Genomic DNA, 109,663 nt, shown 5'->3' with positions numbered 1-109,663 from the left:
CGCCCTATGAGGCACAGACATGACAGCAGGCACCCGGGAGCTCGCGCTCCCGCTCGATACCGTATTGTCCGGAGACTGCGTGGCGGCGATGGACGCCCTTCCGGAAGCGAGCGTGGACCTGGTCTTCGCGGACCCCCCTTACAACCTGCAACTGCGGGGCGACCTCCACCGGCCCGAAGGCTCCCGCGTGGACGCCTGCGACAATGACTGGGACCAGTTCGACACCTTCGCGGCCTACGACCGCTTCACCCGCGACTGGCTGCGCGCGGCCCGCCGCGTGCTGAAGCCCGACGGGGCGATCTGGGCCATCGGCTCCTACCACAACGTGTTCCGCATGGGCGCCGCGCTCCAGGACGCCGGCTTCTGGATCCTCAACGACGTGGTGTGGCGCAAGACCAACCCCATGCCGAACTTCCGCGGCAAGCGCCTGACCAACGCCCACGAGACCCTGATCTGGGCGTCGAAGTCCGAGAAGTCGCGCTACACCTTCAACTACGAGGCCATGAAGGCGGCCAACGAGGGCGTGCAGATGCGCTCCGACTGGACCTTCCCGATCTGCACCGGCCACGAGCGGCTCAAGAACGCGCGCGGCGAGAAGGCCCACCCGACCCAGAAGCCCGAGGCGCTGCTCCACCGCGTGCTGACGGCGACAACCGAGCCGGGTGACGTCGTGCTCGACCCGTTCTTCGGCACGGGCACCACCGGCGCGGTCGCCAAGATGCTGGGCCGGCGCTTCATCGGCATCGAGCGCGAGGCCGAGTACCGCGAGATCGCCGAGGCCCGCATCGCCCGCGTGCGCCCCGTCGAGGCCGCCTCGCTCGAGATCACCCGCGGCAAGCGCGCTGAGCCGCGCGTGCCCTTCGGCACCCTGGTCGAGCGCGGCATGATCCGCCCCGGCGAGGAGCTGCGCTCCCTGAACGGCCGCCACCGCGCCAAGGTGCGCGTGGACGGCACGCTGTGCACCGGCGTCGAGAAGGGCTCGATCCACCAGGTCGGCGCCCGGCTCGAGGGCGCGCCCTCGTGCAACGGCTGGACCTACTGGCACTTCAAGCGCGAGGGCCGCGACGTGCCCATCGACGCGCTGCGCCAGCAGGTCCGCGCGGAGATGGCCGCCACGGCCTGACGTTTCCCCAGTTACCGCCTGCGCGCGCCGTCTCGATGTCCGGCGCGCGCAACTTGACCCCTGCCCGGCGTCTGCCGGTGCGGGGGTCCTTTTGCTTCGGCCAATCGGTTGCGCCACGCGCCGCCGCGGGGCGCGCTCAGTCGCCCGAGGCGAGCACCGCGGCCAGGATCACCAGCGCCAGCGCGGGCAGGATGATGCCGCCCGCGACCGGCGCGGTGTCCTCGACGATGATCTCGGGCCGGGGCACCGCGGTGGCGCCCTTGCCGCCCACGGGGGGGCCGGCCGCGTGGGCGGGCGCGGCGAGCGCGAGGATGGCCGCGAAGGCGAGCGATCTGGGCGTCATGGGCGCCTCCGGGTTGCGGGGCCGCGGCGCGGCCCCGGGGGGGTCAGATGATGCGGACCTGGGTGCCCACGGGCGCCATCGCGAACACCTCGGCGATGTCGCGGTTGTAGAGCCCGATGCAGCCCGACGAGGAGCGGCGGCCGATCTTGCGGCGATCGTGGGTGCCGTGGATGCGGTAGTACTTCCAGCCGAGGTACATGGCGTGGGTGCCGAGCGGGTTCTGCGGCCCCGGCGGCACGAAGGCGGGCCATTCGGGGTTCCGGCGGCGCATGTTCGGCGTCGGCGACCACGACGGCCCCACCACCTTGCGCGTCACCGTGGTGCGGCCCCGGCGCGTCAGTTCCTCCGAGGAGGGCACCGACGAGGGGTAGATACGGTAGTCGCCCGCGCGGTCCCAGAAGTGCAGGACGCGGCTGTCGATGTCCACGAGGATGGCGCCCGAGCCGACCGAGCGGAAGTGCTCGCGCCAGTCCATGGACAGGAAGCTGTGGGTGTTGCGCCGGGTCGATTCCGAGATGTCGTCGCGCAGCTGCACGGTGGAGGGCAGGGTCTGCGCCCCGGCGGGTGCGGCGGCAACTGCGGCGGTGGCGCCGACGAGGAAGCCGCGACGGTCGAGGATGGGCATGGTCTCTCCTGTGATCGCGGGTGCGCGCGCGAGTATGCCGAGCGGGGCGCCGGACACAACCACGCGACGTGTCGGACGCGAAACATCGCCGCCGCGCGGGTTTGCAGCATCGGCCGATCGGGGTTAGGGCGGATCGGGAACGAGGACCGAACCGCCACGAACCGCCCCGGAGTGCCCCCCATGGACCGCCGCCACATGATCGGCCTTCTGGCCGCGAGCGCCCTCACCGCCTGCGCCGCCCCCCCGCCGCCGCGCCTCGGCCCCGACGGCCGGCCGCTGCCGCAGCTCTACCGCATCTCCGCGGCCGAGACGCGCGAGATCCCGTTCCGCGCCCTGGATGCCGTGAACGCCCTGCGGGCCGAGGCCGGCGTGGCGCCCGTGGCGCTCGACCCGCGCCTGACGGCCGCCGCCGCCACCCACTCGCGCGACATGAGCCTGCAGAACCGCCCGTGGCACTTCGGATCCGACGGCTCCACGCCGATCGAGCGGGCGCAGCGCGCCGGCTTCGGCGGGCGCCTCCTGGGCGAGGCCATCTCGGAGACCTACGAGAGCGAGCTCGAGACCATCGTCGCCTGGGGCCAGGAGCGCGGCCCCCGCCGCGTGCTGCTCGACCCGGCCGCGCGCCGCATGGGCATCGCCTTCTTCCAGGAGGACAACGGCCGCATCTGGTGGACGCTCAACATGGGCACCGACGACGGCATCGCCTGAGCCCCCGGGCCGGGGCGCTCCGGGCGCCCTGCCCCACCGCCCTGCGCCATCGACGCCGCGGTCCGCCGCGCCCCACGCGGGGCATTCGCCCGCCGCACCCCGTCCGCCGCGCCCCCGACGCGGACGCTCCGGACACCGAAAGGGGGCGCCGAAGCACCCCCCCTCACGCCGTCGCAGCCTCCGCCCCCCGGGGCGGGCCGCCCTCAGGCGAAGATGTCGATGATCGTGCCGTCGCGCACCATGGCGTAGACGTCGCGCATCTCCTGGTCGGTGCAGGCGACGCAGCCCGCGGTCCAGTCGTGGCCGTGACGCGCCCGCGGCTCGGGGCCCCAGCCGTGCACGAAGATGTCGCCGCCGGGGTTCAGGCCGCGCTCGGCGGCCCAGGCGACGTCGGCCGCGTTGGGGTAGTTGATGCCGACCGACAGGAAGTACGACGAGTTCGGGTTGCGCCGGTCCACCATGTAGCGCCCCTCGGGGGTGCGCCCGTCGCCGTAGACCCGCTTGTGCCCCTGGGGCGCGAAGCCGAGCTGGATGCCGACCGTCTTCAGCACCGTCTTGCCGTTCAGGAGGTACATCCGCCGCGAGGATTTGTGCACTTCCAGCTTGGTCACCGCCGGGCCGCGATAGGTCGCGAACTTCGGCGTGCCGCATCCTGCAAGCATCGCCGCCGCACCCGCGCCGATGCCCAACGCGCCGCGGCGCGTGTACTGTCCGTTCATGTCCCGTCTCCGCCTGATTCCAGGTCGTTTGCTCGTGGGGATTCCATAGCCGAGACGGGCCCGTGGGCCTAGCGGGGAGTGCGCGTCATTCGCCTCGAATGCGCTCCGCCTGCAACAAGGCCGCCAGCCCCGCGCGGTAGTCCGGATAGCGCAGCCGCACCCCCAGATCGTCCTTCATGCGTGCGTTCCGCACCCGTTTCGACTCGGCGTAGAAGCTGCGCGCCATGGGCGTCATGTCGGCCTCCGCAAAGGCGATTTCCGGCGGGCGCGGAACCCCGAGCAGGTCGGCCGCATGGGCGATCACGTCCTCGGGCGGGGCCGGGTCGTCGTCGCACACGTTGTACACGCCGCCCGCCCCGCCCCGCGCGATCGAGGCCTCCAGCACGCCGGCGATGTCCTCCACGTGGATGCGGCTGAACACCTGCCCCGGCTTCACGATCCGCCGCGCCGTGCCCGCCCGCACCTTCGCGAACGGCCCCCGCCCCGGCCCGTAGATGCCCGCCAGGCGGAACACGTGCAGCGGCACGCCCGCCTCCGTGCACAAGGCCCGCCACGCCGCCTCGGCCTCGACCCGCCACCGCCCCCGGCGCGTCGAGGGCGCGAGCGGCGTCTCCTCGTCGACCCAGGCCCCGCCGTGGTCGCCGTAGACGCCCGTGGTGCTCAGGTAGCCCGTCCACGCGACGTGCCCCAGCCCGGCGCGCAGGGCATCGCCGTATCGCCCGATCACCGGGTCGCCGTCCGCGTCCGGCCCGGCGCTGACCAGCACGTGGGTCGCCCGCGCCAGCGCCGCCTCCACGGGCGCGCCCCAGAGCAGCGGCTCCACGCCCTCGGCGCGCAACGCTTCGGCCTTCTCCTCGGACCGCGTGGTGCCGATCACGGTCCAGCCCCGGGCCAGCAGCCGCGGCGCGAGGGCGCGGGCGGAATACCCGTGCCCGAAGCTCAGCAGCACGCTCACAGCCGCGCCGCCGCCCAGCGCGCAGCGTCGCGGACGGCCTCGTCCGCGTCGTCGCACAAGGATTGCACCGCGGGCTTCAGCCCCGGGTCGCCCGAGTTGCCGATGGCATAGGCCGCGTTGCGCGCCATGCGGTCCCGCCCGATGCGCTTGATGGGGCTGCCCGCGAACCGCGCCCGGAAGCCGGCATCGTCCAGCGCCGCCAGCTCGGCCAGCGCGGGCGCCCGGTGCGGGCCGTGGAGGCGCATGTCGCCCGCCGCCACCGCGAACTTGTTCCACGGGCACACGGCGAGGCAGTCGTCGCAGCCGTAGACCCGGTTGCCGAGACCCTCGCGCAGCGCCTCGTCCACGGGGCCGCGGTGCTCGATGGTGAGATACGAGATGCAGCGCCGCGCATCGAGCTGGAACGGGGCGGGAAAGGCGTCGGTGGGGCAGACGTCGAGGCAGCGGGTGCAGGAGCCGCAGTGCTCGCGCTCGGCCTCGTCCGTGGGCAGATCCAGCGTGGTGAAGATCGCGCCCAGGAACACCCAGTTGCCGAAATCCCGACCCAGCAGGTTGGTGTGCTTGCCCTGCCAGCCGATCCCGGCGGCCTGCGCGAGTGGCTTCTCCATCACGGGCGCCGTGTCCACGAAGACCTTGATTTCCGGCTCGCCCTCGGCGGCCTCGATCAGCCAGCGCCCCACCCGCTTCAGCGCCTTCTTGACCACGTCGTGATAGTCGCGCCCCGCCGCATAGACGCTCACCGCGCCCCGGTCGCGCAAGGCCACGTCCTCCAGCGGATCGTGCTCCGGCGCGTAGCTCATCGCCAGCATCACCACGCTGCGGCACTCGGGCCAGAGCGCGCGCGGATCGCCCCGCCACGCCTGCCGGTCGCCCATCCACCCCATCTGCCCGTGGCGCCCCTCGCCGAGGAAGCGCGAGAGGCGGGGGGCCGCATCGGGGATCGCATCGGGCGCGCAGACGCCCACGGCGCAGAAGCCCTCGGCGCGCGCGCGCGCCTCCAGCGCGGGCCGAAGCTCAGAAGTCGAGGTCGGCATAGTGCGGCGCCGGGCGGAAGCCGGGCACCTGGTCGGCCAGGATCGAGCGGAACGCGGGCCGCGACTTGATCTTGGAGTACCAGTCCCGCACCGCCGGCTGCCGCTCCCAGTCCACGTCCGACGAGTAGTCGAGGCAGCTCAGGTGCGCGGCGGCGGCGAAGTCGGCGATGGTCATCGCGTCGCCCGCCAGCCAGCGGCGCTGGTCGAGCAGCCAGCCCATGTAGTCGAGGTGGAACTTCACCGCCTTCACGCCCGCCTTGATCGCGGTGCCGTCCGGGTAGCCAGAGCGCGTCAGCTTCTTGTTGACCCGCTCGTAGACCAGCTTCGAGGTCACCTCGCGGTGGAACTTGTCGTCGAACCACGCCGCCAGCCGCCGCGCCTCGGCGCGCTCGGCGGGCGCCTTGGGCAGCAGCGGCGCGGCGGGGACCGTCTCCTCGAGGTACTCGCAGATCGCGGCGCTGTCCGAGAGCGTCAGCCCGTCGACGCGCAGCACGGGCACCTGCCCGGCGGCGTTGCGGCGCAGGAACTCGGGGTCGCGCTCCCAGTAGCGCTCGTCGATCAGCTCCACCTCCAGCCGCTTCTCGGCCAGCACGAGCCGGACCTTCCGGCAGAAGGGCGACAGGGCGAAGTGATGGAGCTGGATCATGTTCGCCCTCTACCGGCGCCGGAGGGGCGCCTCAATCCTCGAAGCAGGCCGCGCGGCCGTCGGCGCGGATGGTCGCCGCCCCGTCCTCGATCATCACCGCGCGGCGCCGCGAGGCGGGCGTGGGCGCGGCCGGGTCACGGGTGCGGGGGCTGGGCAGGATCGCCGCCAGCCGCGCCGCCTCGCGCGCGGAGAGGTCGCGGGCCGCCTTGCCGAAATGGTGCCGCGCCGCGGCCTCCACGCCAAACACGCCCACGCCCATCTCGGCGATGTTGAGGTAGACCTCCAGGATGCGCCGCTTGGGCCACATGGCCTCCATCACCGGGGTCAGCGCCGTCTCCAGCGCCTTGCGCGGCCAGGAGCGGCCCTGCCAGAGGAAGGCGTTCTTCACCACCTGCTGAGAGATCGTCGAGGCGCCGCGCCCGCCGCCGTCCTCGATGGCATCCCGGATCGCGTCCACATCGAAGCCCCAGTGGCGGCAGAAGTTGGCGTCCTCGGCCGCCACCGCGGCGCGCGCCATGACGGGGGCGATCTGCTCCATGTCCACCCAGGTCCGCTCCAGCCGGCCCAGCCGCAGCCCCTCGGACACGGCGTGGGGCGTGGTGGGCGGGTCGATCCAGCGGTAGGCCAGCACCCACAGCAGCACGAGCGCCGCCGCGCCCAGCACCAGCCGCACCGCCCAGCGCCGCAGCCGGGCCACCCCGGCGCGCACGCCGCCCCGCGCCCGCGGGGCACGCTTCTTCGCCTTCGTCGCCATGGGGCGCACCTTCCCCCGAATCCGCCCGGGCGCAAGGGCGGCGCCGCGGCGCCGCTCTCCACGTTACTCCGCCGGGATCGCCCCCGCCTCCTCGCTCAGCGGCGCCTCAAGGTGGGGCAGCATCTCCACGGGGCAGACCTGCAGGAAGTGCCCGCGCTCCGCCTCCCAGTCGGCCAGGATCGCGCGCGCGCGGCGCGAGTCGGTCTCGGCGGCATGGCGCTCGACCAGGGCGCGGAGCTGCCGCTCCCAGTGCGCCACGGCCACGGGGCCGACCACCAGCGTCTCGGGGTTCACGAGCTGCGCGGCGCGCCCCTCGGGGTCGTAGAGGTAGGCCATGCCCCCGGTCATGCCGGCGCCGAAGTTGGCGCCGATCTCGCCCAGGATCACGGCCACGCCGCCGGTCATGTACTCGCAGCCGTTCGAGCCTACGCCCTCGACCACCACGCTCGCGCCCGAGTTGCGCACCGCGAAGCGCTCGCCCGCGCGGCCCGAGGCGAACAGGAAGCCCGCCGTGGCCCCGTAGAGCACCGTGTTGCCGATGATCACGTTGTCGGCCGCCTTCAGCGGGCTCACCTGCGGCGGGCGCACCACGATCGTGCCGCCCGACAGGCCCTTGCCCACGTAGTCGTTGGCATCCCCGGAGACCTCCAGCTTCAACCCCGGCGCCGCGAAGGCGCCGAGCGACTGGCCCGCCGAGCCCGACAGCTTCACCGTCAGGTGGTCGGGCTGCAGCGCGTTGCGCATCCCGAACTTCTTCACGATCAGCGACGAGATGCGCGTGCCCACGGTCCGCTGGGTGTTCTGGACGGCGTAGCTCAGCTGCATCTTCTCGCCGTCGGCGAGGAAGCGGCTGGCGTCCTTCTCGATCTGGGCATCGAGCGTGTCCATCACCGGGTTGCGCGGCTTCTCGCGGTCGTAGCGGATGCCGGCCGCGCCATCGACGGTGATGAGCAGCGGGTTGAGGTCCAGGTCGTCGAGATGCGCCGAGCCGCGACTCACCTGCGTCAGCAGGTCCGCCCGCCCGATCACCTCGTCGAGGGACCGCGCGCCGATCTCGGCCAGGATCTCGCGCACCTCCGTCGCGTAGAAGGTGATGAGGTTCACCACCTTGTCCGCGGTCCCGGTGAACTTGGCGCGCAGGGCCTCGTCCTGGGTGCAGACGCCCACGGGGCAGGTGTTCGACTGGCACTGGCGCACCATGATGCAGCCCATGGCGATCAGGGCCGCGGTGCCGATGCCGTACTCCTCGGCGCCCATCATCGCCGCCATCACGATGTCGCGGCCCGTGCGAAGCCCGCCGTCGGTGCGCAAGGTCACGCGATCCCGCAGCTTGTTCATCGCCAGCACCTGATGCGCCTCGGTCAGGCCCATCTCCCACGGCAGCCCCGCGTACTTGATCGAGGTCGCCGGCGACGCCCCGGTGCCGCCGTTATGGCCCGAGATCAGGATCACGTCGGCCTTGGCCTTGGCGACCCCGGCGGCGATGGTGCCGACCCCCGAGGAGGCCACCAGCTTCACCGTGACCTTGGCGCGCGGGTTGATCTGCTTGAGGTCGTAGATCAGCTGCGCGAGGTCCTCGATCGAGTAGATGTCGTGGTGCGGCGGCGGCGAGATCAGCGTCACGCCGGGCGTGGAGTGCCGCAGCCGCGCGATCAGCTGCGTGACCTTCATGCCCGGAAGCTGGCCGCCCTCGCCGGGCTTGGCGCCCTGGGCCACCTTGATCTCCAGCTCCTCGCAGTGGTTCAGGTACTCCGCCGTCACGCCGAAGCGGCCCGAGGCCACCTGCTTGATCTTGGCGGACGGGTTGTCGCCGTTGGGCTCCGGCACGAAGTGCGCCGGGTCCTCGCCGCCTTCCCCGCTATCGGACTTCGCGCCGATGCGGTTCATGGCGACGTTCAGCAGCTTGTGCGCCTCGGGGCTCAGCGCCCCCAGCGACATGCCCGGCGTCACGAAGCGCTTGCGGATCGAGGTGATGCTTTCCACCTCCTCGATCGGCACCGACTTGCCCAGCGGCTTGATCGCGAGCAGGTCGCGCAGGTGGATCGGCGGGTTCGCCTGCAGCGCCCGCGCGTACTGCTTCCACAGCTCGTAGGAGGACCGGTCGCAGGCCGCCTGCAGCATGTGCATGGTCTGCGCCTCCCAGGCGTGCTTCTCGCCCTGGCGCCGGGCCTTGTAGAAGCCGCCGATGGGCAGCACGTTGCGGCTGCGCGAGTGCCAGCCGGTGGCGTGCACCTGCTCGGCCTTGGCCTGCACGCCCGTCACCCCGATGCCCGAGATGCGGCTGAGCATGCCGGGGAAGAACTCGGCCACCATGGCGCGTGACAGCCCCACGGCCTCGAAGTTCAGCCCGCCCCGGTAGGACGAGATAACCGAGATGCCCATCTTCGACATGATCTTCAGGAGGCCCGCGTCGATGGCCTTGCGGTAGCGCGCCACGGCCTCGGTGAGCGTGCCCTCGATCAGGCCCTTCCCGATGCGGTCCGCGAGCGTGTCCTGCGCGAGGTAGGCGTTCACGGTGGTGGCGCCGCAGCCGATCAGCACCGCGAAGTAGTGCGGATCGATGCACTCCGCGGAGCGCACGTTGAGCGAGCAGAAGGTCCGCAGGCCCTTGCGCGTCAGCCACGAGTGCACGGCCGAGGTCGCTAGGATCATCGGCATGGCGACCTTGTCCGCGTCCTGGAAGCGGTCGGTCAGCACGAGGTGGCCCGCGCCCGAGCGCACCGCCTCCTCGGCCTCGGCCCGCACCCGGTCGAGGGCGGCGCGCAGGGCGCCCGGCTCGCCGCGCGGGAAGGTGCAGTCCACCGTCGCCACCGCGTCGCCCATCTGGCCCATGATGGCCTCGAACTGGGCGTTGCCCACGAACGGCGAGTCGAGCACCAGGATCTCGGCCTGGCTGCCGTCCTCGTCGAGCACGTTCTTGAGGTTCCCGAACCGGGTCTTGAGGCTCATCACCCGGAACTCCCGGAGGGAGTCGATGGGCGGGTTCGTGACCTGGCTGAAGTTCTGGCGGAAGAAGTGGCTGAGGGGCCGGTACTTCTCGCTGAGCACGGCTGCGGGCGTGTCGTCGCCCATGGAGGCGATGGCCTCCTTGCCGTCCTCGGCCATGGGCGCGAGGATGCCCTCGATCTCCTCCACGGTGTAGCCCGCGGCCCCCTGGCGGGCGCGCAGGACCTCGCCCTCGTGGAGCGCGGTCTCGTTCACGCCCTTGGTGACCTCCTCGAGGTCGGTGATTTTCTGCACCCAGTCGCCGAAGGGCTGCGCCGCGGCCAGCGCGTCCTTCAGCTCGGCGTCGTGGAGCAGCCGGCCCTCGGCCATGTCCACGGCGATCATCTGGCCCGGCCCCAGCGCGCCCTTCTCGATCACGCGCGCCTCGTCGGTCGGCACCATGCCCACCTCGGAGCCCGCGATCAGCAGTCCCTCGCCCGACACCACGTAGCGCATCGGCCGCAGGCCGTTGCGGTCGAGCCCGCCGCACACCCAGCGCCCGTCGGTCATGGCGAGGGCGGCGGGGCCGTCCCACGGCTCCATCACCGCGTTGCAGTAGGCGTACATGTCGCGCCAGGCCTCGGGCAGCTCCACCGCCTGCTGCGACCAGGCCTCGGGCACCAGCATCGTCTTGGCCATCGGCGCCGTGCGCCCGGCGCGCACCAGGACCTCGAACACCGAGTCCAGCGCGGCGGAATCGGACGCCCCTTGCGGGATGATCGGCTTGATGTCGCCCGCCAGGTCCCCGAACGCGCCCGACGCCATGCGGATCTCGTGGGAGCGCATCCAGTTGCGGTTGCCCTTCAGCGTGTTGATCTCGCCGTTGTGGGCCAGCATGCGGAAGGGCTGCGCCAGCCACCACTGCGGGAAGGTGTTGGTGGAGTACCGCTGGTGGTAGATCGCGAAGGCGCTCTCGAAGCGCTCGTCCTTCAGGTCGGGGAAGAACTCGGCCACCTGCTCGGCCAGCATCATGCCCTTGTAGATCACCGAGCGGCACGACAGCGACGCGATGTAGAGCCCCGCCACCTGCGCCGCCACGGCGGCCTTCTCGATGCGCCGGCGGATCACGTAGAGCTCGCGCTCGAACGCCTCCTCGTCCAGGCCCTTCGCATTCGAGATCAGGATCTGCTCGATCTCGGGCCGGGTGGCGTTCGCCTTCTCGCCCAGCACCTCGATGTTCACCGGCACGTGGCGCCAGCCGTAGATCACGTGGCCCATGCGCAGGACTTCCGTCTCGACGATGGTGCGGCACACCTCCTGCGCGGCGAAGTCGTTGCGCGGCAGGAACACCTGGCCCACGGCCAGCAGCTCGTCGCGCAGGGTATGCCCCGTGCGCTCCACCTGCTCGCCGAAGAACCGGAAGGGGATCTGCACGTGGATGCCCGCGCCGTCGCCGGTCTTGCCGTCGGCGTCCACCGCGCCGCGGTGCCAGATCGCCTTCAGCGCGTCGATGCCGGCCTCGACCACCCGGCGCGAGCGCCGGCCCTTGATGTCGACCACGAGGCCGACGCCGCAGGAGGCGTGCTCGGATTCCTCGTGATAGAGGCTCCGGCCTTCCATCGCGGCCCGGCGCTGCGCCTCGTCGCGCTCCCATTCGGTGAACCAGTGGGTCATCGGTCGTCTCCTCGTGCGGCGCGCTTCGCCTCGTAGTCCGCCTCGCTGGCGCGGGCGTGCTCGCCCCGCAGCGCGGCGTAGGCCGGGGCCTTGTCGCAGTAGATCTCGGAAATCAGCGGGAACGCCGCCGCCGCCGGGAACAGCCCCGGCATCAACTCGTAGGCCGGCGCCTCGCGCACCGTGGAGCGGTACCACAGGTGGCTGCCGCAGCGCGGGCAGAAGCTGCGCTCGGCCCAGTCGGTGGACGCGTAGGTGGCGACCTCGCCCTCCACCGTCACCGCGTCCGCCTCCGCGTCGAACGAGGCATAGAGCGCCCCCGACCAGCGCTGGCAGATGCCGCAGTGGCAGGCGCCCACGGCGGCCACATGGGCGCCGTCGATCCGCACCCGCACCGCGCCGCAGTCGCAGCGCCCCTCCATCCGCCCGGACCGGCGAAAGGGTTCGATGTCCACGCTCATGCCTCGTCCTCCAGATGGGGGTTCGATCGCTCGTATTCCGCCGCGCCGATCCGCGGCACGTCGCCCGCCAGCGCGACCCCGGCGGCACGGTCCGCGTAGACCACCCGCTCCAGCCGCGCGCCGCCCAGCGCCTCGAACAGGCCGGGCACCAGCTCCACCGTGCCCACGCCGGGGCCTTCGGTCGACCGCAGCCACAGCGAGGAGCCGCAGCTGTCGCACCAGGCCCGCTCGGCGATGGCGGTGTCGTGGGTCCGGATCGGTCCCTCGGCCAGCACCGCCGCCTCGGGCACCTCGATGCCCATCTGCAGCCCGCCGCCCCAGCGTGCGCAGTTGCGGCAGTGGCAGGCCGAGATGCCGCCCAACGCGGCCCGCACCTCCAGCCGCACCGCGCCGCACAGGCAGCGCCCGTGATGCACCGCGCCGCTCATGCCGCCGCGCCCATGCCCGCGAGGATGCGCTCGGCGCGCGCCTTGCGGCCCCGCACGAGCGCCCCCACCACGTCGCCCAGCACCCCCGCCTCGCGCAGCACGCGCGCCGGGTTGTGGCCCGCGCACGGGACGGCCAGCCGGTGGACCCGGCGGAGCTGCGGCATCAGCGCGGCGTGGGCCTGGTCCTCGGGGCAGTCCGCGCAGACCGCCACGTAGTACTGGGCGCGGGTCTCGCCGACCGTCTCGCCCACGTCGCGCGCGGGCGCCGCCCCATACAGCGCCTCCACGTCCGGCCAGCGCGCGTCGATCAGCACGTCCCGGTCCATGGTCACCTGCGGCGCGAAGGCGACCGCGCGCGCCACCCGCAGGTCGCGCGGCAGCAGGAGGGCCGCGAAGCCGCCCATGGAGTTGCCCAAGGACACGACCTCCTCCACCCCCTCGGAGCGGCGGACGGTGCGGATCATCGCGACGGCCCGCTTCCAGAGGCCCGGGGCCGCGAACCACGTCGCCTTGCGGTCGGTCACGAACAGCACCGCGTTCTCGCCCCCGCAGGAGGCCGAGGCCGCGAACTCGTCGGGCTCCGCGCCGCCGAAGCCGCGCTTCATGCCGGTGAACACCACCACCATGCGCGGCGTGCTGCCCGGCAGCCAGCGCAGGGTCAGGTCGGCATCCTCGTACACGGTCTCGATCTCGGGGCCGGACATCGGCTCAGCCCGGAACGGTCAGGGTCGCTGACCCGTTGCGCGCGGCGCATGCCGATAGGGATGTCCCCGCGCATGCACGGGGGGTGCACGGGGGGTGCACGCGGGGCGCCCCCCCTCGCCCGGCCCACTTGCGCCCTATGCCATGCAGCCGGCGCATCACTCCGCGGCCACTGTCGCGGTCGCCATCGTCCGGGCCTCGACCGTCGCCAGGTCGAAGCGCTCGAGGATGGCCTCGGCGCACTCGCGCCCGTCGCGGATGGCCCAGACCACCAGCGAGGCGCCGCGCACGATGTCGCCCACCGCGTAGACCCCATCGAGGGCAGTCGCGTGGGTGCGGAAGTCGGCCTTCACGGTGCCCCAGCGCGTCACCTCCAGCTCGGGCTGCTCCCAGAGCGTGGGCAGGTCCTCGGGCTCGAAGCCCAGTGCCTTGATGACGAGGTCCGCCTCCTCCAGGTAGTCGGCACCCTCCATCACCTCGGGGCGCTGGCGGCCCGTCGCATCCGGCTCGCCCAGCTTCATGCGCTGCACGCTCACGCCGCGCACGGGGCCGGTCGCGGGGCCGGGGCGCACGCCGCTGCCCTGCCCCTCGGGGCCGATCTGGCGCACCTCCGCGTCGGGCGTCATGCCGTGGGTCTCGAAGCCGCCGGGCGCGGTCAGCCACACGAACTCGACGCCCTCCTCCTCGGCGTTGCCAACCTCGCGTTGGCTCCCCGGCATGTTGGCCCGGTCGCGCCGATAGAGGCACTTCACCGAGGTCGCGCCCTGTCGGATCGCGGTCCGCACGCAGTCCATCGCGGTGTCGCCGCCGCCGATCACCACCACGCGCTTGCCTTCGGCGTTCATCTCGCCGGAGTCGAACTCGTCCACCTGGTCGCCGAAGTATTTCTTCGACGAGACGGTCAGATAGTCGATCGCCTTCACCACGCCTTGCGCATCCGCGTGGGGATGCTCCAGCTCGCGCGACTTGTAGACGCCGGTGGCGATGACCAGCGCGTCGTGCCGCTCGCGCAGCTCCGCGAAGGTGACGTCCCGGCCCACCTCGCAGCCCAGCTCGAAGGCGACGCCGCCCTCCTCGAGCTGGCGGTTGCGGCGCTCGACCACCTCCTTCTCCAGCTTGAAGCCGGGGATGCCGTAGCTCAGGAGGCCCCCCGCGCGGTCGTAGCGGTCGTAGACGGTGACCTGCACGCCCGCCCGGCGCAGCATGTCGGCGGCGGCCAGCCCGCCGGGGCCCGCGCCGACGATGCCCACGCTCTCGGGGCGCTCCTCGGCGGGCGCGGGCGGCTCGACCCAGCCCTCCTCCCAGGCGGTGTCGGTGATGTACTTCTCGACGGCGCCGATGGTCACGGTGCCGTGGCCCGACTGCTCGATCACGCAGTTGCCCTCGCACAGGCGGTCCTGGGGGCAGATGCGGCCGCAGATCTCGGGGAACGTGTTGGTGAGCTGGCTGATGTCGTAGGCCTCGCGCAGGCGCCCTTCGGCGGTGAGGCGCAGCCAGTCGGGGATGTTGTTGTGCAGCGGGCAGTGGGTCTGGCAGTAGGGCACGCCGCACTGCGAGCAGCGCGAGGCTTGCGCGGCGGCGCGTTCCGCGGCGAACTCGCGGTAGATCTCGCCGAAGTCGGCCTTGCGGTTCTGGGCGTCCCGCTTCTCGGGCATCTCCCGATGGAGCGTGACGAACTTGAGCATCGGATTGCCGGCCATGAGATCCCTCCTGCTGCGGCCCCCATACAGCGGGCTTCGGACGAGGAAAAGTCAGGAGTACTGACCTACCTGGGCGCTTTTCGCCGCAGCGCGGAGAGGATCGTGCAGAATCGGCGCGAAACTAGGTCCGATCCGGTCCCACCTCGCCGCTTGGCCCCTCCCCGCCCCTCTGCCACAAGGCCCGCGACACCCCCGGAAGGCGCGCTCCCATGGCCCTGTGGCACCTCCTCCTCCTCGCCGTCCTGCAGGGCGCGACGGAGTTCCTGCCCGTCTCCTCCTCGGGCCACCTCGTGCTCCTGCCGCTCGTCACGGGCCTGCAGGATCAGGGCCTGTTCCTGGATGTGGCCGTCCACGTCGGCTCGCTCGGCGCCGTGGTCCTCTACTTCCGAGCGGAGGTCGCCGCGGCCCTGCGCGGCATCGGCGAACTCCTGCGCGGACGCACCGACGGCCGCGAGGCGCGCCTCGCCCTGGGGCTCGCGATCGCCACCGTGCCGGTGATCCTCGCGGGCCTGATCCTCAAGGTCACCGTGGGCACCGAGTGGATGCGCTCCGTCGCCGTGATCGGCTGGACCACGCTCCTCTTCGGCCTCCTGCTCGGGCTGGCCGACCTGCGCGCGCCCGAGCACCGGACGGACCGCGACTGGACCCCCGCGGCCGCCCTGCGCTTCGGCCTGTGGCAGGCACTGGCCCTCGTCCCGGGCACCTCGCGCTCGGGCATCGTGATCACCGGCGCCCGCTTCGAGGGCTACGACCGGGAATCGGCGGCCCGCCTGTCGATGCTAATGTCGATCCCCACGATCCTCGCCTCGGGCACGCTCCTCGCCCTCGACGTGGCCGAGGAGGGCGGGGCGCTCGCGTGGGAGGGCGCGGTCGCCGCCCTGTTCTCGTTCGGCGCCGCCCTCGTGGCGCTGGCGCTGATGATGCGGCTCCTGCGCTCGGTCAGCTTCCTTCCTTACGTCCTCTACCGCGTCGCGCTCGGCTCGGCCCTGCTCGTCTGGGCCTACGCCTAGGCCACCTCCAGGCGGCTGCGCGGCAGGCGCGCCGCGAGCGCGCGCACGGGGCCCACGTCCAGCACCCGCAGCCCCGCCGCGCGGGCGGCCACGAGGACCGCGAGCGCGGCGAAGAGGTTGCCCGCCACCGCCGCTGCCAGGATGCCCCCATAGCCCACGGTCACGGCGCCCAGCCAGGCCAGCGGCAGGTAGACGCCGAGCACCCGCGCCACCGACAGCGCCATGGCGTAGCCGGCCCGGCTCATGGCGTTGAGCGCGGCGTTGCCGATCACGAGGAAGCCGAAGCCGAACATCGACCAGCCCACGACCCGAAGGTAGAGCGCCGCCGCCCGCGTCGTCTCCGCCTCGTCCGAGAACAGCCCCGCGATCCACGGCGCCCCGAGGAAGAGCGCCAGCGCCAGCGCCAGCCCGTAGGCGAGCGCGAAGCCGCAGGAGAGCCGCAGCGCGGTGGCGGCCCGCGCCGCGTTCCCCGCGCCCCACGCCTGCCCCACCACCGGACCGATCCCGGCGGAGAGGGCCAGCAGCGGCACGGCGGCCAAGCCCTGCACCCGCCCCGCCGCGCCGAAGCCGGCGACGTAGCTGGCCCCCAGCGTGGCGACGGCGGCCGTGACGGCGGCCATGCCCGCGGGACGGATCGCGTTCGAGAGCGCGGCCGGGCCGCCGACCGCCAGCAGCGCGCGGGCCGAGGCGCCAAGCCCGTGCAGCATCGCGCCGCAGGGCCGCAGCAGTCCGGCCCGCAGCGCCAGCGCGCCGGCCAGCGCGAAGGCGGCGACGTAGGCGATCAGCGTGGACCAGGCGGCGCCGGCCACGCCCAGCTCGGGCGCGGGGCCCCAGCCGAGGATCAGCGTCGGCGTCAGCGCGATGTTCACGACCGCCGAGAACACCATCACGGCGGCCGAGCGCACCCCGCTGCCGTGGGCGCGGAACACCGCGTTGCAGAGCATCATGCCCACGAGGAACGGGAAGGCCGCCGCCCAGACGGGGGTGTACTGGAGCGCCGCCTCCAGCACGGCACCTTCCGCCCCCATCAGCCCGAGCAGGGTGCCGTCCACCATCCAGAACAGCGCGCCCGCCCCGCCTGCCAGAGCGGTGCCGATGCCCAGCGCGTGGAGGCCGCGGCGGATCACGTCGTCCCGCCCGTCGCCCCGCCCGATGGCCTGCGAGATCGCCGCATTGGCGCCCGCCGAGAGGCCGATCGAGAGCGACGTGATCGCCATGGTGACGGGATAGACGAAGCCCACGGCGGCCAGCGCGTCGGGGCCGACGCGGCCGAGGAAGAAGGCGTCCACGAGGCCCACGGAGATCACCGCGAAGATGCCGAAGGCCATGGGGCCGGAGACGCTCAGCAACGCGCGCCAGACGGGGCCGTGGTTCAGGTCGCGCGTGGCGTCGGGCATGGGGCGCTCCGGGGTGGGGACGGCCCCTCGGGGCATGCGTCCCAACGCGCCGAAGCTTCCTCGGGTCCGTGCGCCCGCGCGGCCCGGGGTCGCACCCCGCGCACCGGGCGGCGCTGTGCCTCAGGTGCGCAGGTTGCGGGCGCTGTCCTTGATCTCGGCGTACTGGCCGCCGGGGCGGAAGCGCCAGAGATAGGTGGGCAGGATCGCCTCCATCGCGGTGGGCTCGATGCCCATCGCCTCGAAGCCGGGGTGCCGGCCCGTCACCACGTTGTCGCGCGCGAGGTTCGCGACCTGGTCGCGCGTGAGAATGCCGTTGTGGAACAGCCCGAAGCTGGCGCGCTGGGCAAGATCGAGGCTGGAGCCCATGAGGCGCCCGGCGAAGAAGGGCACGCCCACGATCAGCGCGCGGCGATGGATCGTGCGCAGCATCACCTGCAGCAGCTCGCGGAACGTGTCCACGTCGGGGCCGCCCAGCTCCATGACGCCGGCGGGCGCGCGTCCCCCGGCGGCGAGCGCGGCGGCCTGCGCCACGTCGTCCACGTAGACCGGCTGGAAGCGCGTGTCCGGCCCCACCACGGGCAGGATCGGCGCGCGCGCGGCCATGGCGGCGAAGCGGTTGAAGAACCGGTCCTCGGCGCCGAACACGATCGAGGGGCGCAGGATCGTGGCATTCGGCATGTGCCGCAGCACGGCGTCCTCGCCGGCGGCCTTGGTGCGGGCGTACGCGCTGTCCGAATCCGCGTCCGCGCCGATGGCGCTGATCTGCACCATGCGCTCGACGCCGGCCGCGGCGGCAAGGCGCGCGACGCGCTCCGCGCCTTCGGCCTGCACCGCGGAGAAGGTGTTGCGTCCGGCCTCGCCGAGGATGCCCACGCAGTTCACCACCGCATCGGCGTTCGTCAGCGCGGCGGCGGTGGCATCGTCGTCGCGGATGTTGGTGAACACCGGCTCGACCTGGCCCACGGTGCCGTACATGCGCACGAAGTGGGCCTCGTAGGGGCGGCGGCAGGCCACGCGCACGCGCCAGCCGTCGCGGGCCAGCCGCTGCGCCACGTAGCGGCCCACGAAGCCCGAGCCGCCGAAGATCGTCGCCAGTCGCTGCATCGCGGCCTCCTTGCGCGGCGCCCCCGGCGCCCCCGTGCGGGGCCCCGCGACCCCTTCCATGACGGGGCCCTGTCTAGGCGCACCGCGGCGGCGAGACCAGCCCCCGGGTGGCGGGATGCGGCGGGCGGGCCGCGCCCTCAGGCCGCCTCGGCCGGGCGCCGCGCGTCCGCGGCCCGCATGCGCCGCTCCGCCACCACCATCACCGCGCCGAGGGCGCCCAGCGCGTCGCTCCAGGCGCGGCGCGCGGGCCCCCGCAGCGCGCGGGCGTCGAGCGCGTCCGTCAGCGCGTCGTGCAACGCGGCATGGTGCGGCGCGCCGAGGTCCGAGTGCGCGAGGTCGTGCGCCAGCCCGCAGGCGATGGGCAGGCCCGCATGGGGATGGGCGGCCACGAGCGCGGCGAGGCTGATCCACTCCTCGATCCAGCGCCGCCGTGCCGCGGCATCCCCGCCCATGAGGCGCACCAGCTCCGGCGCCTCGCGGGCAAGCCGCGCCGCGATCTCGCCCTCGGCCTCGTCGAGCGCCGTGCAGACCTCGGAGAAGCTGCCCTGGATCGCGGCCACCACGTCGGGCGGCACGGGGGGCGCCGCGGCGTGCGTCCCGTCAGACATTCTGTCCATAGGATCCTCGTTCGTTCCGATTCCGGGGGGTGTAGCGTCCGGGGTTTTGACGCATCGTTAATGGCGCGCGGCGGGCGCGAGAAATTCCCGCATCCGCCCGATTGACACCCGATGCGCCCCGCCGTATCCGCCCCCCACCGCGGGCCTGCCCAGGTGGCGGAATTGGTAGACGCGCTGGCTTCAGGTGCCAGTGCCGGCAACGGCGTGGAGGTTCGAGTCCTCTCCTGGGCACCACGGTTTCCGATGCGCCCGGCCCCCTCGGCCGGGCGTTCGCACTTCCGAGGGGGCGCCCGTGACCGCCGACATCCGCCACATCACCCTGCACCGCGGCGACCTGCCCGACGGGCTCGACTTCGGGGCCTCGGTGGCCATCGACTGCGAGACCATGGGCCTCGACCCGCACCGCGACCGCCTGTGCCTTGTGCAGCTGTCCTCGGGCGACGGCACCGCGCACCTCGTGCAGGTGGGCATCGGCCAAACGTCGGCCCCCAACCTCGAGCGGCTCCTGCGCGACGAGGGCGTCACGAAGCTGTTCCACTACGGCCGCTTCGACATCGCCGCGATGCTCCACGCCTTCGGGGCGCTGGCCACGCCCGTGTGGTGCTCCAAGATCGCCTCGCGCCTCGTGCGCACCTACACCGACCGCCACGGCCTCAAGGCCCTCCTGTCGGAGATGATCGAGGTGGACATCTCGAAGATGCAGCAGTCCTCGGACTGGGGCGCGCCCGAGCTGACGCCCGCGCAGATGGCCTACGCTGCCTCGGACGTGCTCTACCTCCACCGCCTGCGCGAGCGGCTCGACGCCATGCTGGAGCGCGAGGGCCGGATGGAGCTGGCCCAGAGCTGTTTCGACTTCCTGCCGACCCGGGCACGGCTCGACCTGATCGGCTACCCCGACACGGACATCTTCGCGCACTCATGATCGGGGACGCAGGCCGCGCACGGCTGGTGGCGGGCGCGAAGGTGGCGCTGCCCGTCGCCGCGCTCGCCCTCCTGTCCACGCTGTTCCTGGTCGCGCGCACCCCCGACCCCGAGGACGCCCTGCCCTTCGCCGCCGTGGACATCGGCGAGCGGGCCACCGACCAGCAGCTCACCACGCCGCGCGTGATGGGCCGCTCGCAGGGCGGCACCGCCTTCGACCTGCGCGCCGCCCGCGCCCGCCCCGACCCCGCCGACCCGCGCCGCATGACGATCGACGCCCTGCACCTCGAGCTCTCGGGCCGGGGCGAGGCCACGGTGGAGGCCCGCGCGGGCACCGTGGACACCGCGGCGCGCACCGTGGTGCTGGAGGGCGACGTGGCCGTGGACACCGCCACCGGCTACGCCCTGCGCTCCGACCGGCTGGAGGGCTCGCTGGCCGAGTTGAGCCTCGTCTCGCCCGGCCCCGTGCGCGGCACCTCGCCGCTCGGGCGTCTGCGCGCGGGCGCCATGCGGCTGGAGGAACGGAACGGCGCGGCGCGGCTGGTGTTCTCCGGGGGGGTGGACCTGCTATACGTGCCGCCGCCGCCGCCGCCCGCCCCGGACGCCGCCGCCCCCTGAAAGGACCGCCGATGCCCCTCCGCCTCCTCGCGCCGCTCCTCGCGCTGCTCGCCCTGCCCGCGCTCGCCCAGGGCACCGGGGTGGGCTTCGGCTCGGGCAGCTTCGACCGCGGCGCGCCGGTGGAGGTCGCCGCCGACAGTCTGGAGGTGGACCAGGCCACGGGGCAGGCCGTGCTGACGGGCAACGTGGTGATCGCGCAAGGGGACCTGCGGCTCTCGGCCGAGCGGGTGGACGTGTTCTACAGCGCCGGCGAGGAGCAGCGCATCGACCGGCTGGAGGCCAAGGGCGACGTGCTGATCGTGGCCGGCGAGGACGCCGCCGAGGGCGAGACCGCGGTGTACCAGCTGGGCAGCGCCGAGATCCTGATGACCGGCGACGTGGTGGTGACGCAGGGCGGCGCCACGCTGGCGGGCGACCGGCTGGCGGTGAACCTCGAGACCGGGTCGGGGACGGTGACGGGCCGCGTTCGCACCACGCTGCAGCCGTGAACGGGCCGGTGCCTGCGGCGCTGCCGGGCGTTCCTGCCGTGATCGAGGGCGCGGGCGGCCTCGCCATCCGCAACCTGCGCAAGAGCTACCGAAAGAAGCCCGTGATCCGCGACGTGTCGATGGACCTCGCGCGGGGCGAGGTGGTGGCGCTGCTGGGGCCGAACGGCTCGGGCAAGACCACCACGTTCTACGCCGTCGCGGGGCTGGTCACGCCCGACGGCGGGCGCGTGATCCTCGATGGGCGCGATGTGACGTACCTGCCCATGTACCGGCGCGCGCGCGCGGGCATCGGCTACCTGCCGCAGGAGATGTCGATCTTCCGCGGCCTGACCGTGGAGCAGAACATCCGCGCCATCCTCGAGGTGGCCGAGCCCAAGCGCCACCGCCGCCGCGAGCGGCTGGAGTCGCTCCTGTCGGACTTCCACATCGAGCACCTGCGCCGGGCCTCGGCGATGGCGCTCTCGGGCGGCGAGCGGCGGCGCGTGGAGATCGCCCGCTGCCTCGCCGCGAACCCGCGGTACCTGCTGCTCGACGAGCCCTTCGCCGGCGTCGATCCCATCGCTGTGGGCGACATCCGCGGGCTGGTGGTGGAGCTCAAGACCCGCGGCATCGGCGTGCTGATCACCGACCACAACGTGCGCGAGACCCTGGAGATCGTGGACCGCGCCTACATCCTGCACGACGGCGCGGTGCTGATGTCGGGCACGCCCGACGAGGTGGTGGCCGACGGCGCGGTGCGGCGCGTCTACCTCGGCGAGGGCTTCGCGCGCTAGGCCCGGCCGGCGTGAACCACGGCCCGGCATGGGCATTGACAGGGCGCCCATTCCGGCGCCTCCTAGGACCCGAGGAGACCCAGATGCCGGCCACGTGTCCCGCGGACATGACGATGCAGGCGGCCGCACCCGCGGCCCGGCTCCTTCCCACGCAATATCCAGGAGGCTCCATGCGCTATCAGATCACCGGCATGCACATCGACATCGGCGACGCGCTCCGCTCCCACGTCCAGACCGAGCTGGGCCAGACCATGGAGAAGTACGCGGGCCGTCCCACGGATGCGCAGGTGGTGTTCTCGAAGGCCGCGCACGAGTACGTCTGCGAGGCCACGGTGCACCTGTCCACGGGGCTGACCGCCCAGGCCAAGGCCAAGGACCCCGAGATCTACGCCGCCTTCGACGCCTGCTCCGAGAAGATGGAGAAGCAGCTCCGGCGCTACAAGCGGCGCCTCAAGAACCACCAGAAGGCGCGGGATCAGCCGGTTGCGGTCTCGGGCGGGGCCGCCTATATCCTCGCCGCCGACGAGGAGGGGGTCGAGGAGGGAGACGATCTCCAGCCCGTCATCGTCGCCGAGATGGAGACCCGCATCCCGACCCTGTCCGTCGGCGAGGCCGTGATGCAGATGGAGCTTGCCGGCGCGCCCGTGCTGGTGTTCCGCAACGAGAAGGGCGACGGCGTGAACGTCGTCTACCGCCGCGAGGACGGCAACGTGGGCTGGATCGATCCGGCCGCCGCCGCGGGGGGCTGAGGGCCCCCCCACCGCCGGGCCGGGCCGCGCGAAGACGGCCGCCGGGAGGCACGCAGCAGGAGTGGGGTGCGACGATGCGCTTGGACGATATCCTTGTTTCCGCGGCCGTGAAGCATCCCGGCCGCCTCTCCTCCAAGAAACGGCTCTTCTCGGAGCTCGCCCAGACCGCCCACGACGTCTACGGACTGCCCCGCGACACGGCCTTCGCCGCCCTGCAGGAGCGCGAGAGCCTCGGCCCCACGGGCGTGGGCGAGGGCGTCGCCCTGCCCCACGCCCGCCTCGGCGGCCTCGACCGGGTGCGCGGCGTGTTCTTCGGCCTCGAGGCGCCGATCGACTTCGACGCCCCCGACCGCAAGCCGGTGGACGTGGTGTTCGCGCTGTTCGCCCCCGAGGACGCGGGCGTCGCTCACCTCAAGGCGCTCGCGCTCGTGTCGCGCACCCTGCGCGATCCGGGGCTGCTCGCGAAGCTGCGCGCCAACGCCGACCCGCAGCTCCTCCACACCCTTCTGACCGAGGCGCAGCGCTCCGAAGCCGCCTGAGGCCTGCCTACCCCCGGCGGCGGAATCCGAAGGTGAGGTAGTCGCGGCGCCAGACCTCCAGCGCCAGATCCTCGAGCGCGGCGTCGTGCACGTCCCCGAGCCGCAGCGCGCCCTCGGCCGCGCCCTCCCAGGGCGGCGCCTCCGGGGCGATCCGGGCCAGCGCCGCGGCGGCCTCGTCCTCGCGCAGGATCTCCAAGGGCGGCACTACCTGCGCCATGCCCTGGATCGCCGCGAGCTGCGAGCCCCAGCGCGGGTCGGGCGGCAGCGCGGTCTGGCCGCCGAGGTTGGCCTTGGCGAAGCGCAGGAACGCCTCGAACGCGGCGCGGTGGGTGCCCCTGTCCATCTCGGCCGCGCCCCGCTCCGGGAGCGGCGCGTCGTAGTGGCGCACAAGGAGGCGGCGCACGGGGCCGCCGCCCTCGGAGGACGCGATCGCGGCGAAGGCGGCGTGGGCGCGGGCCATGGGGTGGCGCACCACGGCGAAGGAGCGGTACCCCTTGTGCCCCCGCAGCCACTGGCGCAGCGCCTTCTGGTTCATGCCCTCGGCGACCTCGCCCGCATGCTCCATCCAGCGCCGCAGGGAACGGGTCGGCCCACCCGGCACCGGCAGGCACAAGAGGTCGCCCGCAGCCATCATCGACGGCACGGCCGCCCCCCGCGCCGGCTCCGTGCCCGGCAGGCGCCCCAGCGCGAAGGGGTCGAGCCCGGCGAGATGCGCGGCCATCGCCTCGGGGTTGGCGACCTTGTCGGCGGCCTCGCCGGGGTTCTGGCGCTTGAGCGTGCCCGGCAGCGCGTCGAGCCGCGCGGGCACCCCGAGGAAGGCAGCGATGCCGTTCACCACGTCGAGCGTGCCGATGTCCTCGTAGTCGAGCCAGAACGCCGTCTGCCCGGTGCGCTGCAGCGTGCCCTGCACCCGCGCGCGGAACGCGGCCTGTGCCTCGCAGAGCGCGTCGAACTCCGCGCCGTCGAAGGTGGCTCGCGCGGCCTTGGCCATCTTGGGGTTGGTGAGGCGCCACTGCCCCGTCGCCTGCGCGATCTTCAGCGAGACGTAGGCGTCGAGCGGATTGCGCCCCAGCACGATCTTGGCGACCGAGGGGTCGGGCAGCACCGCGTCCACCACGCGCGGGTCGTGGTCGTGGAACAGGCGGAAGCCGTTGAGGCCCGGGCGCTCCACCACGCGGGCCAGCAGGGCCAAGGGATCGCGCTCGCGGGCGGCCATGTCGATGCCGTCCAGCTCGAAGCGGTTGTGGGCGCCCATGAAGTGCGGGTTGAACAGCTCGCCCAGGCACGCCACGCCCTCCAGCGCGTCGAGCGAGGCCTCCAGGTGGTTCGAGCCGGTCCGCATCTCGGCCAGCAGCACGAAGGCGCGGATCACCGGATCACCGTGGGACGGGCGGGCCGCTCGCTGCGGGTGGCGCCCTCGGTGGGCTCCACCGGCACGTCGCCGGTGACCACGGGCTTCATGCCCTGGTTGCGCAGGGTCTGCAGGAAGCGGCCGAAGCCGTCGAGGTCGCGCATGGCCGGCACCTCCGTCAGCCGCCGCGGATCGCGCGCGGTCAGCTCGCCCAGCACGTTCTGCAGCTTCTCCATCGGGCCTTCCAGGTAGTCCGCCAGGGTCCAGACATGGGTGCGCGCCTTGACCCAGGGGGCGCGAAGCTCGGCCAGGAAGGACAGCTCCACCTGCTGCAGCCGGGCCGCCTCGGCGCGCAGCTCCGCGAAGTCGCGGTTCTCGTGGAACAGCCGCACCGCCCAGGCTCCCGAGACCACCGCGAGCGTGCAGTTGCGGTCCCACAGGAGCGATCCGCGGATCCGCTGTTGGTCGCCGGGGCCGAACTGGAAGCACTGGCGCTCGCCTCGCGTCGACCACAGGAGGTTGGCGAGGAACTGCTCGGGGCGGTAGTCGCGCAGCGCCGCGGAGTCCGGGATGCAGCCCGGCGCCACGGTCTCGCCGCCCGCGAACTCGGCCCGGTCCGGGTGGAACAGGTGGCCGTGCACGCGCCCGCCCACGCGCCGCGCGAGCCAGCCCTCGAAGTCCACGTAGAGGTCGTCGAAGCCCGACAGCACCGCGTAGGGCGCGCAGGTGCGCGCGCCGTCCCACCAGGGGCTCGGCATCCGGCCCTGGTTCACGAGCCCCGGCCGGCCCTGCTCGCGGCGGACGTTGGCGCGGGAGAACACGCGGTCGATCTTGCCGGGGTTCGGCTCGCGCGGGCGGACGGCGCCGGGGGGCAGCGCGAGGAAGTGGTCGTAGAGCCTCCCGGCCCGCGGCCAGATCTTGCGCGCCACGAAGCAGTCCGAGCGCTCGAGAAGCTGCAGGTGGTCGTCGTAGAAGATGTGCGGCTTGCCCTGCACGTCGAACTTGGCGAGCGTGAGCGACCGGCTCTCGATCGAGGTGGCGTAGCGCCGCGCGAGGGTCTGGAAGTAGGCCTCGTCGGGTATCCAGACGCGGCGGAAGTAGCGGTCCATCTCGGCGCGGTCGGGCGCCTGGAGGATCGCCGTGAGGGTCTGGCGCGTCAGGCACCACCACTGGCTGCCGAGGTGCGGGGCGATGGCCGCGGGCACCCGGCGGCGCAGCCCGAGGCGGCGCTGCAACTCGACGTAGCGGTCGAAGAGCCGGCGCTGCCGCCGCCACGAGAACGGGAAGCGCAGCGTGAAGCGCTCGCGCTCCAGCCCGTCCACGGTCCAAGTGACCTCCTCGGTGGTGACGCTCTCGATGAAGTCAGTGCGCGGGTGGGCGTCGAGATAGGCGCGCAGCTCCTCGACGGGGCGCAGCGGTAGGCAGGAGCCCGAGGCGAGGAACACGTGGCGCACCTCGGGGTGGGCGGCGAGCAGGCTCTCGGCGGCGACCTGCGTTGCCTCCACCAGGCTCCAGGTGCCCCACTCCACCTTCACCCGACGCGAGAAGCGGATCAGCGGATGGCCCCGCAGCCCCTCGCGGAAGGGGCGGTGGTCGCGGGGGCGCACCTTGCGGTCGACGTGGATCGTCACCGGGCAGCCGCGGTCGGCCCAGTGCCGCGCCACCTGCGCGGCCCGGTCGAAGGCGTCGTGGACCAGCATCACGAAGCCCAACGTGCCGGCTTCCGCGGGGGCGTCCGGGACGGTGTCCGCGCTCATGCCCAGTTGCCCTTGGAGATCAGCCCGAGGATCTCGAGCTGGCGCCAGTTCACGTAGCGCTCCGACCACTTGCACCACAGGGTGCGGTCCGCGCCGATCGCCTCGGCGTAGGCGGCGTACTCGCGCGAGTCCGCGTAGTGCTCGCCGCGCTTTAGCTCCTCGGAGGCCTTCGCCGCCAGGGTGTGGAGGAACTTCGCGTGCAGCAGGATGCCGCTGGCCTTCTCGCCGCCGTCCGTGGCGTAGGTCTGGTTCAGCCCCCGCGGCAGCAGCGCGTGGGTCGAGGAGACGTAGGCGTAGTTGCGGTCCCAGCGCACCAGCGGCGTCTTGTTGAGGGCCGGGGCCTGCTCGGGCGCGTCCGCGAAGAACACGCGCGAGCGCGGGCCGCCCTGGATCCAGAGGTTCCAGAGCAGGGGGTTGCGCTCGAACTGGTAGTTGCGGGCGTCGAACCAGGGCGCGATCTCGAACGGGTCCTGCCCCTCGCGGTAGGGCTGATCGGTCACGGGCCCGCGGGGATACATGTCGAGCAGCATCGCCCCGAAGGAGCGGATCGCCGAGGCGTCGAGCCAGTCGCACAGGGCGCGCAGCGGCCGGCTGTCGCAGTAGGGGTAGACCAGGAACTCGTCGACGTCGACGGTGAGGCACCAGTGTCCGTGGCCGAAGCGGCGCAGGAGGCGGTTGACCCAGTCCACCCCGAAGGCGGCGCGGCGGTACGAGGCGGTCGTGCGCCAGACCGAGCAGTCCTCCTGCGCGGCGAGGTACTCGGCGGTGCCGTCGTCCGAGCCGTTGTCCACGAACAGGAAGTGGTCGGCGCCGAGGCGGCGGTAGTAGTCGAGGAAGTAGGGCAGGCGCACCCGCTCGTTGCGGCAGCAGGCGAAGACCAGGATGTCGCGGCGCCCGATGCGCTCCGTGCGCCGGCGCAGCGCCTCCAGCTGGCGGCCCCGCCGCAGCGCCCGGACGTGCCAGTAGCGCCGGCGGACGCGCATGCGGTAGGACGTCACGATGCCCACGCGCACCTCCTTCCGGATATCCCGCGCACGGGGCGGAGGCCTAGCGGCCGGGGGGCGGGCTGCCAACCGCCCACGCTCAGTTCCACCCGGCCCGTGACATGATGCCCATACCCTCGAGCTGCTCCCAACCGTGGAAGCGGCTGGAGCGCTCGCACCAGAGCACGGGCGCCCCGGCCACGGCGTCGTAGTAGCGCCCGTAGAGGGCGGAGTTCTCGAAGTGCTCGCCGCGGCGCTTCTCCTCGGCGGACTTCGGGACGATCTCGGGCAGGAACTTGGTGTGCAGGAGCGTGCCGTGCATCGCCGACGCGTCGCCGAGCAGGCGGTTCAGCGCGGCGGGCAGGATCTGGTGGGTCGAGGTCACGTAGGCGTGGCCCCGGCGCCAGCGCACCAGGGGCAGCTTCGAGAGCGTCGGCGCGCGCCGGGGCTCGGCCTCGAAGAACCGCCGCGCGCGCGGCCCGCCCTGCACCCAGAGGTTGCCGAGCTTGGGCTGGCGCAGCGAGACGTAGCCGCCGCCGTCGAACCAGGGGATGGCCGCCACGGGGTCAGTGCCCGGCGCGTAGGGCTCGGCGCCGAGCGGCCCGCGGGGATAGAGCTCTAGCATCAGCGCGCCCATGGCCCGCTGCCCGCGCCGGTCCAGCTCGTGGGCCAGCGCGTGGAGGTCGCGGGTGCGGTGGTGGGGATGGAGCCACAGCTCGTCGGCGTCGAGCGTGAGGCACCAGTGCCCGTGGGCGTGGCGCGTGGCCAGCCAGCTCAGCCAGTCCATGCCGAAGCGCGCGCGCTTGTAGGAGTGCGCCGTGGTCCAGAGGGACACGTCCGGCTGGGTCTCCAGCATCTCGCGCGTGCTGTCGTCGCTGGCGTTCTCGACCACGAGGAAGTGGTCCACGCCCAGATCCCGGTGATGGCGCAGCCACCAGGGCAGGCGCGCGGCCTCGTTGCGCACGCATGCGAGGCAAAGCACGTCGCCGGGGCGGATCGCGGCCGTGCGGTCGGACACCGCCCGCAACTCGCGGCGCTTGCGCAGCGCGCGCAGGAGCAGGCGGCGGCGGCGCAGGCGCAGCCCGTAGGCCGCCAGCGCCGCCCGGGGCGTCATGCGTTCCCGTTCGCCACCGTCTCGCGCAGGAAGCTCGCCAGCTCCTCGCGCAGCTCGGGCCGGGCGAGGCCGAAGGCCACCGTGGCGCGCAGGAAGCCGCCCTTGGAGCCGCAGTCGAAGCGCGTCCCCTCGAAGCAGTAGCCGTGGACGTTGCCGCCCCCGATCTCGCGGGCGATGGCGTCGGTGAGCTGGATCTCCCCGCCCGAGCCGGACTTGATGCTGTCGAGGTGCCGCATCACGGCCGGGTCGAGGATGTAGCGCCCGATCACGGCGAGGTTCGAGGGCGCGGTGCCGGCCTTCGGCTTCTCGACCATGCCGCGCACGGAGACGCAGCGGCCGTTGGGCTCGGCGTCGAGGATGCCGTAGGCGGAGGTGGCCTCGTCGGGCACCTCCATGGCGGCGACCATGTTGCCGCCCGTCTCCTCGTAGGCGTCGACCATCTGGCGCAGGCAGGGTGTCTCCGCGTCGATCACGTCGTCGGGCAGGATCACCGCGAAGGGCTCGTCGCCCACCAGGCGGCGCGCGCACCACACCGCGTGGCCGAGGCCGAGGGCGCGGTGCTGGCGGATGTAGGCGATGGCGCCCGATTCCATGTTCGTGGACTTCAGCGTGGCGAGCAGCTCTTCCTTGCCGCGGTCGGCGAGCGAGGTCTCCAGCTCGGGCGCCACGTCGAAGTAGTCCTCGAGGGCGGACTTGCCGCGCGAGGTCACGAAGATGAACTCGGTGATGCCGGCGGCCCGCGCCTCGTCGATCGCGTACTGGATCAGGGGCCGGTCCACGAGGGTCAGGATCTCCTTGGGAACCGCCTTCGTGGCCGGCAGGAAGCGCGTCCCCATGCCCGCCACCGGAAAGATCGCCTTCGTCACCTTGCGCGTCATCATCTCACTCGTTCTTCGGATTTCTGGGGAACAGGGGTGCCGGGGGATTCGGTCAGGAGGATGGCACGACGCGGACACCGGGGGCGTGGGCGATGAAGTGGGGATTGCGGAAGCCCGCCTTGCCGTAGCGCAGGGGCTGGAGGTCCTCGGCGCGCACCACCTGCCCGCCGGCGGCGCGCAGCACCGCGTCGCCCGCCGCCGTGTCCCACTCCATGGTGGGGCCGAGGCGGGGGTAGATGTCGGCCTCGCCCGTGGCCACGAGGCAGAACTTCAGCGACGAGCCCGCCGCCTTGCTGTCGGCCACGGCGTAGCGGCCGATGTAGTCCTCGAGCTCCGGCGAGCGGTGCGACTTGGAGGCCACCACCAGCAGCGCGTCGTTGTCGCTGTCGCGCACCGAGACCGGGCGGCCGGCGGACATGGAGTCGCCGTCGAACGGCCCCTCCTCCTCGACCGCGCCGCCCTGGGGCGTGGTGCGGAACAGGCGGCCCTTGGCGGGGGCGTAGACCACGCCGGCGACGGGCACGCCGTCCCGGACCCAGGCGATGTTCACGGTGAAGTCGCCGCGGCGCTGCACGAACTCCTTCGTGCCGTCGAGCGGGTCGACGATGAAGAAGTCCATGACCGACAGGTCGTGGGTGGCGGACTGCTCCTCGGTGACCACGGCGGCCTTGGGGAAGGCGGCGCGCAGGCCGTCCGAGATGATCGCGTCGGCGGCCTCGTCGGCCTCGGTCACGGGGCTGGCGTCGGACTTCGAGCGGACCTCGAAGTCGTCGCCCTCGTAGATCTCCATGATCCGCTCGCCGGCGCGGATCGCCAGGCGGCGCAACTCGATCATCATTTGGTCAGGATTCACGGCTAGCTCCGGCGCTCGGGGCCGCCCCGATTGCCGGGGACATGCCCCTGGGATAGGGTCGGGCTCCTTATGGTCGGGCATCACCGCCCCGGCAAGCAGGAGGTCGGCCATGTTCGCGCCGCAGCACGGCAGAGGCAGGCTGCACGGGGCCATCTGGCTGTCGGAGCGGATCTTCCACGCCGCCGCCCGCCACACCCGCAGGAGCCACGGCAACGCCCTGGCGGCGCTGGGCATGCACGTGGTGCAGACCGTGATCTTCGTGGGCGCGTTCTACGTGATGTTCGACCTGCTCGGCCTGCGCGGCACGGCGATCCGGGGCGACTTCATCCTCTACATCATGTCGGGCGTCTTCCTGTTCATGACCCACATCAAGGCCGTGGGCGCCGTGGTGAGCGCGGAAGGCCCCGCCTCGGCGATGATGAAGCACGCGCCGATGAACACCGTGGTGGCGATCTGCGCCTCGGCGCTCTCGGCGCTCTACATCTCGACGCTGTCGATGCTTCTGGTGCTGTTCGCGGTGCACGTGGCCGTCCGGCCCCTGGTGATCCACGATCCCGTGGGCGCGGCAGGCATGTACCTCCTGGCCTGGTTCGCTGGCGTGGCCATCGGCCTGCCCCTCTACGCGCTCAAGCCCTGGATGCCGAACTTCGCCTCGGTGGTGAATGCGGTCTACTCCCGCGTGAACATGATCGCCTCGGGCAAGATGTTCGTGGTCAACCTCATGCCACCCAACATGCGCGCCATGTTCGACTGGAACCCGCTGTTCCACATCATCGACCAGTCGCGCGGGTACGTGTTCGCGAACTACAACCCCATGCACACCGACTGGCGCTACGCGTTCTGGGTCGCCGTGGTGTTCCTGGTGGTGGGCATGATGGGCGAGTTCTACACCCGCAGCCGCGTCTCCATGAGCTGGAACGCCGACCGGTGAGGGCGGCGGCGCACGCCCTCGCGGCGGCCGTGCTGCTCGCCCCGCCCGCCGCCGCCACGCAGGACGGATGGCCCGCGCTGCACGACGTGGCGGGCGTGGCCGCAGGCGACGTGCTCAACGTCCGCGCCGCGCCGCGCGCGGGCGCCTCGATCGTCGGCACGCTCGCCCCCGATGCCCGCGACGTCGAGGTGATCGGCCCCGCGGCGCCCGGCAGCGGCTGGGGCCTCGTGAACCACGAGGGGGGCATGGGCTACGTGGCGCTGCGGTTCCTCGCCCGCCGCCCGAACACCTTCGAGGGCCACGCCCTGCCGGTCGCCCGATGCTTCGGCACGGAGCCGTTCTGGTCGCTCGCGCGCGAGGGCGGAACCTTGCGCTTCGAGGCCCCGGACCGCCCCGCCCTCTCGGTCCCCGAGGCACCGCTGGCGGCCCCCGCGAACGACCGCCGCGTGCAGGTGCGCTTCGGGCGCGCCGGCGGCGCCGCGCTCACGCTGCACATCCGCCTCGCCCCCGGGCCCCGCCACTGCACCGACGGCATGTCGGACCGCCGGTGGGGCATCGACGCCACGGTGCTGGTCGAGGACGGCGCGCGCGCGGAGGCCTACGCGGGCTGCTGCTCGCTCCTGCCTTAGGCCGTCACCACCCGCAGCGTCAGGTTGATCCGCCCCGGCACGCCCAGGAGGTCCGCGTCCCCGGGCACGATGCGGTCCACGCCGTGGTGGAGCATCCGGCTCGGCCCCTCCAGCACCGCCACGTCGCCCGAGCGCAGGACCGTGCTCTCGGTCGGCCCGCCGCGCGCGAGGTTGCCGACCCGGAAGCGCGCCGCCTCGCCGAGCGAGATCGACACCACGGGCTGCGCGAGGTCGGCCTCGTCGCGGTCCTGGTGGAGGCCCATGCGCGCGGAGGCGTCGTACCAGTTCACGAGGCAGCATTCCGGCGCGCGCGCCTCCGGCACCGCCCGGTCCCACACCGCGCGCGCCAGCGCGGGGATGGGCGGCCAGGGGCGGCCGTCGGCCTGGCAAGGTTCGTAGCGGTAGCCGCGCCGGTCCGAGACCCAGCCGAACGCGCCCGCCGCCGTCATGCGCACCGACAGCGCCTGCCCGCGCCGCGTCACGGGCCGCACGAGGGGGGCCGACCGGATCACCACGCGCACGGCCTCCACCAGCGCCTCCTGAGCGGCGCGGTCCAGCGTCCCGCGCAGGAGGCGCACGCCGCGCAGATGCTCCGTCTCCTCGCCCAGGATTTTGCCTCCCGTCACGCTATTGCGAGCCCCAGACCCCATTCCTATATAGCGCCCGAACCGCGATCCGGACCCCCAAGGTTCGGATCGTGCCACTTCAGGGATCGGTTCCGGGGGGCCTGAACGGACCCCGGAGCCAGAACATCGCCAAGGAGAGCAGACAATGGCCAAAGTGATCGGCATCGACCTCGGCACGACGAACAGCTGCGTCGCCATCATGGACGGATCGCAGCCGCGCGTGATCGAGAACTCCGAGGGTGCGCGCACCACGCCCTCGATCGTGGGCTACACCGAGTCCGAGCGCCTCGTGGGCCAGCCCGCCAAGCGGCAGGCCGTGACCAACCCCGAGAACACCGTCTTCGGCATCAAGCGCCTGATCGGCCGCCGCTTCGACGACGAGCACCTCGCCAAGGACAAGAAGAACCTGCCGTTCAAGGTGGTGTCCGGCAACGGCGACGCGTGGGTCGAGATCCGCGGCGAGAAGTACTCGCCCGCGCAGGTCTCCGCGCTGATCCTGCAGAAGATGAAGGAGACCGCCGAGAGCTACCTCGGCGAGGAGGTCGACCAGGCCGTGATCACGGTGCCGGCCTACTTCAACGACGCCCAGCGCCAGGCCACCAAGGACGCCGGCAAGATCGCCGGCCTCGAAGTGCTGCGCATCATCAACGAGCCGACGGCCGCTGCTCTGGCCTACGGTCTCGACAAGAAGGAGGCGCGCACGATCGCGGTCTACGACCTCGGCGGCGGCACCTTCGACGTGACCATCCTCGAGATCGACGACGGCCTGTTCGAGGTGAAGTCCACCAACGGGGACACGTTCCTCGGCGGCGAGGACTTCGACATGCGGATCGTCAACTACCTCGCCGGCGAGTTCAAGAAAGAGCACGGCACCGACCTGACGCAGGACAAGATGGCCCTGCAGCGCCTCAAGGAGGCGGCCGAGAAGGCTAAGATCGAGCTGTCGTCCTCGCAGCAGACCGAGATCAACCAGCCGTTCATCTCGATGGGCTCCAACGGCCAGCCGCTGCACATGGTCATGAAGCTGACCCGCGCCAAGCTGGAGAGCCTCGTTGGCGACCTGATCAAGGCGTCGATGAAGCCCTGCCAGGCGGCCCTGAAGGACGCGGGCATAACCAAGGACGAGATCGACGAGGTCGTGCTCGTCGGCGGCATGACCCGCATGCCCAAGGTCGTCGAGGAAGTGACCAAGTTCTTCGGCAAGGAGCCCCACAAGGGCGTGAACCCCGACGAGGTCGTGGCGCTGGGCGCCGCCATCCAGGCGGGCGTGCTGCAGGGCGACGTGAAGGACGTGGTGCTGCTCGATGTGACGCCGCTGAGCCTCGGCATCGAGACGCTGGGCGGCGTGTTCACCCGGCTGATCGACCGCAACACCACGATCCCCACCAAGAAGTCCCAGGTCTTCTCCACGGCCGAGGACAACCAGAACGCGGTCACGATCCGGGTCTTCCAGGGCGAGCGCGAGATGGCGGCCGACAACAAGATCCTCGGCCAGTTCAACCTCGAGGACATCCCGCCCGCGCCGCGCGGCATGCCGCAGATCGAGGTGACCTTCGACATCGACGCCAACGGCATCGTCTCCGTGTCGGCCCGCGACAAGGGCACCGGCAAGGAGCAGAAGATCACGATCCAGGCGTCGGGCGGCCTGACGGACGCCGACATCGAGCGCATGGTGCAGGAGGCCGAGGAGAACGCCGAGGCCGACAAGCAGCGCCGCGAGCTGGTCGAGGCCCGCAACCAGGCCGAGGGCCTGATCGACTCGACCGAGAAGTCGCTGGCCGAGCACGGCGAGAAGGTCGATCCCTCCACCGTCGAGGCGATCGAGCTGGCCGTGGCCGCGCTGCGCGACACGATGGAGGGCGACGACGCGGGCAAGATCCGCTCGGGCATCCAGAACGTGACCGAGGCGGCGATGAAGCTGGGCGAGGCGATCTACAAGGCCTCGGCCGCCGAGGGCGAGGGCGCCGAGCCCGCGGCCGACGAGCCCGAGGCCGAGCGCGCCTCGAAGGACGACGACGAGATCCTCGACGCCGACTTCGAGGACCTCGGCGACGACCGCAAGCAGGGCTGATCCAGCCCACGGCCCGTGACGGGGCCGGTCCGGGCGACCGGGCCGGCCCTCCTTCGTGAAGGACGACCCCGATGGCGAAACGAGACTACTACGAGACCCTGGGCGTCGCGCGCGGGGCCGCGGCCGACGAGATCAAGAAGGCCTACCGCCGCAAGGCCAAGGAGCTGCATCCCGATCGCAACAGCGACAAGCCGGATGCCGAGGCGCGCTTCAAGGAGGTCAACGAGGCCTACGACGTCCTGAAGGACGCCGACCGGAAGGCTGCCTACGACCGCTTCGGCCACGCCGCCTTCGAGGGCGGCATGGGCGGCGGCGGGCGCCCGGGCGGGCATCCCGGCGGCCCCGGCGGGCCGCAGGGCGACTTCGCGTCGGCCTTCTCGGACGTGTTCGAGGACCTGTTCGGCGACTTCATGGGCGGCCAGGGCGGCCCCGGCGGCGGGCGCGGCGGCGGCCGGGCGCGGGCGACCCGCGGCTCGGACCTGCGCTACAACCTGCGCATCTCGCTCGAGGAGGCCTTCGCGGGCCTGCAGAAGGCGATCACCGTGCCCACGGCCGTGGCCTGCGGGGAGTGCGGCGGCAAGGGCACCGAGGGCGCCTCCGAGCCGGCCAACTGCCCGACCTGCGCGGGCATGGGCAAGGTACGCGCCCAGCAGGGCTTCTTCACCGTGGAGCGCACCTGCCCCACCTGCTCGGGCGCCGGCCAGATCATCAAGAACCCCTGCCGCGCCTGTGGCGGCGTGGGCCGCGTCGACAAGGAGCGCCAGCTCTCGGTCAACATCCCCGCCGGCGTCGAGACGGGCACGCGCATCCGCCTGTCGGGCGAGGGCGAGGCGGGCCTGCGCGGCGGGCCGCCGGGCGATCTCTACATCTTCATCGAGGTCGAGGAGCATCCGCTGTTCCAGCGCGACGGCTCGAACCTGTGGTGCCGCGTGCCCGTGGCCATGACCGCGGCCGCCCTGGGCGGCGAGGTGGAGGTGCCGTCGATCGACGGCGGCCGGAGCCGCGTGAAGGTGCCCGCGGGCAGCCAGACCGGCCGCCAGATGCGCCTGCGCGCCAAGGGCATGCCCGCGCTGCGCGGCGGCCCCGCGGGCGACATGTACATCGAGCTGGCCGTGGAGACCCCGGTGAACCTCACCGCCCGCCAGCGCGACCTCCTGCGCGAGTTCGAGCGCGAGGGCAGCGACAACTCCCCCGAGCGCGACAGCTTCTTCCGCAAGGTGAAGGGCTTCTGGGACGGCATGACCCAGTGACGGGCGGGGGCCACGGTCCCCGTGCCCATCTCCTCTCCAAGCGCCGCCCCCTCATCTTGCCGGAAATACCTCGGGGGTTCGCGGGCTTCCCGGGATCGGTCCAGTGGACCGATCCGCCCGCGAACGGGCGAAGCCCCGGAAGCCGAAGGCCGGGGGCAGCGCCCCCTGCCCCCTCAGACCCCCACGCGGCACGCCGCGAGGAGCGCCATGTTCAGGATGTCCGACGCGGTGGAGCCGGTGGAGGCGATCTGGACGGGGCGGTCGATGCCCGTGAGGATCGGACCGATCACCTGCGCGCCGGCCATCTCCTGCATCAGCTTCACCGAGATCGAGGCCGAGTGCCGTGCCGGCACCACCAGCACGTTGGCCGGCCCCGTGAGGCGCGAGAACGGGTAGTTCGCCGCCACGTCCGGGTTCAGGGCCACGTCCACGGTCATCTCGCCCTCGTACTCGAAGTCCGCGCCGCGCCGCTCCAGCACCGCGGGGGCCCGGTGCATCTTCTCGGCGCGCTCCGAGACCGGGTAGCCGAAGGTCGAGAAGCTCACGAAGGCCACGCGCGGCTCGAGGCCCAGCGCGCGCGCCACCCGCGCGCCGGCCTCGGCGATGGTGGCGAGGTCCTCGGCGCCCGGCCACTCGTGCACCAGCGTGTCGCCGATCAGCACGATCCGGCCCCGGTGCAGCAGCGCGGTGATGCCCACCGCCTCGGGGTTCTCCATCACGTCGAACACGTGGTCCACCAGCCGCATCGCCTGCGCCGACTTGCGCGTGGCCCCCGTGACCAGCCCGTCGCCGTGGTCGTGGGCGAGCATCAGCGCCCCGAAGACGTGGCGGTCGCGCGAGGCCAGCCGGTGCACGTCCTGCTGGTCGAAGCCCCGCCGCTGCAGCCGCCCGTAGAGGTGGTCGCGGTAGGGGTCGAGGTGCCGGGTGTTGGCGGCGTTCACCACCTCCAGCTCGCGCACGGCATCGCCCAGGCCGGCCGCCTCGAGCTTGGCGCGCACGTCGTCCTCGCGCCCCACCACGAGGGCGCGGCCGAAGCCCTGCCGCTGGTAGGCGACGGCGGCGCGCAGGACGCGGGGGTCGTCGCCTTCCGCGAAGATCATGCGCGCCTGCGCCTGCCGGGCACGGGCCGAGATGCCCTGCAGGATGCTGGCCGTGGGGTCCATGCGCGCGGCCAGCGCGTTGGCGTAGCCTTCCATGTCCACGATGGGCCGGCGCGCGGCGCCGGTGTCCATGCAGGCCCGCGCGACGGCGGGCGGGATCACGTGGATCAGGCGCGGGTCGAAGGGCGTGGGGATGATGTAGTCGCGCCCGAAGGACAGCTTGCGCCCGTATGCCACGGCCACCTCGTCGGGCACGTCCTCGCGCGCGAGCGCGGCCAGCGCCTCGGCGCAGGCGATCTTCATCTCGTCGTTGATGGCCCGCGCGTGCACGTCGAGGGCGCCCCGGAACAGGTAGGGAAAGCCCAGGACGTTGTTGACCTGGTTGGGGTAGTCCGAGCGGCCCGTGGCGACGATGGCGTCGGGGCGCACTTCGTGGGCCTCCTCGGGGGTGATCTCGGGGTCGGGATTGGCCATGGCGAAGATCACGGGGGCGTCGGCCATGCCGCGCACCATGTCCTGCGTGACCGCCCCCTTGGCCGAGACGCCCAGGAACACGTCCGCGCCGCGCATCGCTTCCTCCAGCGTGCGCGCCTCCGTCGCCACCGCGTGGGCCGACTTCCACTGGTTCATGCCCTCGGTGCGGCCCTGGTAGATGACGCCCTTGGTGTCGCAGGCGATGCAGTTCTCGTGCCGCGCGCCCATCGACTTCAGCAGCTCGATGCAGGCAATGCCCGCGGCCCCTGCCCCATTGAGGACGATGCGCACGTCCTCGATGCGCTTGCCCGACAGGTGCAGCGCGTTGATCAGCCCGGCGGCGCAGATCACGGCGGTGCCGTGCTGGTCGTCGTGGAAGACCGGGATGTCCATCTCCTCCTTGAGACGGCTCTCGATCATGAAGCACTCGGGCGCCTTGATGTCCTCGAGGTTGATGCCCCCGAAGGTCGGCCCCATCAGCTTCACGGCCGCGACGAAGGCGTCCACGTCCTCGGTGTCGAGCTCGATGTCGATCGAGTTCACGTCGGCGAAGCGCTTGAAGAGCACCGCCTTGCCTTCCATCACCGGCTTCGAGGCCAGCGCCCCGAGGTTGCCGAGGCCGAGGACGGCGGTGCCGTTCGAGATCACGGCGACCAGGTTGCCCTTGGTGGTGTAGTCGTAGGCGAGCGCCGGGTCCTCGGCGATGCGCTCGCACGGGACGGCGACGCCGGGCGAGTAGGCGAGGCTGAGGTCGCGCTGCGTGGCCATCGCCGTGGAGGCCGAGATGTCCAGCTTCCCGGGCCGCGGCTCCAGATGGTACTGGAGCGCCTCCTCGGCGGTGAACTTGGTGCGGGCCATCGGCGTCCTCCCGTGAACGGGGCGATCTAGGCAGGCGCGCCCGGGCGGCGCAACCGCGTGGACGGCGCGCGGCGCGCCCGCTATCCCGCATGGGGCAGACAGGGAGACCGCACTTGCTCGAAGGCAGCACCATCCTCGTGACCGGGGGCACCGGCTCGTTCGGGTCGCGGTTCATCCCGATGACCTTGGCCAAGTACAAGCCGCGCCGGATCATCGTCTACTCGCGCGACGAGATGAAGCAGTGGGAGATGGCCAAGCGCTTCGAGGGCGTGGACGCCCTGCGCTTCTTCATCGGCGACGTGCGCGACCGAGAGCGGCTGTACCGCGCGCTCGACGGGGTCGACCACGTGGTCCACGCCGCGGCCACCAAGATCGTGCCCACGGCCGAGTACAACCCGTTCGAGTGCGTGAAGACCAACATAACCGGCGCCATGCACGTGATCGACGCCTGCATCGACAAGGGCGTGAAGAGTTGCGTCGCGCTGAGCACCGACAAGGCCTCCAGCCCCGTGAACCTCTACGGCGCCACAAAGCTGGCGTCGGACAAGATGTTCGTGGCCGGCAACAGCTACGCGGGCGGCAACGGCTGCCGCTTCTCGGTCGTGCGCTACGGCAACGTCATGGGCTCGCGCGGCTCCGTGATCCCGTTCTTCCTGGACCGCGAGGGCACGCTGCCCATCACCGACCCGCGCATGACCCGCTTCATGATCACCCTCGAGCAGGGGGTGGAGCTGGTCTGGCACGCGTTCGAGGACATGGTGGGCGGCGAGATCTACGTGAAGAAGATCCCCTCCATGACCATCGCGCAGATCGCCGAGGCCGTGGCGCCGGGCCGCCCCACCGAGGTGGTCGGCATCCGCCCCGGCGAGAAGCTGCACGAGCAGATGATCGGCCCCGAGGACGCGGCCCACACCTTCGAGTATCCCGAGCACTTCAAGATCCTGCCCGCGATCCACCACTGGTCGCGCGACCCCGGCCGCATCAAGGACGGCAAGCCCGTGCCCGAGGGGTTCGAGTACGTGTCCGACACCAACTCCGAGTGGATGAGCGTGGAAAGCCTGCGCCTCTGGACCGAGGCGAACCGCGACAAGGTGGGCCGGATTTGATCCCCTATGGCCGCCAGATCATCGACCAGGCGGACGTCGACGCCGTGGTCGAGGTGCTGCGCTCGGACTTCCTGACGCAAGGCCCCGCCGTGCCCCGCTTCGAGGCCGCGTTGCGCGAGGCGACCGGCGCCGCCCACGCGCTGGCCGTGAACTCCGCCACCTCGGCGCTGCACGTCGCCTGCATGGCGCTGGATCTCGGGCCCGGGGACGCGCTCTGGACCGTGCCCAACACCTTCGTGGCCTCGGCCAACTGCGGTCTCTACTGCGGGGCCTCGGTGGACTTCGTGGACATCGACCCCGCGACCTACCTGATGGACGCGGACGCGCTGGAGGCGAAGCTGGCCACCACGGCCCCGCCCAAGGTGCTCGTCCCCGTCCACTTCGCCGGGCAGACCTGCGACATGGAGCGGATCGGCGCGGTCGCGCGGGCCCACGGCATCCGCGTGATCGAGGACGCCAGCCACTCCATCGGGGCCAGCTACCGCGGCGCCCCCGTGGGCGACTGCCGCTTCTCGGACGCGGCGGTGTTCAGCTTCCACCCCGTGAAGATCGTCACCACGGCCGAGGGCGGCGCGGTCACCACGCAGGACGAGATGCTCGCGCGGCGCGTGGACCTGCACCGCTCCCATGGGGTCACGCGCGACCCCGCGCTGATGCAGGGCGAGAGCGAAGGCGGCTGGTACTACGAGCAGGTTGCCCTGGGCTACAACTACCGCATGACCGAGATGCAGGCCGCCCTCGGCGCGAGCCAGATGCGGCGGCTGGGCGAGTTCGTGGACGCCCGCCACCGCATCCGCGCCCGCTACGACGCGCTGCTGGAGGGCTTGCCTGTGGTGCGCCCGCATCAGGACCCCGCGGGCCGCTCGGCGCTGCACCTCTACCCGGTGCAGGTCGAGGACCGGGCACGGGTCTTCGCGCACCTGCGCGAGGGCGGGATCGGCGTGAACGTCCACTACATCCCCGTCCACCTCCAGCCGCACTACCGGGCGATGGGGTTCGCGCGCGGCAACTTCCCGGTGGCGGAGGCCTACTACGACCGCGCGATCTCGCTGCCGCTGCATCCGGGGCTGACCGAGGCGGAGCAGGACCGGGTGGTCGAGGTGCTGCGGGAGGCGGTCGGGGGTTGACGGTCGCCACCACATGGCCCGCGCCCCGGACCTGATCCGGGGCCTCCGGTCGCCGCATGCGATGCCGTTGCGGAGCGAAGCGCCCGTGGAGGGCAGAGGCCCCCGGCGCAAGGCCGGGGCGGGTCCGGGCTCAGTCCCGGTCGAACGTCACCGCCCGCTCGCCCCGCAGCAGCCCGGCCAGCACCTTCGCCGTCGCCGGGTACGATGCCTCGGCGTCGAACCCCTCCACCAGCCGCTCGTAGTGCCGGTCCACCACGCCCTCGTGCATCCGGCCCACCAGCGCGCCGGTCGCGCGCTCCAGCGCGGCGTGGTCCCACTCCAGCCCCGCCACGTCGTCCCAGCGGAGGTCGTCGCGCCACTCCACCACGCCGGGCAGCTTGCGATACCACGCCTTCCCGAACACCAGCGCCGGCACGCCCTGCCGGACCGCCTCCCAGCCCACGGTCCCGGTGATCGCGGCCACGAAGCGGGCGCCGCCCGTGAGCGCGTGGGTGTCGGCCCAACTCGGCAGGACCTCGACGTTGGGGATGCGGCGCAGGCGGTGCCAGAACAGCGGCCCTCGCATGTAGGAGCCCTGCTTGGGGTTCTCCTTCACGAGGATGCGCGCACCCTCGGGCAGGATCGCGCTCAGGTGCTCGATGGCCAGCGCCTGGTCGCGGTAGGCCCCGCCAAGGCTGCTGGTGGTCATCTCGGGCTGAAGCTGGAGCGGGAAGTAGACGTAGTCGCCCGACAGGTCGACGGGATTGTCCTCGTAGCCCGCGAGGTGGTCGAAGTAGGCCAGCGCGTCCTCGTGGAAGAACCGCGCGAAGGGGTCGCGCCACTTCGGCAGCCGGCCGTAGACCCGGTTCATGTGCCGCACGAGGCGCGCGACGTAGGCCGGGTTCAGGGCCCGCCACCGGCCTTGCGTCACCAGGAACGTCGCCAGTTGCAGCGCCCCCTTCGCGGTGATGCGCCCGCCCTCCTCGCGCTCCTGCTTGATGCCGGCCATGTAGAACAGGTCCGGCTTCGAGCCCTTCTCGATGGGCCACGGCTCGGCCCCCTCCCCGAGCGCGGCGCCGCCCATGTGCGCGATCTCGTGCATCGACCAGAAGCGGTTCGGGAACAGGGATTGCGAGACGATCGTGCAGGGAATGCCCATCGTGCGGGCGACCAGGTAGCAGACCGTGTCGTAGCCCAGGTGGGGCACGTTGAAGAAGAGGCAGTGGTCGATGCGCTCGGACCGGAGACGCTCGGCCATCGCGTCGGCGAGGATGTGGAAGTAGTCGGTGTAGTCCTGCATCGAGCGCAGGGGGTGCGCCTTGTAGCTGTTCATCGGCGCGCGGCGGTGGAGGTGGTCGGCGAACATCTCCATCTCTCGCGCGACCTGCGGGCTCTCGATCAGGGCCCGGGCGGCACCCGTATAGCGCGCGTCGCGCATCAGGTGCCCGCGCCCGCCCTCGCGGGTGTTCATGCGCGTCAGCGCGCTCGCCTTGATGTCCGCCGTGACGTGCCCGATGTGGAGCGCCACCTCGACGTCCGGCTCCCGCTTCAGGTGTTCGAGGATCGCGTCGGTGTTCTTCGCCGTGGAGACGACCAGCAGCCTCACGCCAGCATGTCCCAGGCCAGCGGCTCGCCGCGCTTCAGGGCGCGGGCGGCGCGGCGACCGAGCACGGCGTCATAGTGCTTCGGCGCCAGCCCGAAGCCCGGCCGCACGGAGCGCACGGTGTCGGGCGTCAGCGCCTCGCCCTCGGCCACGTCGGCGGTCACGTAGAGCGAGCGGCGGAACTGCGCGTTCGCGCCCCCCACCCCGCGCCGGTCGTGCTGCGGCTCGCCCAAGGCTGCGTGGGCGGTGCGGCAGTCGTCCACAAGTTGCCGGAACTCCGCCGGCTCCAGGCTGAACTCGGCGTCCGGGCCGCCATCGGCGCGAGCGAGCGTGATGTGCTTCTCTATGAGGCAAGCCCCCAGCGCGATGGACGCGACGGCCACGGCGCTGCCGAGGGTGTGGTCGCTCAGGCCCACGGGCACCCCGAAGGCCGCGCCGAGGGACTGGATGGTGCGCAGGCGCATCTCCTCGGGCTTCGCGGGATAGGCGCTGATGCAGTGCAGGAGCACGATGCCGTCCGCGCCCCCCTCGCGCGCAGCGCGCAGCGCTTCCTCGATCTCGCCCAAGGAGGCGATGCCGGTGGACATGATCAGCGGCCTGCCCTGTCCCGCCGCGCGGCGGATCAGCGGGAGGTCCACCAGCTCGAACGAGGCGATCTTGTAGGCGGGGGCGTCCAGCCCGGCGAGGAAGTCGACGGCGGTGGGGTCGAAGGGAGACGAGAAGCAGTGGAGGCCGCGCTCGCGGGCGCGCGCGAAGAGCGCCTCGTGCCACTCCCACGGGGTCGAGGCCTCGGCATAGAGCTCGTGCAGCCGCCGCCCGTCCCACGGGCCGCCGCGGATCGTGAAGTCGGGCCGGTCCACGTCGAGCGTGATGGTGTCGGCGGTGTAGGTCTGGAGCTTCACCGCGTCCGCACCCGCCTCGGCGGCGGCGTCCACGAGGGCCAGTGCGCGCTCCCGGTCGCCGTTGTGGTTGCCCGACAGCTCGGCGATCACGTAAGGACTGTGCTCCGGGCCGATCTCGCGGCCCGCGATGCGGATGGTCATGCGCGCTCCTCCTCCGGGGCCGTGTCCTCCAGCGCCCGCTCGAACACAAGCACGCCCTCCCGTCCCTCCGCCTCGTGGAAGCCGAGGCGCCGGTGCAGGGCGATGGATGCGGCATTCTCGGCCTTCACCTCGCCGGCGACAGTGCCGCTCCCCTCGGCGCGCAGGCGCGCGAGGAACCGGCGGCACATGCGGGTGCCGGTGCCAGGGGGCGCTGGTTCGCCCAGATAGAAGCTCCAGAGCCAGCCCCCGTCGGTGCGCCGGGCCGAAGCGTGGCCGAGGGGGTGCCCGCCCTCCTCGTAGATCGTCCAGATCCCGTCGCGGCGGGTGGCGGCATGGGCGACCCAGGCGGCGTGCCGCGCGGGGTCGAGGGGGGCGTCGTCGTGGGAGGCGGCGCGGATGCGTGGCGTGCCGCGCCAGCGCATGAGGCGGTCCGCGTCCGACACCTCCACGGGCCGGAAGCGATAGTCGAGCGCGTCCAGCACCCGACCCGCCCCCTCGCCGTCGCAGATCGCGGCGGCGCGGCGCCGCAGGCCCGGCGCCTGCGCGATGGCGGAGCGGATCGCGTTGCGCAGCATCAAGGGGTCGCGCGCCTCGTCCATCGTCAGGGGCACCACCGCACCGGCGCGGGCGAGGCCCTTCAGCCCCGGATACTGGTTCGCGGCCACGGCCACGGCCACGGTCGGCAGGCCCAGCGCGCAGCGCTCCCAGTTGGTCATGCCCGAGGCGCCGATGCACAGGTCGGCGGCGGCCATGCGCTGCGCCACGTCCGGCGGGTCGAGCACGAGGCGGTGGCGCCCCAGCACGGCCTCGGCGGCCTCGCGCGACTGCGAGGCGGCGCCCATGACCACCTCGGCCTCCAGCGCGGGGAAGTCGTCCAGCGCCCTGAGGGCCAGCGGCGCAAGCCCGGCGGCATCGGCCAGCCCCGGCATAACGACGACGCGGCGCACCGGCCCGACGTCCCAGCGCAGGGCCTCCGCGCGGGCGGCGGCGAACTCGGGGCGCAGCGGCGCGTAGGCAGGGCCGATCAGCTCGACCGGGGCGTGGTGCGTGCGGCGCCCCTCCAGCCGGGTGAGGTCGAGCACCACGTCCGAGGCCAGCGCCCGGTCGTCGAGGTCGTCGAACGCCATCGCCCGATGCGCGCCGACGGCCCGCACCCAGCGCGCGTCGAGGCCGTAATGATCCCAGACCAGCCAGTCGGCGCCCTCCGCCGCCTTCGCCGTCACCTCCGCGTCCCGCTCCCACGGGGCGGACAGCCAGTCGCCGTGGGGCGGGGCCTCGGGGTCGGGCGCGCGGGGGGCGTGGGGGATAGGGGTGACGGGGAACTCCCGCTCCACCCGGTCCGAGAAGCCGCCCTCGGCCATGGCGAACGCGACGTCCCAGCCGCGCTCGCGGGCGGCGCGGGCAAGCGTCAGGCACCGCATGATGTGGCCGCCGCCGATGCGCCCGTCGCCGTCGCAGCGGAAGAGCAGCCTCACAGCCGCGCCATGCGCTCGGCCCGCGCCCAGTCCTCGGGGGTGTCCACGTCCACGGCCCGCTCCTCGGGCAGCACCACGCCCGCCGCGCCGTCCCAGACGCGGGCCGCCGGGTCGCGCCAAGTGGCGGCGCGGGCGAGGTAGAACTGGCCGGCGTCGAAGAAGGCCGGGGCGAGGTCCTGCGAGCGCATCGGCATGGCGTCCGGCTCCATCGCGGCGAAACCGTCCCCGTCGCGGCGATAGGCCCGGCGGATCGGCGTGCGGTACTCGCCCAGCGACAGCACCCAGCGCGCCGCGTCCAGCTTCGCCAAGCCGGCCCGCAGGTCGTCGGCCCGGATCAGCATCGCGGTGGGGTAGATGCAGGCCACCGCCTCCTCGCCAGCCAGCCCCAGCCGCGCCACGGCGTCGGCGATCACCTCGGTGGTGCCGGTGTGGTCGTCCGAGAGGGCGGCGTCTCGAAAGAACGGCACCTCGGCCCCCTCGCCTTCCGCGACCGCGGCGATCTCGGCGTCGTCCGTGGTCACCACCACGCGGTCGAACACCGTGCGCGCGGCGGCAATGGGCCAGGCGATAGCGGGGCGGCCGAGGAAATCCCGGACGTTCTTGCGCGGGATGCGCTTCGATCCTCCCCGCGCGGGAAGGATCGCCACGCTCATGCGGCGCTCTCCAGCCGCACCTCGCCCGCGTGGTGGCAGGCGACTCGGCCCGCGCCGAACGGCTCGAGCGGAGGCCGGACGCGGGAGCACACCTCGGTGGCGAGCGGGCAGCGCGGGTGGAAGGCGCAGCCCGAGGGCGGGTCGGTGGGATCGGGAATCTCGCCCTCGGGGGGCGTGACCTCGCGGCCGAAGGCGTCGAGGCGCGGGGCCGCGTCGATCAGCATCGCGGTGTAGGGATGGGCGGGCCGGGTGAACAGGGCCTCGGGCGGGGCCTCCTCGACCAGGCGGCCGAGGTAGAGCACGCCAATGGTGTCGGCCATGTGCCGCACGACCGTGAGGTCGTGGGAGATGAACAGGTAGGTCAGCCCGTGCTCGCGCCGCAGGTCGCTCATGAGGTTGAGCACCTGCGCCTGCACCGACACGTCGAGCGCCGAGGTCGGCTCGTCGCATACGATCAGCCGCGGCTCCGAGGCGAGCGCGCGGGCCACGCAGATGCGCTGGCGCTGCCCGCCCGAGAACTGGTGCGGGTACTTGGTGGCGTCGTCGGCGCTCAGGCCCACCTGCTCCAAAAGACGCTCGGCCAGCCCCTTGGTGTCGCCGCCCCGCGCGGCCACCGGCTCATTGATGATGCGGCCCACGCGCCAGCGGGGGTTCAGGGACGCGTAGGGGTCCTGGAAGATCATCTGGATGTCGGAGCGCACCCGCTCGACCTTGTCCCGGTCGGTCTCGGTGAAGAGGTTCACGCCCTCGATCCGGATCTCGCCCTCGGTGGGGTTCAGGAGTCCCACGATCATCTTGCCGATGGTGGACTTGCCCGACCCGCTCTCGCCCACCAACGCGTAGGTGGTGCGCTCGGGGATCGAGAAGGTGACGTCCGAGACGGCGGTGAGCATCCGCTTGGGCAGGCGCTCGATCAGGCGGTTCAGCCAGGGCTTCGAGACGTCGAAGACGCGGGTGAGGTTTCGGACGTCCACGAGGCTCATGCGGCGTCCTCTCCGGCTTCGATGGGGAACCAGCACGCGGCGCGCGCATCCGCCTTACCCACCTCGGGGCGGGGATCGTGGCGGCACTTCTCGCCCACGCGCGGGCAGCGGGGGTGGAAGGCGCAGCCGTCGGGAAGGCTGGTGAGGCGCGGCATGTTGCCGGGGATCTGGCGCAGCCGCTCCTGCCCGGCCGAGGCGGCGGGCGTCGAGGCCATGAGGCCGTCGGTGTAGGGATGGCGCGGGCTGCCGACGATCTGCGCCACGGGGCCGATCTCGGCGAGGCGGCCCGCGTACATCACGGCCACGCGGTCGGCGGTCTCGGCGATCACGCCCATGTCGTGGGTGATCAGCATCGCCGCCATGCCCCGCTCGCGGCAGAGCCGTTTCAGCAGTGCGGTGATTTGGGCCTGCACGCTCACGTCGAGCGCGGTGGTCGGCTCGTCGGCGATCAAGAGCGTCGGCTCGGCGCAGAGCGAGAGAGCGATGACGACCCGCTGGCGCATGCCGCCCGAGAACTCGTGGGGGTAGGCGTCCATGCGGTTCTTCGCGGAGGGAATCCCCACCTCCTCCAGCCCGCGCAGGGCGCGGGCGCGGGCCTCGTGCTGGGATACGGGCAAGTGCTCTAGGATGGTCTCGGTCAGCTGCTCGCCCACGGTCAGCAGCGGATTGAGCGAGGTCAGCGGGTCCTGGAACACCATGCCGATGCGCTTGCCCCGGATGCGGCGCATCTGCCGCTCGGGCAGGTCGTCGACGCGCTGGCCCTCCAGCAGCACCGCGCCGCCGGCGATGGCGGCGGGGCGGTCCAGGAGGCCGATCACGGCGTTGCCGGTCATGGACTTGCCGGCGCCGGACTCGCCGACCACGCCCAGGATCTCGCCGGCGGCCACGGTCCAGGACACGCGGTCCACGGGCCTGAGGGTGCCCCGGCGGGTGGGGATCTCGACGGTGAGGTCGCGGAGCTCGAGGACGGGGGCGGTCTGGGGATCGGTCATTGGAGCTTCGGGTTCAGGGCATCGCGCAGCCAGTCGCCGAGCAGGTTCACCGACAGGGCCAGTGCCAAGAGCGTGGCGGCGGGGAACATCAGGATCCACCACTTGCCGGAGAACAGGAAGTCCTGGCCGATGCGGATGAGCGTGCCGAGCGAGGGTTGCGTGGGCGGGGCGCCGACGCCGAGGAAGGAGAGGGTGGCCTCGGCGATGATCGCGAGTGCCAGCGAGATGGTGGCGATCACCAGCACGGGCGACAGCACGTTGGGCAGGATGTGCGTGAGCATGATCGAGGGGCCGGAGCGGCCGATCAGGCGGGCAGCCTGCACGTATTCGCGGTTCTTCTCGACCAGCGTGGCGCCGCGCACGACGCGGGCGAACTGCACCCAGTCCGAGAGGCCGATAGCGATGATGAGCACCCAGATCGCCATCTGGTCGCGGTGCTCGATCGGGATCACGCCGCGCGCCACGCCGAAGATCAGCATCGCCACCAGGATCGACGGGAAGGTGAGCTGCACGTCGGCGACCCGCATGATGATGGTCTCGGTCCAGCCGCCCACGTAGCCGGCGAGGAGGCCTAGGAGCACGCCCAGCACCATGGCGAAGGCCACGGCGGCGAAGCCGACCGTCAGCGAGATGCGCATGCCGTGGAGGATGGTCGAGAACACGTCCCGGCCCTGGTCGTCGGTGCCGAGCAGGAAGACGTCGCCGGTGAACTGGTTGGCGACCATGGGCTCCGAGAAGCCGTTCATGAGGTTCAACGTGCGCGGGTCGAACGGGTCGTGCGGCGCGATCCACGGCGCCAGCACGGCGGCGAGGATCAGCACGACCGTGACAAAGGCGGCCACGATGGCCACGGGCGAGCGGCGGAACGAATAGGCGAGGTCACCGTCCCAGACAGCCCGCCAGCGCGACGGCTTGTGGGCCGAGGGCGCCAGATCGGTCTCGGTGGCCCGGTCGGCGGGGACGTGCGCGGGGTCGGTCATGCGGCCCTCCCGTCGATGCGCAGACGCGGGTCGACCGACACGTAGAGCAGGTCCACCACGAGGTTGATGAGCACGAACATCACCGAGATCAACATGAGGTAGGCGGCCATCACGGGGATGTCGACGAACTGCACGGCGTTGATGAACAGGAGGCCCACGCCGGGCCACTGGAACACCGTCTCGGTGATGATCGCGAAGGCGATGATCGAGCCCAGTTGGAGGCCCGTGACCGTGATCACGGGCACCATGGTGTTCTTCAGCGCGTGGCGGAAGTTCACGGCGCGGGCCTTCAGCCCCCGGGCGCGCGCGAAGCGGATGTAGTCCATGCGCAAGACCTCCAGCATCTCGGAGCGCACGAGCCGCATGATCAGGGTCATCTGGTAGAGGCCGAGCGTGATGGCGGGCAGGATGAGGGACTTCAGGCCGCTCTCGGTCAGCAATCCGGTGGTCCACCATCCGAGGTCCACCACGTCGCCGCGCCCGAAGGTGGGCAGCCAGCGCAGGTGCACGCCGAAGAGGTAGATCAGGAGGATGCCGATCAGGAAGGTCGGCAGCGAGACTCCGATCAGCGACGAGGACATGATGACGTTGGCGGCCACGCCGCGCCGCCGGATCGCGGTGAACACGCCCAGCGCGATGCCCAAGGTCACGGCGAGGAAGCCCGAGATCAGCGCCAGCTCCAGCGTGGCGGGCAGGCGCTCCATGATGATGTCGGCCACGGGGCGGGACTGGCGGTAGGAGATGCCGAAGTCGCCCTGGATCGCGCGGCCCAGGAAGTTGACGTACTGGATCGGGAAGGGGTCGTTCAGGCCCAAGGCTTCGCGCAGGCGCTCCACGTCGGCCATCGTGCGCTCCTGGCCCAGCAGCTGCTCGATGGGGTCGCCCACGAAGCGGAACATCGAGAAGGCCACGAGGCCCACCACCAGGAGGACGACGAGCGACTGGAAGACGCGGCGGATGATGTAGGCCAGCATCCGCCCGGTGTCGCCCCCCCGCCCGCCGGGGTCAAGCGGGCGGGGGTCAGGCCGCCTCGATGGCGCGCAGGGCGATCCGGTGGGCGCAGGCGCGCACCGCGTGCTCCAGCGCCCGCATCAGGGGGGCGCCCTCGCGGTAGTCGGGGCCGGGCGCGGCATCCACGCGCTGGGCGTCGGTCAGCCGGCCGGGCGCGAAGCCCTCCTCGCCCACGCCCACGGCGATGGTGAGGCCCCCCTGCTCGTGGAGGAAGCCAAAGGCCTGCAGGTCGCTCGCCCCGTCGCCGAGGTAGATCATCTGGTCGAACGGGCAGTGCATGTCGTCCGGCCCGACGGGGTCGCCCGCGCGCTCGGGGCCGTTCGAGCCGGACAGCTCGGCCCCCTTGCCCAGAGCCTCGAGGTAGAGCGCCTTCTCGGGGTGCGAGACGATGCGCTTTACGGCGAAGAGCCGGTCGTCCGAGTCGCTCTCGAAGCCCGAGGCGAGGATGCGGTCGAAGGCGTCCGAGATGGCGGTGCGCGAGATGATCTCGTCGTAGCCCGAGGAGAGGACCACGAACTCCAGCTCCACGCCTTCGGCCACCTCGGCGGCGGCGGCGCGCAGACGGCCGGGCATCTCCAGCACGCCGGGGAACAGCTCGATCCGCTCGGCGGCCTCGCGCATCACGTCCTTGCTCAGGGGCCGGTCGCGGTTCTCCCCCAGCGCGATCAAGGCTTGGCCGCGGCGGATGATCTGGTCCCAGTTCTCTCCCAGCGCCTCTTCGTATTCGCTGCGCCAGTCGTCCCGGTCGATGCCGTAGACGGCGCACACAGCGTCGATGCTGTCGGAGGCCAGGGTGCGGTCGAAGTCGAACGCGAGGAGGATGCGGGGGATGTGGGGGCGGGTGGTCTGCATTCCTTCGAACGCGCGCGATGGTGGTGGGGGTTCCGCCCCCTTGATCGGCGCCCACGCGGCGGTATGATCGGCGGTATCGTGGGAGGTATGCGGGATGGCACGGGTCAAGACGAGCGTGACGCTGGACGAGGCGCTCCTGCGTGAGGCGCGGGAGCTGGGGGTGAACGTGTCGGCGGCGGCGGCCGACGGCGTGGCCGGGGTGGTGAAGTCCGAGCGCTGGCGGCGCTGGCAGGAGGAGAACCGCCCGTGGATCGAGGCCTACAACGAATGGATCGAGGAGAACGGCCTCCCCCTCGCCCGCTATCGGAAGTTCTGACGGATGGGAGGCGATGCGCCGCGCCAATGGGACGTCCGCGTGACGTCCGACCGGAGTGCCCATGTGCTCGTGATCCAGAACGACATGCTGGAGGAGACGGGCACGCGGATCGTGATGCCCCTGCGGCGCCGGAACGAGGCTCCTCCCGACCATCCGCGGCTCCAGCCCGTGATCCTGCTCGGGGACGAGGTCTGGGTCGCGCTGGCGCTCAACGTCGCGACCCTCTCGCTCGCCGAGATCGGCCCGCTCGTCGCGTCCGCCGAGGGCGCGCGCGACGACGTCACGCGCGCCCTCGACATGGTCCTCGCCGGCGTCTAGGCCGCCACGTCGATCCAGCGCAGCTGCACGAAGTTGTCGGGGCGCTGGACGAGGCTGACCCCCTCCTTCACGCCCCAGAGAAGCGGCTGCACGTAGAGCGGCACGTAGGCCATGTCGTCGAGGACGATGTTCGCCACCTCGTCCAGCATCGCCTGCCGCGCGGCGTCGTCGATCTCGGACTGGATCATCGGCAGCAGCTCGTCCACGCGCGGGTTCGAGTAGCCGCCGAAGTTCCACGAGCCCAGCTTGGCCTCCTCGTCCGGGGTCGCGACCAGGAAGCGGATCGGGTGCTCGGCGTCGAAGGTGCCGGGCGACCAGCCGAGCAGGTAGACGTCGTGCTCCTCGGCGCGCAGCGCGGGCCAGTAGTTGGCGACCGGCATGGTCTCGAACTGCGGGTCGAGGCCGATCTGCGCCAGCATCGCGTTGATCGCGGTGCAGACCGCCTCGTCGTTCAGGTAGCGGTCGTTGGGGCAGCGGAAGCTGAACTGGAAGCCGTTTGGATACCCGGCCTCGGCCAGCAGCGCGCGGGCCTGCTCGGGGTCGTAGGCGGGGCTCTCCAGCCCTTCGGAGTAGCCGCGCATCGACTCCGAGACGAGCTGCGCCACCGGCTCGGCGGAGCCCTGCATCACCGTCTGCAGGATCGCGGGCACGTTCACCGCATGGGCCACGGCGCGGCGCACCAGCGGATCCTGGAACGGATTGCCCTCCGTGCCCTCGCCGCCGCCATACAGGGCCTCCGCGTCGTGCGGGAAGCCCAGCATGATGACGCGCGCCTCGACGCCGCGCACCACGTCCACGCCCGCGGCCGCCTCGACGCGGGCCGCGTCCTGGACCGGCACCGGCTCGATCAGGTCCAGCTCGCCCGACAGGAGCGCGGCCACGGCGGTGGCCGAGTTCTGCACCGGCTGGAACACCGCGCGCTCCACGTTGCCGCGGTCCTCGTCCCACCAGCCGTCGAACGCCTCGAGCGTGGTGCGCAGTCCCGGCTGCCGCTCGGCCACGCGGTAGGGGCCGGTGCCGTTGGCATTGGTGGTGGCGAAGTTGCCTCCCTCGATGTTGGGCCGGTCGGCGCCGTTCTCGGCGGCCCAGCCTGAATCGAGCATCATCCAGTTGGCGATGCCGTCCACGAAGATCGGATCGGGGCCCTTGGTGCGGATCTCCACCGTCATGGGGTCCGTCGCCTCGACGCTCTCGACGTTGGCGAACCAGCTGCCGACGTCGGACTCGGGCGAGGAGGCGCGCTCGTAGGAGAACACCACGTCCTCGGCGTCGAAGGTCTCGCCGCCGTGGAAGGTGACGCCTTCGCGCAGGGTGAAGCGCCAGCCATCGGCGCCGTCGATCGGCTCCCACGCGGTGGCGAGCGCCGGTTCGATCGCCATGTCGCGGCCACGCCGCACCAGTCCCTCGTAGACGTTGCCGAGCAGCGAGAAGTTCGGGGCGGAGTTGCCCGCGTGGGGGTCGAGCGTGTCGGGATCGGTGGTCGAGGCGTAGCGCAATTCGGCCGCGGCCGCGGGCATCGCGGCGACCAGAAGCGCGGCGGTCAGTACGGTTCTCATGGATCCCTCCCTTGGTTCCTGCGCCGAGGATGGGGCAACCGTGGCAGGAAGCAAACAGCGCGGCGCCCGCGGGGCGCGCTTTTTGATCCGGGTCAACCCGGACGGCCGGGCGCAGAGCTACCCTCGCCGCGCGAACCGGCAGGAGGGACGATGCGTGCTGGACACTGGATACCGGCCGCCGCAATCGCGCTGACGGGTGGGATGGCTGCCGCGACCGACGCCTTCCCCTGCGCGGAGGCGCCGGCGTCGGTGCACGGGACGAACGCCCCGGCGGTCTGCTCGGCCGCGGCGCGCGCGCAGCGGCTCATGGGGCGGTGCGGCGTGCCGCCCGTCGACCGCCCCATCCGCATCGACGTGGTCGACGCCATGGAGAGCGACTGCCTGGGGCGCTACCACTGCGGCGAGGATCGCATCGAGCTCCTCGCCCCCGACGCGATGCACGACGCCGTCACGCCGGACGGCATCTTCGCGCCGATGACCCCGTCGACCCTGTTCGAGAGCGTGGTCGTCCACGAGTTCGTCCACGCCGCGATGGAAGGGCATCCCTGCCCGTTCGACGCCTGCCCCGCGACGCAGGAATACGCGGCCTACACGCTCCAGATCCTGTCGATGCCGGCCGGCGACCGGGAGCGGATCACGAAGCGGGTGGAGGACATGTTCGACGCGCCCATCGAGGACATGGAGCTCAATCCCTTCGTCGCGATGATGGCGCCGGATCGCTTCGCGCTGAAAGCCTGGGCCCACCTCCTGGCCCGCGAGGAGGGATGCGCCTTCGTCGGGGCCGCCGTGTCGGGCAGGGCCACGCTCGACGCGCCCGCACTCTGATCCCGGAATCGCAAGGGGCGGCCGATCGGCCGCCCCCGCATCGCGTCTCTAACCGAGCGCTCAGTTCATCTCGAAGAACTTGAACTTCGGGTCGTCCTCCGGCGACACCTCGGTGCCCACCTTGTCGGCCATGCCCCAGTTCAGCACCTGGTGGTGGATCGGCAGGTAGAGCTGCTCGTCCTGCACCGTCTCCCAGATCTCGGCGATCGTGGCGTCGCGCGCCTCGAGGTCGGTCTCCGAGGAGAGGCTCTGGATCTTGGCGTCGAGCTCTTCGTTCGAGTAGCCGGTCGCGTTCCACGAGCCGCGCTCGTCGCCCTTGGTGTGGGCCAGGAAGTTGAACACGTACTCCGAGTCGTAGGTCGGCACGCCCCAGCCCAGCATGTAGAAGTCGGTGGTGCCGTTCTGGATCAGCGGGAAGTGCTGCGCCTTGGGCTGGGCGTTCAGGTTCACCTGCACGCCGATCTGGCCCAGCATGCCCACGGCGGCCTGGCAGATGCCCTCGTCGTTCACGTAGCGGTCGTTGGGGCAGTCGAGCTGGATCGAGAAGCCGTCGCCGTAGCCGGCCTCCTCCATCAGCGCGCGCGCGGCGTCCATGTCGCCCTCGGGCACGGCGTCCAGCGCCTCGGTCCAGCCGTTCACGAAGGGCGGGATGATGACGCCGGTGGGCTGCGACTGGCCCTGCATCACCACCTGCTGGATGGCCGCGCGGTTGATCGCCATGTTCATGGCCCGGCGCACGTTGACGTCGGCGAGGGGGTTCTTGCCGTCCACGTCGTCGCGCTCGATGTCGTCGGCGCCCTGGTTCATGCCGAAGAAGATCGTGCGGTTCTGCGGCGTGGTCTTGACCTGCAGCCCGTCGGTCGCGTCCACGCGCGCGAGGTCTTGGACGGGCACGTCCTGGATGAAGTCCACCTCGCCCGACAGGAGGGCCGCGACGCGGGTCGCGGCGTTCTGGATCGGGCGGTACTCGATGCGCGTCACCGCCATCGGGAACTCGTCCATGCCCCAGTACTCGGGGTTCTGCTCCAGCACGGTCAGCACGTCGGGCTCGCGGGAGACCAGCGTGAAGGGTCCGGTGCCGTTGGCGTTGGTGGCGGCGTAGTTCGACTCGCCCGCGGCGATGTCCTGCACCTCCACGACGCCGTTCGCCTCGGTCCAGTCCTTGTCGATGATGAACAGGTTGGTGAAGTTGTTGGGCAGGATCGGGTTCGGCCCGTCGGTCACGAACTCCACCGTGTGGTCGTCCACGGCGCGGACCTCAACGATGGAGTTGAGCAGCTCCTTCATCGCCGACTTCTCGCTCTGCGCGCGCTCGAAGCTGAACACCACGTCCTCGGCGGTGAAGTCCGAGCCGTCGTGGAATTTCACGCCCTGACGCAGGTTGAAGACCCACACGTTGGGGTCGTCCTCCTTCACGGCCCAGTCGGTGGCGAGCGCGGCCTGGAACTCGCCGGCGGTGTCGCGGATGATCAGGGGCTCGTAGATCTGGTGCGCCAGCGTGTGGGTCGGGCCCTCGTTCTGGGCGTGGGGGTCGAGCGTGAGGCTGTCGCCGGCGCGCGCCCAGCGCAGGGTCTCGGCGTTGGCGCCCAGCGCGGTGGTCGCCAGCAGCGTGGCGGCGAGCATGAACTTGGTCATCGGTCTCTCCCGTTGGGTTGGACGGTCTCGTGCGGTCCTGCGGCGCAGGATGCACGGGGAACCGCCGGGATCAACCCGCCGTCAGGAAAGGCGCCTTCACCAATCCGGGCCGGATACGCTCCAGCGCCGTCAGAACGTGGTGCACCGGCAGGCCGAAGCGGCGGCGCAGGGCCGGGGCGTGGGGCGGCAGGTTCGTGCACTCCAGCACCAGCGCGCGCTCGCCGTCGAGCGCGGCGCCCACCGTCTCCAGGACCTCGGCGCGCGCGCGCCGCGCGTCGAGCGCGGGGCGGTCCGCGCCGATCACCGCGCGCAGGTGGCCGTGCCGCGGCAGGCCCACGACGCGCGCCCGCCAACCCGCGAGGTGCGCCGGCCCGAGGGCGCCCGCGTCGAAGGTCACCACCAGCGCGTCCCGCACCGGGGGGGCGCTGAGCACGGAGGCCAGGAACGGGCGCCCGGAGAGGCGCTGGAGATGCGCCTGCCACGGCGCGAGGAAGCCGCAGGAGGTCACGATCACGTCGCCCCGGCACTGCGCGAGCGCCGTCTCGAAGGGTTCCACGTCGATGAACTCCGGATCGCTTCGCACGATCTGGCCGACGGTGGCAGGCACGCGCAGGATCTCCACCTCCTCGCGATAGCTCTCGGGCGACCCCACGTCCCCCGGCGGCCGGGGAAACGCGGTGTCGAGCATCAGGACGCTCAGCGCCGGGCCGCGACCCATTCCGGAAGCCATGTGGCGAGGCCGGGGAAGGCCACGAGGATCACCACCATCACCAGCATCAGCCCCACCATTGGCAGGGCCACGCGGGAGATGTAGCCGATCTCGTGGCGGGTCATGCCCTGCAGCACGAAGAGGTTGAAGCCGATGGGCGGCGTCACCTGCGCCATCTCCACCACGACCACGATGAAGATGCCGAACCAGATCAGGTCGATGCCGGCGGCGCGCACCATCGGCTCCACGATGGCAATGGTCAGCACCACCGAGGAGATGCCGTCGAGGAACATGCCCAGCACGATGTAGAAGGCCGTGAGCGCGGCGATGAGCGTGATCGGCGACAGCTCCTGCCGCTCGATGAAGGCGGCCAGGGCGCGGGGCAGGCCGGTGAATCCCATCGACAGCGACAGGAAGGCGGCGCCCATCAGGATCAGCGCGATCATGGCCGAGGTCCGCACCGCGCCCATGAGGGCGGCCGAGAACGTCCCCCAGGTGAGCGAGCGCTGGGCCGCGGCCAGCAGCAGCGCGCCGATCACGCCCACGGCGGCGGCCTCGGTGGCGGTGGCCCAGCCGAAGAACATCGAGCCGATCACCACCGAGACGAGGGCGAGGACGGGCAGGAGGAACCGGCTCTCGGCCAGCATGCGACGGAACGGCATCGCCGGCTCGGGGGCGGGGCGCTGCGAGGGGGCAGCAAAGTGCCATCCGACGATGTAGGCCCCGAAGAGTCCCGCCAGCACGAGGCCGGGCAGGACGCCGGCCATGAACAGCTTGGTGATGCTCTCGTTGATCGACACGCCGTATACGATCAGCGTCAGCGAGGGCGGGATCATCAGGCCCAGCGTGGCCGCGCCCGCCAGCGTGCCGACGATCATGTGCTCGGGGTAGCCGCGGGCCCTCAGCTCGGGGATCGACATCTTGCCCACGGTCGTCAGCGTCGCCGCCGAGGAGCCGGAGACGGCCGCGAAGAGGGTGCAGCCCGCGATGTTGGTGTGCAGAAGGCCCCCGGGCAGGAAGCGCATCCACGGGGCCAGCCCGCGGAACATGTCCTCGGAGAGGCGCGTGCGGTAGAGGATCTCGCCCATCCAGATGAACATCGGCAGGGCGGTCAGGGTCCACGACGAGGACGAGGCCCAGATCACCGTGATCATGGCGTCGCCGGCGGGGCGCGCGGTGAACAGCTCCATCCCCACCCAGGCCACGCCCATGAGGGCCAGCCCGACCCAGACCGACATGCCCAGGGCGAGGAAGAGGACGAGCAGGAAGATGACCGTCGCATAGAGCTCGGTCATTCCATCGCCTCCGACACGATGAGGGGGCGGCCGAGCACGAGGGTCCGCACCAGCATGTCCCACAAGGCGATCGCCAGCAGCCCCGCGCCCGCAACCATCACGATCTGCGGGATCCAGACGGGGGTATAGCTCCAGCCCTCCGCCGAGACGCCGGCCCAGTCGAGGCTGAGGGCGGCGATCAACCAGTCGGGCATCTTGTCCTGGCCTTGCGTGCGGTCGTTCAGCATCGCCGAGAACCCGGCGGCCTTCAGTGCGAAGCGCGCGAAGTAGGTGGCAATGATCGCCCCGACCCAGAGGGCGAGGACGTCGAGCCAGCGGCGGGTCAGGGCATTGAGGTTCAGGAAGATCGACACCCGGATGTGCGCGCCCCGCGTCAGCGCGTGGGCGAGCGCGAAGAAGGACGCCCCGGCCATGCTGTAGCCGGCGAACTCGGTGGAGCCGGGAAAGGCGAGGCTCGACCAGCGCGCCACCATCTGCGCGACGATCAGGAAGAGGATCAGAACGAGGAAGCCCGCCGCCACCACGCCCGCCGCGAGGTAGACGGCATCCAGCGTGCGCCAGAGCGGGGCGAGGGGGCGGGCGGCCCGTTCGCCCGCGAGGGCCGCGGCGAGCGCGAGCAGCGACGGCAGAACGAACAGCCAGCCCCACAGCGGGACGCCGAGGAGGGCGGGCCAGTCGTTCACGCGGCGGGCGCCCCGCGTGTCCGGGGCGCCGTGTCGGCGGGCGTGCGGCTCACTGGCCGTAGGCGTCCATGATCCGCTGGCCGGCCTCGCCGGTCTCATTGAGCCATTGCTCCTTCATCTTCGCGCCGATGGACTGCAGCTCCTCGGCGAACTGGCCGGAGGCGTCGGTGACGGTCATGCCGTTCTTCTCCAGCTCATCGAAGTAGAAGTCCGACAGCTCCTCGGACTTGGCCATGCACTCCGCGGCGGCCTCGTCGCCGGCCTTCTGGAGACCCTCCTGCACGGCCGGATCGAGCCCGTCCCAGGTCTGCTTGTTCACCACGACGTAGTTGCGCGGCATCCAGGCGTTGACCTTGTAGTAATGGCTCAGGTGCTCCCAGACCTTGCGGTCGTAGCCCGTCGCGCCCGAGGAGATGAACGCCTCGGCCACGCCGGTCGCGAGCGCCTGGCTCAGCTCGGCGGCCTCGACCTGCACCGGGATCATGCCCAGCTCCTCGGCGAAGGTCGCCGTCGCCGTGTTGTAGGAGCGGAACTTCAGGCCTTGGGTGTCCTCGGACGACTCTACCGCCTTGTTGAAGTAGAAGCCCTGGCCCGGCCAGGGGCAGGTGTAGAGCACGTGGAGGTTCTGCCCCGCCAGCTCCTCCTCGACCACCGGCTTGGCGGCCTGCCAAAGCCGCTCGTTGTCCTCGAACGTGGTCGCCACGAAGGGCACGTTGTCCCAGGCGAGCACCGGGCTCTCGTTGGCATGGGCGCTCATCAGGCGCTCGCCGATGGGCACCTGCCCGGTCTGCACGGCGCGCTTGATGTCGTCGCCCCCGAACAGCGAGCCGCCCGCGTGGACGGTGATGTCGATGGCGCCGTCGGTGTACTCGCGGGCCTTCTCGGCGAAGACCTCGCCCGCCTCGGAGTGGAAGTTCGAGGCGGCATAGGCCATCGGCATGTCCCAGGCCATGGCATGGCCGTCGGCGAAGGCCGGCGCGGCGAGGATCGTGGTGGCGGCGAGGATCGCGGAAAACTTCATGTCTCTCTCCCTGAGGTCAGGCATGGCGCATGGGATCGAAGGCCCGCCATGCGTCCCCGGCGGTGCCGTCGATCATCCCGGCGACGATGCGGCCCGTCTTGGGTCCGGCTGTCAAGCCCACGTGCTGGTGCCCGAAGGCCAGGAACGCCCCCGAGGCCGGCCCGATCAGCGGCAGGCTGTCGGCCGGCGCGGGGCGGTGACCCAGCCACTCGCGCTCCTCGCGCCACGTGACGTCGGGCAGGAGGCGCGCGATGCGCCGCCGCAGCATGGCGAGCGGGGCAGGGGAGGCGGCAGCGCGAAGGCCTGCGAACTCCACCACCCCGGCGCAGCGGATGCGACCCTCCATGGCGTTCACGGCGAACTTGCCGGACGCCACCATCATCGCGTCGCGGGGATAGGCGGAAGGGTCCAGCAACTCGACGTGGTAGCCCCGCTCGGTCTCGAAGGCGAGGCGGCGGGCGCCGAGCTTGCGGGCGATCGGGGCGGACCAGGCGCCCAAAGCGAGCACGATGGCATCGGCGCGCATGGGGCCCTCGGAGGTGCGCAGAGCGACGCAGCGCCCGCCCTCCATCTCCACGTCCTCGACGCTCGCCCGCACGAACTGGCCGCCCTGGGCGCGGAAATGCGCGAACAGGGCCGCCACGTAGGCGCCCGGGTCGGTGATGCGCCCATGGTCGCGGCAGACAACCACGTGGGCGAAGCGCCCGCGCCAGAACGGGTCGTCGTAGGCCGCCCCGTCCACCTCGTCGAAGCGCACCCCATGCTCGGCCCGCAGGCGCCAGCCGCCCTCGTCGGCGGCGCGCGCGGCGGCAGTGTCGTAGCCGAAGGCGTAGTCCTCGGGCCGCACGTAGCGCTCGGCCCCCGTGCCTTCGGCCAGCGCCACGTGCTGCGCGTGGCTGTCGCCGAGCAGGCGGATCATCTCGGCGGCGTAGTGCCGGACGTGCGCCTCGGTGGCGTGGCCGAGGTAGCGGCGGAGGAAGGGCAGGAGGCGGGGCAGGTGGGCCCAGCGCAGGAACAGCGGCGAGTGCCGGTCCAGCAGCATCCCCGGCGCCTTGGCGAGCAGCCCCGGAACGGCCACGGGTACCAGCGCCCCCGCCGCGAGGACGCCCGCGTTGCCGTGGCTCGCCCCCGCCGCCGGTCCCTCGCGGTCGACCACCGTCACGCGGTGCCCGGCGCGCTGGCACCAGATCGCGGTGGCGATCCCGACGATCCCCGCGCCCGCCACGATCACGTCCCGTCCCCGCCGTCCCATGTGGACCTCCCCGGCCCTGCCGCCTAAGCCGACCCCCGCGAGGGGGGAGCGCATGTCCGTCACACCGATGATGGCCCAGTACCTGGAGATCAAGGCGGAGGCGCCGGACGCCCTGCTGTTCTACCGCATGGGCGACTTCTACGAGCTGTTCTTCGACGACGCCGCGGCGGCGGCCGAGGCGCTCGACATCGCGCTGACGAAGCGGGGCGAGCATCTGGGCCAGCCCATCCCGATGTGCGGCGTGCCCGTGCATTCCGCCGAGAACTACCTGATGACGCTGATCCGCAAGGGCTTCCGCGTCGCCGTGTGCGAGCAGCTCGAGAGCCCTGCCGAGGCCAAGAAGCGCGGCTCGAAGTCCGTGGTGAAGCGCGGCATCGTGCGGCTGGTCACGCCCGGCACGCTGACCGAGGACACGCTGCTCGAAGCGCGCGCCCACAACTACCTCGCCGCCTTCGCCTCGGTGCGCGACGACTGCGCGCTGGCCTGGGCCGACATCTCGACCGGCGAGCTGCGCGTGGCCCCGTGCCCGCGCGTGCGCCTCGGCCCCGACCTGGCCCGCCTCGGCGTGCGCGAGGTGCTCCTGCCCGAAGGCTCGGACGCCCGGGACACGGTGGAGGAGGGGGGCGCGGCGGCCACCGAGCTGGCGAAGTCCTCGTTCGACAGCCGCGGCGGCGAGGACCGACTGCGCAGGCTCTTCGGCGTGGCCTCGTCGGAGGCGTGGGGCGGCTTCGGGCGTTGCGAGCTGGGCGCGCTGGGGGCGCTCCTCGACTACGTGGAACTGACCCAGCGCGGCCAGCTCCCCCGCATGCGCCCGCCCCGGCGCGAGACCGCGTCCGAGATCATGCAGATCGACGCCGCCACGCGCCGCAGCCTGGAATTGGTGCGGAATGCCAGCGGGGGCCGCGAGAACTCCCTGCTCTGGGCCATCGACCGCACCGTCACGGCCGCCGGCGCGCGGCTGCTGGAGCGGCGCGTCTCGGCGCCCTCGACCCGCCTGCCGGTGATCCGCGCGCGGCAGGCTGCCGTGGCCTGGGCGGTGGAGCGGGCCGCCGAGGCCGGGGACATACGCGCCGCCCTGCGCCGGACCTTGGACATGGACCGCGCGCTCTCGCGCCTCTCGCTCGACCGGGGCGGCCCCCGCGACCTCGCCGCCCTGCGCGCCGGGCTGGAGGCGGGGGCGGCGCTGCACGACGGCTTCGCAGGCACCGACCTGCCTGTCGATCTCGCCCCCCTTGCGGGGCTGGACGACCTCCGGGACCTCCTCGCCCGCGCGCTGATCCCCGAGCCGCCCGCGCGCCTCTCGGACGGGGGTGCCATCGCGGCGGGGTTCGACGCGGAGCTGGACGATCTGCGGACCTTGCGCGACGAGGGTCGGGGCGTGATCGCCTCGCTGCAGGCACGCTATGCCGAGACGACCGGCATCGGCTCGCTGAAGGTGCGACACAACAACGTGCTGGGCTACTTCGTGGAGACCACGGCCACCCACGAGGCGGCCATGCGGGCGCGCGCCGACACCTTCATCCACCGCCAGACCACCGCCAACCAGCACCGCTGGACCACCGTGGAGCTGTCGGACCTCGAGACGCGCATCCTTAACGCCGGCACGGGCGCCGCCGCGATCGAGGCGCGCCTGTTCACCGATCTGCAGGGCGCCGTGCTGGAGCGGGCCGAGCCGGTCTTCGCCGCCGCCCGCTGCCTCGCGGAACTCGACGTGGCCACGGGGCTGGCCGACCTCGCGCGAGCCGAAGGCTGGTGCCGCCCGCGCGTGGACGACAGTCGGGCCTTCGCGGTCGAGGCGGGGCGCCATCCGGTGGTGGAGAAGGCCCTGCGCCCCTCGGGCACGCCGTTCGTGCCCAACGACACCGCGCTGGGGGCGGAGGAGGGCGCCGCGATCCGCCTGCTCACGGGGCCGAACATGGCCGGCAAGTCCACCTGGCTGCGCCAGAACGCGCTGGTGGCGGTGCTGGCGCAGATGGGCAGCTACGTGCCCGCCGAGAGCGCCCACGTCGGCCTCGTCAGCCAGCTCTTCAGCCGCGTCGGCGCCTCCGACGACCTCGCGCGTGGGCGCTCGACCTTCATGGTCGAGATGGTCGAGACGGCGGCGATCCTGAACCAGGCCGACGACCGCAGCCTCGTGATCCTCGACGAGATCGGCCGGGGCACGGCTACCTACGACGGCCTGAGCATCGCCTGGGCCGTGCTGGAGCACCTGCACGAGGTGAACCGCTGCCGCGCGCTCTTCGCGACGCACTACCACGAGATGACGGCGCTGGCCGGACGCTTGGAGGGGGTCGAGAACTGCACCGTGGCCGTGAAGGAGTGGCGCGGCGACGTGATCTTCCTCCACGAGGTGCGCGAGGGCGCCGCCGACCGCTCCTACGGGGTGCAGGTGGCCCGGCTCGCGGGCCTGCCCGACCGTGCCGTGGCCCGCGCCCGCGAGGTCTTGGAGATGCTGGAGAGCGGCGAGCGGGGCACCCGCCCCGAGGCGCTGATCGACGACCTGCCCCTGTTCAGCGCCGCCCCCGCCCCGAGGCCGGCCCCGAAGCGCGAGAGCGCCGCCGAGGCGCGCCTGCGCGCCGTTCTTCCGGACGACCTCTCGCCGAAGGAAGCGTTGGAGCTGATCTATGAGCTGAAGGCCCTGACGCCGGAGGACTGACGCCCGACGCGCCATCCCTCATCTTGCCAGAAATACCTCGGGGGGCCCGGGGGGCAGAGCCCCCCGTCCCGACCTCACGAAGTGGGCGTCGACGACACCCCCACCTGCGCCGGACGCAGCAGGCGGTCGTGCAGCATGAACCCGTCCGACATCACCTGGATGATGTGCCCCGCGACGGTGCCCGGCACGGGGGCCTCGAACATCGCTTGGTGCATCTGCGGGTCGAACTTGTCGCCCTCGGCGGGCGAGACCACGGTGACGCCGTGCTTGCCGAACACGCCGCGCAGCTCCTTGAGGGTCAGCTCCAACCCCTCGCGGATGGCGGTCTGCTCGGCGCCGGCGGCGTCCATGGCGCGCACGAGGTTGTCGTAGACGGGCAGGAGGTCGCGGGCGAGCTTGGAGCCGCCGTAGCGCTGGGCCTCGTCGCGGTCGCGGGCGGCGCGCTTGCGGACGTTCTCGGCCTCGGCGAGCGCGCGCATCATGCGCTCGCGCATGGCGTCGCGCTCCTCCACGATCTGGTCGAGGTTCGCGGGAGCCTTGGGGCCGCCCGACTCCTCGATGGCCGCGTCGAGGTCGAAGCTGTCCTCGTCCACCGCCTCGGGGTCGTCCAGAAAGGGATCGTCCTTGGGTTCGCCCATGTGTTCCTCGTCGTCGTCGCGGCGCCGGGCGGCGCCGGGGGTCAGCGTTCGGGTCCGGAGAGCATCCGGCCCACGAGTTGCGCGGTGTAGTCGACGATGGGAACGATCCGCCCGTAGTTCAGCCGGGTCGGGCCGATCACGCCCACCGCGCCCACGATGCGCCGGTCGGCGTCCATATAGGGAGATACCACGAGACTTGAACCGGAAAGTGAGAAGAGCTTGTTCTCCGACCCGATGAAGATCCGCACGCCCTCGCCGCGCTCGGCGAGGCCGATGAACTCGGCGATGTCGCGCTTGCGCTCCAGGTCGTCGAAGAGCGTGCGGATGCGCGCCAGCTCCGTGGGGTCGGCGCCCTCGTCGAGCAGGTTGGAGCGGCCCCGCACCAAGAGGCGCTCCGAGGCCTCGCCCTCGTTCTCCCAGGCGGCCAGGCCGCGTCCGATCAGGTCGTGGGCAAGGCCGTCGATCTCCTGGCGGCGGCGCGCGATCTCGCCCTCCATCAGGCCGCGCAGGTCGCCCAGCGTGCGCCCGTCGAGCATGGCGTTGAGGAAATTCGCCGCCTCGCGCATGGCCGAGGGCGTCTGGCCCGGGGGCGGAACGAACACGCGGTTCTCGACATGCCCGTCGGCGAACACGAGCACGCACAGCGCCCGGTCGGGGGCGAGCTGCACGAACTCGATGTGCTTGATCGGGGCCTCGCGCTTGGGCGCCAGCACCAGCGACGCGCCCTGCGTGACGCCCGACAGCGCCTCGCCCACCCGGCCCAGGAGCGCGTCGACCTCGCCCGCGGACGCGCCCACGGTGGCCTCGATCCGGTCGCGATCCTCGTCGCCCAGCTTGGCCTCCAGAAGGCCGTCCACGAACATGCGCAGGCCCGCCTGCGTGGGGATGCGCCCCGCCGAGACGTGCGGCGCCTCGAGGAGACCCAGGAACTCCAGATCCTGCATCACGTTGCGGATCGTGGCCGCCGACACCCGCGCCGACATCTCGCGGCTCAGGGTGCGCGAGCCCACGGGGTCGCCGGTGCCGAGGTAGCCCTCGACCACGCGCCGGAAGACCTCGCGCGAGCGATCGGTCATCTCGGCCAGGACGCGGGCACTCTGGGACTGCTGGTCGGTCATGGCTCCTCCGAAGCGTGTCCGAGGTATGGACGGAGGGGGGCGGCGTCAATCGCCTTGCGGGGCGCGGGCGCCCCCGGCATGGGGGGCGCGTCAACAGGAGGACAGGCCATGAGACCGTCGGGACGCAGCTTGGACCAGATGCGGGACACCACCATCGAGACCGGCGTGACCATGCATGCGGAAGGTTCCTGCATGATCCGCGTGGGCAACACCCACGTGCTGTGCACCGCCTCCGTGGAGGAGCGCGTGCCCCCGTTCCTGCGCAACTCGGGGCAGGGCTGGGTGACGGCCGAGTACGGCATGCTGCCCCGCGCCACCACGACGCGCGGGCGCCGCGAGGCCACCGCCGGCAAGCAGTCGGGCCGCACCCAGGAGATCCAGCGCCTGATTGGCCGCTCCTTGCGCGCCGGCATCGACCGGCAGGCCATGGGCGAGCGCCAGATCACCGTGGACTGCGACGTGATCCAGGCCGACGGCGGCACCCGCTGCGCCTCGATCACCGGGGGCTGGGTCGCGCTGCGGCTGGCGCTGAACACGCTGATGACCGCGGGCAAGATCACCACCGACCCCATGCTCGACCACGTGGCCGCCGTGTCCTGCGGCATCTACGCGGGCCAGCCGGTGCTCGACCTCGACTATCCCGAGGACAGCCAGGCCGGCACCGACGGCAACTTCGTGATGACCGGCGGCGGGCGCATGATCGAGGTGCAGGCCTCCGCCGAGGGGTCGGCCTTCGGGCAGGACGAGTTCGCCGAGCTGATGCGCCTGGCCGCGAAGGGCGTGGACGAGCTGGTCGCCGCGCAGCGGGCCGCCGTCGCATGAGGGCGCTCGGGGACACCCTGCTGGTCGCCACCCACAACGCCGGCAAGCTCGAGGAGTTCGCGGCCCTGCTCGTGCCCCTCGGCGTCACGGTTCGGGGCGCGGGCGCGATGGGTCTCCCCGAGCCCGAGGAGACCGAGGAGACGTTCCTCGGCAACGCCCGCATCAAGGCGCGCGCCGCGATGGAGGCGACCGGGTTGCCCGCGCTGGCCGACGACAGCGGCATCGAGGTGGACGCCCTCGGCGGCGCGCCCGGCGTCCGCACGGCCGACTGGGCCGAGACGGGCGAGGGCAGGGACTTCGGGCAGGCCATGGCGCGCACCCACCGCGAACTGGAGGCCATCGGCGCCCCCCACCCCCGCACCGCCCGCTTCCGCTGCACGCTCGTTGTCCTCTGGCCCGACGGCGAGGAGGCCGTGTTCGAGGGTGCGCTGGAGGGCCACGTCACCTGGCCCCTGCGGGGACTGTCGGGCCACGGCTACGACCCGATCTTCGTACCCGCGGGCCACGAGCGCACGCTCGGGGAACTCAGCTTCGAAGAGAAGAACGCCCTCAGCCATCGGGCCCGCGCCCTTGCGAAGCTGCGCGACGCCCTTGGCGCGTGAGCTCATCTCCACCGGCTCGCGCTTCGAGCGCGAGGTCGGCTACAGCCGGGCCGTAGTGCAGGGCGACTGGTGCTTCATGGCCGGCGTCACGGGCTACGACTACAGCACCATGACCCTGCCCGAGGGTATCGAGGCGCAGGCCGAGAACTGCTTCCGCACCGTCGCGGACGTGCTCGCCCGCGCGGGCTTCGCGATGGGTGACATCGTGCGCGTCACCCACTACGTGGCCGATCGCGCCCTCGTCCCGGCGTTGGTGCCCGTCCTGGGCCGCCACTTGGGCACGGTGCGCCCTGCGGCGACCATGGTGATCGCCGGGCTGATGGAGGACGCGATGCTCTACGAGATCGAGGTGACCGCCCTCAGGGGCGGGTGATGGACGGCGGCTTCGGGCTGTATGTCCACTGGCCCTTTTGCGAGGCCAAGTGTCCCTATTGCGACTTCAACAGTCACGTCGCGGCCGGCGTCGACCACGACCGCTGGCGCCGCGCGCTCGTCGCCGACCTGCGCACGCAGGCCGAGCGCGCCCCCGACCGCATCCTCGGCTCGATCTTCTTCGGCGGCGGCACGCCGAGCCGCATGGTGCCCGAGACCACCGCCGCCGTGATCGACGAAGCGCGCCGCCTGTTCCGCTGCGCCAACGACCTGGAGGTCACGCTCGAGGCCAACCCCACGTCGGTGGAGGTCGCGAAGCTGGGCGCCTTCGCGGAGGCCGGCGTCACCCGCGTCAGCATCGGCGTGCAGGCCTTGCGCGACCGCGACCTGCGCGCCTTGGGCCGCACCCACGACGTCGCCGAGGCCCTGCGCGCCCTGGAGACGGCGCGTGCCCGCTTCGACCGGGTGTCCTTCGATCTCATCTACGCTCGGCAGGACCAGACGATGGTGGCCTGGGCCGAGGAGCTGCGCGAGGCCGTGGCGCTCGGCCCCGACCACCTGTCGCTCTATCAACTGACGATCGAACCCGGCACGGCCTTCCACCGCCGCCACGAGGCGGGCGGCCTGCGCGGCCTGCCCGACGGCGACGCCGTGTCGGATATGTACTTTTTTACAAATGACTTTCTCACGGATCATGGTCTACCGGCCTACGAGGTCAGCAACCACGCCACCCCGGGCGCCGAGTGCCGCCACAACCTCGCCTACTGGCGCGCGGGGGACTGGCTGGGCGTCGGGCCGGGCGCCCACGGGCGCATCGGCACGGGCGCCGCACGGCGCGCGACCGAGGCCGTCCGGATGCCCGACGCCTGGCTCGCGCAGGTTGAGACGAAGGGGCATGGGCTGGACGTGGATGCCGCGCTCGACGGTCCCGACGCCCATGCCGAGGAATACCTGATGACCGGGTTCCGCCTCGCCGAAGGTCTGTCGCAGGACCGTCTCGGCGCGCTCGGCCTGCGCCTCGACGACACCGCCGTCGCGGACCTCGCGGAAGAAGGCCTGCTCATGCCCGACGGCAATGTCCTGCGCCCGACGCTCCGGGGCAGGGCGGTGGCCGACGCAATGGCGCTCTACCTCGCGGACAGGTCCATTCCGGCCTTGGTCAGCGCCTCGCAGAGCCTATCGAGCTGATCGAGATCGCGGTAGGCCACCGCGACCGATCCGGCCCCGTCGCCTTTGTGCGATATCGTCACGCCCATCCCGAGCGCCGCGGCGAGGTCGTCCTGCAGCACCTTCGTGTCCGCGTCCGGCTCCGGCTTCGCGCGCGTCTGCCGCTCCTTTGCAGGGGCCTTCTCGGCCTTCGCAAGCCGCTCCGTCTCGCGCACCGACAGGTCGCGCTCGATCACCTGATGGGCCAGCGCCACCGGATCTGGCGCACCCAGCAGCGCCCGCGCGTGGCCCGCGCTGAGGCGCCCGTCGCGCAGCATCGCCTGCACCTCGTCGGGCAGCTTCAGGAGCCGGAGCTGGTTCGCGATGTGACTGCGGCTCTTGCCGAGCGCGGTCGCGACCTGCTCCTGCGTGTGCGAGAACCGGTCGATGAGCTGCTGGAAGCCCATCGCCTCCTCCAGCGGATTCAGGTCCACCCGCTGCACGTTCTCGACGATGGCGACCTCGAGCACCTCGTCGTCCGAGAACTCGCGTACCACCACGGGAACGTCGTGCAGTTGCGCCCGCTGCGCCGCACGCCAGCGGCGTTCGCCCGCGACGATCTGATAGCGGTCCCCGTCGGAAGGATCGCGCCGCACGATCAACGGCTGGATCAGCCCGCGCGCGCGGATCGAGGCCGCTAGATCCTCTAGCTGCTCCTCGTCGAAGTGCCGTCGCGGCTGCTCCGGGTTCGGCGCGATTCGCTCGATGGGCAGGGAGGTGGCATCGCTGCGAACGGCCTCGACCGGCTCTATGTCGGCCATCAGGGCCGAAAGTCCGCGGCCCAGCCCGCGTCGGCGGATCTCTTCAGGCATTCTCGGGCTCCCGGGTTGCGTCGGTGCGGCGGAGGTACTCGCCCGCAAGCGAGCGGTACGCGATGGCCCCGCGCGAGGTGGGGTCGAAGGTCAGGATCGATTGCGAGTAGCTCGGCGCCTCGCTCAGACGCACGTTCCGCGGAATGCGGGTCTCGTACACGAGTTCGCCCAGGGTCTCGCGCACGTCGGCCTCGACTTGGCGGCAGAGATTGTTGCGCCCGTCGTACATGGTCAGCACCACGCCCTCGAGACGCAGGCGCGGGTTCGCGCTCTGCCGCACATCCTTCACGGTCAGGAGAAGCTGCGACAGGCCTTCCAGCGCGAAGAACTCCGCCTGCAGCGGGACCAGGATCGCGTCGGAGGCAACGAAGGCGTTGATCGTCAGGAGGTTCAGCGATGGGGGGCAATCGATCAGTACCACGTCGGCGTCGTATCCGCCCTTCACCACGGCGGCCTTTAGGTGCATCACCCTGCGCGTGCTCGTCATCAGGTGCGCGTCCGCGGAAGCGAGGTCGGTCGTGGCCGGCACGATCTTCATGCCATCGAACCCGCAGTCGCGCGCGGCCCGCTCGATGGGGGCGCCGTCGATCAACACGTCGTAGGTCGTCAGGTCGCGCGAGGAGCGTTCGATCCCCATGCCGGTGGAGGCGTTGCCCTGCGGGTCGAGGTCGATCACGAGGACCTTCTTGCCACGCGCGGCGAGGGCCGCACCGAAGTTGATGGCGGTAGTGGTCTTGCCGACCCCGCCCTTCTGGTTCGCGATGCTGATAACTTTCTTCATGGCTCAGCGGCGCTCCGGGTCCACGATGCGAAGGATGGCCGCTCCGTCTCGGGTGCGGCTGGGAATGCTTTGGACGTCGAAGCGCCACGTCGCAAGGGCCTCGTCCACCTCATCACGCCACGTGACGCCTTTCGGGAACAGGAGGATGCCGCCGGGCGCGCGGTGGGGTTCGGCAAGCCCAAGGAGCGTTGCGAGAGGGGCGAGGGCGCGGGCGGACACCACGTTTCCCGGACTTGTCGGAGCGCGTTCGATGCGCTCGGAGATGACGGCGACGTCGAGGTCTAGGACTCGCGCGACGTGCCGTAGAAACGCGCCCTTGCGATGATCCGCCTCGATCATCGTCACCTGTGTCGACGTACGCAGAAGGATCGCCACGACCATTCCAGGCAGGCCCCCGCCCGACCCGAGGTCGGTCCAGCGTTCCGGGGGCTCGGCGCACTGGACGATCTGAACACTGTCTTGGATGTGGCGCGACCACGCCTCGTCGCGTGAACACTTCGCGACGAGGTTTATCCGTGCATTCCAACGGAGGAGTTCGTCGAGATAGGTGTCGAGCATCTCCGACGTTTCACGTGAAACATCGCAGATCACGCCGTCTCGGCGTCCCGCGCCTCGAATGTCCGAATGAGGACAAGAAGTGCCGTCGGCGTGATTCCGTCGACCTTGGCGGCCTGGGCGATGGACCGAGGCCTCGCGGCAGCAAGCTTCTGGACGTGTTCGTTCGATAGACCGGGAATGGACGAGAAAGACGCATCCGCGGGAATCTCGACATCGGTCCGAGCTTCGAGCCGACGGATGTCGGCGTGCATTCGGTCGAGATAGGCGCCATAGAGGCCTTCGGACCGGAGAGAGAGCGCAACGTCCGCGGGGAGTGCCTCCAGTTCCAAGGCAGCCTCCGCAACCGCTTCCGCCCCGCGCAATCGGAGGATCTCGAACCCGTTCCGCCGCTTTCCATCTTCCTTTACCGGAACGCCCGCCCGCCGCAGTTCCGTCGGCGTCATGGCGAACGCCATTAGCCGTGTACGCTCGCGCTCGATCCGGTCCATCTTGCGGCCGAACGCTTCGGACCGGGCAGAGGACACGCAGCCGACGCTCTCGCCGAACGGCGTCAGCCGCTGGTCGGCGTTGTCGCATCGGAGTTGGAGACGATACTCCGCGCGCGACGTGAACATGCGGTACGGCTCCGTCACCCCGCTCGAGGTGAGGTCGTCAATCATGACGCCGATGTAGCTCGTGTCGCGGGCGAACCGCGGCGGATCGCGGTTCAGCACCGCGGACGCGGCAGCCAGTCCGGCGACGAGGCCCTGCGCAGCGGCCTCCTCATATCCCGTCGTCCCGTTGATCTGCCCGGCGAGGTGGACGCCGGGCAGGTCGCGGAGCTCCAAAGTCGGACGCAGCGCGCGGGGGTCGACGTAGTCGTACTCGACCGCATAGCCCGGCTGGACGATCTCAGCCCGTTCGAGACCTTCGAGCGTCCGAACATACTCTTCCTGCACGTCGACGGGCAGGGACGTGGAGATGCCGTTGGGATAAACGAGATCGGTCGTCAGCCCCTCGGGCTCGAGGAACACCTGATGGCGCTCCTTGTCGGGGAACCGGACGACCTTGTCCTCGATCGAGGGGCAATAGCGCGGACCGACGCCGTCAATGGTGCCGCCGTACATGGCGGACCGGGCAAGGTTGGCCTCGATGATCTCGTGGGTGCGGGGGTTCGTCTCGGTGATCCCGCACGCGACCTGACGCGCATGGGTGCGGTCGGTCAGGAAGGACAGGTAGCTCGGATCGGCGTCCGCCTCCTGGCGGGCAAGGCAGTCCCAGTCGATGGTCCGCCCGTCCAGCCGCGGGGGCGTTCCGGTCTTGAGGCGCCCGAGGGGGAGCGCGAGGTCGCGGAGCTGCCGTGCGAGTTCCACGGAGTCGGCGTCGCCCATGCGGCCGCCCGCGCTCGCCTCGTGTCCCACGTGGAGCTTCCCGTTCAGGAAGGTGCCGGACGTGATGATCACGCGGGGCGCATCGATGGTCGCGCCATCGCGGGTGCGAACGCCGACGGCGTGGCCGGTCTCTATCTGTAGGGCCGCGACTTCGGCTTCGATCACCTCGAGGCTAGAATGCCGGGCAACGAGTTCGCGGACCGCCTCGGCGTACAGCACGCGGTCCGCCTGCGCCCGCGGCCCCTGGACCGCCGGACCCTTGCTGCGGTTGAGCAGCCGGTACTGGATCGCCGCACGATCCGCCGCGGTTCCCATGATCCCGTCGAGCGCGTCGATCTCGCGGACGAGATGTCCCTTTCCAAGTCCGCCGATCGCCGGATTGCAGGACATGACGCCCAGATCGGTGCGCCGCATCGTCACGAGAGCCACGGATACGCCCATGCGCGCCGCGGCACAGGCGGCCTCGCAGCCGGCGTGGCCTCCGCCAATGACAATGACGTCGTACCGATGTTTCACGTGAAACCCCTACTTCCCGATGCAGAAGGACGAGAAGATTTCGCCCAGTAGCGACTCGACGTCCACCGTGCCGATGACCTGATCGACGGCACGTATCGCCACATAGATTTCGTCGAGAACCAGTTCAACGCCAGCGTCCTCGACCATGCCCGCGGCGGCGCGAAGATGCCGGGCACCGCGCTCGAACGCCTCGCGCTCGTAGGTGCGGGTGATCTCGCCCATGCCGCCGACGCGGGCGGACAGGGTGTCTTCGATCCGGGCGAGGAGGGGGGTGATGCCGTCACCGGTGCGGGTGGAGATGGGGAGCGCGTCATTCGATGCGTCCCCTCCGAGGTCGCTCTTTGACCGGACGCGAATGTCGCCCGTGCGGAACAGATCGTCCGTGTCCCACGTGTCCCGGTCGGAGACATGGATGCGCAGGTCCGCCCCCTCGGCCCGTTCGCGCGCGCGCGCGACGCCGATCCGCTCAACGGTCTCGCCGGTCTCGCGCAACCCGGCGGTATCGAGGACGGTGACGAGGAAGCCGCCGACGTCGAGCCGCGCCTCCAGGACGTCGCGCGTGGTTCCGGCGACGTCCGAGACGATCGCCGTGTCACGGCCGGACAAGACGTTGATAAGGCTAGACTTTCCGACGTTCGGCGGGCCGATCACGGCAACCTCGAACCCGTCGCGCAGCGCGCGGGCGGCGTCGAAGCCGGCGACCTCGCGCTCCAGCCCCTCGGCCACCTCCGCCAGCCGCGCGGCGAGGCCGGCGGTCACGTCCGCGGGCAGATCCTCGTCGGCGAAGTCCACCGTCGCCTCCAGCCGCGCAGCGATCTCCACCAAGCTGCGGCGCCAATCGCGGAACCGCGCGCCCGTCTCGCCTGACAGGCGGCGCATGGCGGCGACGCGCTGGCGCTCGGTCTCGGCCTCGAGCGCATCGGCCAGCCCGTGAACCTGGGTGAGGTCCATGCGGCCCGCCTCCAAAGCGCGGCGGGTGAACTCTCCGGGTTCGGCGGGGCGGGCGAGGCCCGTGGCAGCGACCGCGGCCGTCACAGAACGGACGATGGCGGGACCGCCGTGGAGGTGCAACTCCAGGACCGGCTCACCGGTGAAGCTGGCCCCCTCCTCAAACCGCAGGGCGAGCGCCTCGTCGATCAGGGCCCCGTCCGCGTCCCGCACCTGCACGCGGCTGGCGAGGCGGGGCGGGGGCAGGCGGCCCACGAGCGCTGCGCAGATCGCGTCCGCGGCGGGGCCGGACACGCGCAGCACCGCGATCCCCGCCCGGCCCGGCGCGGTGGCGAGGGCGTGGATCGTCTCGCGCATGGCTTCAGGAGTTCATGGAGTCGAAGAAGTCCGCGTTGGTCTTGGTCTGCTTCAGCTTCGAGATCAGGAACTCGATCGCGTCGGTGGTGCCCATCGGGTTCAGGATACGGCGCAGCACGAAGGTCTTCTGCAGGTGGTTGGGATCGACCAGCAGATCCTCCTTGCGGGTGCCGGACTTGAGGATGTCCATCGCCGGGTACACGCGCTTGTCGGCGATCTTGCGGTCGAGCACGATCTCCGAGTTGCCGGTGCCCTTGAACTCCTCGAAGATCACCTCGTCCATGCGGCTGCCGGTGTCGATCAGGGCCGTGGCGATGATCGTCAGCGAGCCGCCCTCCTCAATGTTGCGCGCGGCGCCGAAGAAGCGCTTGGGGCGCTGTAGCGCGTTGGCGTCGACGCCGCCCGTCAGCACCTTGCCCGAGGACGGGACCGTGGTGTTGAAAGCGCGGCCGAGGCGCGTGATCGAGTCGAGCAGGATCACCACGTCGCGCTTGTGCTCAATCAGGCGCTTGGCCTTCTCGATCACCATCTCGGACACCGCCACGTGGCGCGTCGCGGGCTCGTCGAAGGTGGAGGCGATGACCTCGCCCTTCACCGACCGCTGCATGTCCGTGACCTCCTCGGGGCGCTCGTCGATGAGCAGCACCATGAGGTAGCATTCGGGGTGATTGGTCTCGATCGACTTGGCGATGTTCTGCAGCAGCACCGTCTTGCCGGTCCGGGGCGGCGCCACGATCAGCGCGCGCTGGCCCTTCCCGATGGGGGCCACCAGGTCGATGATCCGGGCCGAGCGGTCCTTGGTGGTGGGATCCTCGATCTCCATCGTCAGGCGCTCGTCGGGGTAGAGCGGCGTCAGGTTGTCGAACGAGACCTTGTGGCGCGCCTTCTCGGGGTCCTCGAAGTTAATCGAGGTGACCTTGGTCAGGCAGAAGTAGCGCTCGTTCTCGTCGGGCGCCTGCAGCAGCCCCTCGACAGTGTCGCCGGTCCGCAAGCTGTGGCCGCGGATCACGTCGGGGCTGAGGTAGATGTCGTCGGGGCCGGGCAGGTAGTTGGCCTCGGGGTTGCGCAGGAAGCCGAAGCCGTCCTGCAGCACCTCGAGCACGCCCTCGCCCATGATCTCCCAGCCCTCGTCGGCCCGCTCGCGCAGGATCGAGAACATCAGCTCGCCCTTGCGCATGGTCGAGGCGTTCTCGATCTCGAGCTCCTCGGCCATGTCCACCAGCGCCTTGGGCGAGGTGGCCTTCAGATCCTTGAGGTTCAGGCTCTCGACGGTCTCGGGGGCGTCGTCGGGGGTGGGGGTGACGTCATCGCGCATGGCATGCGGCTCCACGGGGCGGGCGCTAGGAGCGCTCGCGGTCATCTGGGGTCGGGAAACGGCCTGTGGACCAGGACGGCCCGCCGTTGGACCGGTGCTAGGCGGGGCGGCCCCCCAAGTCAATCGCCCGGATCCTCCCCCTAAATAAAGGAAAAGAGAAAGAAGGATGTAGTGGTTGAAGCGCTGAGTTGCGGGGACAACCGCGCCGTCCACACGCTGTGGGCGGACGGGGGGAGGGGCGCGCCGTGCCCCATCCCGGCCCCTGAGCGGAATCCGGCGCGGCCCGCGGGGATGGGGCGCGGACTTGTGGGCGGGGCTGTGGAAAGCGCCGGGACGCCCGGTCCCGCCCGGCCTCCCGCCCACGGGGGGTGGGGAGGAACCGGGGCGGTGGGGGAATCGTGGACGGAAGGGCGGCTTCTCCCCCGTCCGGACCCCGAGGCGGTTTGCGCCCGCGCCGTCCCCCCTCTACTCATCCCCAATCCCACCGGGTTCTCCACGGAGCCGTCCCCAATGCTGACCCTCGCCTCCGCCTCCGAAGCCCGTGCCGCGATGCTCCGCGCCGCCGGCGTCGAGGTCGCGATTCGCCCCGCCCGCCTCGACGAGGACGTGGTGCGCGCCGCGCTCGCCGCCGTGGACGCGCCCGCGCGCGACGTGGCGGACACGCTGGCGGAGATGAAGGCGACGAAGGGCGCGCGGCCCGGTCTGGTGCTGGGCGCCGACCAGGTTCTGGCCCACGGGCGGGCGATCCTGGGCAAGCCCGCGACGCCGGACGAGGCGGTGCGCCAGCTCCACGCCCTGCGCGGCGGTCAGCACCGGCTGCTCTCGGCCGCCGTGATCGCCGAGGACGGCCGGCCGGTCTGGCGCCATGTGGGCGAGGTGCGGATGGTGATGCGCGACCTCTCGGACGCCTACGTGGAGGCCTACGTCGAGCGGAACTGGGAGAGCATCCGCCACTCCGTGGGCGCCTACAAGTTGGAGGAGGAGGGCGCGCGCCTGTTCCACAAGGTCGACGGCGACTACTTCACCGTGCTGGGCCTGCCGCTTCTGGCCGTGCTGGATCACCTCGCCGAGCGCGGGCTGATCGAGACATGAGGCTGGCTGCCGTCATCGGCGATCCCATCGCCCACTCGCGCTCGCCCCGCCTTCATGGCCACTGGCTGCGCCGACACGGGATCGACGGGGCCTATGTGCCGCTGCGGGTGCGGGCCAGGGAGCTGGAGGACGTCCTGCGGATGCTGCCCCGGCTGGGCTTCGCGGGATGTAACGTGACGCTGCCCCACAAGGAGGCGGTGTTGCGGCTGGCCGCCGAGGCGACGCCGCGCGCGCGGCGGATCGGGGCGGCGAACACGCTGACGTTCCGCGACGGGGGCTTCGAGGCCGACAACACCGACGCCTACGGGTTCACAGAGAGCCTGCGCGCCGGCGCAGCGTGGCGGGCGGACCGTCCGGCGGTGGTGCTGGGGGCCGGGGGCGCGGCGCGCGGCGTGGTCGACGCGCTGGTGGAGGCGGGCGTGCCCGAGGTGCGGATCGCCAACCGCACGCGCGCCAAGGCCGAGGCGCTGGCGGAGGCCTTTCCGCGCTGCGTAGCGGTGGGCTGGGTGCCGCCCGTGGAGGGCGCGGGGCTGCTGGTGAACACCACGAGCCTCGGCATGACGGGCCAGCCCGCGCTGGAGGTGCCGCTGGACGGCCTGCCCGCGGACGCCGTGGTCTGCGACATCGTCTATACGCCGCTTGAGACGCCATTGCTCAAAGCGGCCCGCGCGCGGGGCAACCCGGCGGTGGACGGGCTCGGCATGCTGCTGCACCAGGCCGTGCCAGGCTTCGAGCGGTGGTTCGGCCTCCGCCCCGAGGTGGACGATGCGCTGCGGCGGGCGGTGCTGGGGTGATCCTCGGGCTCACGGGCTCCATCGGCATGGGCAAGAGCACCACGGCGGCGATGTTCCGCGAGGCGGGCGTGCCGGTATGGGACGCGGACGCGGCGGTGCACCGGATGTACGGGCCGAATGGTGCAGCGGTGGCGCCGATCGCGGCTGCGTTCCCCGGCACGGTTCGGGACGGCGCCGTGGACCGCGACGCGCTGCGGACGGTCGTCACGCGCGAGCCGGACGCGCTGGACCGGTTGAACGCCATCGTCCACCCGCTCGTCGCCGAGGACCGCGCGGTGTTTCTCGTGAAACATCCCCGGCGCCTCGTGGTCCTCGACGTGCCGCTGCTGTTCGAGACCGGGGGCGAGCGGTACTGCGACAAGGTCGCGGTGGTCACCACCGACGCCGCCACGCAGGCCGAACGCGTCCTCGGACGAGGCACCATGACCGAGGCCGAGTTCCGGGCGATCCTCGCGCGGCAGGTGCCCGATGCCGAGAAGCGACGGCGCGCGGACTACATCATAGAGACGTCGACGCTTCGTACGGCACGAGATAGGGTAGCAGAGATCATCGCGGAGCTGTCATGAGAGAGATCGTCCTCGACACCGAGACCACCGGCTTCGAGCCCGAGAGTGGCGACCGCATCGTCGAGATCGGCGCCGTGGAGCTGGTGAACCACGTGGTGACCGGCGAGGTCTATCATCAGTACATCAACCCCGAACGCTCCATGCCCCAGGGCGCCTTCGAGGTGCACGGGCTGGGCGACGACTTCCTGCGCGGCTTCCCGACCTTCAAGGAGATCGGGCAGGCGTTCCTGGACTTCATCGGCGACGCCAAGCTGGTGATCCACAATGCCGCCTTCGACATGAAGTTCCTGAACGCGGAGCTGGAGTGGATGGGCCTCGCGCGGCTGCCCGCCGACCGGGCTGTCGACACGCTGGCCATCGCGCGTTCCAAGTTCCCCGGCTCGCCCGCCTCGCTGGACGCCCTGTGCCGCCGCTTCGGCGTGGACAACGCCGCGCGCACCAAGCACGGCGCGCTGCTCGACAGCGAGATCCTGGCCGAGGTCTACCTAGAGCTGATCGGGGGCCGGCAGCCCGGCCTGACGCTGGCGGCCACGGGGCGGCGCGATGCGGGCGACGAGGCCTGGCGCCCGCGTCCGCGGCCCGCACCCCTCGCGCCGCGCATCACCGACGCGGAGCGTGCGGCGCACGAGGCGTTCGTCGCTTCCCTGGGGGACGCGCCGCTCTGGCGCCGGACGTGAGGGGGCGCCCCCGCGCGGGGGCGCCGGGCCGTCAGTTCGTCGGGGCCTTCGCGGCCTCGGCCTGCGCGCGCTGCGCGAGCTGCTGGCGGTAGAGCTGCATGAAGTCGATCTGCTCGAGGTTCAGCGGCGGGAAGCCGCCGTCGCGGGTCACGTCGTGGACCACGCGGCGCACGAACGGGAACAGCATCCGCGGGCACTCGATCAACAGGTAGGGATGGAGCTGCGCGTCGGGCACGTTCGCGATCGCGAAGATGCCGGCGTAGTCCAGCTCTAGCCCGAAGATCACCGCATCGCTGTCCTTGGCCTTAGCCTCGACCTTCAGCTTCACGGTGACGTCGTACTGACCGTCGGCCTTGCGCTTGCGGGCATCCAGCCCGACCTGCACGCCGATGTCGGGCTGCCCGTCCGAGGTCACGCCCTTCTGGGCGGCGATGTTCTCGAAGCTCAGATCGCGGATGAACTGCCCCAGGATCTGCATCTGCGGCTGGGCCTGCTGCTGCTGGCCCTCGCCGGCGGCGGGCGCGTTCTCGGATTGCGGGGCGGCGGCGCCGTTCTCGGCACCGGTCTCGGGCGTGGTCTCGTCGGCCATGGGTCTCTCCGGGGTGATGGGTCGGCGCCCGTGCTAGCAGCGGCGCGCCGAAGCGGCAACGCGGGGAGGGGTCGGCGCGCCGTCAGTCGCGCCGGGTCCAGCCCGAGGGCGGGGCGTCGGGGTCGTGCGGCACCTCCTCCCAGTCGCCCTCCAGCACTTCGCCGCGCGCGGGGCGCTGCGGAGGGGCGGCGCGGCGGGGGTCGATGCGCGGGTCGGCGGGGGTGGGCCGCCCGTCCGGCCCCACCGTGAACCGCGCCGCCGTGACGCGCCGCGCGACGAAGGCCATGGCCGCGTCGCGCACCGCAGGCACCAGCAGCGCGAAGCCCACGGCGTCGGTGAAGAAGCCCGGCGTCAGCAGCAGCAGCCCCGAGGCGAGGATCATGGCGCCGTGGGCGAGCGGGCGCGTGGGATCGCGCAGCTCCGTCAGCGATCCCTGCACCTCGCGGATCGCCGCCAGCCCCTGGCGGCGCACCAGCACGGTGCCGAGCATGGCCGTCAGGATCACGATCAGGAGCGTGGGCCACAGCCCCAGCCATCCCCCGACCTGGATGAACAGCGCGATCTCCACGATCGGCACGGCGACGAACAGCGCGAACAGCCACATGGGCGCGGACCTCCGGTTCCCTTGACCCCTTCGCGCCCTTACATATGTCCGAGCCTTGATCTACCAAGGCGGGGGCTCGCGAGAAGGATGGATGACGCCGTGATACAGCTGTTGGTGCTCGCCGCGATCGCGCTCTTCCTGATCGTGCGGCTGAAGAATGTGCTCGGCACCCGCACCGGGTTCGAGAAGCCGCCCGCGGTGGACACGGCGCCCTCGCGCCGCGCCCCCGTGCGCCGCGACTTCGAGGTGATCGAGGGCGGCCCTGACCGCGACATCACCGACCACGTCGAGGACGGCTCCGACAGCGCCAAGGCGCTCGCCGCCATGAAGCTGGCCGAGCCGGGCTTCGGCGTCACCGACTTCGTGTCGGGCGCGCGGCAGGCCTACGAGATGATCCTCATGGCCTACGAGAACGGCGACCTGGCCGCGGTGCAGCCCTTCCTCGGCGAGGAGGTGTACGAGGCGTTCCTGGGCGTCATCTCCGAGCGCGAGGACAAGGGCCTGCGGGTCCACGCCAACTTCGTGGGCGTGCGCGAGACCAAGCTGACCGAGGCCACCTTCGACCGCGACACCCGCGAGGCCGAGATCACGATCCGGTTCATCGGCGAGCTGACCTCGGTGGTGAAGGACTCCGAGGGCCGCATCGTCGAGGGCGATCCGAACGAGATCAAGAAGCAGCGCGACGTCTGGACCTTCGCGCGCGTCATGGGTTCGGACGATCCGAACTGGAAGCTGATCGCCACGGGCGAATAGCGTGCGCGGCGCGGCGGAACTGCGCTGGTCCGACCTCCGGGGCTGGGAGGCGGACGATCACGGCGCCGCGCTCCGGGCCCTGAGCATGGCGCCCGGGCTGGAGATGCCCGAGGGCGACCCCCGGCGCTTTTTCGAGGAGCGCTTCACCCCCTGGCTGCTGCCCGCCGCCCAATTCACCGGCTACTTCGAGCCCGAGCTCGACGGCGCCGCCGAGTGTTCCGACACCTTCCCCGTGCCCGTCCACGCGCCGCCCCCCATGGGCATCGGCGCCCCCCGCGCGCAGATCGAGGCCGAGGACCTCCTTCGCGGCCAGGAGATCGCCTGGCTGCGCGACGAGGTGGACCGCTTCTTCCTGCAGGTGCAGGGCTCGGGGCGCATCCGGCTCGCGGATGGCGGCGTGCTGCGCGTGACCCACGCCGCCAAGAACGGGCACCCCTACCGCTCCATCGGCCGCATCCTCGTGGAGCGCGGCGTGTTCGCGCCCGACGCGATCACCGCCGACGCCCTGCTCGACTGGCTGCGCGAGGACCGCGCGCGCGGCGTGGCGCTGATGCGCGAGAACCCCTCCTACGTGATGTTCCGCGCGCTGCACGACGCGGGCGACGGCGGGCCGCCGGGCACGCTGTGCCCCGTGACCGCGGGCCGCTCCATCGCGGTGGACGCGAACGTGATCCCCCTCGGCCTGCCGGTCTGGATCGAGTGCGACGCGCCGCCGGCCGCGGGCGGGCCGATCCGCCGTCTGGTGGCCGCGCAGGACACCGGCAGCGCCATCGTGGGCGTGGGCCGGGCCGATCTGTTCTTCGGCACGGGCGAGGAGGCGGGCCGCATGGCGGGGGCGCTGAACCACGGCGGGCGCATGGTCGTGCTCCAGCCGCGATGAAGCGCCTGAGCGAGTCCGACCGCCGCGCCTGGGAGGCCTACCGCACCACCGCCGACCCGCTGGAGCGCTCGCGCCGCGCGCTGGCCGTGCCCGACCGTCCGGGCGTCGACCCCGACGGGCCGCCGCACGCCGCCCCGAAGCGCGAGGCCCGGCCCCTGCCGCGCTTCCGGATCGGCCAGAAGGCGCCGCCCCCCGCGCCTCGCCACGACCTCGCGCCCTCGGTGCGCGATGCGGTGCGCGGCGCGCCCGTGGCCATGGACGCCCGCGCCTTCCACCGCCTGCGGGCGGGCAAGCTGCGTCCCGACGCCAAGCTCGACCTCCATGGCATGACCCTGGAGCGGGCGTTTCCGGCCCTCCAGGGCTTCGTGATGCGGGCCAACGCCGAGGGAAAGCGCCTCCTGCTGGTGGTCACCGGCAAGGGCAAGCGCCGCGACGAGGGCGGGCCGATCCCGACGCGCACGGGCGTGCTGCGCCATCAGGTGCCGCAGTGGTTGCGGATGCCGCCCCTCGCGCCGCTCGTGCTGCAGGTGGCCGAGGCGCACCGCAGCCACGGCGGCTCAGGCGCCTACTACGTCTATCTCCGACGCTCGCGGTAGGCGCCCCCGCACGCCGTTCAGGGCCAGGGCTGCCAGCGCCTGCGCCGCCAGCATGTAGAGTGCGATGCCCGGCATCTGCGCCGGGAAGTCCCAGCCGAGGTCGATCAGCGCCCCCGTCAGTCCCGGCCCCAGTGCCGAGCCGAGCACCATGATCGCCGCTGCGAGCGCCTTGATCGCACCGAGGTGGCGCGTGCCGTAGAGCTCCGCCCAGAGTGCGGTGACGAGCGTGCCCTGCGCGCCCACCCCGAGGCCGAATACCGCGAGGGCGAGGGCGGCGTGGGGCAGGGTGGTGGCCCATGCCATCAGGGCGAAGCCGACGATGAAGGGCAGGAGGTAGACCCTCACGATGCTGACCGCGCCGAAGCGGTCGATCAGCCAGCCCGAGCCGAGCATCGCGGCGATGGTCGTCGCGGTGAACAGGGGCAGCAGCGCCACGTAGTCCACTAGCGCCCAGCCCTTCGCGCCTGCCAGATGGACCTGGTGGAAGAACAGCGCGGTGCCGAAGGCGGGCGGGCCCAGCAGCAGCGGCACCAGCAGCCAGAACAGCGGCGCGCGCAGGAGCGCGGCGCGGGTCCAGTGGACGCCGTCGAGGCCCGCGGCCTCGGAGGCGGCGGCGGCCTCGGCGGGGGTGCGCTCGAAGCGCAGGAGCGCGAGGATGGGGACGGCGGCAAGAAGGGCCAGCACGGCGGCCACGACCCAGAGGGCGCGCCAGCCGAAGGTCGGCTCGGCGGCCACGAAGGCGACGGGCAGCACCGCCTGCCCCAGCGCGAAGCCGCAGGCGGCGATGGCCAGCGCCCGCCCCCGCCCGCGCGTGAACCAGCGCGCCATGGCCACCGCCGAGAGGTGGCTCATCATGCCCTGCCCGGTGAAGCGCAGCGCGAACACGGCCAGCACCAGCAACGTCCAGTGGCCGGCGCCGGCCATCAGCAGGCACGCCCCCGCCAGCCCCGCGCAGACCCACGCCGCCAGGACGCGCACCCGCAGGCGGTCGGTCAGGGAACCCGCGAAGATCATGGCGCCCGCCGAGAGGATCGTGGCGGCGGCATAGAGCGCGCCCCAGCCGCCGTCGCTGAGGCCATATTCGCGCATCACGTCGTCCGCGAAGAGCGAGACGAAGAAGGTCTGCCCGTAGGACGACGTGAAGGCGATCAGCATGCCCGCCGCGAGGGCGCGGGCATTGGCCCGCAGGAACGTCCCCAGCGGCGGGGCGGCGCTCAAAGCACGTACCGGGACAGGTCCTCGGAGGCGGCCAGTTCGGCGAGGTGGCGCTCCACGAAGGCGGCATCCACTTCCACCGCGTCGCCGGAGCGGTCGGGGGCCTCGAAGCTCAGGTCCTCGAACACGCGCTCCAGCACGGTGTGGAGCCGCCGCGCGCCGATGTTCTCGAGCGACCCGTTCACCTCGGCGGCGATGCGTGCGAGCGCGGCGATGCCGCCTTCGGTGAACGTGACGGTCACACCCTCGGTGCCCATCAGCGCCGTGTACTGGCGCGTCAGGGCGTTGTCGGTCTCGGTGAGGATGCGCACGAAGTCCTCTTCGGTCAGCGCGCGCAGCTCCACCCGGATCGGCAGGCGGCCCTGCAGCTCAGGGAGCAGGTCCGAGGGCTTGGCCACGTGGAAGGCGCCCGAGGCGATGAAGAGGATGTGGTCGGTGCGGACCGCGCCGTGCTTCGTGGACACGGTAGTGCCCTCGATCAGGGGCAGGAGGTCGCGCTGCACGCCCTCGCGGGAGACGTCCCCGCCGCGGGCGTCCGACCGCGCGCAGACCTTATCGATCTCGTCGAGGAACACGATGCCGTCCTGCTCCACGGCGCGCACCGCCTCGCGCTTCACGGCCTCGTCGTCGAGAAGGTTGTCCGCCTCCTCGGCGAGCAGCACCTCGTAGGAGGCGGCCACGGTCATGCGCTTGCGGCTCCGGCGGCCGAAGGCCTTGCCGAACAGCTCCCCGAGGTTCGGCATCTGGCCCGCGCCGGGCTGGCCGGGGATCTCCATGCCGAGGGGGTTCGAGGTGTCGGCCACTTCGATCTCGATGACCTTGGCGTCCAGTTCGCCCGCGCGCAGCTTGCGGCGGAACGCCTCGCGGGTGCCCTCGCGGGCGTCCTCGCCGGCGAGCACGGCGATCACCCGGTCCTCGGCGGCGCGGTGGGCCGCGTCCTTGACGTCCTCGCGCATGTGCTCGCGCACCATGGCGACGGCCGCGTCCACGAGGTCGCGCACGATCTGCTCCACGTCGCGGCCCACGTACCCGACTTCGGTGAACTTCGTGGCCTCGACCTTCAGGAAGGGCGCGCGGGCCAGCTTGGCGAGGCGGCGGCTGATCTCGGTCTTGCCCACGCCGGTGGGGCCGATCATCAGGATGTTCTTGGGATACACCTCGTCGCGCATGGCGCCCTCGAGGCGCTGGCGGCGCCAGCGGTTGCGCAGGGCCACGGCCACGGCGCGCTTGGCGTCCCGTTGGCCGATCACGAAGCGGTCGAGTTCGGAGACGATCTCGCGGGGGGTCAGGTCGGTCATGGCGCCGAAATGGGGCGCCGCGGGGCGGAGCGCAAGCGCGGGGCGGGGTTGCAGGGGAGAGCCGGATGCGGATCGAGGTGGCGAGCTGGAACCTGCGCTTCGCGTGGGGCACCGACATGCGGCCCTCGGCCGGGCGCATCGTCGACGCACTGGGGACGTTCGGCGCCGACGTCGTCTGCCTGCAGGAAGCCGAGGCCCGGTTCGGCCGCCGCTCCTCGCTCCCTCTGGGCGCGCTTTCGGCGATGGGGTGGCGCCCCGTGCATGGTGGGCTGGGGCCGGGGCTGGGATGGCGCGGCAACGCGGTGCTCCTGCGCGGCGGCTGGCGGGCAGATCCGCCGCACCACCTCTCGCTGCGCGGCTGGGAGGTGCGCGGCGCAGTGCTGGTGCGCCTGCACGGGCCGGAGGGCGCGCTGTCGCTGGCCTGCGTACACCTGGGGCTCGCCGGGTGGCACCGGCGGGCGCAGCTCCGGGCAGTGCACGCGGCGCTGGAGGCGATGCCGGGGCCGCACGCGATCGTGGGTGACACGAACGAATGGCGCGCGGGCGGCCTCGCACTGCCCGACGGCTGGACGATGGCAGCGCCGGGGCCGACCTATCCCTCGCGGCGTCCGGTGTTCCCGCTGGACCGGGTGCTCGCGGGACCGGGGTTGCGGATCGAGGGGGCGCGGGTGGTCGCCGAGGGGTTCGACCGGCGGGCGTCGGATCACCTGCCGGTGGCGGCGACGCTGGTGGGGGAGGGCACGCCCCGGGCCTGACCCGGGGCCACTGGTTGTCGCTCGCGCGTCGGGTTCGGATTGGTGCGCTCATGGTGAGCAGAGATCCCAGCGCGAGGCCGGGACGGGGCGCGTCAGTCCCCCTGCGCGCCCGATCCCGCGATGCTCTCCACCGTCAGGTTCCCGTTGGTGTACACGCAGATGTCCGCCGCGATCGCCATCGCCGCCCGCGCGACCGCCTCGGCGTCGCGGTCGGTCTCCATCAGCCCGCGCGCCGCGGCCAGCGCGTAGTTGCCGCCCGAGCCGATGGCGGCGACGTCGTGCTCGGGCTCCAGCACGTCGCCGGCGCCGGTCACGATCAGCAGCGCGTCGCCGTCGGTGACGATCAGCATGGCCTCCAGCTTCTGCAGGTACTTGTCGGTGCGCCAGTCCTTGGCCAGCTCGATGCAGGCGCGGGCGAGCTGGCCGCGGTGCGCCTCGAGCTTGCCCTCGAGCCGCTCCAGGAGCGTGAAGGCGTCGGCGGTGGAGCCGGCGAAGCCCGCGACCACCTCGGCGCCCCCCGGTTTGAGGCGGCGCACCTTGCGGGCGGTGCCCTTGATCACGGTCTGGCCCAGCGAGACCTGTCCGTCGCCGGCGACCACCACGCGGCCCCCCTTGCGCACGCCGATGATCGTGGTGCCGTGCCAGCCGGGAAAGTCGTCGCTCATGGGGGGCCTCCTCGTTTCGCGCCCCATATGGGCACGGGGCGCGCGGGGCGCCACCCTCAGCGGAAGCGGCCCCGGCGGCCCGGCAGGCGGCTCGCGCGCAAGGAACGGGCCGGCGCGCGGGGGGCGGGCGCGGCGAGGTCCTCAGCGGCGGCCTCGGCGGCGTGGACGCCCGAGAGGGCCGCCAGCGACAGCCCCGCGCCGGGATGGGCACCGCCCCCGGCCACGAGGAGGCCCGCCACGGCGGTGCGCGCCTGCGGGCGCCGGAACGCGGCGCCCAGCCCGGCGGGATGCACGCCGTAGAGCGAGCCCTCGGAGCCGGGGAACAGGCGGTTGAAGTCCTCGGGCGCGGTCAGCGCCTCCAGCGGCGGGCGCGGATCGATGCGCAGGCCGCGCCGCTCCAGCGCACCGAACACCACGTCGCGGCAGAGCGCGGATTCCTCGGGGTCGGCCTCGGTGCCGGGGCGCAGGGGGGCGTTGACGAGGATCTCGAACCGCTCGGGGCCGTCCGGCACGCCGTCCACGCGGTCGGGGGCGCAGACGTAGATCGTGGGGTCGCGGGGCAGGCGGCCGAGCGCGATGTCGCGGCCCTCGGCCTCGGGGTCCTCGGCGTGGAACACGTTGTGGGGGGCGAGCGCGCCTCCTTCGGCGCGCGCCGCGAAGCCCCAGACCCAGGCCGACAGGCCGCGCGTGCCCGAGGGCGCGGGGGCCGCCGCCCGGGCGCCGTCGCCCAGCATGCCGTCGCGCAGCGCCGCCGGGTCGCCGCAGTGGATCACCGCGTCCGCCTCCAGCGTCTCGCCGCCCACGCGCACGCCGGTGGCGCGGGCGCCGTCCACCACGATCTCCTCGGCCGGCTCGCCCAGGCGGAAGCGCGCGCCGCCGCGCTCGGCCACCGCCTGCATGGCGCGGGCGAGGGTGGCCATGCCGCCCTCCACGCCCCAGGCGCCCTGCGACTCCGCGTACCAGATCACGGCCATCAGCGCGGGCGCCGCGTTGGGGTAGCCGGCGAGGAAGGTGGAGTGGCGCCCGAAGAGCTGTCGCAGGCGGGGGTCGTGGAAGCGCGCGGTCAGCGCCTGCGCCATGGAGCGTCCCGGCGTGAGCGAGGGGATCAGCCAGGGCTGACGCGCCACCGAGCCGACCAGACCGGCGGCGGAGGGCTTCGCGGCGCTCAGGGGCTTCTCGAACACCTTGAACAGCGCCTCGGCGCTGCGGTGGAAGCGCGCGAACTGGTCGGCGGCGCGGGGGCCGGCGAAGGCCTCCACGGCGGCGCGGGTGCGCTCGTAGTCCGAGAAGAGGTCGAGATGCGAGCCGTCGACCCAGTGGTGGCGGCCGAGGCTCTCCAGCGGGCGCAGCGGCACCTCGCGCTCCAGCTCCGCGCCGCAGGCGGCGAAGGCCTGCTGGAGGAAGGGGAGCAGCGAGATCACGGCGGGGCCGCAGTCCACGGGGCCGGCCTCGGTGTCCACGGCGCGCATCTTGCCGCCCGGCTGGGGGTGGCGGTCGAGCACGGTCACGTCCACGCCCGCATGGGCCAGCCGCATCGCCGCGGCGAGCCCGCCCACGCCGGCCCCGATCACCACCACATGGTCCATCGCGCGTCTCCTTCGCCCCCCGAACATAGCACGGCGGCGGCGGCGGCCATCGCCCCCTGTGCTCAGGCCCCGAGGATCGCGGCGCGGTGCTCGGCCATGTAGATGCGCAGCCACGGCGCGAAGCGCTCCGGCGCGGCCTCGATGCGGGCGCGCAAGGCGTCGGGGGCGATCCACTCGGTGGCGGCCACCTCCGCGGGCGCGGGGCGCGGCTCCAGCCCCGGCGGGGCCTCGGCCACGAACACCTCGACCACCTCGTGCTCCACCAGCCCGTCGCCCACGGGCGCGCGGTACTCGACGCCGGGGCGGGGGCGCATCTCCAGCCCCTCGATTCCCAGCTCCTCGGCAAGGCGCCGCTGCGCGCAGTCGACCCCGCTCTCGCCCCAGAGGGGATGGGTGCAGCAGGCGTTGGCCCACTGGAGCGGCGAGTGGTACTTCGAGGCCGCCCTCTGCTGGATCAGCGTGAGGCCGCCGCGCTGCACGAACACCGACACCGCCTTGTGGCGCAGGCCCCTGCGGTGGACCTCCAGCTTCTCGACCGGGCGGAGGCGGCCGCCCTCCCAGGCGGGGACGAGGATGGGGTCTGGCATCGGCACTCGCGGGTTGCTCCGATGCCAACATAAGGCCGGGCGACCGAATGTCCCGCCCCCGTGGCGGGGGGGCGCACTGGACCGGGGCGCGGCGTGCTATAGCTCCACCGCACACCCAACCGGAGACCCCCCATGATCCGCTTCCTCGCCCCGCTCCTCCTCCTCGCCGGCCCGGCCCTCGCCGACGCCCATGCCGACCTCGACCTCGCGGCCACCGGCGACGCCGCCGCGGGCGAGAAGGCGTTCCGCCAGTGCCAGAGCTGCCACAACGTCGTGGACCCCGAGGGCGAGGTGCTCGCGGGCCGTGCCAACATGCGCACCGGCCCGAACCTCTACGGCGTCGCGGGCCGGGTCTACGGCGCGCTCGAGGACTACAGCTACAGCAGCCTGATGGAGGCCGCCGGCGAGACCGGCGCGCGCTACGACGAGGCGAACTTCGCGGCCTACGTGATGGACCCCACGAAGCACCTGCAGGAGGTCAGCGGCGAGAACGGGCGCGGCAAGATGAGCTACAAGGTGCGTAAGGAGGAGGACGCGATCGACCTCTACGCCTTCCTCGCGCAGTACGGCACCGAGGAGATGGAAGCGGCCGAGTAGATCGTGGACCCCGCGCTCCTGGCCATCTACCTCGCCGCCTGCGGCGCCGCTGCCGCCACGGGCGCGCTGTTCCGGCCGGGTGCGTGGTACGCAGGTTTGCGCAAGCCCCGCTGGACGCCGCCGAACTGGCTGTTCCCGGTGGCGTGGACCCTGCTCTACCTCCTGCTCGCGGTGGTGGCTGCCCGCATCGCGCCCCTGCCGGGGGCGGAGCGGGCCTCGGCGCTGTGGACGCTGCAGATCGTGCTCAACGCGGTGTGGACGCCGGTGTTCTTCGGCCTCCATCGCCCGCGCGCGGCCCTCGTGGTGATCGTGCTGCTATGGGGGGCGACGGCGATGCTGCTCGCCGCCCTCTGGCCGCTGGACCACCTCGCCTTCGCGCTGGCGGCGCCCTACCTCGCGTGGATCACCTATGCGGCGGCGCTGAACGCCGCCGTGGTGCGCCTCAACCCGCGGCGCGCAGCATCCGCCTGAGGATCTTGCCCGAGGCCGACTTCGGGATCGCGTCGACGAAGGAGACCCGGCGCAGCTGCTTGTAGGTGGCGAGCCGGCCCGCGAGGTGGGCCTTCACCGCCTCCTCCGAGATCTCCGAGCCCTCGGCCCGCACCACGAAGGCCACCGGCACCTCGCCCGCCTCGTCGTCCGGCTCGCCGATCACGGCCGCGTCCGCGATCTCCGGGTGGGTGCACAGCTCGGCCTCCAGCTCGGCGGGCGCGACCTGGAAGCCCTTGACCTTGATCAGCTCCTTGAGCCGGTCGGCGATGAAGAGGTAGCCGTCCGCGTCGAAGCGCGCGATGTCGCCGGTGCGCAGCCAGCCGCCTTCCACCAGCGTCTCGGCGGTGGCCTCGGGGCGGTTCAGGTAGCCGGTCATCACCTGCGGTCCGCGCACCCACAACTCGTCCTCCTCGCCCTGGCCCATGTCGCGGCCCGTCTCGGGGTCCACAATGCGCGCCTCGGTCATGGGCGCGAGCACGCCCACGGAGCCGGGGCGCGCGGTTCGGCTGTTCATCAGCGTCACCACGGGCGCGGCCTCGGTCATGCCGTAGCCCTGCCCGGCGACGCAGCCCAGGCGCCGGCCCATGGCCTCGCCCAGCTCGCCCCCGAGGGGGGCCGCGGCCGAGAACGCCATCTCCACGGCGGACAGGTCGAAGCTCTCAACCACCGGGTGCTTGGCCAGCATCAGCGCCACGGGCGGCACCACCCAGAGCGTGCGCGAGCGGTGACGCTGGCAGAGTTCCAGGTAGAGCTGCGGGTCGAAGCGGGGCAGGGTGACGATGCGCGCGCCCGCCGCGAGATACGAGGTCAGACCCGCCTGCATGCCGTAGATGTGGAAGAAGGGCAGGAAGAACACGCCGGTCTCGCCCGGCTCGACGGCCTCGAAGCCAAGGATCTGGTCGATGTTGGCCACCGCCTGCCGGTGCGAGAGCATCACCCCCTTGGGCAGCCCCGTGGTGCCCGAGGAGTAGGGCAGCAGGGCGGGCGCATCGAGGTCGACCGCGGCAGGCGCCTCCATGGCCGCGCCCATCGCCGCCTCCATGCCGTCCGCGCCGGTGCCGTCCATGACGACCACGCGCCGCACCTTCGTCCCCTCGATCCCGGCCCGCGCCGTCTCCAGCATCGCCTCGGGCACCACGAGCCACTCCGCACCCGAGTCCTCCAGTTGGTGGCGCACCTCGGAGGCGGTGTAGCTGGGGTTCAGCGTCGTCACGGTGCCGCCCGCCCAAAGCGCGCCGAACATGGCGACCGCGTATTCCGGGCAGTTCGGGGCCAGCAGCGCCACCACGCGGCCCGGCCCGACGCCGTCCGCCGCCAGCCCGCCGGCGAGGCGCTTCACCGCGTCCATCAGCCCGGCGCCGGTCAGCGCGCGGCCCGTGGGGCCGTCGATCAGCACCGCCTCGTCCTCGCGGCCCCGGAGGCCCTCGAACACCCGCTCGGGGATCGTCGTGTCGCGAAGCGCGACGTCGGGCAGGTGGCTGCGGAATACGGTCATGGCGGGGCTCCCTTTCGGGGGAGCCTAGCCGTCGCCGCGCCGCGTGGAAGGGGGCATCGGCGGGATGCGAAGGGCCCCGCATGGGGGCCCTCCGGGTCGTCTGGTCGGCAGGTTAGGTGAGCGAGCGCTCGACCTCCTGACGGGTGAAGATCTCGATCACGTCGCCGGCGCGGATGTCGTCGTAGTTCTCGAACGCCATGCCGCATTCCTGGCCCGACTGGACCTCCTTCACCTCGTCCTTGAAGCGCTTGAGCGTCTTGAGCGTGCCCTCGTGGACCACGACGTTGTCGCGCAGCAGGCGCACGCCCGCCGAGCGGCGCGCGACGCCTTCCGTGACGAGGCAGCCCGCGACGTTGCCGACGCCGGTGACGCGGAAGACCTCGCGGATCTCGGCGTAGCCGATGAAGGTCTCCTTGATCTCCGCCGACAGCAGGCCGGATGCGGCTGCCTTAACGTCGTCCACGAGGTCGTAGATCACCGAGTAGTAGCGGATCTCCACGCCCTTCTGGTTGGCGCTGGCCCGTGCGGGCGCGTTGGCCCGGACGTTGAAGCCGATCACCGGGGCGCCCGAGGCTTCGGCGAGGCCGATGTCGCTCTCGGTGATGGCGCCGACGCCGTAGTGCAGGACGCGCACGCGCACCTCGTCGTTGCCGATCTTCTCCATCGCCTGGACGATGGCCTCGGCGCTACCTTGCACGTCGGCCTTCACCACGATGGGCAGCTCGCTGACGTTCTGGTCGTCCTTGGCCTTGGCGAGAAGCTGGTCGAGGGTCGTCGCGGCGCCGGCGGCGGCGCGGGCGTCCTTGGCCTGCTGCTGGCGGAACTCGGCGATCTCGCGGGCCTGGCCCTCGGACTGCACGACGTTCAGCACGTCGCCCGCCTCGGGCGTGCCGTTGAGGCCGAGCACCTCGACGGGGACCGAGGGACCGGCCTCCTTCACGCGCTTGCCCTGGTCGTCCTCCATGGCGCGCACCTTGCCCCACTGCTCGCCGACGACGAAGATGTCGCCCTGGCGCAGGGTGCCGTTCTGCACGAGCACGGTGGCCACGGGACCGCGGCCGACGTCGAGCTGGGCCTCCACCACGGCGCCCACGGCGGGACGGTCGGGGTTGGACTTCAGCTCCAGGATCTCGGCCTGGAGGGCGATCGCCTCCAGCAGCTGGTCGAGACCTTGGCCGGTCTGCGCCGAGACCTCCACGTCCTGAACGTCGCCCGACATCTTCTCGACGACGACCTCGTGCTGGAGCAGGTCCGTGCGGACCTTGTCGGGATCGGCGGCGGGCAGGTCGATCTTGTTGATCGCGACGATCATCGGTACCTGCGCGGCCTTGGCGTGGTTGATGGCCTCGATGGTCTGCGGCATCACCGCGTCGTCGGCGGCCACCACCAGCACCACGATGTCCGTCACCTGCGCGCCGCGGGCACGCATGGAGGTGAAGGCGGCGTGGCCCGGCGTGTCGAGGAAGGTGAGCTTCGCGTCGCCCTGCTCGACCTGGTAGGCGCCGATGTGCTGGGTGATGCCCCCCGCCTCGCCGGCCACGACCTTGGCGTTGCGGATCGCATCCAGCAGCGACGTCTTGCCGTGGTCGACGTGGCCCATGATCGTGATCACGGGGGCACGCGGCTCCAGGTCCTCGGGCGCGTCCTCGGCCTGATGGATCACGTTCTCGACGTCGGAGGCCGAGACGCGCTGCACCTTGTGGCCGAACTCCTCGATCAGGAGCTCCGCGGTGTCGGCGTCGATGGGCTGGTTCTGGGTCGCCATGATGCCGCTCTGCATCAGGGACTTCACCACGTCGGCGACGCGCTCGGACATGCGGTTGGCCAGCTCCGAGACGGTGATCGCCTCGGGGAGCTGCACCGTGCGCACGACCTTCTCCTGCGGCTGGCTCGGGCCGCCGCGGCGCTGGCGCTCCTGCTTGCGGCGCATGGAGGCGAGCGAGCGCGTGCGCCCTTCGCCGCCCCGGAGGGCCTGGTTCACGGTCAGCTTGCCGGACCGGCGGTTGTCGCCGCCCTTGGGCTTGCCGGCGTCGTCGTCGCGCTTGCGCGGCGCGTCGCGGCCGCCGGGGCGCGCATCGGGGCCGAGGTTGCGCGAGCGGGCGGGCTGGTCGGCCTTGGGCTCGGAGGGCTGGGCCACGGCGTCGGCGGGGCGGTTCTTGGCCTCCTCGGCCTCGCGCTTGCGGCGCTCGTCCTCCTCGGCCTTCTGCTTGAGGAGCTCCTCGCGCTCCTTCTCCTCGCGCTCCTTGGCCTCGAGCTCGGCGCGGCGGCGCTGGCGCTCCTGCGCGCGCTCCTCCTCCTCGCGCTTGCGGCGCTCGTCCTCCTCGGCCTCGCGGGCCTTGGCGGCCTGGAGCGCCTTGAGGCGGCGGTCCATCTCCGCGTCGGTGGCGCCGGCCTTCGACTTCGAGCCGGAGGCCGAGGCCTGCGCGGCCGTGTTGGTGCCGGGCTTGGGAGCCATCACGCGCTTGCGCTTGGTCTCCACCACGACGTTCTTGGTCCGGCCACGGGCGAAGCTCTGCTTCACCTGACCCGAGCGCGCGCCGCCCGAAAGACCCAAGGGTTTCTTGCCGTCGGTATCGCTCATGCGTTCCCAATATCCTTCCCGGAGGCCCCATCGCCTCCGTCAGTGCCGCGTAAGCCTTTCAGCTTCGCGGCGTCCTCTACTACTCTTCGTCCCAGGGTGCCAGCCGCCACCACGGCGTGGATCACACGCTCGCGGCCGAAGGCCTGGCCCAGCTCGTCGGCGCTGAGATGGCCGATCCAGCGGGCCCCTTCCGGGGTCCACAGCTTGCCCTTGCCCCGCTCCGACCCGTCGGTGGCCTGGAGCAGCGCGGCGATGCGCGAGCCGCCCAGGGCCGTCTTGACCTTCTCGTAGCCGCAGATCGCCTCGCCGGCCTTGCGCGCCAGGGCGATCGAGCCCTGCACGCGGGCCAGCAGCCCGGCCTCCACGGTGTCCACCAGTCCCTCGGGGACGGTGACCTGCCGCTTGGCCCCGCGCGAGAACATGCGCTTCGCGACGGCCTTTTCCAAGGCCGCCCGGCCCGCCGAGACCCATATGCCGCGCCCCGGCAGCTTCGCGCCGAGATCCGGCACGACGGTGTCGTCCGGACCCACCACGAAGCGGATCAGCCCCGCCTTGGGGCCGGTCTCGCCGGTGACGATGCAGCGCCGCTCGGGGTCGCTAGAGGGGGAAGTCCTGCCGCCGCGGGTCAGGGAAACGATCCGGGGCGATCACGCCCCGGCCTCCTCGGGTTCGGCGGCGTCGTCCTCGGCGCCGTCGTCGGTCTGTCCCAGGGCCTCCTCGGGGGTGACCCAGCCCAGCATCACGCGCGCCGTCATCACCAGCTCGCGCGCCTCCTCCAGCTTCATGTCGAACGGCTCCAGGATGCCGTCGTCCTTGTGGCGCTCGCCGTTCTCTACGGTCCAGCCGCCGGCCAGCTCCCAGTCGGCGCAGGTGGCGAAGTCCTCGAGCGTCTTCACGCCGTCGGCGGCCAGCGCCTCCAGCATCTGGGGCGAGAGCCCCTCGAAGGCGGCGAGGTCGTCCTGGAGGCCCAGCTCGCGGGCCTTCTCCAGCGCCTTGCGGTTCTGCTCCTCGATGTGGTCGCGGGCGCGGGCCTGCAGCTCGGCCGCGGTCTCCTCGTCGACGCCGTCGATCACCAGAAGCTCGTCCGACTCGACGTAGGCCACCTCCTCGAGGTTGGTGAAGCCCTCGGAGACCAGCAGCTGGGCGAAGAACTCGTCGAGGTCGAGCGTGTCCATGAACAGCTTGGTGCGGGCCTCGAACTCGGCCTGCCGGCGCTTCGACTCCTCCTCCTCGGTGAGGATGTCGATGTCGAGACCGGTCAGCTGCGAGGCCAGGCGCACATTCTGGCCACGGCGGCCGATGGCTAGGGACAGCTGCTCGTCGGGCACGACCACCTCGATGCGGTCGTTCTCGTCGTCGAGCACCACCTTCGAGACCTCGGCGGGCTGCAGCGCGTTCACCAGGAAGGTGGGCGCGTCGTCGTTCCACGGGATGATGTCGATGCGCTCGCCCTGCAACTCGTTAACGACGGCCTGCACGCGGGAGCCGCGCATGCCGACGCAGGCGCCCACGGGGTCGATGCCGCTGTCGTAGGAGATCACGGCGATCTTGGCGCGGCTGCCCGGATCGCGGGCGCAGGCCTTGATCTCGATCACGCCGTCGTAGATCTCGGGGACCTCCATCTTGAACAGCTCCTCCATGAACTCCGGCGCGGTGCGGGAGAGGAAGATCTGCGGGCCGCGCAGCTCGCGGCGCACGTCCTTGATGTAGACCCGGATGCGGTCGCCGGGGCGGTAGCTCTCGCGGCCGATCTTCTCGTTGCGGCGCAGGACGGCTTCGCCGGCGCCGATGTCGACGATGATGTTGCCGTACTCCTCGCGCTTGACGAGGCCGTTGATGATCGTGCCGGCGCGATCCTTGAACTCCTCGTACTGGCGCTCGCGCTCGGCCTCGCGGACCTTCTGGAGGATCACCTGCTTGGCGGACTGGGCGGCGATGCGGCCCATGTCCACGGGGGGCACCTCCTCGACCAGCGTGTCGCCGACCGCGGGATCGGCCATGTACTGCCGGGCGGTCTCGACCGTCATCTCGGCCTTCTCGTTCTCCAGCTCCTCGTCCTCGACCACGGTGCGGACGCGGGTGAAGGTGGCGCGCCCCGTCTTGCGGTCGATCGCGACGCGGATGTCCATGTCGGCGCCGTAGCGGGACTTGGCGGCGCGGGCGAGCGACTCCTCCATGGCCTCGATCACGAGGGCCGGATCGATCATCTTCTCGCGCGCGACGGCCTCGGCGGTCTGCAGGAGCTCGAGCTGGTTTGCGGATGTGATGGCCATCAGTCTTCCTCGCCGTCCATCGTTTGAATCTCGTCGAACTGGGCCTGGTCGATCTGGCCCGCGTCCTTCCTCTGGCGCAGCGTCTCACGCACCAGCTCGTCGGTCAGCACCAGCTTGGCGTCGGCCAAGAGGTCGAAGGTCAGGCCGATCGTCACAGCGCCGCCCTCGCGGTCGATCTCCACCAGAACCTCGTCGCCCTCGGTGCCCGCGATCTCGCCCTTGAAGCGCTTCTGCCCGTCGATGGGCTCGGCGGTCTCCAGCTTGGCCTCGTGGCCGGCCCAGGCGTCGAAGTCCTTGAGCCGGGTCAGGGGGCGGTCGATGCCGGGGCTCGACACCTCGAGCACGTACTCACCGTCGATCGGGTCCTCGACGTCGAGCACCGCGGACAGCTCCGTGGAGATGCGCGCACAGTCGTCGACCTCGATGCCGCCGTCGGGCTTGTCGGCCATGATCTGCAACGTCGCGGTCTTGCCGCCCTGCAGGCGCAGGCGCACCAGCTCGTAGCCCATGCCCTCGATCGCCGGCTGCACGATGGCGGCCAGGCGCCGGTCGAGCGCGGTCTTGGCGATGAGGTCGGACATGGGGTCCCCCGGAAACGACGAAGCGGGCCATGCGGCCCGCTCAGAGTGTTCGGTGGTGCCCGAGGGCGCCGCTGGTAGGGCGCATGTAGGGGATCGCCGGGGTGGACGCAAGGGGCGCGCGGGCCATCTCGGACTCCATCACCCCGCCGAGGAGGACGCGCCATGCCCGAACACGACGTCGCCGCCCTGGAGGAGGTCCCCCAGGGCCTGTCGAAGGCCGAGGCCGGGGACCGCGCGGTCCTCCTGGTGCGCGAGGGCGACGCGGTGCGCGCCTTCACCCACGCCTGCCCGCACCTCGGCCTGCCGCTGTCGAAGGGCGTGCTGCGGGACGGCGTGGTCATCTGCGCCTTCCACCACGCCTGCTTCGACGCCGCCACGGGGGCGCAGGCCGAGCCGCCGGGCCACGGCGACCTCGCGCGGTTCGCGGTCGCGATCCGCGAGGGCCGCGTGGTCGTCGACGTGCCCGAGGGCGCCCCCGCCCACGTGCTGCCCGAGGCCGCCGATGCTACCGGCACCGACGGGCGCCGCATGGTGATCGCGGGTGCCGGCGCCGCCGCCCACGCCGCCGCCCACGCCCTGCGCGAGGCCGGCTTCGACGGCGCGGTCGACGTGGTCTCGCCCGAAGAGCCGCTCGATCGGACCATGCTGTCGAAGGCCGTGCTAGCCGGCGCCAAGCCGCTGGAGGCGCTGGCCCTCGACCCGAGCTTCGGCGCGCGCGGCATCACGCGGCACGACGACCGGGTGGCCGCCGTCGAGCCGGGGCGCGTGCGCCTCGCCTCCGGAGCCGCGCTGGCCTTCGACGCCCTCCTCGTCGCGCCCGGCGGCGAGCCGCGGCACCTCGGCGTGGAGGGCGAGGGGCTGGGCGGCGTCCACGTGCTGCGCGACGCGGCCCACGCCGAGGCCATCGTGGCCTCCGCGACAGGAGCGCGGCAGGCGATCGTGATCGGCGGCGGGTTCATCGGAATGGAGGCGGCCCTCAGCCTCCACAAGCGCGGGCTGGACGTCACGCTCGCCACCCGTGAGGCCCTGCCGCTGGCGAAGATCGTGGGCGAGGTCGTGGCGCGCGCGATCCTGGCAGAGCACGCCGCGGCGGGCGTGCGCCACATGCCCGAGGCCGAGGCCGCCCGGTTCCACGGCGAGGGGCGGGTGAGCGCCGTCGAGTGGAAGGACGGCACCCGCATGGAGGCGGACCTCGTGCTGGTCGCCGTCGGCGTGCAGCCGCGAACCGCCGGGATCGAGGGCCTGCCCGCGGGCGAGGGCGGCGGCGTGGACGTGGGCTCCGACCTCGCGGTGCCGGGCCTCGCGGGCGTGTTCGTGGCCGGCGACTGCGCCCGCGCGCCCACCCCCTTCGGCGCGGCGCGGATCGAGCACTGGCGCGTGGCCGCCCAGCACGGGCGCCGCGCGGCGCTGGCGATGCTGGGGCGGGACGCGCCGGGCACCGACATCCCGTTCTTCTGGACCGCCCTCGCCCGCCAGTACCGCTACGTCGGCCATGCCGAGGACTGGGACGAGATCGCCATCGACGGCGAGCCCTCGGGCCCCTTCCTCGCGCGCTACGTCAGGGACGGGCGGGTCGTGGCGGCGCTGGGCGCGGGGCGCGACGCGGACCTCGCCGCGCTGCACCTCGCGATGCGCAAGGCGGGCGGGCCGGTCCCGGCCTGAGCCGTCAGCCGCAGCGAAGCCCCGTGATGGTGCCGTCGGACTGCACGTCGACGTTCAGGCGGTCGGGCCGGAAGTCCATCGTCACGGCCGTGTCGGGGCGGATGATCCGCGCGTTCAGGTCCGCCGGCAGCGTGACGGCGGCGATGTTGCGGCCCACCAGCCCGGCGTAGCCCGTGGCGCCGCAGGGGTCGGCCGCGGTCGGCTCGGGCGGGGCCCCCGCGCAGGCGGCGAGGGCGAGCAAGAGAGCGGCGGCGAAGGGGCGTGTCATGGGCGGGTCTCCTCGCTTGCATTCATGCCGTGCCCCCCGCACCCTCGCAAGCGCACGCAAGGGAGACACCGATGCGAACCAAAGCCGCCGTGGCCCTCGAGGCCGGCAAGCCGCTCGAGATCATGGACGTGGAGCTGGACGGCCCGAAGGCGGGCGAGGTCCTGGTGGAGATGCGCGCCACCGGCATCTGCCACACGGACGAGTTCACCCGCTCCGGCGCCGACCCCGAGGGGCAGTTCCCGGCGATCCTCGGCCACGAGGGCGCGGGCGTGGTGGTGGAGGTGGGCGAGGGCGTGCGCGGATTGAAGCCCGGCGATCACGTGATCCCGCTCTACACCCCCGAGTGCCGCGAGTGCGAATACTGCCTGAACCCCAAGACCAACCTCTGCCAGGCGATCCGCTCGACCCAAGGGGCGGGCGTGATGCCGGATGGCACCAGCCGCTTCCGCATGACCGACGGCACGCCGATCCTCCACTACATGGGCTGCTCGACCTTCTCGAACCACACGGTGCTGCCCGAGATCGCGCTGGCCAAGGTCCGCGAGGACGCACCCTTCGACAAGATCTGCTACATCGGCTGCGGCGTCACCACGGGCATCGGGGCGGTCGTCAACACCGCCAAGGTCGAGATCGGTAGTCGTGCCATCGTGTTCGGGCTGGGCGGCATCGGCCTCAACGTGATCCAGGGGCTGCGGCTGGCGGGCGCCGACCAGATCGTTGGCGTGGACCTGAACGCCGACAAGCGCCCCATGGCCGAGCGGTTCGGCATGACCGACTTCGTGAACCCCTCGGAGGTCGACGGCGACCTCGTCGCGCACCTGGTCGCGCTCACGAGGGGCGGGGCCGACTACACCTTCGACGCCACCGGCAACGTCCAGGTGATGCGCACCGCGCTGGAATCGGCTCACAAGGGCTGGGGCGAGAGCGTCATCATCGGCGTCGCCCCCGCGGGCGCCGAGATCGCCACGCGCCCCTTCCAGCTCGTCACGGGCCGCGTCTGGCGCGGCACCGCGTTCGGCGGGGCGCGGGGCCGCACGGACGTGCCGCGCATCGTGGACTGGTACATGGAGGGCAAGATCGAGATCGACCCCATGATCACCCACACCATGCCGCTCGAGGACATCAACGAGGGCTTCGACCTCATGCACCGCGGCGAGAGCATCCGCAGCGTCGTGCTCTACTGAACGCCCGGTCCCCGAGGGGTTCTCATCCTGCCAGAAATACCTCACGGGGGTCCGGGGGCGCGCCGCCCCCGGCCTCTCCACTCAAGGACACCCATGCCACAACGCGACCGCCCCCTCCTCGCCGTCCTGATCGACGCCGACAACATCCCCGCCAAGTACGCGGAGGCGATCCTCAAGGAGATCACCGGCCTCGGCGAGCCGGGCCTGCGGCGGGTCTACGGCGACTGGTCGTCGGATCGGCTCAAGCCCTGGGCGGGCAAGGTGCGTGACCTGGGGCTGGTGGCCCACCAGGAGACCGCGAACACCAAGGGCAAGAACGCCTCCGACATCGGGCTGGTGATCGACGCCATGGACATCCTCCACACGGGCCGCTTCGACGGCTTCGTGCTGGTCTCGTCGGACAGCGACTTCACGCGGCTCGCCTCCCGCATCCGCGAGAACGGGCTCGACGTGATCGGCATCGGCGAGGGCAAGGCGCCCGAGGCGCTGCGCAACGTGTGCAACCGCTTCATAATGATCGAGAACATCGCCGAGGACGACGAGGACGTGCCCGAGGCCCGCAAGCCCGCCAAGCTCAAGTCCCAGGACGCCCTGCCGATCATCCTGCGCGCCATGGAGCGCATGGGGCAGGACGACGACTGGTACGCGCTGGGCGCGCTGGGCAGCCAGATCGTGGCCGAGGCGCCCGACTTCGACACCCGCACCTACGGCAAGCGCAAGCTCGGCGACCTGATCGGCGACATCAAGCGGCTCGAGACGCGGATGGAGGGCACGCAGCTCATGGTCCGCCGGCGCGACTGATGCGCACGCTGGTGCTCCTGCACGGCGGCGGCACCGACGCGCGCTGCTGGGAGGCGGTCGCTCCGCACCTCGCGGGCTTCGCGGTCCGCACGCCGACCCTGCCGGGCCACGGCGACCGCCCCGCGCCCGCGCGCGACCGGGTGGAGGCGATCGCCGCGCCGGTGATGGACTGGATCGCCCGCGAGGTGCCGGGGGCCTACGCGCTCGTGGGCCACTCGCTCGGCGGCATGGTGGCCATGGTCGCGGCCGCCGAGGCGCCGCACCGCCCGGAGCGGCTGGTGCTGGCCGACACGTTCGACGTGCCCGCCATGACCTGGCGCGATTGGGGGCGCGTCGTGACGCTGCGCCAGGCGGCCCGGATCATGGGCCATGCGCGGGCGTCCGAGGCGGTGGCCGACCGGGCGGAGCTGGGCCGCGAGGGGTTCGACGGCACCCTGCGCGCCTCGATGCAGGAGCGGCCCGCGCTGCCGCTGCACCGGATGATGGCCGCCGTGCAGCACTTCGACGGGCGGCCTTTCCTGGACCGCATCGCGGCGCCCACGCTGCTGCTGCGCGCCGGCGGCAACCCCGCCACCGCGCCCGCGAACCGCCGCATGCTGGCGCGCCTCGCGGACGCCCGGCTCGAGGTGCTCGAGGGCACGGGCCACCTGATGATGCGCGACGACCCCCGGGGCTTCGCCGACGCCGTCGCGGGGTTCCTCGAAGGCTGGCAACCCTAAGCCGGCTCTACCACCCGCAGCGCCGCGCCCGCCTCCGGCGCGCCGCCGCGGATCGTCACCTCCTTCACCTTGTCCGGCGCCTTACGCCCCCGCGCCCGGCGCCAGCGCTCCCAGTCGAGCGTCGCCAGCGGCGCGAAGGTCGAGAGCCCCCGCCGCGCCGGCGCGCGGACCGTGGCGCCCGAGTTGATCGGCGCGATCTCCGCCCGGTCCCAGACCGGGGCGAGCAGGGCGAGCGTGTCGAAGCCGTGCCATTCGCTGCGGTAGCCGAGGCGCTTCCGTGCCCGCAGGTTGCGCGCGGCAAGCCGCCGGTCGGGCCAGAGGAACGCGCGGTCGTTCAGCATCGCCAGCCACGCCTCGGGCCGCAGCCCGTCGTCGAGCGCGGGCGCGAGCTTTGCGAAGCTCAGGGGCGCGTTGTCGGTGACCTGCACCGGGGTGCCGTCGGGCAGCGCGAAGCGGAGCGCGGTGCGGCGGGGCACGTCGGGCAGCGCGACGCCCGCACGCGCGGCCAGCTCGCGCGCGGCGAGCAGGCCGTGGCGGCGCACGCCGTCGGCCGCGCCCTCGGCGGCGAGGCGCCAGAGCATCGGGTGCCGCGCGGCGAAGCCCTCCGGCGTCATTCCTCGGAGAACCGGCGCCGCAGCTCGCGCAGCACGGGGATGGCGGCGCGTACCCGCTCGGGGCCGATGGCGCGGGCCGCGTCCTCCATGATCGGGCGGATCGCCGCGAGCGCCGCGTCGCGCGCCGCCGCGCCGGCGGGCGAGATCGCCACGCGCTTGCGGCGGGCGTCGTCCCAGTCGGGGCGGACATGTACGTGGCCCGCCCGCTCCAGCCGCGAGAGCGTGTTGGTCAGCGCGCCGCGGCTGAGGTGGAACACGCGGGCCAGCTCGGCGGGGCTGTGCTCCTCGCGGTGCTGCACGAGGTAGTTCAGGATCACGAAGTGCGACAGCTCCATGCCCCGCGGCAGGGCCTTCGACAGCCGGGCGCGGGCCAGCTGGTCGGCGGTGATCATCTCGCTGAAGAGCGCGATCGAGAGCGGGCCGGCCTCGTCGGTCACGGCCCCTCCCACTGGCTCGCCGCCTCCAGCGAGGGCACGCGCCGCCGGGCCTCGGCCACCGCGGCGGGGTCGATGTCGCAGAGGAACGTTCCGGGCGCGGTCCCTGCGTCCAGCAGCACCGTGCCCCAGGGATCGACCACCATCGAATGTCCGTGGGTGGTGCGGGCGCGGCCCGCCCGCGCGGCGTGCCGGCCGGTCTGGGCGGGGGCCACCACGAAGCAGCCCGTCTCGATGGCGCGGGCGCGCAGCAGCGGCTCCCAATGGGCCTCGCCGGTGACGGGCGAGAAGGCGGACGGGACGGCGAGGATCGCGGCGCCCGCCTGGGCGAGGCGACGGTAGAGCGCGGGAAAGCGCAGGTCGTAGCAGACCGTCATGCCGAGCTTGCCCCACGGCGTCTCGGCCAGGGTCGCGCGGGTGCCGGGGCGATAGGCGGCGGACTCGCGGTAGGTCTCGGTCTCCGACACGGCCACGTCGAACATATGGATCTTGTCGTAGTGCGCGCGCACCGCTCCCGCGTCGTCCACGAGGATCGAGCGGTTGGCGAAGCGCCCCTCGGGGTCGGCGGTGCGCAGCGCGAGGCTTCCGAGCAGCACCCACACCCCGTGCTCGCGCGCCGCGGCCCGCATCGCGGCGAGCATCGGGTCGCGCGGCTCGGGCATCAGCACGGCGCGCTGGTGCTCGCGCGAGGCGCTCAGGCAGTTCGAGACCTCGGGGGTCAGCACCATGTCGGCGCCCGAGCGCGCCGCGTCCGCCACGGCCGACTGCAGCACGGCGATGTTCTCGTCCGGCGCGTCGGACGCGGTCATCTGGACGATCGCGAGCCTCATCGGCCCGCGAGCAGCGCGTCCAGCTTGCCGGCGCGCTCCAGCGCGAAGAGGTCGTCGCAGCCGCCCACGTGCGTGTCGCCCACGAAGATCTGCGGCGTGGTGCGGCCCCCGTTCGCGCGCTGCGTCATCTCCGCCCGCGCGCCGGCGGTGGAGGCCACGTCGATCTCGGTCATCGGGGCGTCCTTGGAGCGCAGCAGCCGCACGGCCGCGGTGCAGAACCCGCAGAGCGGCTGGGTGTAGATGGTCACGGGCTGCATGGCGGTCTCCGCGCGGCGGGGGTCAGCCCTGACATATAGGTGGAGGGGAACGCGGCGCAACGCGCGCGCTTAGTGCGGGGCGACGCGCGCCAGAACGAGGACCGAGACGCGCCGCGCGCCGGCGGCCCGCACCGCGTCCGCGCAGGCCGCGAGCGTGGCGCCCGAGGTCATCACGTCGTCCACCAGCGCCACGTGGCCCGCGAGGGGGCGCACGGCCTCGATGGCGCCGGCGAGGTTGGCGAAGCGCTCCGCCCGGCTGCGGCGGTCCTGCGAGGGGGTGCGGCGGGTGCGGCGCAGGGCGAGCGGGTCGAACCCCGCCCCCGAGCGCCGGGCCAGCGCGCAGGCGATCAACGCTGCCTGGTTGTAGCGCCGCCGCGCCAGCCGCCAGCGGTGCAGCGGGACGGGCACCAGCAGCGTGTCCGGCCCCAGCAGGTCGCGGGCGCGGGCGTGGAGCCAGAGGGCGGCGGCGTCCGCCAGCTCGGTCCGGTCGCCGTGCTTGAGCTGCAGGACGAGGCTGCGGGCGCGCCCCTCATAGCGCAACGCGGCGCGGGCCTCGTCCCAAGGGCGGCCCGCGGTGAGGCATTCGTCGCAGAGCGCCGCGCCTTCCGTGCCCGGCAGCGCCATCGCGCAGAGCGGGCAGCAGGCGGCGCCGACGAAGGGCGTGTCGCGCCAGCAGGCCGGGCAGAGGCCCGGGGCCTCGACGCGCGCCTCGCACAGGAGGCAAGTAAGGGGATAGACCGCGTCGCGCAGCGCCGCGCCCGCGGCGCGCAGGGCCGGACCGAGGGCCGCACTTTGCAACCGCGCGCGCATCGCCTACCTGCCCATCATGCTGACCGACCGTGCCGCCCTCGAAGCCCACCGCGTCCGTGCCCTCGGGCGCATGGGACGCCCTGGAGATGGGGGCGCCTGGTTCGCCCATTCGGACGCGGTGGACGAGCTCCATGAAAGACTGAAGGACGTTAACAGAACGTTTACGGCGCCCGCGATCGTCACCGGCTTCCCGGCCCTGTTCGGATCGCTCGTGCCCGGCGCCCGCGTGGTCGCGGACACCGACGTGCTGGCGCTGGAGCCGGGCGCCCACGACCTCGTGGTCCACTTCATGTGCCTTCATTGGGCCGACGACCCCGTGGGTCAGCTCGTGCAGTGCCGCCGCGCCCTGCGGCCCGACGGCCTCCTGCTGGCCTGCTGCTTCGGCGGCGAGAGTCTCGGCGAGTTGCGCGCCGCCATGGCGCAGGCGGAGATCGAGGTGGCGGGCGGCCTCAGCCCCCGCGTGGCGCCCATGGGCGAGGTGCGCGACCTCGGCGCCCTTCTCGGCCGCGCCGGCCTTGCCCTGCCGGTCGCGGACGTGGACACCCGAACCGTGCGCTACGGTGCGTTCGAGGGTCTCGTGCGGGACCTGCGCGAGACGGGGGAGACCAACGCGCTGGCGGCGCGTCACCGTGCCGCGCCGCCGCGCGCCCTGTTCGCCCGCGCGGCGGATATATACCGCGAGGCGTTCCCCGACGGGGACGGCCTGCGCGCCACGGTCCAGACCGTGTGGCTCGCGGGGTGGGCGCCCGCCGAGGGACAGCAGAAGCCCCTACGCCCCGGCTCGGCCGCGATGCGCCTCGCGGACGCGCTGGGCACCGAGGAGATGCGGCCCGGCGACCCCGCCCGGCCCGCCGCGAAGGAGACCGAATGACCGCCCCCACGCCCCTGCCGCACGCGCCCCGCGACCATCCCCCCGTCCGCATGGGCAAGGTGGGGCTCCTGCTCGCCAACCTCGGCACGCCCGACGGCACCGACTACCGCTCCATGCGGCGCTACCTGAACGAGTTCCTGAGCGACCGGCGCGTGATCGACTACTCGCCGTGGCTCTGGCAGCCGCTCCTGCAGGGCGTCATCCTGTCGAAGCGGCCCTTCACCTCCGGAGCGGCCTACCGCTCGATCTGGAACGAGGAGGCGGACGAGAGCCCGCTGGCCACCATCACTAAGGCCCAGACCGCCGCCATGGCCGAGCGGATGCGCGCGCGCTTCGGGGACCGGGTGCAGGTCGAGTACGCCATGCGCTACGGCAACCCGTCCACCGTCTCGGTGGTGGAGCGCATGAAGGCGGAAGGCTGCGACCGGATCGTGTTCTTCCCGCTCTACCCTCAGTACGCGGGCGCCACGACGGCCACCGCCAACGACCAGTTCTTCCGCGCGCTGATGAAGCTGAAATGGCAGCCCGCCGCCCGCACCGTCCCTGCCTACGCGGACGACGCGCGCTACGTCGACGCGCTGGCCCGGTCCGTGGAGCGGGCCTATGCGGCGATGGACGGCGAGCCCGACATCCTGGTCTGCTCCTACCACGGGGTGCCCAAGCGCTACCTTATGGAAGGCGATCCCTACCACTGCCAGTGCCGCAAGACGACGCGCCTCCTGCGCGAACGGCTGGGCTGGGACGAGAGCCGGATCACCACGACGTTCCAGAGCCGCTTCGGCCCCGAGGAATGGCTCCAGCCCTACACCGTGGAGGAGGTCGCGCGACTTGCCGAACGCGGAAAGAAGCGCATCGCCGTGATCGCGCCGGCCTTCTCGGCGGACTGCATCGAGACGCTCGAGGAGATCAACGAGGAGATCCGCGAGAGCTTCGAGCATGCCGGGGGCGAGCGGTTCGACTACATCCCGTGCCTCAACGACGACGCGGCGCACATGGATGCGCTGGCGGAGATCGCGGTGGAGAACATGGCGGGGTGGATCGCGCCGGACGCGGCGGTGGCGCGGGCGGCGGAGTAGGGGACGCCGGGGCTCCGCCCCGGACCCCGAGGTATTTCGGGCAGGATGAGGGTGGGGGCCTAGAGCCAGTCCCTCAAGATCGGGATCAGCGGGAGGTCCGCCGGGGGCATCGGGTAGCTGCGCAGGTCGCGGGGGGCGACCCATTTCAGGGTCTGGCCTTCCCGAGGCGCGGGCTGTCCCTCCCACCTACGGCAGGCGAAGAGGGGCATCAGCAGGTGGAAGCCCTCGTAGGCGTGGCTCGCGAAGGTGAGCGGGGCGAGGCAGCTCGCCCAGGTGTCGATGCCCAACTCCTCGTGCAGCTCCCGGATCAGCGCCGCCTCGGGGGTCTCGCCCGGCTCGACCTTTCCGCCCGGGAACTCCCACAGGCCGGCCATGGACTTCCCCTCGGGGCGCCGGGCCAGCAGCACCCGGCCGTCGCGGTCGACGAGGGCGACCGCGGAGACGAGCACGACGCGGGTGGCGGCGGCCGCCTCGCTCACGAGCGGTAGTCGGCGTTGATCTCGACGTAGCGGTAGGTTAGGTCGCAGCCCCACATCCGCGCCTCGCCGTCGCCCAGCCCGAGGTCCACGCCGAGCAGGATGCGGTCGCCGCGCATGTAGGCGCTGGCCGCCTCCTCGGAGTAGTCCGGGGCGCGCGCACCCTCCTGCGCCACCACAACGTCGCCGAAGCGGATCGCAAGGCGGTCGCGGTCGGCCTCGGCCCCGGACTTGCCCACAGCCGCGACCACGCGGCCCCAGTTGGCGTCCTCGCCGGCGATGGCGGTCTTGACCAGCGGCGAGTTGGCGATCGCGGAGGCGACCAGGCGGGCGTCGGCGGGGGACTTCGCGCCGGTCACGTGAACCTCCACCAGCTTGGTGGCGCCCTCGCCGTCCATGGCGATCTGGAGTGCGAGGTCGTGCATCACCGCGTGGAGCGCCTCGCGGAAGGCGCGGGCCGCATGGGACGTGGCGGCCTTCATCTCGGGGCCGCGCTTGTGAGTGGCGGCCACCAGCAGCGTGTCCGAGGTGGAGGTGTCGCCGTCCACGGTCACGGCGTTGAACGTGTCGCCCACGGTGTTGGAGACCATGCGCTGCAGCAGCGGCTGGGCCACGCGCGCGTCGGTGAAGACGTATGCGAGCATCGTCGCCATGTCGGGCGCGATCATGCCCGAGCCCTTGGCGATGCCCGCGACCGTCACAGTCTCGCCGTCGAGATCCAGCGTGCGGACCGATCCCTTGGGGAAGGTGTCGGTGGTCATGATCGCGCGCGCCGCCCCGGCCATGCCGTCCGCATCGAGCTCGGCCACGAGGCCCTCCACCGCGGCGACGATGCGGTCGTGCGGAAGGGGCTCGCCGATCACGCCGGTCGAGGAGGTGACGACCCGGGTGGCGGGCAGGCCCGTCGCCTGCGCCACGGCCTGCGCCACGGCGCCCACCGAGGCCATGCCCGCCGCGCCCGTGAAGGCGTTGGCGTTGCCGGAGTTCACCAGGATCGCCCAGCCCGCCGCGCCCTTCTGCTCGGCCAGCTTGCGCTGCCCGTCGAGCACCGCCGCCGAGCGGGTGGCCGAGCGGGTGAAGGCGCCGGCCATCGCCGTGCCCGGATCGAGCAGCGCCAGCATCACGTCGGTGCGGCCCTTGTACTTCACGCCCGCCGAGCCAGCGGCGAAGCGCAGGCCCTCAATGGCGGGCAATTCGGGAAACGGGGGGGCGAGGGGCGAGACCAGCGGTCCCTTCGGCCCGGCCAGCGCCTCGGCGGCGCCGGCGAGGCGGCGCTCGGCCTTGGCGAGCTTGCGCTCGAGCTTCTCGATCTTCTTGCGCTTGCCCATCGGCCGGCCTCCCCCGCGTGGTCGCGGAGGAGGGAACACCATTCGGCGGCGGCCCGCCAGAGGGGGCGCGCCCTAGTCGAGCAGCGCGTCGTCGCGGATCAGGGCGGGGTCGACCTCGACCTCAGGGCGCTCCACCTCGGCGCCGTCGGTCAGGCGCGCGATCTCGGCGTCCACCGCGGCCTCGCGCAGCGACTGCTCGATCTGCGGGCGCACCTCTTCGAGCGCGGGGGCCTCCTTCAGCCGGGTCTCGTTCAGCTTCACCACGTGCCAGCCGAACTGGCTCTCGACCGGGTCCGACACCTCGCCCGGCTCCAGCTCCGCCACGGCGGCCTCGAACACCGGCACCATCTGGCCGGTGCCGAACCAGCCGAGCTCGCCGCCGTTCGGACCCGAGGGGCCGGTGGACTCGCTCCGTGCCAGCTCCGCGAAGTCGGCGCCGTCGTCGAGCTGCGCCTTCAGCGCGCGGGCCTCGGTCTCGGTCTCCACGAGGATGTGGCTGGCGTTCCACTCGGGCGCGGCCTCGGCGGAGGCGTACCGCTCCTCGTAGGCGGCCTGGACGGCGGCCTCGTCGAGCGGCTGGGTCGCGGCGCGCTCCAGCATGCGCCCGGCCAGGAAGGCGCGGGTCTCGTTCTCCAGCCCGAGCTCGTCGGCGCGGCCGATGTCCGCGCGGGCGGCGTCGGCGAGGACCTGCTGCTGCACGATCTGGTCGAGCATGCCCTGGTAGAGCACCTCGTCGGGCAGCTGGCGGTACTGCTCGGGCAGGCGCGCGCGCATGGCCACGAGGTGGCCGAGCGTGATCTCGGTGCCGTTCACGCGGGCGAGCACGGTCGAGGCGTCCTGCGCGGCGGCGGGCAGGGGCGCGAGAAGGGCGGCGGCGAGGAGGAGGGGGCGCATGGATGTCCTTTCGGGAGTGGTCGAGACGGCGCACCGGGGGGCTTCGTTGACACCCTCGGGGGCCGGTCTTAGGTGACGGCGAACGGATTTCTCCCGCCCCGCCGTGACGATCTCGCCCACACTTAAGGGCCCGTGCCGGGGCGGCAAGGGTGAGGCGGCGATGCTGGGACTGGGCGCGATTACGAGGAAGGTGTTCGGCACCGCGAACGACCGCAAGGTGCGCGCGGAGATGCGCACCGTGGAGCAGATCAACGCCCTGGAGCCGGAGTTCCAGGCCCTCTCGGACGAGGGGCTGATCGAGCGGACCGAGGCGCTGCGCACGCGGGCCAAGGCGGGCGAGGCGCTCGACGCGCTGCTTCCGGAAGCCTTCGCCAACTGCCGCGAGGCGGCGCGCCGCGCCCTGGGCCTGCGGGCCTTCGACGTGCAGCTCCTGGGCGGCATCTTCCTGCATCAGGGCAACATCGCCGAGATGAAGACCGGCGAGGGCAAGACGCTCGTCGCCACCTTCCCGGCCTACCTCAACGCGCTCACGGGCCTCGGCGTCCACGTGGTCACCGTGAACGACTACCTCGCGCGGCGCGACGCGGAGTGGATGGGCAAGGTGTTCGGCGCCCTGGGCATGACCACCGGCGTCGTGGTCCCCCAGCAGCCCGACGACGAGAAGCGCGCGGCCTACGCGGCCGACGTGACCTATGCGACCAACAACGAGCTGGGCTTCGACTACCTGCGCGACAACATGCGCTCCACCCGCAGGGACATGGCGCAGCGCGGGCACAACTTCGCGATCGTGGACGAGGTGGACTCGATCCTGATCGACGAGGCGCGCACGCCGCTGATCATCTCGGGCCCCTCCGAGGACCGCTCCGACCTCTATCAGACCGTGGACCGCATCATCCCCGAGGTCGAGGACGAGCACTTCACGCTCGACGAGAAGACCCGCCAGGTGACCTTCACCGACGAGGGCAACGAGTGGCTGGAGGAGCGCATGCGCGTGGCCGGCCTCCTGCCCGAGGGCCAGTCGCTCTACGACCCCGAGAGCACCACGCTGGTGCACCACATCAACCAGGGCCTGCGGGCGCACAAGCTGTTCCAGAAGGACCAGCACTACATCGTGCGCGACGGCGAGGTCGTGCTGATCGACGAGTTCACGGGCCGCATGATGGCCGGGCGCCGCCTGTCGGACGGCCTGCACCAGGCGATCGAGGCCAAGGAGGGCGCCAAGATCCAGCCCGAGAACGTGACGCTCGCGTCCGTCACCTTCCAGAACTACTTCCGGCTCTACGCCAAGCTCGCCGGCATGACCGGCACCGCGCTGACCGAGGCCGAGGAGTTCGGCTCGATCTACGGCCTCGGCGTGGTCGAGGTGCCCACCAACCGGCCCATCGCCCGCGAGGACGAGCACGACGCCGTCTACCGCACCGCCCGTGAGAAGTACGAGGCCATCGTCGCCGAGATCCGCAAGGCGCATGAGAAGGGCCAGCCCGTGCTGGTCGGCACGACCTCGATCGAGAAGTCCGAGATGCTAGCCCGCCTCCTGGAGGCCGAGGGCATCCCCCACAACGTGCTCAACGCCCGCCAGCACGAGAAGGAGGCGAAGATCGTCGCCGAGGCGGGGCGCCTGAACGCGGTCACCATCGCCACCAACATGGCCGGCCGCGGCACCGACATCCAGCTCGGCGGCAACGTCGAGATGCGGGTGCTGGAGGCGCTGGCCGAGACCCCCGACGCTGATCCCGCCGAGGTGCGCGCGCGCATCGAAGCCGAGGTGGCCGACGAGAAGGCCCGCGTGCTGGAGGCCGGCGGCCTCTACGTGCTGGCCACCGAGCGCCACGAGTCGCGGCGCATCGACAACCAGCTCCGGGGCCGCTCGGGCCGCCAGGGAGACCCGGGCCGCTCGGCGTTCTTCCTGAGCCTCGAGGACGACCTCATGCGCATCTTCGGCTCGGAGCGGCTGGAGAAGGTGCTGTCGACCCTCGGCATGAAGGAGGGCGAGGCCATCGTCCATCCGTGGGTCAACAAGTCGCTGGAGCGCGCGCAGGCCAAGGTCGAGGGGCGCAACTTCGACATCCGCAAGCAGCTGCTGAAGTTCGACGACGTGATGAACGACCAGCGCAAGACGGTGTTCGAGCAGCGCCTCGAGATCATGGAGGCCGAGGACATCGAGGAGATCGCCCGCGACATGCGCCACCAGGTGATCGACGACCTGGTGGACGAACACATGCCGCCCAAGACCTACGCCGACCAGTGGGACGCCAAGCGGCTTTACGCGGCGCTCCTCGAGAAGCTGGGCCTCGACGTGCCGGTCACGGAGTGGGCCGACGAGGACGGGGTCGACCAGGAGGTGGTGCGCGAGCGGCTCTACGAGGCGACCGACGCGGCGATGGCCGAGAAGGCCGACGCCTTCGGCGCCGACCAGATGCGCTCGATCGAGAAGCAGGTCCTCCTGCAGACCATCGACGCCAAGTGGCGCGAGCACCTGCTGACGCTGGAGCACCTGCGCTCCGTGGTGGGCTTCCGCGGCTACGCCCAGCGCGACCCGCTGAACGAGTACAAGACCGAGGCCTTCCAGCTCTTCGAGGGCATGCTCGACGGCCTGCGCGCTGACGTGAGCCAGAAGCTGGCCGAGATCCGCCCGCTGTCCGAGGAGGAGCGCCGGGCGATGCTCGAGCAGCTCGTCGCCCAGCAGCGCGCCGCGAAGGCCCGCGCCGACGCCGCCGAGCCCCAGCCGGTGACCGAGCCCGCGAGCGCCGGTCAGCCCGACGCGGGCTTCCGCGACGACGACCCCTCCACCTGGGGCGAGCCGGGGCGCAACGATCCGTGCCCCTGCGGGTCGGGCAAGAAGTTCAAGCACTGCCACGGCGCCTACTGACGCCGGCCGCTCGCCCCCTCGGGGGCGGGCGCTTATCCCCGTCCCGCGCGCAGCCGCCCGACGATGCCGCTGGGGAAGAAGTAGACGCTGAGCACGAACAGCACGCCCAGCCACAGCAGCCAGCGGTTCGGATCGAGCAGCACCGGCAGCAGCGGCACGCCCGCCAGCGCCCCCGCGGCCGTGCCCATGAGGGTCTGCAGGTAGTTCTGGGCGAGCACGAACAGCGTGGCCCCGATCGCGGCGCCGTAGATCGTGCCCATGCCGCCGATCACGGTCATGAACAGCACGTCGAGCATGATCTCGAAGCTCAGCGACGTGTCGGGACCGACGTAGCGCAGCCACAGCGCGTAGAGGCTGCCCGCCAGCGAGGCGACCACCGCCGAGAGGCAGGTGGCGACGATGCGGTAGAGCACCACGCGATAGCCGATGGCCTCGGCGCGGAAGTCGTTCTCGCGGATCGCCTGCAGCACGCGGCCGAAGGGCGAGTTCACGACCCTCAGGAGCAGCAGGAACAGAAGGAGCGA

At 72.2% G+C, this 109,663-nt stretch carries 109 protein-coding genes and 1 tRNA gene (1 of these 110 cut by a window edge); 41 read left to right on the top strand and 69 right to left on the bottom strand.

The window, feature by feature from the left end; genetic code table 11:
• Positions 1–19: 19 nt before the first annotated feature.
• A complete protein-coding gene (locus K3554_RS03205; RefSeq protein ID WP_259943466.1) occupies positions 20–1,123 on the top strand; it encodes a site-specific DNA-methyltransferase in 1,104 nt (367 codons plus the stop codon).
• Positions 1,124–1,259: 136 nt separating this feature from the next.
• Here the strand turns inward: K3554_RS03205 and K3554_RS03200 are convergent, their stop codons facing one another.
• Positions 1,260–1,466, bottom strand: a complete 207-nt coding sequence (locus tag K3554_RS03200; protein WP_259943464.1) for a hypothetical protein — start codon at positions 1,464–1,466, stop codon at positions 1,260–1,262.
• Positions 1,467–1,509: 43 nt separating this feature from the next.
• Positions 1,510–2,091: a L,D-transpeptidase gene (locus K3554_RS03195; protein WP_259943461.1), complete on the bottom strand. Its 582-nt coding sequence runs from the start codon at positions 2,089–2,091 to the stop codon at positions 1,510–1,512.
• Positions 2,092–2,271: 180 nt separating this feature from the next.
• Here K3554_RS03195 and K3554_RS03190 point away from each other — a divergent pair, with 180 nt between their 5' ends.
• Complete coding sequence (locus tag K3554_RS03190) at positions 2,272–2,799, top strand: CAP domain-containing protein (RefSeq protein WP_259943453.1); 528 nt, start codon at positions 2,272–2,274, stop codon at positions 2,797–2,799.
• Positions 2,800–3,002: 203 nt separating this feature from the next.
• Here K3554_RS03190 and K3554_RS03185 read toward each other — a convergent pair whose 3' ends face one another.
• The 10 genes from K3554_RS03185 to K3554_RS03140 all read right to left on the bottom strand — a co-directional run bounded on the left by K3554_RS03185 (position 3,003) and on the right by K3554_RS03140 (position 14,794).
• Positions 3,003–3,518 carry a murein L,D-transpeptidase family protein gene (locus K3554_RS03185; protein WP_259943450.1) on the bottom strand — a complete coding sequence of 172 codons (516 nt, stop codon included), beginning with the start codon at positions 3,516–3,518 and terminating at the stop codon, positions 3,003–3,005.
• A gap of 85 nt (positions 3,519–3,603) precedes the next feature.
• A complete protein-coding gene (locus K3554_RS03180) occupies positions 3,604–4,473 on the bottom strand; it encodes an SDR family oxidoreductase (RefSeq protein WP_259943449.1) in 870 nt (289 codons plus the stop codon).
• A complete protein-coding gene (gene queG, locus K3554_RS03175; protein WP_259943448.1) occupies positions 4,470–5,507 on the bottom strand; it encodes a tRNA epoxyqueuosine(34) reductase QueG in 1,038 nt (345 codons plus the stop codon). The genes K3554_RS03180 and queG overlap by 4 nt, the downstream gene beginning before the upstream one ends.
• Positions 5,488–6,153 (bottom strand): glutathione S-transferase family protein, encoded by a 666-nt coding sequence (locus tag K3554_RS03170; RefSeq protein WP_259943446.1) that lies wholly within the window; start codon positions 6,151–6,153, stop codon positions 5,488–5,490. Before K3554_RS03170 ends, queG begins: the two co-directional genes overlap by 20 nt.
• Positions 6,154–6,184: 31 nt before the next feature.
• Positions 6,185–6,907 (bottom strand): monofunctional biosynthetic peptidoglycan transglycosylase, encoded by a 723-nt coding sequence (mtgA, locus tag K3554_RS03165; protein ID WP_259943445.1) that lies wholly within the window; start codon positions 6,905–6,907, stop codon positions 6,185–6,187.
• A gap of 63 nt (positions 6,908–6,970) precedes the next feature.
• A complete protein-coding gene (gene gltB / locus K3554_RS03160) occupies positions 6,971–11,506 on the bottom strand; it encodes a glutamate synthase large subunit (protein WP_259943444.1) in 4,536 nt (1,511 codons plus the stop codon).
• Entirely contained in the window at positions 11,503–11,964 is a 462-nt protein-coding gene (locus K3554_RS03155; protein ID WP_259943441.1) for a GFA family protein, read from the bottom strand. Before K3554_RS03155 ends, gltB begins: the two co-directional genes overlap by 4 nt.
• Entirely contained in the window at positions 11,961–12,392 is a 432-nt protein-coding gene (locus K3554_RS03150; RefSeq protein WP_259943439.1) for a GFA family protein, read from the bottom strand. The genes K3554_RS03155 and K3554_RS03150 overlap by 4 nt, the downstream gene beginning before the upstream one ends.
• Positions 12,389–13,096: a hypothetical protein gene (locus K3554_RS03145; RefSeq protein WP_259943437.1), complete on the bottom strand. Its 708-nt coding sequence runs from the start codon at positions 13,094–13,096 to the stop codon at positions 12,389–12,391. Before K3554_RS03145 ends, K3554_RS03150 begins: the two co-directional genes overlap by 4 nt.
• A 156-nt stretch (positions 13,097–13,252) precedes the next feature.
• Positions 13,253–14,794: an NAD(P)-dependent oxidoreductase gene (locus tag K3554_RS03140; protein ID WP_259943435.1), complete on the bottom strand. Its 1,542-nt coding sequence runs from the start codon at positions 14,792–14,794 to the stop codon at positions 13,253–13,255.
• A 209-nt stretch (positions 14,795–15,003) separates the two neighbouring features.
• On the opposite strand from K3554_RS03140, the gene K3554_RS03135 reads away from it, so the two are divergent.
• Entirely contained in the window at positions 15,004–15,804 is an 801-nt protein-coding gene (locus tag K3554_RS03135) for an undecaprenyl-diphosphate phosphatase (RefSeq protein WP_259943432.1), read from the top strand.
• Here the strand turns inward: K3554_RS03135 and K3554_RS03130 are convergent.
• The 3 genes from K3554_RS03130 to K3554_RS03120 all read right to left on the bottom strand — a co-directional run bounded on the left by K3554_RS03130 (position 15,801) and on the right by K3554_RS03120 (position 18,913).
• Entirely contained in the window at positions 15,801–17,201 is a 1,401-nt protein-coding gene (locus K3554_RS03130; RefSeq protein WP_259943431.1) for an MATE family efflux transporter, read from the bottom strand. The genes K3554_RS03135 and K3554_RS03130 overlap by 4 nt on opposite strands.
• Positions 17,202–17,321: 120 nt before the next feature.
• Positions 17,322–18,305, bottom strand: coding sequence for a complex I NDUFA9 subunit family protein (locus tag K3554_RS03125; RefSeq protein ID WP_259943429.1), 984 nt, complete (start codon positions 18,303–18,305; stop codon positions 17,322–17,324).
• 137 nt (positions 18,306–18,442) lie between these two features.
• Positions 18,443–18,913: a hypothetical protein gene (locus K3554_RS03120; RefSeq protein WP_259943426.1), complete on the bottom strand. Its 471-nt coding sequence runs from the start codon at positions 18,911–18,913 to the stop codon at positions 18,443–18,445.
• Positions 18,914–19,069: 156 nt separating this feature from the next.
• On the opposite strand from K3554_RS03120, the gene K3554_RS03115 reads away from it, so the two are divergent.
• The 7 genes from K3554_RS03115 to K3554_RS03085 all read left to right on the top strand — a co-directional run bounded on the left by K3554_RS03115 (position 19,070) and on the right by K3554_RS03085 (position 23,010).
• Positions 19,070–19,156: transfer RNA gene (locus K3554_RS03115), tRNA-Leu, on the top strand.
• Between the two features lie 58 nt (positions 19,157–19,214).
• Complete coding sequence (locus tag K3554_RS03110) at positions 19,215–19,844, top strand: ribonuclease D (RefSeq protein WP_409197332.1); 630 nt, start codon at positions 19,215–19,217, stop codon at positions 19,842–19,844.
• On the top strand, positions 19,841–20,461 hold the full coding sequence (gene lptC / locus K3554_RS03105) for an LPS export ABC transporter periplasmic protein LptC (RefSeq protein ID WP_259943424.1): 621 nt from the start codon (positions 19,841–19,843) through the stop codon (positions 20,459–20,461). The genes K3554_RS03110 and lptC overlap by 4 nt, the downstream gene beginning before the upstream one ends.
• Before the next feature lie 11 nt (positions 20,462–20,472).
• The gene (gene lptA, locus K3554_RS03100) at positions 20,473–20,949 is read left to right on the top strand and encodes a lipopolysaccharide transport periplasmic protein LptA (RefSeq protein ID WP_259943421.1); all 477 of its coding nucleotides are present in this window, start codon (positions 20,473–20,475) and stop codon (positions 20,947–20,949) included.
• 8 nt (positions 20,950–20,957) lie between these two features.
• A complete protein-coding gene (gene lptB / locus K3554_RS03095) occupies positions 20,958–21,722 on the top strand; it encodes an LPS export ABC transporter ATP-binding protein (protein ID WP_259943406.1) in 765 nt (254 codons plus the stop codon).
• Positions 21,723–21,892: 170 nt separating this feature from the next.
• Positions 21,893–22,471 (top strand): ribosome hibernation-promoting factor, HPF/YfiA family, encoded by a 579-nt coding sequence (hpf, locus tag K3554_RS03090; RefSeq protein ID WP_259943399.1) that lies wholly within the window; start codon positions 21,893–21,895, stop codon positions 22,469–22,471.
• Between the two features lie 74 nt (positions 22,472–22,545).
• A complete protein-coding gene (locus tag K3554_RS03085; protein WP_259943394.1) occupies positions 22,546–23,010 on the top strand; it encodes a PTS sugar transporter subunit IIA in 465 nt (154 codons plus the stop codon).
• A gap of 7 nt (positions 23,011–23,017) precedes the next feature.
• Here K3554_RS03085 and K3554_RS03080 read toward each other — a convergent pair whose 3' ends face one another.
• From K3554_RS03080 to cysQ, 6 genes are all read right to left on the bottom strand, one after another.
• Positions 23,018–24,382, bottom strand: coding sequence for a sulfotransferase domain-containing protein (locus K3554_RS03080; RefSeq protein WP_259943389.1), 1,365 nt, complete (start codon positions 24,380–24,382; stop codon positions 23,018–23,020).
• The gene (locus tag K3554_RS03075; protein ID WP_259943377.1) at positions 24,379–26,118 is read right to left on the bottom strand and encodes a beta-1,6-N-acetylglucosaminyltransferase; all 1,740 of its coding nucleotides are present in this window, start codon (positions 26,116–26,118) and stop codon (positions 24,379–24,381) included. Before K3554_RS03075 ends, K3554_RS03080 begins: the two co-directional genes overlap by 4 nt.
• Positions 26,115–27,101, bottom strand: coding sequence for a glycosyltransferase family 2 protein (locus K3554_RS03070; protein WP_259945764.1), 987 nt, complete (start codon positions 27,099–27,101; stop codon positions 26,115–26,117). The genes K3554_RS03075 and K3554_RS03070 overlap by 4 nt, the downstream gene beginning before the upstream one ends.
• Before the next feature lie 100 nt (positions 27,102–27,201).
• Positions 27,202–28,215: a glycosyltransferase family 2 protein gene (locus tag K3554_RS03065; RefSeq protein WP_259943374.1), complete on the bottom strand. Its 1,014-nt coding sequence runs from the start codon at positions 28,213–28,215 to the stop codon at positions 27,202–27,204.
• A complete protein-coding gene (gene galU, locus K3554_RS03060; protein WP_259945761.1) occupies positions 28,212–29,093 on the bottom strand; it encodes a UTP--glucose-1-phosphate uridylyltransferase GalU in 882 nt (293 codons plus the stop codon). Before galU ends, K3554_RS03065 begins: the two co-directional genes overlap by 4 nt.
• A gap of 52 nt (positions 29,094–29,145) precedes the next feature.
• Positions 29,146–29,946 (bottom strand): 3'(2'),5'-bisphosphate nucleotidase CysQ, encoded by an 801-nt coding sequence (cysQ, locus tag K3554_RS03055; RefSeq protein WP_409197331.1) that lies wholly within the window; start codon positions 29,944–29,946, stop codon positions 29,146–29,148.
• Between the two features lie 109 nt (positions 29,947–30,055).
• Here cysQ and K3554_RS03050 point away from each other — a divergent pair, with 109 nt between their 5' ends.
• The gene (locus tag K3554_RS03050) at positions 30,056–30,877 is read left to right on the top strand and encodes an ABC transporter permease (protein WP_259943372.1); all 822 of its coding nucleotides are present in this window, start codon (positions 30,056–30,058) and stop codon (positions 30,875–30,877) included.
• Positions 30,874–31,506 (top strand): SH3 domain-containing protein, encoded by a 633-nt coding sequence (locus K3554_RS03045; protein WP_259943370.1) that lies wholly within the window; start codon positions 30,874–30,876, stop codon positions 31,504–31,506. The genes K3554_RS03050 and K3554_RS03045 overlap by 4 nt, the downstream gene beginning before the upstream one ends.
• Here the strand turns inward: K3554_RS03045 and K3554_RS03040 are convergent.
• Positions 31,503–32,132 (bottom strand): alpha-ketoglutarate-dependent dioxygenase AlkB, encoded by a 630-nt coding sequence (locus K3554_RS03040; RefSeq protein WP_259943368.1) that lies wholly within the window; start codon positions 32,130–32,132, stop codon positions 31,503–31,505. The two genes, K3554_RS03045 and K3554_RS03040, sit on opposite strands and share 4 nt — an antisense overlap.
• A 145-nt stretch (positions 32,133–32,277) precedes the next feature.
• On the opposite strand from K3554_RS03040, the gene dnaK reads away from it, so the two are divergent.
• Positions 32,278–34,203 carry a molecular chaperone DnaK gene (gene dnaK, locus K3554_RS03035; RefSeq protein ID WP_259943365.1) on the top strand — a complete coding sequence of 642 codons (1,926 nt, stop codon included), beginning with the start codon at positions 32,278–32,280 and terminating at the stop codon, positions 34,201–34,203.
• 71 nt (positions 34,204–34,274) lie between these two features.
• The gene (gene dnaJ / locus K3554_RS03030) at positions 34,275–35,453 is read left to right on the top strand and encodes a molecular chaperone DnaJ (RefSeq protein WP_259943363.1); all 1,179 of its coding nucleotides are present in this window, start codon (positions 34,275–34,277) and stop codon (positions 35,451–35,453) included.
• Positions 35,454–35,626: 173 nt separating this feature from the next.
• Here dnaJ and K3554_RS03025 read toward each other — a convergent pair whose 3' ends face one another.
• Positions 35,627–37,885 carry an NADP-dependent malic enzyme gene (locus K3554_RS03025; RefSeq protein WP_259943362.1) on the bottom strand — a complete coding sequence of 753 codons (2,259 nt, stop codon included), beginning with the start codon at positions 37,883–37,885 and terminating at the stop codon, positions 35,627–35,629.
• Positions 37,886–37,998: 113 nt separating this feature from the next.
• On the opposite strand from K3554_RS03025, the gene pseB reads away from it, so the two are divergent.
• Positions 37,999–38,991 carry a UDP-N-acetylglucosamine 4,6-dehydratase (inverting) gene (gene pseB / locus K3554_RS03020; protein WP_259943360.1) on the top strand — a complete coding sequence of 331 codons (993 nt, stop codon included), beginning with the start codon at positions 37,999–38,001 and terminating at the stop codon, positions 38,989–38,991.
• The gene (gene pseC / locus K3554_RS03015; RefSeq protein ID WP_259943358.1) at positions 38,988–40,118 is read left to right on the top strand and encodes a UDP-4-amino-4,6-dideoxy-N-acetyl-beta-L-altrosamine transaminase; all 1,131 of its coding nucleotides are present in this window, start codon (positions 38,988–38,990) and stop codon (positions 40,116–40,118) included. Before pseB ends, pseC begins: the two co-directional genes overlap by 4 nt.
• 130 nt (positions 40,119–40,248) lie before the next feature.
• Here pseC and K3554_RS03010 read toward each other — a convergent pair whose 3' ends face one another.
• Genes K3554_RS03010 through K3554_RS02970 form a run of 9 tightly spaced genes read right to left on the bottom strand, consistent with a single transcriptional unit; the run spans position 40,249 to position 49,689 of the window.
• The gene (locus tag K3554_RS03010) at positions 40,249–41,703 is read right to left on the bottom strand and encodes a hypothetical protein (protein WP_259943356.1); all 1,455 of its coding nucleotides are present in this window, start codon (positions 41,701–41,703) and stop codon (positions 40,249–40,251) included.
• Complete coding sequence (gene pseI, locus K3554_RS03005; protein WP_259943355.1) at positions 41,700–42,743, bottom strand: pseudaminic acid synthase; 1,044 nt, start codon at positions 42,741–42,743, stop codon at positions 41,700–41,702. The genes K3554_RS03010 and pseI overlap by 4 nt, the downstream gene beginning before the upstream one ends.
• Positions 42,740–44,218 (bottom strand): UDP-2,4-diacetamido-2,4,6-trideoxy-beta-L-altropyranose hydrolase, encoded by a 1,479-nt coding sequence (pseG, locus tag K3554_RS03000; protein WP_259943353.1) that lies wholly within the window; start codon positions 44,216–44,218, stop codon positions 42,740–42,742. Before pseG ends, pseI begins: the two co-directional genes overlap by 4 nt.
• Positions 44,215–44,871 carry a pseudaminic acid cytidylyltransferase gene (gene pseF, locus K3554_RS02995; RefSeq protein WP_259943352.1) on the bottom strand — a complete coding sequence of 219 codons (657 nt, stop codon included), beginning with the start codon at positions 44,869–44,871 and terminating at the stop codon, positions 44,215–44,217. Before pseF ends, pseG begins: the two co-directional genes overlap by 4 nt.
• Positions 44,868–45,854 carry an ABC transporter ATP-binding protein gene (locus K3554_RS02990; RefSeq protein WP_259943350.1) on the bottom strand — a complete coding sequence of 329 codons (987 nt, stop codon included), beginning with the start codon at positions 45,852–45,854 and terminating at the stop codon, positions 44,868–44,870. Before K3554_RS02990 ends, pseF begins: the two co-directional genes overlap by 4 nt.
• Complete coding sequence (locus K3554_RS02985; RefSeq protein ID WP_259943338.1) at positions 45,851–46,846, bottom strand: ABC transporter ATP-binding protein; 996 nt, start codon at positions 46,844–46,846, stop codon at positions 45,851–45,853. The genes K3554_RS02990 and K3554_RS02985 overlap by 4 nt, the downstream gene beginning before the upstream one ends.
• On the bottom strand, positions 46,843–47,826 hold the full coding sequence (locus K3554_RS02980) for an ABC transporter permease (protein ID WP_259943337.1): 984 nt from the start codon (positions 47,824–47,826) through the stop codon (positions 46,843–46,845). The genes K3554_RS02985 and K3554_RS02980 overlap by 4 nt, the downstream gene beginning before the upstream one ends.
• Positions 47,823–48,800, bottom strand: coding sequence for an ABC transporter permease (locus tag K3554_RS02975; RefSeq protein WP_259943335.1), 978 nt, complete (start codon positions 48,798–48,800; stop codon positions 47,823–47,825). Before K3554_RS02975 ends, K3554_RS02980 begins: the two co-directional genes overlap by 4 nt.
• 46 nt (positions 48,801–48,846) lie before the next feature.
• Positions 48,847–49,689 (bottom strand): haloacid dehalogenase-like hydrolase, encoded by an 843-nt coding sequence (locus K3554_RS02970; protein WP_259943333.1) that lies wholly within the window; start codon positions 49,687–49,689, stop codon positions 48,847–48,849.
• Positions 49,690–49,783: 94 nt separating this feature from the next.
• Here K3554_RS02970 and K3554_RS02965 point away from each other — a divergent pair, with 94 nt between their 5' ends.
• Together K3554_RS02965 and K3554_RS02960 are read left to right on the top strand one after the other, a co-directional pair.
• Entirely contained in the window at positions 49,784–50,005 is a 222-nt protein-coding gene (locus K3554_RS02965; RefSeq protein ID WP_259943331.1) for a type II toxin-antitoxin system CcdA family antitoxin, read from the top strand.
• A gap of 39 nt (positions 50,006–50,044) precedes the next feature.
• A complete protein-coding gene (locus K3554_RS02960) occupies positions 50,045–50,323 on the top strand; it encodes a CcdB family protein (protein WP_259943329.1) in 279 nt (92 codons plus the stop codon).
• Here K3554_RS02960 and K3554_RS02955 read toward each other — a convergent pair.
• Positions 50,320–51,879 (bottom strand): ABC transporter substrate-binding protein, encoded by a 1,560-nt coding sequence (locus K3554_RS02955; protein WP_259943327.1) that lies wholly within the window; start codon positions 51,877–51,879, stop codon positions 50,320–50,322. The genes K3554_RS02960 and K3554_RS02955 overlap by 4 nt on opposite strands.
• 201 nt (positions 51,880–52,080) lie before the next feature.
• Here K3554_RS02955 and K3554_RS02950 point away from each other — a divergent pair, with 201 nt between their 5' ends.
• Entirely contained in the window at positions 52,081–52,704 is a 624-nt protein-coding gene (locus K3554_RS02950; RefSeq protein ID WP_259943325.1) for a DUF6639 family protein, read from the top strand.
• Positions 52,705–52,764: 60 nt separating this feature from the next.
• On the opposite strand, the gene K3554_RS02945 is transcribed toward K3554_RS02950, so the two are convergent.
• The 6 genes from K3554_RS02945 to K3554_RS02920 form a co-directional block, all read right to left on the bottom strand.
• Positions 52,765–54,339 carry an ABC transporter substrate-binding protein gene (locus K3554_RS02945; protein WP_259943323.1) on the bottom strand — a complete coding sequence of 525 codons (1,575 nt, stop codon included), beginning with the start codon at positions 54,337–54,339 and terminating at the stop codon, positions 52,765–52,767.
• Positions 54,340–54,409: 70 nt separating this feature from the next.
• Positions 54,410–55,027: a hypothetical protein gene (locus K3554_RS02940; protein WP_259943320.1), complete on the bottom strand. Its 618-nt coding sequence runs from the start codon at positions 55,025–55,027 to the stop codon at positions 54,410–54,412.
• Positions 55,028–55,035: 8 nt separating this feature from the next.
• On the bottom strand, positions 55,036–56,343 hold the full coding sequence (locus K3554_RS02935) for a TRAP transporter large permease (protein ID WP_259943317.1): 1,308 nt from the start codon (positions 56,341–56,343) through the stop codon (positions 55,036–55,038).
• Entirely contained in the window at positions 56,340–57,026 is a 687-nt protein-coding gene (locus K3554_RS02930) for a TRAP transporter small permease (RefSeq protein ID WP_259943315.1), read from the bottom strand. Before K3554_RS02930 ends, K3554_RS02935 begins: the two co-directional genes overlap by 4 nt.
• A 49-nt stretch (positions 57,027–57,075) precedes the next feature.
• The gene (locus tag K3554_RS02925) at positions 57,076–58,047 is read right to left on the bottom strand and encodes a TRAP transporter substrate-binding protein (RefSeq protein WP_259943312.1); all 972 of its coding nucleotides are present in this window, start codon (positions 58,045–58,047) and stop codon (positions 57,076–57,078) included.
• Between the two features lie 16 nt (positions 58,048–58,063).
• Positions 58,064–59,299, bottom strand: a complete 1,236-nt coding sequence (locus K3554_RS02920; protein WP_259943308.1) for an FAD-binding oxidoreductase — start codon at positions 59,297–59,299, stop codon at positions 58,064–58,066.
• A 52-nt stretch (positions 59,300–59,351) separates the two neighbouring features.
• Between K3554_RS02920 and mutS the strand changes: the two genes are divergently transcribed.
• A complete protein-coding gene (gene mutS, locus K3554_RS02915) occupies positions 59,352–61,955 on the top strand; it encodes a DNA mismatch repair protein MutS (RefSeq protein ID WP_259943306.1) in 2,604 nt (867 codons plus the stop codon).
• Between the two features lie 74 nt (positions 61,956–62,029).
• On the opposite strand, the gene K3554_RS02910 is transcribed toward mutS, so the two are convergent.
• Together K3554_RS02910 and hrcA are read right to left on the bottom strand one after the other, a co-directional pair.
• Positions 62,030–62,593, bottom strand: a complete 564-nt coding sequence (locus K3554_RS02910) for a nucleotide exchange factor GrpE (protein ID WP_259943298.1) — start codon at positions 62,591–62,593, stop codon at positions 62,030–62,032.
• Positions 62,594–62,634: 41 nt separating this feature from the next.
• The gene (gene hrcA, locus K3554_RS02905) at positions 62,635–63,711 is read right to left on the bottom strand and encodes a heat-inducible transcriptional repressor HrcA (RefSeq protein ID WP_259943295.1); all 1,077 of its coding nucleotides are present in this window, start codon (positions 63,709–63,711) and stop codon (positions 62,635–62,637) included.
• Between the two features lie 108 nt (positions 63,712–63,819).
• On the opposite strand from hrcA, the gene rph reads away from it, so the two are divergent.
• From rph to hemW, 4 genes are read left to right on the top strand one after another with little or no spacing between them, the layout of a single operon-like run.
• Entirely contained in the window at positions 63,820–64,533 is a 714-nt protein-coding gene (gene rph, locus K3554_RS02900; RefSeq protein WP_259943281.1) for a ribonuclease PH, read from the top strand.
• Positions 64,530–65,135: an RdgB/HAM1 family non-canonical purine NTP pyrophosphatase gene (rdgB, locus tag K3554_RS02895; protein WP_259943280.1), complete on the top strand. Its 606-nt coding sequence runs from the start codon at positions 64,530–64,532 to the stop codon at positions 65,133–65,135. Before rph ends, rdgB begins: the two co-directional genes overlap by 4 nt.
• Positions 65,125–65,508 carry a RidA family protein gene (locus K3554_RS02890; RefSeq protein ID WP_259943278.1) on the top strand — a complete coding sequence of 128 codons (384 nt, stop codon included), beginning with the start codon at positions 65,125–65,127 and terminating at the stop codon, positions 65,506–65,508. The genes rdgB and K3554_RS02890 overlap by 11 nt, the downstream gene beginning before the upstream one ends.
• A complete protein-coding gene (gene hemW, locus K3554_RS02885) occupies positions 65,508–66,695 on the top strand; it encodes a radical SAM family heme chaperone HemW (protein WP_259943275.1) in 1,188 nt (395 codons plus the stop codon). Before K3554_RS02890 ends, hemW begins: the two co-directional genes overlap by 1 nt.
• On the opposite strand, the gene K3554_RS02880 is transcribed toward hemW, so the two are convergent.
• The 6 genes from K3554_RS02880 to rho are packed head-to-tail and all read right to left on the bottom strand — an operon-like array spanning position 66,635 to position 73,370.
• A complete protein-coding gene (locus tag K3554_RS02880) occupies positions 66,635–67,525 on the bottom strand; it encodes a ParB/RepB/Spo0J family partition protein (protein WP_259943272.1) in 891 nt (296 codons plus the stop codon). The genes hemW and K3554_RS02880 overlap by 61 nt on opposite strands.
• Positions 67,518–68,306: a ParA family protein gene (locus tag K3554_RS02875; RefSeq protein WP_259943266.1), complete on the bottom strand. Its 789-nt coding sequence runs from the start codon at positions 68,304–68,306 to the stop codon at positions 67,518–67,520. Before K3554_RS02875 ends, K3554_RS02880 begins: the two co-directional genes overlap by 8 nt.
• Before the next feature lie 3 nt (positions 68,307–68,309).
• A complete protein-coding gene (rsmG, locus tag K3554_RS02870; RefSeq protein ID WP_259943265.1) occupies positions 68,310–68,864 on the bottom strand; it encodes a 16S rRNA (guanine(527)-N(7))-methyltransferase RsmG in 555 nt (184 codons plus the stop codon).
• 29 nt (positions 68,865–68,893) lie between these two features.
• A complete protein-coding gene (gene mnmG / locus K3554_RS02865; RefSeq protein WP_259943263.1) occupies positions 68,894–70,750 on the bottom strand; it encodes a tRNA uridine-5-carboxymethylaminomethyl(34) synthesis enzyme MnmG in 1,857 nt (618 codons plus the stop codon).
• 9 nt (positions 70,751–70,759) lie between these two features.
• A complete protein-coding gene (mnmE, locus tag K3554_RS02860; RefSeq protein ID WP_259943262.1) occupies positions 70,760–72,055 on the bottom strand; it encodes a tRNA uridine-5-carboxymethylaminomethyl(34) synthesis GTPase MnmE in 1,296 nt (431 codons plus the stop codon).
• Between the two features lie 4 nt (positions 72,056–72,059).
• Entirely contained in the window at positions 72,060–73,370 is a 1,311-nt protein-coding gene (rho, locus tag K3554_RS02855) for a transcription termination factor Rho (protein ID WP_259943261.1), read from the bottom strand.
• A gap of 510 nt (positions 73,371–73,880) precedes the next feature.
• Between rho and K3554_RS02850 the strand changes: the two genes are divergently transcribed.
• From K3554_RS02850 to dnaQ, 4 genes are read left to right on the top strand one after another with little or no spacing between them, the layout of a single operon-like run.
• Entirely contained in the window at positions 73,881–74,462 is a 582-nt protein-coding gene (locus K3554_RS02850; RefSeq protein WP_259943259.1) for a nucleoside triphosphate pyrophosphatase, read from the top strand.
• Complete coding sequence (locus tag K3554_RS02845; RefSeq protein WP_259943257.1) at positions 74,459–75,256, top strand: shikimate dehydrogenase; 798 nt, start codon at positions 74,459–74,461, stop codon at positions 75,254–75,256. Before K3554_RS02850 ends, K3554_RS02845 begins: the two co-directional genes overlap by 4 nt.
• Entirely contained in the window at positions 75,253–75,822 is a 570-nt protein-coding gene (gene coaE, locus K3554_RS02840) for a dephospho-CoA kinase (protein ID WP_311200360.1), read from the top strand. Before K3554_RS02845 ends, coaE begins: the two co-directional genes overlap by 4 nt.
• A complete protein-coding gene (dnaQ, locus tag K3554_RS02835) occupies positions 75,819–76,499 on the top strand; it encodes a DNA polymerase III subunit epsilon (protein ID WP_259943255.1) in 681 nt (226 codons plus the stop codon). The genes coaE and dnaQ overlap by 4 nt, the downstream gene beginning before the upstream one ends.
• Before the next feature lie 31 nt (positions 76,500–76,530).
• Here the strand turns inward: dnaQ and secB are convergent, their stop codons facing one another.
• Positions 76,531–76,977, bottom strand: coding sequence for a protein-export chaperone SecB (gene secB / locus K3554_RS02830; protein ID WP_259945756.1), 447 nt, complete (start codon positions 76,975–76,977; stop codon positions 76,531–76,533).
• 193 nt (positions 76,978–77,170) lie between these two features.
• A complete protein-coding gene (locus K3554_RS02825) occupies positions 77,171–77,692 on the bottom strand; it encodes an FxsA family protein (RefSeq protein WP_259943253.1) in 522 nt (173 codons plus the stop codon).
• Positions 77,693–77,779: 87 nt separating this feature from the next.
• Between K3554_RS02825 and K3554_RS02820 the strand changes: the two genes are divergently transcribed.
• Genes K3554_RS02820 through K3554_RS02810 form a run of 3 tightly spaced genes read left to right on the top strand, consistent with a single transcriptional unit; the run spans position 77,780 to position 79,921 of the window.
• Positions 77,780–78,445 carry a Tim44/TimA family putative adaptor protein gene (locus tag K3554_RS02820; RefSeq protein WP_259943251.1) on the top strand — a complete coding sequence of 222 codons (666 nt, stop codon included), beginning with the start codon at positions 77,780–77,782 and terminating at the stop codon, positions 78,443–78,445.
• Position 78,446: 1 nt separating this feature from the next.
• Complete coding sequence (locus K3554_RS02815) at positions 78,447–79,325, top strand: MltA domain-containing protein (RefSeq protein WP_259943248.1); 879 nt, start codon at positions 78,447–78,449, stop codon at positions 79,323–79,325.
• Positions 79,322–79,921: a Smr/MutS family protein gene (locus K3554_RS02810; RefSeq protein WP_259943245.1), complete on the top strand. Its 600-nt coding sequence runs from the start codon at positions 79,322–79,324 to the stop codon at positions 79,919–79,921. The genes K3554_RS02815 and K3554_RS02810 overlap by 4 nt, the downstream gene beginning before the upstream one ends.
• On the opposite strand, the gene K3554_RS02805 is transcribed toward K3554_RS02810, so the two are convergent.
• Together K3554_RS02805 and hslU are read right to left on the bottom strand one after the other, a co-directional pair.
• Positions 79,883–81,139, bottom strand: a complete 1,257-nt coding sequence (locus tag K3554_RS02805; protein WP_259943220.1) for an MFS transporter — start codon at positions 81,137–81,139, stop codon at positions 79,883–79,885. The genes K3554_RS02810 and K3554_RS02805 overlap by 39 nt on opposite strands.
• Positions 81,136–82,434: an ATP-dependent protease ATPase subunit HslU gene (hslU, locus tag K3554_RS02800; RefSeq protein ID WP_259943218.1), complete on the bottom strand. Its 1,299-nt coding sequence runs from the start codon at positions 82,432–82,434 to the stop codon at positions 81,136–81,138. Before hslU ends, K3554_RS02805 begins: the two co-directional genes overlap by 4 nt.
• 65 nt (positions 82,435–82,499) lie before the next feature.
• On the opposite strand from hslU, the gene K3554_RS02795 reads away from it, so the two are divergent.
• The gene (locus K3554_RS02795) at positions 82,500–83,189 is read left to right on the top strand and encodes an endonuclease/exonuclease/phosphatase family protein (protein ID WP_259943216.1); all 690 of its coding nucleotides are present in this window, start codon (positions 82,500–82,502) and stop codon (positions 83,187–83,189) included.
• A 92-nt stretch (positions 83,190–83,281) separates the two neighbouring features.
• On the opposite strand, the gene hslV is transcribed toward K3554_RS02795, so the two are convergent.
• From hslV to K3554_RS02780, 3 genes are all read right to left on the bottom strand, one after another.
• Positions 83,282–83,854, bottom strand: coding sequence for an ATP-dependent protease subunit HslV (gene hslV, locus K3554_RS02790; protein ID WP_259943212.1), 573 nt, complete (start codon positions 83,852–83,854; stop codon positions 83,282–83,284).
• 56 nt (positions 83,855–83,910) lie between these two features.
• Positions 83,911–85,440, bottom strand: coding sequence for a 1-hydroxycarotenoid 3,4-desaturase CrtD (crtD, locus tag K3554_RS02785; RefSeq protein WP_259943210.1), 1,530 nt, complete (start codon positions 85,438–85,440; stop codon positions 83,911–83,913).
• 62 nt (positions 85,441–85,502) lie between these two features.
• Positions 85,503–86,027 (bottom strand): isopentenyl-diphosphate delta-isomerase, encoded by a 525-nt coding sequence (locus tag K3554_RS02780; RefSeq protein ID WP_259943198.1) that lies wholly within the window; start codon positions 86,025–86,027, stop codon positions 85,503–85,505.
• 132 nt (positions 86,028–86,159) lie between these two features.
• On the opposite strand from K3554_RS02780, the gene K3554_RS02775 reads away from it, so the two are divergent.
• Complete coding sequence (locus K3554_RS02775; protein WP_259943195.1) at positions 86,160–86,624, top strand: cytochrome c family protein; 465 nt, start codon at positions 86,160–86,162, stop codon at positions 86,622–86,624.
• A 3-nt stretch (positions 86,625–86,627) separates the two neighbouring features.
• The gene (gene tspO, locus K3554_RS02770; protein ID WP_259943193.1) at positions 86,628–87,095 is read left to right on the top strand and encodes a tryptophan-rich sensory protein TspO; all 468 of its coding nucleotides are present in this window, start codon (positions 86,628–86,630) and stop codon (positions 87,093–87,095) included.
• Here the strand turns inward: tspO and K3554_RS02765 are convergent.
• From K3554_RS02765 to rimP, 5 genes are all read right to left on the bottom strand, one after another.
• On the bottom strand, positions 87,067–88,611 hold the full coding sequence (locus K3554_RS02765; protein ID WP_259943190.1) for an AMP-binding protein: 1,545 nt from the start codon (positions 88,609–88,611) through the stop codon (positions 87,067–87,069). The two genes, tspO and K3554_RS02765, sit on opposite strands and share 29 nt — an antisense overlap.
• 112 nt (positions 88,612–88,723) lie before the next feature.
• Entirely contained in the window at positions 88,724–91,192 is a 2,469-nt protein-coding gene (infB, locus tag K3554_RS02760) for a translation initiation factor IF-2 (RefSeq protein ID WP_259943188.1), read from the bottom strand.
• Positions 91,189–91,821, bottom strand: coding sequence for an RNA-binding protein (locus tag K3554_RS02755; protein ID WP_259945753.1), 633 nt, complete (start codon positions 91,819–91,821; stop codon positions 91,189–91,191). The genes infB and K3554_RS02755 overlap by 4 nt, the downstream gene beginning before the upstream one ends.
• An 18-nt stretch (positions 91,822–91,839) precedes the next feature.
• The gene (gene nusA / locus K3554_RS02750) at positions 91,840–93,465 is read right to left on the bottom strand and encodes a transcription termination factor NusA (protein WP_259943185.1); all 1,626 of its coding nucleotides are present in this window, start codon (positions 93,463–93,465) and stop codon (positions 91,840–91,842) included.
• Complete coding sequence (rimP, locus tag K3554_RS02745) at positions 93,465–94,046, bottom strand: ribosome maturation factor RimP (protein WP_259943182.1); 582 nt, start codon at positions 94,044–94,046, stop codon at positions 93,465–93,467. The genes nusA and rimP overlap by 1 nt, the downstream gene beginning before the upstream one ends.
• Before the next feature lie 162 nt (positions 94,047–94,208).
• Between rimP and K3554_RS02740 the strand changes: the two genes are divergently transcribed.
• A complete protein-coding gene (locus tag K3554_RS02740; protein WP_259943181.1) occupies positions 94,209–95,708 on the top strand; it encodes an FAD-dependent oxidoreductase in 1,500 nt (499 codons plus the stop codon).
• 4 nt (positions 95,709–95,712) lie between these two features.
• Here K3554_RS02740 and K3554_RS02735 read toward each other — a convergent pair whose 3' ends face one another.
• On the bottom strand, positions 95,713–95,976 hold the full coding sequence (locus tag K3554_RS02735) for an I78 family peptidase inhibitor (protein ID WP_259943180.1): 264 nt from the start codon (positions 95,974–95,976) through the stop codon (positions 95,713–95,715).
• Positions 95,977–96,047: 71 nt separating this feature from the next.
• On the opposite strand from K3554_RS02735, the gene K3554_RS02730 reads away from it, so the two are divergent.
• From K3554_RS02730 to K3554_RS02720, 3 genes are all read left to right on the top strand, one after another.
• Entirely contained in the window at positions 96,048–97,160 is a 1,113-nt protein-coding gene (locus tag K3554_RS02730) for an S-(hydroxymethyl)glutathione dehydrogenase/class III alcohol dehydrogenase (protein ID WP_259943178.1), read from the top strand.
• Positions 97,161–97,253: 93 nt separating this feature from the next.
• Positions 97,254–97,961: an NYN domain-containing protein gene (locus tag K3554_RS02725; RefSeq protein WP_259943176.1), complete on the top strand. Its 708-nt coding sequence runs from the start codon at positions 97,254–97,256 to the stop codon at positions 97,959–97,961.
• A complete protein-coding gene (locus tag K3554_RS02720) occupies positions 97,961–98,680 on the top strand; it encodes an alpha/beta fold hydrolase (protein WP_259943174.1) in 720 nt (239 codons plus the stop codon). The genes K3554_RS02725 and K3554_RS02720 overlap by 1 nt, the downstream gene beginning before the upstream one ends.
• Here the strand turns inward: K3554_RS02720 and K3554_RS02715 are convergent.
• The 5 genes from K3554_RS02715 to K3554_RS02695 form a co-directional block, all read right to left on the bottom strand.
• On the bottom strand, positions 98,677–99,294 hold the full coding sequence (locus K3554_RS02715) for a DUF7002 family protein (protein WP_259943172.1): 618 nt from the start codon (positions 99,292–99,294) through the stop codon (positions 98,677–98,679). The genes K3554_RS02720 and K3554_RS02715 overlap by 4 nt on opposite strands.
• Positions 99,291–99,686, bottom strand: coding sequence for a MarR family winged helix-turn-helix transcriptional regulator (locus K3554_RS02710; protein WP_259945751.1), 396 nt, complete (start codon positions 99,684–99,686; stop codon positions 99,291–99,293). Before K3554_RS02710 ends, K3554_RS02715 begins: the two co-directional genes overlap by 4 nt.
• Positions 99,687–99,727: 41 nt before the next feature.
• Positions 99,728–100,558, bottom strand: coding sequence for a carbon-nitrogen hydrolase family protein (locus K3554_RS02705; RefSeq protein WP_259943170.1), 831 nt, complete (start codon positions 100,556–100,558; stop codon positions 99,728–99,730).
• Entirely contained in the window at positions 100,555–100,815 is a 261-nt protein-coding gene (grxC, locus tag K3554_RS02700) for a glutaredoxin 3 (RefSeq protein ID WP_259943168.1), read from the bottom strand. The genes K3554_RS02705 and grxC overlap by 4 nt, the downstream gene beginning before the upstream one ends.
• 69 nt (positions 100,816–100,884) lie before the next feature.
• Positions 100,885–101,613, bottom strand: coding sequence for a ComF family protein (locus K3554_RS02695; protein WP_259943167.1), 729 nt, complete (start codon positions 101,611–101,613; stop codon positions 100,885–100,887).
• 28 nt (positions 101,614–101,641) lie between these two features.
• Between K3554_RS02695 and K3554_RS02690 the strand changes: the two genes are divergently transcribed.
• Both K3554_RS02690 and hemH read left to right on the top strand, forming a co-directional pair.
• Positions 101,642–102,496 (top strand): methyltransferase domain-containing protein, encoded by an 855-nt coding sequence (locus K3554_RS02690; protein WP_259943165.1) that lies wholly within the window; start codon positions 101,642–101,644, stop codon positions 102,494–102,496.
• Positions 102,493–103,572 carry a ferrochelatase gene (gene hemH, locus K3554_RS02685; protein WP_259943163.1) on the top strand — a complete coding sequence of 360 codons (1,080 nt, stop codon included), beginning with the start codon at positions 102,493–102,495 and terminating at the stop codon, positions 103,570–103,572. The genes K3554_RS02690 and hemH overlap by 4 nt, the downstream gene beginning before the upstream one ends.
• A gap of 59 nt (positions 103,573–103,631) precedes the next feature.
• Here the strand turns inward: hemH and mutT are convergent, their stop codons facing one another.
• The 3 genes from mutT to K3554_RS02670 all read right to left on the bottom strand — a co-directional run bounded on the left by mutT (position 103,632) and on the right by K3554_RS02670 (position 106,270).
• The gene (gene mutT, locus K3554_RS02680) at positions 103,632–104,051 is read right to left on the bottom strand and encodes an 8-oxo-dGTP diphosphatase MutT (protein ID WP_311200359.1); all 420 of its coding nucleotides are present in this window, start codon (positions 104,049–104,051) and stop codon (positions 103,632–103,634) included.
• The gene (gene argJ / locus K3554_RS02675) at positions 104,048–105,376 is read right to left on the bottom strand and encodes a bifunctional glutamate N-acetyltransferase/amino-acid acetyltransferase ArgJ (protein WP_259943161.1); all 1,329 of its coding nucleotides are present in this window, start codon (positions 105,374–105,376) and stop codon (positions 104,048–104,050) included. The genes mutT and argJ overlap by 4 nt, the downstream gene beginning before the upstream one ends.
• A gap of 72 nt (positions 105,377–105,448) precedes the next feature.
• Complete coding sequence (locus K3554_RS02670; RefSeq protein WP_259943159.1) at positions 105,449–106,270, bottom strand: peptidylprolyl isomerase; 822 nt, start codon at positions 106,268–106,270, stop codon at positions 105,449–105,451.
• A gap of 160 nt (positions 106,271–106,430) precedes the next feature.
• Between K3554_RS02670 and secA the strand changes: the two genes are divergently transcribed.
• Positions 106,431–109,139, top strand: a complete 2,709-nt coding sequence (gene secA / locus K3554_RS02665; RefSeq protein WP_259943156.1) for a preprotein translocase subunit SecA — start codon at positions 106,431–106,433, stop codon at positions 109,137–109,139.
• A gap of 32 nt (positions 109,140–109,171) precedes the next feature.
• Here secA and K3554_RS02660 read toward each other — a convergent pair whose 3' ends face one another.
• A protein-coding gene (locus K3554_RS02660; protein ID WP_259943154.1) for a branched-chain amino acid ABC transporter permease crosses the window boundary here: on the bottom strand, positions 109,172–109,663 show its final stretch. 570 nt of this gene lie beyond the right edge of the window; 492 of the gene's 1,062 nt are visible here — the last part of the coding sequence; the start codon falls outside the window, past its right edge; its stop codon occupies positions 109,172–109,174.

It is taken from the genome of Jannaschia sp. W003 (assembly GCF_025144335.1).
Classification (GTDB): Bacteria; Pseudomonadota; Alphaproteobacteria; order Rhodobacterales; family Rhodobacteraceae; genus Jannaschia.
This window is presented reverse-complemented; position numbering and strand designations above follow the sequence as displayed.

What these genes read in the sequence shown, in the direction of transcription:
- K3554_RS03205 (WP_259943466.1), top strand. Translation starts at nt 20, where the DNA reads ATGACAGCAGGCACCCGGGAGCTCGCGCTCCCGCTCGATACCGTATTG.
- K3554_RS03200 (WP_259943464.1), bottom strand. Translation starts at nt 1,466, where the DNA reads ATGACGCCCAGATCGCTCGCCTTCGCGGCCATCCTCGCGCTCGCCGCG.
- K3554_RS03195 (WP_259943461.1), bottom strand. Translation starts at nt 2,091, where the DNA reads ATGCCCATCCTCGACCGTCGCGGCTTCCTCGTCGGCGCCACCGCCGCA.
- K3554_RS03190 (WP_259943453.1), top strand. Translation starts at nt 2,272, where the DNA reads ATGGACCGCCGCCACATGATCGGCCTTCTGGCCGCGAGCGCCCTCACC.
- K3554_RS03185 (WP_259943450.1), bottom strand. Translation starts at nt 3,518, where the DNA reads ATGAACGGACAGTACACGCGCCGCGGCGCGTTGGGCATCGGCGCGGGT.
- queG (WP_259943448.1), bottom strand. Translation starts at nt 5,507, where the DNA reads ATGCCGACCTCGACTTCTGAGCTTCGGCCCGCGCTGGAGGCGCGCGCG.
- K3554_RS03170 (WP_259943446.1), bottom strand. Translation starts at nt 6,153, where the DNA reads ATGATCCAGCTCCATCACTTCGCCCTGTCGCCCTTCTGCCGGAAGGTC.
- mtgA (WP_259943445.1), bottom strand. Translation starts at nt 6,907, where the DNA reads ATGGCGACGAAGGCGAAGAAGCGTGCCCCGCGGGCGCGGGGCGGCGTG.
- gltB (WP_259943444.1), bottom strand. Translation starts at nt 11,506, where the DNA reads ATGACCCACTGGTTCACCGAATGGGAGCGCGACGAGGCGCAGCGCCGG.
- K3554_RS03155 (WP_259943441.1), bottom strand. Translation starts at nt 11,964, where the DNA reads ATGAGCGTGGACATCGAACCCTTTCGCCGGTCCGGGCGGATGGAGGGG.
- K3554_RS03150 (WP_259943439.1), bottom strand. Translation starts at nt 12,392, where the DNA reads ATGAGCGGCGCGGTGCATCACGGGCGCTGCCTGTGCGGCGCGGTGCGG.
- K3554_RS03145 (WP_259943437.1), bottom strand. Translation starts at nt 13,096, where the DNA reads ATGTCCGGCCCCGAGATCGAGACCGTGTACGAGGATGCCGACCTGACC.
- K3554_RS03140 (WP_259943435.1), bottom strand. Translation starts at nt 14,794, where the DNA reads ATGGCCGGCAATCCGATGCTCAAGTTCGTCACGCTCCATCGGGAGATG.
- K3554_RS03135 (WP_259943432.1), top strand. Translation starts at nt 15,004, where the DNA reads ATGGCCCTGTGGCACCTCCTCCTCCTCGCCGTCCTGCAGGGCGCGACG.
- K3554_RS03130 (WP_259943431.1), bottom strand. Translation starts at nt 17,201, where the DNA reads ATGCCCGACGCCACGCGCGACCTGAACCACGGCCCCGTCTGGCGCGCG.
- K3554_RS03125 (WP_259943429.1), bottom strand. Translation starts at nt 18,305, where the DNA reads ATGCAGCGACTGGCGACGATCTTCGGCGGCTCGGGCTTCGTGGGCCGC.
- K3554_RS03120 (WP_259943426.1), bottom strand. Translation starts at nt 18,913, where the DNA reads ATGTCTGACGGGACGCACGCCGCGGCGCCCCCCGTGCCGCCCGACGTG.
- lptC (WP_259943424.1), top strand. Translation starts at nt 19,841, where the DNA reads ATGATCGGGGACGCAGGCCGCGCACGGCTGGTGGCGGGCGCGAAGGTG.
- lptA (WP_259943421.1), top strand. Translation starts at nt 20,473, where the DNA reads ATGCCCCTCCGCCTCCTCGCGCCGCTCCTCGCGCTGCTCGCCCTGCCC.
- hpf (WP_259943399.1), top strand. Translation starts at nt 21,893, where the DNA reads ATGCGCTATCAGATCACCGGCATGCACATCGACATCGGCGACGCGCTC.
- K3554_RS03085 (WP_259943394.1), top strand. Translation starts at nt 22,546, where the DNA reads ATGCGCTTGGACGATATCCTTGTTTCCGCGGCCGTGAAGCATCCCGGC.
- K3554_RS03075 (WP_259943377.1), bottom strand. Translation starts at nt 26,118, where the DNA reads ATGAGCGCGGACACCGTCCCGGACGCCCCCGCGGAAGCCGGCACGTTG.
- K3554_RS03070 (WP_259945764.1), bottom strand. Translation starts at nt 27,101, where the DNA reads ATGCGCGTCCGCCGGCGCTACTGGCACGTCCGGGCGCTGCGGCGGGGC.
- K3554_RS03065 (WP_259943374.1), bottom strand. Translation starts at nt 28,215, where the DNA reads ATGACGCCCCGGGCGGCGCTGGCGGCCTACGGGCTGCGCCTGCGCCGC.
- galU (WP_259945761.1), bottom strand. Translation starts at nt 29,093, where the DNA reads ATGACGCGCAAGGTGACGAAGGCGATCTTTCCGGTGGCGGGCATGGGG.
- K3554_RS03050 (WP_259943372.1), top strand. Translation starts at nt 30,056, where the DNA reads ATGTTCGCGCCGCAGCACGGCAGAGGCAGGCTGCACGGGGCCATCTGG.
- dnaK (WP_259943365.1), top strand. Translation starts at nt 32,278, where the DNA reads ATGGCCAAAGTGATCGGCATCGACCTCGGCACGACGAACAGCTGCGTC.
- dnaJ (WP_259943363.1), top strand. Translation starts at nt 34,275, where the DNA reads ATGGCGAAACGAGACTACTACGAGACCCTGGGCGTCGCGCGCGGGGCC.
- K3554_RS03025 (WP_259943362.1), bottom strand. Translation starts at nt 37,885, where the DNA reads ATGGCCCGCACCAAGTTCACCGCCGAGGAGGCGCTCCAGTACCATCTG.
- pseI (WP_259943355.1), bottom strand. Translation starts at nt 42,743, where the DNA reads ATGACCATCCGCATCGCGGGCCGCGAGATCGGCCCGGAGCACAGTCCT.
- pseF (WP_259943352.1), bottom strand. Translation starts at nt 44,871, where the DNA reads ATGAGCGTGGCGATCCTTCCCGCGCGGGGAGGATCGAAGCGCATCCCG.
- K3554_RS02990 (WP_259943350.1), bottom strand. Translation starts at nt 45,854, where the DNA reads ATGAGCCTCGTGGACGTCCGAAACCTCACCCGCGTCTTCGACGTCTCG.
- K3554_RS02985 (WP_259943338.1), bottom strand. Translation starts at nt 46,846, where the DNA reads ATGACCGATCCCCAGACCGCCCCCGTCCTCGAGCTCCGCGACCTCACC.
- K3554_RS02980 (WP_259943337.1), bottom strand. Translation starts at nt 47,826, where the DNA reads ATGACCGACCCCGCGCACGTCCCCGCCGACCGGGCCACCGAGACCGAT.
- K3554_RS02975 (WP_259943335.1), bottom strand. Translation starts at nt 48,800, where the DNA reads ATGCTGGCCTACATCATCCGCCGCGTCTTCCAGTCGCTCGTCGTCCTC.
- K3554_RS02970 (WP_259943333.1), bottom strand. Translation starts at nt 49,689, where the DNA reads ATGCAGACCACCCGCCCCCACATCCCCCGCATCCTCCTCGCGTTCGAC.
- K3554_RS02965 (WP_259943331.1), top strand. Translation starts at nt 49,784, where the DNA reads ATGGCACGGGTCAAGACGAGCGTGACGCTGGACGAGGCGCTCCTGCGT.
- K3554_RS02955 (WP_259943327.1), bottom strand. Translation starts at nt 51,879, where the DNA reads ATGAGAACCGTACTGACCGCCGCGCTTCTGGTCGCCGCGATGCCCGCG.
- K3554_RS02950 (WP_259943325.1), top strand. Translation starts at nt 52,081, where the DNA reads ATGGCTGCCGCGACCGACGCCTTCCCCTGCGCGGAGGCGCCGGCGTCG.
- K3554_RS02945 (WP_259943323.1), bottom strand. Translation starts at nt 54,339, where the DNA reads ATGACCAAGTTCATGCTCGCCGCCACGCTGCTGGCGACCACCGCGCTG.
- K3554_RS02940 (WP_259943320.1), bottom strand. Translation starts at nt 55,027, where the DNA reads ATGCTCGACACCGCGTTTCCCCGGCCGCCGGGGGACGTGGGGTCGCCC.
- K3554_RS02935 (WP_259943317.1), bottom strand. Translation starts at nt 56,343, where the DNA reads ATGACCGAGCTCTATGCGACGGTCATCTTCCTGCTCGTCCTCTTCCTC.
- K3554_RS02925 (WP_259943312.1), bottom strand. Translation starts at nt 58,047, where the DNA reads ATGAAGTTTTCCGCGATCCTCGCCGCCACCACGATCCTCGCCGCGCCG.
- K3554_RS02920 (WP_259943308.1), bottom strand. Translation starts at nt 59,299, where the DNA reads ATGGGACGGCGGGGACGGGACGTGATCGTGGCGGGCGCGGGGATCGTC.
- mutS (WP_259943306.1), top strand. Translation starts at nt 59,352, where the DNA reads ATGTCCGTCACACCGATGATGGCCCAGTACCTGGAGATCAAGGCGGAG.
- K3554_RS02910 (WP_259943298.1), bottom strand. Translation starts at nt 62,593, where the DNA reads ATGGGCGAACCCAAGGACGATCCCTTTCTGGACGACCCCGAGGCGGTG.
- hrcA (WP_259943295.1), bottom strand. Translation starts at nt 63,711, where the DNA reads ATGACCGACCAGCAGTCCCAGAGTGCCCGCGTCCTGGCCGAGATGACC.
- rph (WP_259943281.1), top strand. Translation starts at nt 63,820, where the DNA reads ATGAGACCGTCGGGACGCAGCTTGGACCAGATGCGGGACACCACCATC.
- rdgB (WP_259943280.1), top strand. Translation starts at nt 64,530, where the DNA reads ATGAGGGCGCTCGGGGACACCCTGCTGGTCGCCACCCACAACGCCGGC.
- hemW (WP_259943275.1), top strand. Translation starts at nt 65,508, where the DNA reads ATGGACGGCGGCTTCGGGCTGTATGTCCACTGGCCCTTTTGCGAGGCC.
- K3554_RS02880 (WP_259943272.1), bottom strand. Translation starts at nt 67,525, where the DNA reads ATGCCTGAAGAGATCCGCCGACGCGGGCTGGGCCGCGGACTTTCGGCC.
- K3554_RS02875 (WP_259943266.1), bottom strand. Translation starts at nt 68,306, where the DNA reads ATGAAGAAAGTTATCAGCATCGCGAACCAGAAGGGCGGGGTCGGCAAG.
- rsmG (WP_259943265.1), bottom strand. Translation starts at nt 68,864, where the DNA reads ATGCTCGACACCTATCTCGACGAACTCCTCCGTTGGAATGCACGGATA.
- mnmE (WP_259943262.1), bottom strand. Translation starts at nt 72,055, where the DNA reads ATGCGCGAGACGATCCACGCCCTCGCCACCGCGCCGGGCCGGGCGGGG.
- rho (WP_259943261.1), bottom strand. Translation starts at nt 73,370, where the DNA reads ATGCGCGATGACGTCACCCCCACCCCCGACGACGCCCCCGAGACCGTC.
- K3554_RS02850 (WP_259943259.1), top strand. Translation starts at nt 73,881, where the DNA reads ATGCTGACCCTCGCCTCCGCCTCCGAAGCCCGTGCCGCGATGCTCCGC.
- K3554_RS02845 (WP_259943257.1), top strand. Translation starts at nt 74,459, where the DNA reads ATGAGGCTGGCTGCCGTCATCGGCGATCCCATCGCCCACTCGCGCTCG.
- dnaQ (WP_259943255.1), top strand. Translation starts at nt 75,819, where the DNA reads ATGAGAGAGATCGTCCTCGACACCGAGACCACCGGCTTCGAGCCCGAG.
- secB (WP_259945756.1), bottom strand. Translation starts at nt 76,977, where the DNA reads ATGCAGATCCTGGGGCAGTTCATCCGCGATCTGAGCTTCGAGAACATC.
- K3554_RS02825 (WP_259943253.1), bottom strand. Translation starts at nt 77,692, where the DNA reads ATGTGGCTGTTCGCGCTGTTCGTCGCCGTGCCGATCGTGGAGATCGCG.
- K3554_RS02820 (WP_259943251.1), top strand. Translation starts at nt 77,780, where the DNA reads ATGGATGACGCCGTGATACAGCTGTTGGTGCTCGCCGCGATCGCGCTC.
- K3554_RS02810 (WP_259943245.1), top strand. Translation starts at nt 79,322, where the DNA reads ATGAAGCGCCTGAGCGAGTCCGACCGCCGCGCCTGGGAGGCCTACCGC.
- hslU (WP_259943218.1), bottom strand. Translation starts at nt 82,434, where the DNA reads ATGACCGACCTGACCCCCCGCGAGATCGTCTCCGAACTCGACCGCTTC.
- K3554_RS02795 (WP_259943216.1), top strand. Translation starts at nt 82,500, where the DNA reads ATGCGGATCGAGGTGGCGAGCTGGAACCTGCGCTTCGCGTGGGGCACC.
- hslV (WP_259943212.1), bottom strand. Translation starts at nt 83,854, where the DNA reads ATGAGCGACGACTTTCCCGGCTGGCACGGCACCACGATCATCGGCGTG.
- crtD (WP_259943210.1), bottom strand. Translation starts at nt 85,440, where the DNA reads ATGGACCATGTGGTGGTGATCGGGGCCGGCGTGGGCGGGCTCGCCGCG.
- K3554_RS02780 (WP_259943198.1), bottom strand. Translation starts at nt 86,027, where the DNA reads ATGCCAGACCCCATCCTCGTCCCCGCCTGGGAGGGCGGCCGCCTCCGC.
- K3554_RS02775 (WP_259943195.1), top strand. Translation starts at nt 86,160, where the DNA reads ATGATCCGCTTCCTCGCCCCGCTCCTCCTCCTCGCCGGCCCGGCCCTC.
- K3554_RS02765 (WP_259943190.1), bottom strand. Translation starts at nt 88,611, where the DNA reads ATGACCGTATTCCGCAGCCACCTGCCCGACGTCGCGCTTCGCGACACG.
- infB (WP_259943188.1), bottom strand. Translation starts at nt 91,192, where the DNA reads ATGAGCGATACCGACGGCAAGAAACCCTTGGGTCTTTCGGGCGGCGCG.
- nusA (WP_259943185.1), bottom strand. Translation starts at nt 93,465, where the DNA reads ATGGCCATCACATCCGCAAACCAGCTCGAGCTCCTGCAGACCGCCGAG.
- rimP (WP_259943182.1), bottom strand. Translation starts at nt 94,046, where the DNA reads ATGTCCGACCTCATCGCCAAGACCGCGCTCGACCGGCGCCTGGCCGCC.
- K3554_RS02740 (WP_259943181.1), top strand. Translation starts at nt 94,209, where the DNA reads ATGCCCGAACACGACGTCGCCGCCCTGGAGGAGGTCCCCCAGGGCCTG.
- K3554_RS02735 (WP_259943180.1), bottom strand. Translation starts at nt 95,976, where the DNA reads ATGACACGCCCCTTCGCCGCCGCTCTCTTGCTCGCCCTCGCCGCCTGC.
- K3554_RS02730 (WP_259943178.1), top strand. Translation starts at nt 96,048, where the DNA reads ATGCGAACCAAAGCCGCCGTGGCCCTCGAGGCCGGCAAGCCGCTCGAG.
- K3554_RS02725 (WP_259943176.1), top strand. Translation starts at nt 97,254, where the DNA reads ATGCCACAACGCGACCGCCCCCTCCTCGCCGTCCTGATCGACGCCGAC.
- K3554_RS02720 (WP_259943174.1), top strand. Translation starts at nt 97,961, where the DNA reads ATGCGCACGCTGGTGCTCCTGCACGGCGGCGGCACCGACGCGCGCTGC.
- K3554_RS02715 (WP_259943172.1), bottom strand. Translation starts at nt 99,294, where the DNA reads ATGACGCCGGAGGGCTTCGCCGCGCGGCACCCGATGCTCTGGCGCCTC.
- K3554_RS02710 (WP_259945751.1), bottom strand. Translation starts at nt 99,686, where the DNA reads ATGATCACCGCCGACCAGCTGGCCCGCGCCCGGCTGTCGAAGGCCCTG.
- K3554_RS02705 (WP_259943170.1), bottom strand. Translation starts at nt 100,558, where the DNA reads ATGAGGCTCGCGATCGTCCAGATGACCGCGTCCGACGCGCCGGACGAG.
- grxC (WP_259943168.1), bottom strand. Translation starts at nt 100,815, where the DNA reads ATGCAGCCCGTGACCATCTACACCCAGCCGCTCTGCGGGTTCTGCACC.
- K3554_RS02690 (WP_259943165.1), top strand. Translation starts at nt 101,642, where the DNA reads ATGCTGACCGACCGTGCCGCCCTCGAAGCCCACCGCGTCCGTGCCCTC.
- hemH (WP_259943163.1), top strand. Translation starts at nt 102,493, where the DNA reads ATGACCGCCCCCACGCCCCTGCCGCACGCGCCCCGCGACCATCCCCCC.
- argJ (WP_259943161.1), bottom strand. Translation starts at nt 105,376, where the DNA reads ATGGGCAAGCGCAAGAAGATCGAGAAGCTCGAGCGCAAGCTCGCCAAG.
- K3554_RS02670 (WP_259943159.1), bottom strand. Translation starts at nt 106,270, where the DNA reads ATGCGCCCCCTCCTCCTCGCCGCCGCCCTTCTCGCGCCCCTGCCCGCC.
- secA (WP_259943156.1), top strand. Translation starts at nt 106,431, where the DNA reads ATGCTGGGACTGGGCGCGATTACGAGGAAGGTGTTCGGCACCGCGAAC.